The organism is Pseudomonas sp. RIT-PI-S, assembly GCF_025642975.1.
In the GTDB taxonomy this organism is placed as follows: domain Bacteria; phylum Pseudomonadota; class Gammaproteobacteria; order Pseudomonadales; family Pseudomonadaceae; genus Aquipseudomonas.
Map to the genome: position 1 here is coordinate 1 of NZ_JANZKJ010000002.1, position 114,334 is coordinate 114,334.

103 protein-coding genes, 1 tRNA gene and 1 pseudogene (1 of these 105 cut by a window edge) are annotated in these 114,334 nt (G+C 61.2%); 64 read left to right on the top strand and 41 right to left on the bottom strand.

Features of this window, described 5'->3' with window-relative positions:
* Positions 1-150 precede the first annotated feature (150 nt).
* Positions 151-1,350 carry a tyrosine--tRNA ligase gene (gene tyrS, locus OGL93_RS04100; RefSeq protein ID WP_263261113.1) on the bottom strand — a complete coding sequence of 400 codons (1,200 nt, stop codon included), beginning with the start codon at positions 1,348-1,350 and terminating at the stop codon, positions 151-153.
* A 219-nt stretch (positions 1,351-1,569) separates the two neighbouring features.
* On the opposite strand from tyrS, the gene OGL93_RS04105 reads away from it, so the two are divergent.
* Together OGL93_RS04105 and OGL93_RS04110 are read left to right on the top strand one after the other, a co-directional pair.
* Complete coding sequence (locus OGL93_RS04105; RefSeq protein ID WP_263261114.1) at positions 1,570-3,003, top strand: peptidoglycan DD-metalloendopeptidase family protein; 1,434 nt, start codon at positions 1,570-1,572, stop codon at positions 3,001-3,003.
* Positions 3,003-4,094 (top strand): anhydro-N-acetylmuramic acid kinase, encoded by a 1,092-nt coding sequence (locus tag OGL93_RS04110; protein ID WP_263261115.1) that lies wholly within the window; start codon positions 3,003-3,005, stop codon positions 4,092-4,094. Before OGL93_RS04105 ends, OGL93_RS04110 begins: the two co-directional genes overlap by 1 nt.
* 48 nt (positions 4,095-4,142) lie before the next feature.
* Here OGL93_RS04110 and erpA read toward each other — a convergent pair whose 3' ends face one another.
* Together erpA and argC are read right to left on the bottom strand one after the other, a co-directional pair.
* Positions 4,143-4,493 carry an iron-sulfur cluster insertion protein ErpA gene (gene erpA / locus OGL93_RS04115; RefSeq protein WP_040259836.1) on the bottom strand — a complete coding sequence of 117 codons (351 nt, stop codon included), beginning with the start codon at positions 4,491-4,493 and terminating at the stop codon, positions 4,143-4,145.
* Between the two features lie 118 nt (positions 4,494-4,611).
* Positions 4,612-5,646, bottom strand: a complete 1,035-nt coding sequence (gene argC / locus OGL93_RS04120; RefSeq protein ID WP_263261116.1) for an N-acetyl-gamma-glutamyl-phosphate reductase — start codon at positions 5,644-5,646, stop codon at positions 4,612-4,614.
* A gap of 135 nt (positions 5,647-5,781) precedes the next feature.
* On the opposite strand from argC, the gene hemJ reads away from it, so the two are divergent.
* The 4 genes from hemJ to coq7 all read left to right on the top strand — a co-directional run bounded on the left by hemJ (position 5,782) and on the right by coq7 (position 8,155).
* On the top strand, positions 5,782-6,207 hold the full coding sequence (gene hemJ / locus OGL93_RS04125) for a protoporphyrinogen oxidase HemJ (RefSeq protein ID WP_263261117.1): 426 nt from the start codon (positions 5,782-5,784) through the stop codon (positions 6,205-6,207).
* A gap of 72 nt (positions 6,208-6,279) precedes the next feature.
* Entirely contained in the window at positions 6,280-7,053 is a 774-nt protein-coding gene (locus tag OGL93_RS04130; RefSeq protein ID WP_263261118.1) for an SDR family oxidoreductase, read from the top strand.
* A gap of 71 nt (positions 7,054-7,124) precedes the next feature.
* Positions 7,125-7,463, top strand: coding sequence for a histidine triad nucleotide-binding protein (locus tag OGL93_RS04135; RefSeq protein WP_263261119.1), 339 nt, complete (start codon positions 7,125-7,127; stop codon positions 7,461-7,463).
* 44 nt (positions 7,464-7,507) lie between these two features.
* Positions 7,508-8,155: a 2-polyprenyl-3-methyl-6-methoxy-1,4-benzoquinone monooxygenase gene (gene coq7, locus OGL93_RS04140; RefSeq protein WP_263261120.1), complete on the top strand. Its 648-nt coding sequence runs from the start codon at positions 7,508-7,510 to the stop codon at positions 8,153-8,155.
* A gap of 69 nt (positions 8,156-8,224) precedes the next feature.
* Here coq7 and speD read toward each other — a convergent pair whose 3' ends face one another.
* Together speD and OGL93_RS04150 are read right to left on the bottom strand one after the other, a co-directional pair.
* Positions 8,225-9,016 carry an adenosylmethionine decarboxylase gene (gene speD, locus OGL93_RS04145; RefSeq protein WP_263261121.1) on the bottom strand — a complete coding sequence of 264 codons (792 nt, stop codon included), beginning with the start codon at positions 9,014-9,016 and terminating at the stop codon, positions 8,225-8,227.
* 208 nt (positions 9,017-9,224) lie between these two features.
* The gene (locus OGL93_RS04150; protein WP_263261122.1) at positions 9,225-9,668 is read right to left on the bottom strand and encodes an OsmC family protein; all 444 of its coding nucleotides are present in this window, start codon (positions 9,666-9,668) and stop codon (positions 9,225-9,227) included.
* Positions 9,669-9,857: 189 nt separating this feature from the next.
* Here OGL93_RS04150 and crp point away from each other — a divergent pair, with 189 nt between their 5' ends.
* Entirely contained in the window at positions 9,858-10,496 is a 639-nt protein-coding gene (gene crp, locus OGL93_RS04155; RefSeq protein WP_263261123.1) for a cAMP-activated global transcriptional regulator CRP, read from the top strand.
* Here the strand turns inward: crp and OGL93_RS04160 are convergent.
* The 7 genes from OGL93_RS04160 to rpe form a co-directional block, all read right to left on the bottom strand.
* Entirely contained in the window at positions 10,493-11,197 is a 705-nt protein-coding gene (locus OGL93_RS04160; protein WP_263261124.1) for a lipoate--protein ligase family protein, read from the bottom strand. The genes crp and OGL93_RS04160 overlap by 4 nt on opposite strands.
* A gap of 39 nt (positions 11,198-11,236) precedes the next feature.
* Positions 11,237-12,043, bottom strand: coding sequence for an indole-3-glycerol phosphate synthase TrpC (gene trpC / locus OGL93_RS04165; protein WP_263261125.1), 807 nt, complete (start codon positions 12,041-12,043; stop codon positions 11,237-11,239).
* The gene (gene trpD / locus OGL93_RS04170) at positions 12,040-13,089 is read right to left on the bottom strand and encodes an anthranilate phosphoribosyltransferase (protein WP_263261126.1); all 1,050 of its coding nucleotides are present in this window, start codon (positions 13,087-13,089) and stop codon (positions 12,040-12,042) included. The genes trpC and trpD overlap by 4 nt, the downstream gene beginning before the upstream one ends.
* Before the next feature lie 9 nt (positions 13,090-13,098).
* On the bottom strand, positions 13,099-13,698 hold the full coding sequence (locus OGL93_RS04175) for an aminodeoxychorismate/anthranilate synthase component II (protein WP_263261127.1): 600 nt from the start codon (positions 13,696-13,698) through the stop codon (positions 13,099-13,101).
* 50 nt (positions 13,699-13,748) lie between these two features.
* Positions 13,749-15,227, bottom strand: a complete 1,479-nt coding sequence (gene trpE / locus OGL93_RS04180) for an anthranilate synthase component I (RefSeq protein WP_263261128.1) — start codon at positions 15,225-15,227, stop codon at positions 13,749-13,751.
* Positions 15,228-15,294: 67 nt separating this feature from the next.
* Positions 15,295-16,113 carry a phosphoglycolate phosphatase gene (locus OGL93_RS04185; protein ID WP_263261129.1) on the bottom strand — a complete coding sequence of 273 codons (819 nt, stop codon included), beginning with the start codon at positions 16,111-16,113 and terminating at the stop codon, positions 15,295-15,297.
* A complete protein-coding gene (gene rpe, locus OGL93_RS04190; protein ID WP_263261130.1) occupies positions 16,110-16,784 on the bottom strand; it encodes a ribulose-phosphate 3-epimerase in 675 nt (224 codons plus the stop codon). Before rpe ends, OGL93_RS04185 begins: the two co-directional genes overlap by 4 nt.
* A 139-nt stretch (positions 16,785-16,923) precedes the next feature.
* Here rpe and OGL93_RS04195 point away from each other — a divergent pair, with 139 nt between their 5' ends.
* Positions 16,924-17,889, top strand: a complete 966-nt coding sequence (locus OGL93_RS04195; RefSeq protein WP_263261131.1) for an alpha/beta hydrolase family protein — start codon at positions 16,924-16,926, stop codon at positions 17,887-17,889.
* 160 nt (positions 17,890-18,049) lie between these two features.
* Here the strand turns inward: OGL93_RS04195 and OGL93_RS04200 are convergent, their stop codons facing one another.
* Genes OGL93_RS04200 through OGL93_RS04210 form a run of 3 tightly spaced genes read right to left on the bottom strand, consistent with a single transcriptional unit; the run spans position 18,050 to position 20,507 of the window.
* Positions 18,050-18,814 carry a TerB family tellurite resistance protein gene (locus OGL93_RS04200; protein ID WP_263261132.1) on the bottom strand — a complete coding sequence of 255 codons (765 nt, stop codon included), beginning with the start codon at positions 18,812-18,814 and terminating at the stop codon, positions 18,050-18,052.
* Positions 18,814-19,485, bottom strand: a complete 672-nt coding sequence (gene murU, locus OGL93_RS04205; protein WP_263261133.1) for an N-acetylmuramate alpha-1-phosphate uridylyltransferase MurU — start codon at positions 19,483-19,485, stop codon at positions 18,814-18,816. The genes OGL93_RS04200 and murU overlap by 1 nt, the downstream gene beginning before the upstream one ends.
* The gene (locus OGL93_RS04210; protein ID WP_263261134.1) at positions 19,482-20,507 is read right to left on the bottom strand and encodes a phosphotransferase; all 1,026 of its coding nucleotides are present in this window, start codon (positions 20,505-20,507) and stop codon (positions 19,482-19,484) included. The genes murU and OGL93_RS04210 overlap by 4 nt, the downstream gene beginning before the upstream one ends.
* Before the next feature lie 128 nt (positions 20,508-20,635).
* Here OGL93_RS04210 and OGL93_RS04215 point away from each other — a divergent pair, with 128 nt between their 5' ends.
* The 11 genes from OGL93_RS04215 to OGL93_RS04265 all read left to right on the top strand — a co-directional run bounded on the left by OGL93_RS04215 (position 20,636) and on the right by OGL93_RS04265 (position 34,512).
* Positions 20,636-23,419: an LPS-assembly protein LptD gene (locus OGL93_RS04215; protein ID WP_263261135.1), complete on the top strand. Its 2,784-nt coding sequence runs from the start codon at positions 20,636-20,638 to the stop codon at positions 23,417-23,419.
* Positions 23,394-24,692, top strand: coding sequence for a peptidylprolyl isomerase (locus OGL93_RS04220; RefSeq protein ID WP_263261136.1), 1,299 nt, complete (start codon positions 23,394-23,396; stop codon positions 24,690-24,692). The genes OGL93_RS04215 and OGL93_RS04220 overlap by 26 nt, the downstream gene beginning before the upstream one ends.
* Positions 24,689-25,675 carry a 4-hydroxythreonine-4-phosphate dehydrogenase PdxA gene (gene pdxA / locus OGL93_RS04225; RefSeq protein ID WP_263261137.1) on the top strand — a complete coding sequence of 329 codons (987 nt, stop codon included), beginning with the start codon at positions 24,689-24,691 and terminating at the stop codon, positions 25,673-25,675. Before OGL93_RS04220 ends, pdxA begins: the two co-directional genes overlap by 4 nt.
* Positions 25,675-26,484, top strand: coding sequence for a 16S rRNA (adenine(1518)-N(6)/adenine(1519)-N(6))-dimethyltransferase RsmA (rsmA, locus tag OGL93_RS04230; RefSeq protein WP_263261138.1), 810 nt, complete (start codon positions 25,675-25,677; stop codon positions 26,482-26,484). Before pdxA ends, rsmA begins: the two co-directional genes overlap by 1 nt.
* Before the next feature lie 116 nt (positions 26,485-26,600).
* Positions 26,601-26,981 (top strand): Co2+/Mg2+ efflux protein ApaG, encoded by a 381-nt coding sequence (gene apaG, locus OGL93_RS04235; protein ID WP_263261139.1) that lies wholly within the window; start codon positions 26,601-26,603, stop codon positions 26,979-26,981.
* Entirely contained in the window at positions 26,981-27,802 is an 822-nt protein-coding gene (locus tag OGL93_RS04240; protein WP_263261140.1) for a symmetrical bis(5'-nucleosyl)-tetraphosphatase, read from the top strand. Before apaG ends, OGL93_RS04240 begins: the two co-directional genes overlap by 1 nt.
* 16 nt (positions 27,803-27,818) lie before the next feature.
* A complete protein-coding gene (gene glpE / locus OGL93_RS04245; RefSeq protein WP_263261141.1) occupies positions 27,819-28,148 on the top strand; it encodes a thiosulfate sulfurtransferase GlpE in 330 nt (109 codons plus the stop codon).
* Positions 28,149-28,431: 283 nt separating this feature from the next.
* Positions 28,432-30,354: a PrkA family serine protein kinase gene (locus tag OGL93_RS04250; protein ID WP_263261142.1), complete on the top strand. Its 1,923-nt coding sequence runs from the start codon at positions 28,432-28,434 to the stop codon at positions 30,352-30,354.
* 139 nt (positions 30,355-30,493) lie between these two features.
* Positions 30,494-31,768 carry a YeaH/YhbH family protein gene (locus tag OGL93_RS04255; RefSeq protein WP_263261143.1) on the top strand — a complete coding sequence of 425 codons (1,275 nt, stop codon included), beginning with the start codon at positions 30,494-30,496 and terminating at the stop codon, positions 31,766-31,768.
* The gene (locus tag OGL93_RS04260) at positions 31,765-33,327 is read left to right on the top strand and encodes a SpoVR family protein (RefSeq protein ID WP_263261144.1); all 1,563 of its coding nucleotides are present in this window, start codon (positions 31,765-31,767) and stop codon (positions 33,325-33,327) included. Before OGL93_RS04255 ends, OGL93_RS04260 begins: the two co-directional genes overlap by 4 nt.
* Positions 33,328-33,378: 51 nt before the next feature.
* The gene (locus OGL93_RS04265) at positions 33,379-34,512 is read left to right on the top strand and encodes a multifunctional CCA addition/repair protein (protein WP_263261145.1); all 1,134 of its coding nucleotides are present in this window, start codon (positions 33,379-33,381) and stop codon (positions 34,510-34,512) included.
* Between the two features lie 73 nt (positions 34,513-34,585).
* Here the strand turns inward: OGL93_RS04265 and folK are convergent, their stop codons facing one another.
* Both folK and folB read right to left on the bottom strand, forming a co-directional pair.
* Positions 34,586-35,080: a 2-amino-4-hydroxy-6-hydroxymethyldihydropteridine diphosphokinase gene (gene folK / locus OGL93_RS04270; RefSeq protein WP_263261146.1), complete on the bottom strand. Its 495-nt coding sequence runs from the start codon at positions 35,078-35,080 to the stop codon at positions 34,586-34,588.
* The gene (gene folB, locus OGL93_RS04275) at positions 35,071-35,424 is read right to left on the bottom strand and encodes a dihydroneopterin aldolase (protein ID WP_263261147.1); all 354 of its coding nucleotides are present in this window, start codon (positions 35,422-35,424) and stop codon (positions 35,071-35,073) included. The genes folK and folB overlap by 10 nt, the downstream gene beginning before the upstream one ends.
* 72 nt (positions 35,425-35,496) lie before the next feature.
* Here folB and plsY point away from each other — a divergent pair, with 72 nt between their 5' ends.
* A complete protein-coding gene (gene plsY, locus OGL93_RS04280) occupies positions 35,497-36,066 on the top strand; it encodes a glycerol-3-phosphate 1-O-acyltransferase PlsY (RefSeq protein ID WP_263261148.1) in 570 nt (189 codons plus the stop codon).
* Positions 36,067-36,072: 6 nt separating this feature from the next.
* Here plsY and tsaD read toward each other — a convergent pair whose 3' ends face one another.
* Positions 36,073-37,098, bottom strand: coding sequence for a tRNA (adenosine(37)-N6)-threonylcarbamoyltransferase complex transferase subunit TsaD (gene tsaD, locus OGL93_RS04285; RefSeq protein WP_263261149.1), 1,026 nt, complete (start codon positions 37,096-37,098; stop codon positions 36,073-36,075).
* A gap of 5 nt (positions 37,099-37,103) precedes the next feature.
* On the bottom strand, positions 37,104-37,247 hold the full coding sequence (locus OGL93_RS04290) for a hypothetical protein (RefSeq protein ID WP_263261150.1): 144 nt from the start codon (positions 37,245-37,247) through the stop codon (positions 37,104-37,106).
* Between the two features lie 51 nt (positions 37,248-37,298).
* Here OGL93_RS04290 and rpsU point away from each other — a divergent pair, with 51 nt between their 5' ends.
* The 14 genes from rpsU (at position 37,299) to OGL93_RS04360 (ending at position 52,727) form a co-directional block, all read left to right on the top strand.
* Positions 37,299-37,514: a 30S ribosomal protein S21 gene (gene rpsU / locus OGL93_RS04295; RefSeq protein WP_002551877.1), complete on the top strand. Its 216-nt coding sequence runs from the start codon at positions 37,299-37,301 to the stop codon at positions 37,512-37,514.
* Positions 37,515-37,721: 207 nt separating this feature from the next.
* Positions 37,722-39,680 (top strand): DNA primase, encoded by a 1,959-nt coding sequence (gene dnaG / locus OGL93_RS04300; protein ID WP_263261151.1) that lies wholly within the window; start codon positions 37,722-37,724, stop codon positions 39,678-39,680.
* A 67-nt stretch (positions 39,681-39,747) separates the two neighbouring features.
* Positions 39,748-41,595: an RNA polymerase sigma factor RpoD gene (gene rpoD, locus OGL93_RS04305; RefSeq protein ID WP_263261152.1), complete on the top strand. Its 1,848-nt coding sequence runs from the start codon at positions 39,748-39,750 to the stop codon at positions 41,593-41,595.
* Between the two features lie 164 nt (positions 41,596-41,759).
* Complete coding sequence (locus OGL93_RS04310; protein ID WP_263261153.1) at positions 41,760-42,476, top strand: GNAT family protein; 717 nt, start codon at positions 41,760-41,762, stop codon at positions 42,474-42,476.
* Positions 42,477-42,553: 77 nt separating this feature from the next.
* Positions 42,554-42,630, top strand: a tRNA-Ile gene (locus OGL93_RS04315).
* 126 nt (positions 42,631-42,756) lie between these two features.
* On the top strand, positions 42,757-43,830 hold the full coding sequence (locus tag OGL93_RS04320) for a site-specific integrase (protein ID WP_263261154.1): 1,074 nt from the start codon (positions 42,757-42,759) through the stop codon (positions 43,828-43,830).
* Positions 43,831-44,133: 303 nt separating this feature from the next.
* Positions 44,134-44,352: a DNA-binding protein gene (locus tag OGL93_RS04325; protein WP_227696709.1), complete on the top strand. Its 219-nt coding sequence runs from the start codon at positions 44,134-44,136 to the stop codon at positions 44,350-44,352.
* 4 nt (positions 44,353-44,356) lie between these two features.
* Complete coding sequence (locus tag OGL93_RS04330; protein ID WP_263261155.1) at positions 44,357-45,199, top strand: helix-turn-helix domain-containing protein; 843 nt, start codon at positions 44,357-44,359, stop codon at positions 45,197-45,199.
* 103 nt (positions 45,200-45,302) lie between these two features.
* Positions 45,303-45,515 (top strand): TraK family protein, encoded by a 213-nt coding sequence (locus tag OGL93_RS04335; protein ID WP_263261156.1) that lies wholly within the window; start codon positions 45,303-45,305, stop codon positions 45,513-45,515.
* 725 nt (positions 45,516-46,240) lie between these two features.
* Positions 46,241-46,996 carry a P-type conjugative transfer protein TrbJ gene (gene trbJ / locus OGL93_RS04340; protein WP_263261157.1) on the top strand — a complete coding sequence of 252 codons (756 nt, stop codon included), beginning with the start codon at positions 46,241-46,243 and terminating at the stop codon, positions 46,994-46,996.
* A 205-nt stretch (positions 46,997-47,201) separates the two neighbouring features.
* Positions 47,202-48,584 carry a P-type conjugative transfer protein TrbL gene (gene trbL, locus OGL93_RS04345; protein WP_263261158.1) on the top strand — a complete coding sequence of 461 codons (1,383 nt, stop codon included), beginning with the start codon at positions 47,202-47,204 and terminating at the stop codon, positions 48,582-48,584.
* A gap of 667 nt (positions 48,585-49,251) precedes the next feature.
* Positions 49,252-50,937, top strand: coding sequence for an AAA family ATPase (locus OGL93_RS04350; protein ID WP_263261159.1), 1,686 nt, complete (start codon positions 49,252-49,254; stop codon positions 50,935-50,937).
* Positions 50,900-51,862 (top strand): DNA adenine methylase, encoded by a 963-nt coding sequence (locus OGL93_RS04355; protein ID WP_263261160.1) that lies wholly within the window; start codon positions 50,900-50,902, stop codon positions 51,860-51,862. Before OGL93_RS04350 ends, OGL93_RS04355 begins: the two co-directional genes overlap by 38 nt.
* A 55-nt stretch (positions 51,863-51,917) precedes the next feature.
* Positions 51,918-52,727, top strand: coding sequence for a nucleotidyltransferase domain-containing protein (locus OGL93_RS04360; protein WP_263261161.1), 810 nt, complete (start codon positions 51,918-51,920; stop codon positions 52,725-52,727).
* A gap of 47 nt (positions 52,728-52,774) precedes the next feature.
* Here OGL93_RS04360 and OGL93_RS04365 read toward each other — a convergent pair whose 3' ends face one another.
* The 4 genes from OGL93_RS04365 to OGL93_RS04380 all read right to left on the bottom strand — a co-directional run bounded on the left by OGL93_RS04365 (position 52,775) and on the right by OGL93_RS04380 (position 58,151).
* Positions 52,775-53,818, bottom strand: a complete 1,044-nt coding sequence (locus tag OGL93_RS04365; protein ID WP_263261162.1) for a hypothetical protein — start codon at positions 53,816-53,818, stop codon at positions 52,775-52,777.
* Between the two features lie 438 nt (positions 53,819-54,256).
* Positions 54,257-56,470, bottom strand: coding sequence for a xanthine dehydrogenase family protein molybdopterin-binding subunit (locus tag OGL93_RS04370; RefSeq protein WP_263261487.1), 2,214 nt, complete (start codon positions 56,468-56,470; stop codon positions 54,257-54,259).
* Positions 56,471-56,535: 65 nt separating this feature from the next.
* On the bottom strand, positions 56,536-57,591 hold the full coding sequence (locus OGL93_RS04375; RefSeq protein ID WP_263261163.1) for a xanthine dehydrogenase family protein subunit M: 1,056 nt from the start codon (positions 57,589-57,591) through the stop codon (positions 56,536-56,538).
* The gene (locus tag OGL93_RS04380) at positions 57,588-58,151 is read right to left on the bottom strand and encodes a (2Fe-2S)-binding protein (RefSeq protein ID WP_263261164.1); all 564 of its coding nucleotides are present in this window, start codon (positions 58,149-58,151) and stop codon (positions 57,588-57,590) included. The genes OGL93_RS04375 and OGL93_RS04380 overlap by 4 nt, the downstream gene beginning before the upstream one ends.
* Before the next feature lie 319 nt (positions 58,152-58,470).
* Here OGL93_RS04380 and OGL93_RS04385 point away from each other — a divergent pair, with 319 nt between their 5' ends.
* A complete protein-coding gene (locus tag OGL93_RS04385; protein ID WP_263261488.1) occupies positions 58,471-59,271 on the top strand; it encodes an isocitrate lyase/phosphoenolpyruvate mutase family protein in 801 nt (266 codons plus the stop codon).
* Between the two features lie 68 nt (positions 59,272-59,339).
* Here the strand turns inward: OGL93_RS04385 and OGL93_RS04390 are convergent, their stop codons facing one another.
* Positions 59,340-60,437, bottom strand: a complete 1,098-nt coding sequence (locus tag OGL93_RS04390; protein ID WP_263261165.1) for an alpha/beta hydrolase — start codon at positions 60,435-60,437, stop codon at positions 59,340-59,342.
* A 268-nt stretch (positions 60,438-60,705) separates the two neighbouring features.
* Here OGL93_RS04390 and OGL93_RS04395 point away from each other — a divergent pair, with 268 nt between their 5' ends.
* Positions 60,706-62,610, top strand: coding sequence for a tyrosine-protein phosphatase (locus tag OGL93_RS04395; protein ID WP_263261166.1), 1,905 nt, complete (start codon positions 60,706-60,708; stop codon positions 62,608-62,610).
* A gap of 134 nt (positions 62,611-62,744) precedes the next feature.
* Here the strand turns inward: OGL93_RS04395 and OGL93_RS04400 are convergent, their stop codons facing one another.
* The 5 genes from OGL93_RS04400 to OGL93_RS04420 are packed head-to-tail and all read right to left on the bottom strand — an operon-like array spanning position 62,745 to position 68,652.
* The gene (locus OGL93_RS04400) at positions 62,745-64,178 is read right to left on the bottom strand and encodes a DUF2723 domain-containing protein (protein ID WP_263261167.1); all 1,434 of its coding nucleotides are present in this window, start codon (positions 64,176-64,178) and stop codon (positions 62,745-62,747) included.
* A 22-nt stretch (positions 64,179-64,200) separates the two neighbouring features.
* Positions 64,201-65,157, bottom strand: a complete 957-nt coding sequence (locus tag OGL93_RS04405; RefSeq protein ID WP_263261168.1) for a lysylphosphatidylglycerol synthase transmembrane domain-containing protein — start codon at positions 65,155-65,157, stop codon at positions 64,201-64,203.
* Complete coding sequence (locus tag OGL93_RS04410) at positions 65,154-65,894, bottom strand: SDR family oxidoreductase (protein ID WP_263261169.1); 741 nt, start codon at positions 65,892-65,894, stop codon at positions 65,154-65,156. Before OGL93_RS04410 ends, OGL93_RS04405 begins: the two co-directional genes overlap by 4 nt.
* On the bottom strand, positions 65,891-67,204 hold the full coding sequence (locus OGL93_RS04415; RefSeq protein WP_263261170.1) for an FAD-binding oxidoreductase: 1,314 nt from the start codon (positions 67,202-67,204) through the stop codon (positions 65,891-65,893). Before OGL93_RS04415 ends, OGL93_RS04410 begins: the two co-directional genes overlap by 4 nt.
* Positions 67,201-68,652, bottom strand: a complete 1,452-nt coding sequence (locus OGL93_RS04420) for a UbiA family prenyltransferase (protein WP_263261171.1) — start codon at positions 68,650-68,652, stop codon at positions 67,201-67,203. Before OGL93_RS04420 ends, OGL93_RS04415 begins: the two co-directional genes overlap by 4 nt.
* Positions 68,653-68,911: 259 nt before the next feature.
* Between OGL93_RS04420 and OGL93_RS04425 the strand changes: the two genes are divergently transcribed.
* From OGL93_RS04425 to OGL93_RS04545, 25 genes are all read left to right on the top strand, one after another.
* The gene (locus OGL93_RS04425; protein ID WP_263261172.1) at positions 68,912-69,370 is read left to right on the top strand and encodes an Lrp/AsnC family transcriptional regulator; all 459 of its coding nucleotides are present in this window, start codon (positions 68,912-68,914) and stop codon (positions 69,368-69,370) included.
* Positions 69,371-69,639: 269 nt separating this feature from the next.
* Positions 69,640-71,322 (top strand): NAD(P)/FAD-dependent oxidoreductase, encoded by a 1,683-nt coding sequence (locus OGL93_RS04430; protein ID WP_263261173.1) that lies wholly within the window; start codon positions 69,640-69,642, stop codon positions 71,320-71,322.
* 4 nt (positions 71,323-71,326) lie between these two features.
* Positions 71,327-72,124, top strand: a complete 798-nt coding sequence (locus OGL93_RS04435) for a carbon-nitrogen hydrolase family protein (protein ID WP_263261174.1) — start codon at positions 71,327-71,329, stop codon at positions 72,122-72,124.
* 639 nt (positions 72,125-72,763) lie between these two features.
* Positions 72,764-73,531, top strand: a complete 768-nt coding sequence (locus OGL93_RS04440; RefSeq protein WP_263261175.1) for a hypothetical protein — start codon at positions 72,764-72,766, stop codon at positions 73,529-73,531.
* 67 nt (positions 73,532-73,598) lie between these two features.
* Positions 73,599-74,714 carry a DegT/DnrJ/EryC1/StrS family aminotransferase gene (locus OGL93_RS04445; RefSeq protein ID WP_263261176.1) on the top strand — a complete coding sequence of 372 codons (1,116 nt, stop codon included), beginning with the start codon at positions 73,599-73,601 and terminating at the stop codon, positions 74,712-74,714.
* A 21-nt stretch (positions 74,715-74,735) separates the two neighbouring features.
* Entirely contained in the window at positions 74,736-76,259 is a 1,524-nt protein-coding gene (locus tag OGL93_RS04450) for an oligosaccharide flippase family protein (RefSeq protein ID WP_263261177.1), read from the top strand.
* The gene (locus OGL93_RS04455; RefSeq protein ID WP_263261178.1) at positions 76,256-77,185 is read left to right on the top strand and encodes a glycosyltransferase; all 930 of its coding nucleotides are present in this window, start codon (positions 76,256-76,258) and stop codon (positions 77,183-77,185) included. The genes OGL93_RS04450 and OGL93_RS04455 overlap by 4 nt, the downstream gene beginning before the upstream one ends.
* An 85-nt stretch (positions 77,186-77,270) precedes the next feature.
* Positions 77,271-79,481, top strand: coding sequence for a polysaccharide biosynthesis tyrosine autokinase (locus OGL93_RS04460; protein ID WP_263261179.1), 2,211 nt, complete (start codon positions 77,271-77,273; stop codon positions 79,479-79,481).
* A gap of 30 nt (positions 79,482-79,511) precedes the next feature.
* On the top strand, positions 79,512-80,282 hold the full coding sequence (locus tag OGL93_RS04465; RefSeq protein WP_263261180.1) for a WbqC family protein: 771 nt from the start codon (positions 79,512-79,514) through the stop codon (positions 80,280-80,282).
* A gap of 37 nt (positions 80,283-80,319) precedes the next feature.
* Positions 80,320-80,820, top strand: coding sequence for a transcription/translation regulatory transformer protein RfaH (gene rfaH, locus OGL93_RS04470; RefSeq protein ID WP_263261489.1), 501 nt, complete (start codon positions 80,320-80,322; stop codon positions 80,818-80,820).
* Between the two features lie 22 nt (positions 80,821-80,842).
* The gene (locus OGL93_RS04475; protein WP_263261181.1) at positions 80,843-81,844 is read left to right on the top strand and encodes a glycosyltransferase; all 1,002 of its coding nucleotides are present in this window, start codon (positions 80,843-80,845) and stop codon (positions 81,842-81,844) included.
* On the top strand, positions 81,841-83,088 hold the full coding sequence (locus tag OGL93_RS04480) for a glycosyltransferase family 4 protein (protein WP_263261182.1): 1,248 nt from the start codon (positions 81,841-81,843) through the stop codon (positions 83,086-83,088). Before OGL93_RS04475 ends, OGL93_RS04480 begins: the two co-directional genes overlap by 4 nt.
* On the top strand, positions 83,057-84,367 hold the full coding sequence (locus OGL93_RS04485; protein ID WP_263261183.1) for a hypothetical protein: 1,311 nt from the start codon (positions 83,057-83,059) through the stop codon (positions 84,365-84,367). The genes OGL93_RS04480 and OGL93_RS04485 overlap by 32 nt, the downstream gene beginning before the upstream one ends.
* Positions 84,333-85,631, top strand: a complete 1,299-nt coding sequence (locus OGL93_RS04490) for a hypothetical protein (protein WP_263261184.1) — start codon at positions 84,333-84,335, stop codon at positions 85,629-85,631. Before OGL93_RS04485 ends, OGL93_RS04490 begins: the two co-directional genes overlap by 35 nt.
* Positions 85,632-85,657: 26 nt before the next feature.
* Positions 85,658-86,770: a glycosyltransferase family 1 protein gene (locus OGL93_RS04495; protein ID WP_263261185.1), complete on the top strand. Its 1,113-nt coding sequence runs from the start codon at positions 85,658-85,660 to the stop codon at positions 86,768-86,770.
* Positions 86,767-87,966, top strand: a complete 1,200-nt coding sequence (locus tag OGL93_RS04500) for a glycosyltransferase family 4 protein (RefSeq protein WP_263261186.1) — start codon at positions 86,767-86,769, stop codon at positions 87,964-87,966. The genes OGL93_RS04495 and OGL93_RS04500 overlap by 4 nt, the downstream gene beginning before the upstream one ends.
* A gap of 63 nt (positions 87,967-88,029) precedes the next feature.
* Entirely contained in the window at positions 88,030-89,442 is a 1,413-nt protein-coding gene (locus OGL93_RS04505) for an undecaprenyl-phosphate glucose phosphotransferase (RefSeq protein ID WP_263261187.1), read from the top strand.
* A 48-nt stretch (positions 89,443-89,490) separates the two neighbouring features.
* Positions 89,491-90,573 carry a polysaccharide biosynthesis/export family protein gene (locus tag OGL93_RS04510; RefSeq protein WP_263261188.1) on the top strand — a complete coding sequence of 361 codons (1,083 nt, stop codon included), beginning with the start codon at positions 89,491-89,493 and terminating at the stop codon, positions 90,571-90,573.
* Between the two features lie 107 nt (positions 90,574-90,680).
* Complete coding sequence (gene pqqF, locus OGL93_RS04515; protein WP_263261189.1) at positions 90,681-93,152, top strand: pyrroloquinoline quinone biosynthesis protein PqqF; 2,472 nt, start codon at positions 90,681-90,683, stop codon at positions 93,150-93,152.
* Positions 93,153-93,285: 133 nt separating this feature from the next.
* Positions 93,286-93,357: a pyrroloquinoline quinone precursor peptide PqqA gene (gene pqqA / locus OGL93_RS04520; protein ID WP_003243383.1), complete on the top strand. Its 72-nt coding sequence runs from the start codon at positions 93,286-93,288 to the stop codon at positions 93,355-93,357.
* Positions 93,358-93,428: 71 nt separating this feature from the next.
* Positions 93,429-94,340, top strand: coding sequence for a pyrroloquinoline quinone biosynthesis protein PqqB (gene pqqB / locus OGL93_RS04525; protein ID WP_263261190.1), 912 nt, complete (start codon positions 93,429-93,431; stop codon positions 94,338-94,340).
* A gap of 142 nt (positions 94,341-94,482) precedes the next feature.
* Entirely contained in the window at positions 94,483-95,235 is a 753-nt protein-coding gene (gene pqqC, locus OGL93_RS04530) for a pyrroloquinoline-quinone synthase PqqC (RefSeq protein ID WP_263261191.1), read from the top strand.
* The gene (gene pqqD / locus OGL93_RS04535; protein WP_263261192.1) at positions 95,232-95,519 is read left to right on the top strand and encodes a pyrroloquinoline quinone biosynthesis peptide chaperone PqqD; all 288 of its coding nucleotides are present in this window, start codon (positions 95,232-95,234) and stop codon (positions 95,517-95,519) included. The genes pqqC and pqqD overlap by 4 nt, the downstream gene beginning before the upstream one ends.
* Before the next feature lie 13 nt (positions 95,520-95,532).
* Complete coding sequence (gene pqqE / locus OGL93_RS04540; RefSeq protein WP_263261491.1) at positions 95,533-96,663, top strand: pyrroloquinoline quinone biosynthesis protein PqqE; 1,131 nt, start codon at positions 95,533-95,535, stop codon at positions 96,661-96,663.
* On the top strand, positions 96,629-98,476 hold the full coding sequence (locus OGL93_RS04545) for a S9 family peptidase (RefSeq protein ID WP_263261193.1): 1,848 nt from the start codon (positions 96,629-96,631) through the stop codon (positions 98,474-98,476). Before pqqE ends, OGL93_RS04545 begins: the two co-directional genes overlap by 35 nt.
* A gap of 3 nt (positions 98,477-98,479) precedes the next feature.
* Here OGL93_RS04545 and OGL93_RS04550 read toward each other — a convergent pair whose 3' ends face one another.
* The 4 genes from OGL93_RS04550 to OGL93_RS04565 form a co-directional block, all read right to left on the bottom strand.
* Positions 98,480-98,638, bottom strand: coding sequence for a YqaE/Pmp3 family membrane protein (locus tag OGL93_RS04550; protein ID WP_011063854.1), 159 nt, complete (start codon positions 98,636-98,638; stop codon positions 98,480-98,482).
* Between the two features lie 364 nt (positions 98,639-99,002).
* Positions 99,003-100,775: an acyl-CoA dehydrogenase C-terminal domain-containing protein gene (locus OGL93_RS04555; protein ID WP_263261194.1), complete on the bottom strand. Its 1,773-nt coding sequence runs from the start codon at positions 100,773-100,775 to the stop codon at positions 99,003-99,005.
* A 97-nt stretch (positions 100,776-100,872) separates the two neighbouring features.
* Complete coding sequence (locus OGL93_RS04560; protein ID WP_263261195.1) at positions 100,873-102,159, bottom strand: GGDEF domain-containing protein; 1,287 nt, start codon at positions 102,157-102,159, stop codon at positions 100,873-100,875.
* Positions 102,160-102,350: 191 nt separating this feature from the next.
* The gene (locus OGL93_RS04565; protein WP_263261196.1) at positions 102,351-103,136 is read right to left on the bottom strand and encodes an NAD(P)H-dependent oxidoreductase; all 786 of its coding nucleotides are present in this window, start codon (positions 103,134-103,136) and stop codon (positions 102,351-102,353) included.
* Positions 103,137-103,219: 83 nt separating this feature from the next.
* Between OGL93_RS04565 and OGL93_RS04570 the strand changes: the two genes are divergently transcribed.
* Positions 103,220-104,116, top strand: coding sequence for a LysR family transcriptional regulator (locus tag OGL93_RS04570; protein ID WP_263261197.1), 897 nt, complete (start codon positions 103,220-103,222; stop codon positions 104,114-104,116).
* Positions 104,117-104,187: 71 nt separating this feature from the next.
* On the opposite strand, the gene OGL93_RS04575 is transcribed toward OGL93_RS04570, so the two are convergent.
* Positions 104,188-105,993 (bottom strand): phenylacyl-CoA dehydrogenase, encoded by a 1,806-nt coding sequence (locus tag OGL93_RS04575; RefSeq protein ID WP_263261198.1) that lies wholly within the window; start codon positions 105,991-105,993, stop codon positions 104,188-104,190.
* A 223-nt stretch (positions 105,994-106,216) separates the two neighbouring features.
* A pseudogene (tssI, locus tag OGL93_RS04580) lies at positions 106,217-108,048 on the bottom strand (type VI secretion system tip protein TssI/VgrG).
* A 516-nt stretch (positions 108,049-108,564) separates the two neighbouring features.
* Between tssI and OGL93_RS04585 the strand changes: the two are divergent.
* Both OGL93_RS04585 and OGL93_RS04590 read left to right on the top strand, forming a co-directional pair.
* The gene (locus OGL93_RS04585; protein ID WP_263261199.1) at positions 108,565-108,879 is read left to right on the top strand and encodes a hypothetical protein; all 315 of its coding nucleotides are present in this window, start codon (positions 108,565-108,567) and stop codon (positions 108,877-108,879) included.
* Positions 108,880-109,302: 423 nt separating this feature from the next.
* A complete protein-coding gene (locus tag OGL93_RS04590) occupies positions 109,303-109,857 on the top strand; it encodes a hypothetical protein (protein WP_263261200.1) in 555 nt (184 codons plus the stop codon).
* Positions 109,858-109,905: 48 nt separating this feature from the next.
* Here OGL93_RS04590 and OGL93_RS04595 read toward each other — a convergent pair whose 3' ends face one another.
* The 6 genes from OGL93_RS04595 to bioB all read right to left on the bottom strand — a co-directional run.
* Positions 109,906-110,196, bottom strand: a complete 291-nt coding sequence (locus tag OGL93_RS04595; protein WP_263261201.1) for a pyrroloquinoline quinone biosynthesis protein PqqE — start codon at positions 110,194-110,196, stop codon at positions 109,906-109,908.
* Positions 110,197-110,266: 70 nt separating this feature from the next.
* Positions 110,267-110,947 carry a dethiobiotin synthase gene (bioD, locus tag OGL93_RS04600; RefSeq protein WP_263261202.1) on the bottom strand — a complete coding sequence of 227 codons (681 nt, stop codon included), beginning with the start codon at positions 110,945-110,947 and terminating at the stop codon, positions 110,267-110,269.
* 10 nt (positions 110,948-110,957) lie between these two features.
* The gene (bioC, locus tag OGL93_RS04605; RefSeq protein ID WP_263261203.1) at positions 110,958-111,755 is read right to left on the bottom strand and encodes a malonyl-ACP O-methyltransferase BioC; all 798 of its coding nucleotides are present in this window, start codon (positions 111,753-111,755) and stop codon (positions 110,958-110,960) included.
* On the bottom strand, positions 111,748-112,461 hold the full coding sequence (locus OGL93_RS04610; RefSeq protein ID WP_263261204.1) for an alpha/beta fold hydrolase: 714 nt from the start codon (positions 112,459-112,461) through the stop codon (positions 111,748-111,750). The genes bioC and OGL93_RS04610 overlap by 8 nt, the downstream gene beginning before the upstream one ends.
* On the bottom strand, positions 112,454-113,626 hold the full coding sequence (gene bioF / locus OGL93_RS04615) for an 8-amino-7-oxononanoate synthase (protein WP_263261205.1): 1,173 nt from the start codon (positions 113,624-113,626) through the stop codon (positions 112,454-112,456). The genes OGL93_RS04610 and bioF overlap by 8 nt, the downstream gene beginning before the upstream one ends.
* 4 nt (positions 113,627-113,630) lie before the next feature.
* Positions 113,631-114,334, bottom strand: the 3' portion of a protein-coding gene (bioB, locus tag OGL93_RS04620) for a biotin synthase BioB (RefSeq protein ID WP_263261206.1). It continues 355 nt past the right edge of the window; 704 of the gene's 1,059 nt are visible here — the last part of the coding sequence; its start codon lies off the right edge, out of view; it ends in the stop codon at positions 113,631-113,633.

Sequence of the window (114,334 nt, forward strand, 5' to 3'; positions counted from 1 at the left end):
CACCGCTGCCGATCCGCAGACCGAAGCCACTTCCACCGCCTCTTGAAAGCTAACCCTCTGATTTACAAGGAGTTTGCCGTTCCATTGTCGCTGGAAGTGGGGCGCATTATAAGGGCTTTCGGAGGGGCGTCAACACCTTTTTAAGAAAACTTACTCGGCATTGAGCGTAATGCGTGCAAAGGCCTTCTTGCCGGCCTGGCACACATGAGTAGCACCTACCTTAAACATGAAGGCACGGTCGGCGACCTCGCCATCTATACGCACGCTGCCCGCGCTGAGCAGATCACGAGCGGCCGCCGAGTTCTTCACTAGCCCCGCCTTATTAAGCACCGCGGCGATAGGCATGTCTTCGGCTGCGGACAACGCAACCTCTGGCAGGTCCTCTGGGAGCTCTCCATCCTTCATCCGATTGCCCGCGCCACGGTGGGCGTTGGCCGCAGCCTCTTCCCCGTGGAACCGGGCAATGATTTCTTCGGCCAGCCTGATCTTGATGTCGCGAGGGTTGGCGCCAGCTGCCACATCGGCCTTGAAGGCGTCGATTTCATCCATGGAACGGAAGCTAAGCAGCTCGAAATATCGCCACATGAGCGTATCGGGAATGGACAGCAGCTTGCTGAACATCACGCCGGGCGCTTCCTGGATGCCTATATAGTTGCCTAGGGACTTGGACATCTTCTTTACGCCGTCCAGGCCTTCCAGCAACGGCATGGTGACGATGTTCTGCGGCTCTTGGCCGTAGCCCCGCTGCAACTCACGCCCCATCAGCAGGTTGAATTTCTGATCGGTGCCACCGAGTTCCACATCTGCCCGCAGCGCTACCGAGTCGTAACCCTGCACCAGCGGATACAAGAACTCGTGAATGGCTATGGGCTGGCTGGTGCTGTAGCGCTTCTGAAAGTCATCCCGCTCGAGCATGCGCGCTACGGTGTACTGGGACGTCAAGCGAATGAAATCCGCCGGCCCCATCTGGTCCATCCAGGTAGAGTTGAAAGCAACCTCGGTCCGGGCCGGGTCAAGGATCTTGAATACTTGAGTCTTGTAGGTTTCGGCGTTCTCCAGAACCTGCTCGCGGGTCAGCGGCGGACGGGTGGCGCTCTTGCCGCTTGGGTCGCCAATCATCCCGGTGAAATCCCCGATCAAGAAAATCACCTGGTGGCCGAGGTCCTGGAACTGCCGCAGCTTGTTAATCAGCACCGTATGCCCCAAGTGCAGGTCCGGCGCCGTTGGATCGAAACCGGCCTTGATCCGCAGCGGCTGCCCACGCTTGAGCTTCTCGACCAGCTCGGCCTCGACCAACACCTCTTCCGCGCCGCGCTTGATCAGCGCGAGCTGCTCGTCAACAGACTTCATATACAAGACCCACAAGGCTGCGATTCAAAAGCGCCCAACATACAAGATCACCGCTTTAAACCCAAGCAGCACAGGTGTGTGACTCAGGCATAGTCTGAAAGCGTCTGGGAAAGCTTGCCTCGGGAATGAATTGGTTATATTTTAGGCAGTTATTTCATCTTCATCATGTCATTCATCTTTTCCAATTCATTTTCATTCCTATTTTCAAAGCCAAAAACTATGACCGACGCCCCATCCAAAGCGCCGCCGCTATACCCCAAAACTCACCTTCTGGCCGCTAGCGGCATTGCCGCCCTGCTGAGCCTGGCCCTGCTGGTTTTCCCCTCCAGCGACGTAGAGGCGAAGAAGACCTCGCTGGCAATCGACCTGGAACCGCCCGCGCAAACCCTTCAAGACCAAGAGCAGAGCGCTCCGGCAACTGAGCCTGGCGAATCTCCCTTCGCACAGATCGAGGGGGATGGCGACGACACGCCCGCCTCGGCGAGCGAACCTCTCGCTGAACCTGATGCGACCCCAGCCATGGCTAGCCAGGCACCTGCCGCGCCCTCCTCGACCCACCGCCAAGTGGTAGTCGGCCGGGGCGATACGCTCTCGGCGCTGTTCGAGAAGGTCGGCTTGTCTGCCGCTGAGGTTCAGTCCGCACTGGACAGCGACAAACAGGCCAAGCAATTTGCCCATCTGAAAAAGGGCCAGATTCTCGAGTTTGAACTGACCGCGGACGGCAAGCTGCAAACCCTGCACACCCAGCTTTCCCATTTGGAATCGATCCGCCTGGAGCGGGGCGCCAACGGCATGTTCGCTTTCCAAAGAGCCGTGGAAACCCCGGTAATGCGCGCCGCCTATGCCCACGGCACCATCACCAGCTCGCTGTCCGCCTCCGCTCAGCGCGCGGGCTTGTCCCATGCGCAGATCATGGATCTGGCGAACATCTTCGGCTACGACGTCGATTTTGCTCAGGACATCCATCCCGGCGACCAATTCGACGTGGTGTACGAGCAGAAGGTCCTCGACGGCAAGGTAATAGGTACCGGCAACGTGCTATCCGCCCGGTTCATCAACCGTGGCAAGGCCTATACCGCGATCCGCTACACTAGCAAGCAAGGCAACACCAACTATTACACGGCCGACGGCAATAGCATGCGCAAGGCGTTTATTCGCTCCCCAGTGGATTTCGCGCGGATCAGCTCACGCTTCTCCGGCGCCCGCCAACACCCGATTCTCAACAAGATTCGCGCTCACCAAGGCGTGGATTACGCGGCCGCGCGCGGCACACCGATCAAGGCAACCGGTGATGGCAAGGTCATCCTGGCCGGCCGCAAGGGCGGGTACGGCAATACTGTGATCATCCAGCATGGCAACACCTACCGCACGCTCTACGGCCACATGCAAGGCTTCGCCAAAGGTATCCGCGACGGCAGCCCGGTAAAGCAAGGCCAGGTGATCGGCTATATCGGCACCACCGGCCTTTCCACGGGGCCCCACGTGCATTACGAGTTTCAGGTCAACGGCGTACATGTGGACCCATTGGGCCAAAAGCTACCGATGGCTGAACCGATCGCTCGCAATGAGCGCCAGCGCTTCCTGCAGACCGCCCAACCATTGATGGCGCGGATGGACCAAGAGCGCGCCACCCTGGTTGCGAGTAAACGCTGATGAGCCGCTATATCGGGGTGATGTCCGGTACCAGCCTCGATGGCCTGGACATCGCGCTGATTGAACAGGGGAGCTCTACTCGCCTGCTTGCCTCGCATTACGTCCCGCTTCCGCCCACCCTGCGAGCCGAATTGCTCTCACTGTGCGCCAGCGGCGCCGACGAGATTGCCCGCGCAGCATTGGCAGAGAACGCGTGGGCAGCTCTCGCCGCCGATGGTATCGGCCAATTGTTGCGCAGCGCCGGCGTAGCCGCTGAAACGGTGCGCGCGGTGGGGAGCCATGGCCAGACCATCCGGCACGAGCCGGCCCGGGGTTTCACGGTTCAAATTGGTAACCCAGCGCTGCTGGCCGAGCGCTGCGGCATTACCGTGGTCGCAGACTTCCGGCGTCGTGATGTGGCCGCGGGCGGTCAGGGCGCACCGTTGGTCCCGGCTTTCCATGAAGCATTGTTTGCGGCGCAGGGCGAAGCGGTCGCGGTGCTCAACCTGGGTGGCTTTGCCAACCTGAGCTTGATTCGCCCCGAGCAGCCGGTGTCCGGGTTCGACTGCGGCCCTGGCAATGTACTGCTCGACGCCTGGATACACGCCTGCCGAGGCGAGCTGTTCGATCGCCACGGAGCCTGGGCGGCAAGCGGCACGGTCGACACTGCACTGCTGCAAACACTGCTGGCCGATCCCTTCTTCTCTACCGTTGGCCCAAAGAGCACGGGCCGGGAAGTGTTCAACCTTGCCTGGCTACAGAGGCATTTGGCCCAGCATCCCACCGTCGCACCGGAAGACATACAAGCGACCCTGCTGGAACTGACCGCCCGCACTGTGACCGATTCGCTGCTGCGCAACATGCCGCAGCCCGACGGCGTATTCGTATGCGGCGGAGGCGCCCATAACCTTGAACTGATGAGCCGCTTGCAAGTGCTAGCGGGCAGCACGCCAGTCAAGAGCACCGCAGCCCTGGAGGTTGACCCGGATTGGATGGAAGCCATGGCGTTCGCCTGGCTGGCCCATTGCTGCCTCGAGGGTATTCCTGCGAATCGCCCCGCCGTCACCGGCGCGAAAGGGCTGAGGGTCCTGGGCGCTATTTATCCCGCCTGATTGAAAACGCCGCGATCATCGCGGCGTTGATAAGAGCCAGCCTTTGGGTCAGATGGAGAACGACTGCCCGCAGCCGCAGGTCGTGCTGGCATTCGGGTTGTTGATCACAAAGCGCGATCCTTCCAGCCCTTCCTGATAGTCCACTTCGGCGCCAGCCAAGTACTGGAAGCTCATCGGATCGACCACCAGGCTTACGCCCTCGCGCTCGACGATGGTGTCGTCTTCAGCGATCTCTTCATCGAAGGTGAAGCCGTACTGGAACCCGGAGCAGCCGCCACCGGTGACGAACACGCGAAGCTTCAAGCGATCGTTGCCCTCTTCATCGACCAGGGTCTTCACCTTGTGGGCGGCACCCTGAGTGAATTGCAAAACCGTGGGGGTGAAGGTTTCAACACTCATGCTGACTCTCCCGGCGCAAGCCGAACTCTAATGCGAAATGCGGGCATTATCCGCTTCCCTGAGCAAAATGGTCAACAATTGCTCAGGGGGCCGCATAGACCTGCCTTGGCTGAGCCGCTTAAGGCATCAGCCCAGCGTGGGACAGACCAAGGCGTTCATCCAAGCCAAAGACAATATTAAGGTTCTGCACGGCCTGCCCAGATGCGCCTTTGACCAGGTTGTCGATGACCGACAACACGACCACCAGATCGCCATCCTGCGGGCGGTGAACAGCGATCCGGCACACGTTGGCGCCGCGCACGGAGCGTGTTTCCGGATGGCTGCCCGCCGGCATCACATCCACGAAGGGCTCATCGGCATAGCGGTGCTCGAACAACGCTTGCAGGTCTACCGAAAGGTCGGCCACGGTTGCATACAAGGTGGCATGGATGCCGCGGATCATGGGCGTGAGGTGAGGCACGAAGGTCAGGCCGACATCTCCACCGGCAGCCCGGCGCAGACCTTGGCTGATTTCCGGTAGGTGCCGATGCCCTTTGACGGCGTACGCCTTCATGCTTTCGCCCGCCTCGCAGAAGAGCGAACCGACGCTGGCGCCACGACCAGCGCCACTGACACCGGACTTGCAATCGGCGATCAACCGGGAAGTGTCGGCGAGACCGGCTTCGAGCAGCGGCAGCAGGCCCAGTTGGGCTGCGGTGGGATAGCAGCCGGGGACGGCGATCAGCCGCGCGGAGCGGATGCGCTCACGGTTCACTTCCGGCAGGCCATACACCGCCTCGGTCAATAAGGCCGGTGCGCCATGGGGTTGGCCATACCAGCGAGCCCATTCATCGGCGTCTTGCAGGCGGAAATCCGCCGAGAGGTCGATCACTCGGGTGCCGGCAGCCAGCAACTCGCCAGCCAAGGCGTGTGCAACACCATGTGGCGTCGCGAAGAACACTACGTCGCAGGCGCCCAGGGCAGCGGTGTCCGGCACGCTGAACTTAAGATGGTCGTAATGGCCACGGAGGTTGGGGTACATGTCGGCAACGCAAACACCTGCTTCCGATCGCGAGGTGATGATCGCCACTTCAGCCTGCGGATGCTGCGCGAGCAGGCGCAAGAGCTCAACACCGGTGTAACCCGTGCCACCAACGATACCGACCTTGACCATCTACCTATCCGCCCTGAGTACGCTGTTGGAAATCCTCGATGATAGGGGCGTGAGGCAATGGCCACAACTGCCAGGATGACGAGCCGCCAACAGCGCTCTACTATCGTGGCGTCCTAAACCGTGGGAAGCCCTTACATGCTCTATCTATGGATAAAAGCCCTGCACATCGTCAGCCTGGTGTGCTGGTTCGCCGCATTGTTCTATTTGCCCCGCCTGTTCGTTTACCACGCCATGAGCGAGGATGCGCCTAGCCGGGAACGCTTCGTACTGATGGAGCGCAAGTTGTATCGGGGCATCATGACCCCCTCCATGTTGCTCACCTTGGTGTTTGGCGCGTGGCTGGTCTATCTGAACCCGGCCTGGTTAGCCATGGGCTGGCTACATGCCAAGCTGACGCTGGTGGTGCTCCTGATTGGTTACCACCATGTATGCGGCGCGCATCGCAAGCGTTTCGAGAGGAACGAAAACCGGCACAGCCACACCTTCTATCGGTGGTTCAACGAGGTGCCGGTAGTGCTATTGCTGTTGATCGTGATCCTGGTGGTCGTAAAGCCGTTCTAACCTTCCCTATCACGCCACAGGGCATGGCGGTAAACTTCGCCGTTTAACAGCCTTCTTGTTTTCGGTACCTCTATGCCTTCCTATGCCTTGGTAACCGGCGCCTCCAGCGGTCTAGGCCTGGCACTGGCCGAAGCCTTGGCGCGGCGGGGGCGCAACCTCCTGCTGGTGGCACGCTACCGCGACGAGCTTGAACCAGTTGCCCTGGAGTTCACCCAGCGCTTCGGGGTGGACGTGCTGTTCCGCGCCTGCGACCTTAGCGAACCGCTGCGCCTGACCGGCTTTCTGCTTGAGCTCGAGGAAAGCGAGCAGCACATTGACCTGCTGGTGAACTGCGCCGCCCTCTCTTCGCAAGGCCACTTCCTCGCCCAGGATTGGTTGCGCGAGCAAGACCTGATCGAGCTCAACGTCCTCGCACTGGCGCGCCTCTGTCACGCCGTTGGCAACAGCATGGCTGTGCGTGGCGGCGGGCAAATTCTTAATGTCGCCTCGGTGGCCGCCTTCCAGCCTGGCCCTTGGATGAGCAGCTATGCTGCCAGCAAGGCGTATGTGCTCCATCTTTCCGAAGGGTTGCGCGAAGAACTGCGCCAGAGTGGCGTGGCCGTATGTGTACTCTGCCCTGGGCCGCTACGCACTCAAGGCACTCTGCCTCGCAAACTGCGCGGCAGCCGCCTGCCACTGACGCCGGAAGAGGTGGCGCTTTGCGCGGTGCTGGCGCTGGAACGCAACCGGGCGCTGATCATCCCCGGATGGCGCGCCCGTTGGCTGGCCCGAGCTTCACGCCTGGCGCCTCGATGGCTGGTTCGCAAAGCCGCGGCCGCGGTCAACCGGGCTTATACACGGCCATGAACAAACAGAACTGGGCGCTCCGGCGCCTGGTTGAGTAAACTGCAGGGCAACGACAGCCAGGGAGAAATGCTGTGGACACGCTATTTGACAAGATCATCAAGCGAGAAATACCCGCGAAGATTATCTACGAAGATGACCAGGTCATCGCCTTTCATGACATCGCGCCCCAAGCGCCGGTGCATTTCCTGGTAGTGCCTAAAAAGGGCATCCGCACCTTGGCCGACCTTACGGAAGACGATAAAGGCCTCGCCGGGCATATTCTGTTCACAGCCCAGCGCCTGGCACTGGAGCTAGGTTGCGAGGAAGGTTTTCGGGTGGTGATGAACTGCAATGAATTGGGCGGCCAGACGGTCTATCACATTCATATGCATGTGCTTGGCCAACGCCAGATGCACTGGCCTCCGGGCTGACCACTCCGCCACGCACCGGTTTTTTCATATCCCAGGAGGTTTTCGTGGCCCACGACCGTCACTATTCGATCCTCGATAAACTACTGCTCCAGGCCGACACCGTCGCGCGCACGCTGTTGCCGTTCAGCGGCCAGCCGGCGCGCCCTTCCCCTGCCCTGCTGCAACCGGACGCGGCCTTGAGCGAAGTGCAAAGCAAGCACGTAGCTGGCTTGATGCGCGTCAACCATACCGGCGAGGTCTGCGCGCAGGCGTTGTACCAGGGCCAGGCGCTGACGGCGCGCCTGCCGGAAATCCGGGAGGCCATGGAACACGCAGCGGACGAAGAGGTAGACCATCTGGCTTGGTGCGAACAGCGTATTCGCCAGCTCGGCAGCCGGCCCAGCGTGCTCAATCCGTTGTTCTACGGCATGTCGTTCGGTATGGGCGCAGTCGCCGGCCTTATCAGCGATAAAGTCAGCCTGGGCTTCGTGGCGGCCACCGAACAGCAGGTCTGCAAACATCTTGATGAGCATTTGCACGAGCTGCCCGCCGAAGACCACAAATCTCGCGCGATCCTTGAGCAGATGCGCGACGATGAGGCTCATCATGCCCAAGCGGCCCTGGATGCTGGCGGCGCACGCTTTCCGCTGCCTGTGAAGGTGGGCATGAGCTTGATGGCCAAAGTGATGACCAAGAGCACTTATCGCATCTAGATGAAAACGCAGCCTAACCCCCTACCGGCGATAGCCTGCCGGTAGGGGGTATTCAAGCCAGCATGGCTATCAGGCGAAATTGCGCCCGTAGAAGATTTCCAGCATTTCGTGCTTAACCCGCTCAGTGACCTGCGCGCGCTGTTCGGCGGAGAAGTTGCTGGTGGCATCGCCGAACAGATAATTGTCTAGCTCGAATTGCTTGAGCAGCATCTTGGTATGGAAGAGGTTTTCCTGGTACACGTTCACGTCGACCATTTGGTAGGCGTCGCGAGTGTCTTCCGACAAGTAGTTCTGGATGGAATTGATCTCGTGGTCGATGAAGTGCTTGCGCCCCTCGATGTCCCGGGTAAAGCCACGTACCCGGTAATCCACGGTGACGATGTCCGAATCGAACTGATGAATCAGGTAGTTCAGAGCTTTGAGCGGTGAAATCACGCCGCAGGTGGAAACGTCGATGTCCACGCGGAAGGTCGCGATGCCGTTGTCCGGGTGAATTTCCGGGTAGGTATGGACCGTGATATGGCTTTTGTCCAAGTGCGCCAAGATGGTATCCGGCAGCGGCCCAGGCGATTCCTCGATCTGGCTTTCGGTGGGGGTCACCGGTTGCTCGGAGATCAGGATGGTTACACTGGCACCTTGGGGCTCGTAGTCCTGACGCGCAATGTTCAGGATATTGGCACCTATGATATCGACGACATCCGTAAGGATCTGGGTTAGCCGGGCCGCGTCGTATTCGTGGTTGATGTACTCGACGTAAGCCTGCTGATCTTGCGGCGTCTGCGCGTAGCAGATGTCGTAGATGTTGAAGCTCAAGGTCTTGGTCAGGTTATTGAACCCGTGGAGCTTGAGTTTGCTATTCACCGTCTGAAAACTCTCTTTGAATGCGGCTCTGCCGCGTGATCAAGCATGCCCGTCAGGCGCCGGCCGGCGTCTGCGTAGGACGGTTTACACCTCTTCGCGTTGGCGATTTTGGTTGTCTTTCCCGGGTGGGCCCGGGCTCAAGGTGAGCCTTGAAAAAGTGGCGCATTATGCAGACCCGCGCCACCGTATGCCAGAGTATGGGCGGGTTTTATGATGCCTGGATGTCGCTCTCGCCCAGCTCGACAATTTCGTAGGAATGGCTGATGTCTACGCCACCGCGCGCCAGCATTATGGAAGCCGAGCAGTACTTCTCGGCGGACAGTTCTACTGCCCGCTTGACCTGCGACTCCTTCAGGCCCCGGCCCTTCACCACGAAACGCAAATGGATGCGGGTGAACACTTTTGGGTCTTCGTCGGCGCGTTCAGCATCCAGGAAGGCTTCGCAGCTTTCCACCGGCTGGCGGGCTTTCTTGAGAATGGCTACCACATCGAAGCTGCTGCAGCCGCCCAGCCCGATCAGCACCATTTCCATCGGCCGCACGCCCAGGTTACGACCGCCGTGCTCTGGGGCGCCATCCATGACCACGGCGTGGCCGCTGCCGGATTCACCAATAAACATCGCCCCGCCGGCCCACTGAATACGTGCCTTCATTGCTGCGCTCCCGTTGAAAAGGGCGCCAGCTTAGCACAGCCGCCCAGAGGCAAAATTCACCTCGGGTTGGCGAGACCCTCAAGTTATCGGCAAATATCGCGATACAAATGAAGTGCTGTTAAGCTGGCGCCAATTTGATGGCATTCACCGAACCGCACTCAACCGTCGCCTTGTATCGGAACTCAGCCCATGGTCGCGCCAGCCACCAAGATTAACCCCCTCGACAAGCTTCTGGCTCACTGCCAGCGCCGCCGCTATGCGGCTAAAAGCAACATCATTTGCGCCGGCGACAAGTCGAGTGTGCTCTCGTACATCCTCAAGGGCTCGGTCACCATCCTGATCGAGGACAGCGACGGCAGGGAAATGGTGATCGCCTACCTTAACCAAGGCGATTTCTTCGGCGAGCTGGGGCTGTTCGATCCTCCTCATATGGAAGGCGAGCGCAACGCCTGGGTACGCGCCAAAACCGAGTGTGAAGTGGCGGAGGTAGGCTACGCCAAGTTCCGCGAACTGGCCCGGCTGGATCCGGAGATCCTCTATAGCCTGAGCACGCAAATGGCTTACCGGATACGCCGCACGACCCGCAAGGTCGGCGACCTGGCGTTTCACGACGTTACCGGGCGGGTCGCTCGCTGCCTCACCGACCTGTGCAAAGAACCAGACGCCATGACTCACCCCGACGGGATGCAGATCAAAGTCACGCGCCAGGAAATCGGCCGCATCGTCGGGTGCTCGCGGGAAATGGTCGGGCGGGTGCTCAAGGACCTGGAAGAACGCCGGCTTATCCAGGTAAAAGGCAAAACCATGGTGGTGTACGGCACCCGCTAATGAAGCGCGCGAACCTTTACCAGTTCGCCTTCCAGTGAATCTTGCAGCGCGCTGAGCGCTGCCTCACCGGGAAAGCGCTCTTCGAACGCTACATGGCTTTCGGCCAGGCAGCGCTGCGGCAACCCGCAAGCCTGGTTGAAACCATTGACAGCGGCGACCATTGCCAACCGCTGGTCCTGCATCAGCATGGCGCCGTGCACCAATACCACCGGGCCGCCATGGTGACGCGATTGCCGCCAACGCTGCGCAGTGCCAACCCACTTGCGGCCATCAAGGTTCACGTTATAACGCCCGTCGCAGAACGCACCGGGAACCTCACCCAGGCTTGCCTGGCCGCCCAGGCTCTCCAATACCCAGCACAACGGCTCGCACAGTCGCAGGTAGGCCCGCTCCAGCCTGTTGAGGTCACCTTCGGCGCGGGGCGCCGCATAGACCAGCGCAACGTTCACCGTGGCTGCGGATTGCGGCACCGGCTCACCTCCGGTTTCCCGCAACAGCACCGGCCAACCAAGTTCGGCGGCGGCCGCGGCGCCGGCAACGAAGCCTGGCAGTCGCTCCATGCGCCGCGGCATCACCAATGCCTGGTCGGTAGGCTGCCAGAACAGCACACCATCGGTGCGCTCGCCATTGCAGACCGCCGTGAGCAAGGCAAGCTCAGCCTGCAGCCCTTGCTCAGTGGTAAGTTGTCGCAGCTGATCCATTGCAGCCCTCGCTTCCTGTCCAGTGCCTGACGGTTCGCCTCAGCGGGCGGGGAAGAACAGTCGCGCCAGCTCGTCGCCTGGATGTTCCGCGCGCATGAACGCTTCGCCAACCAAGAAGCCATACACGTCGTTGATTTCCATGAGCTCCACGTCCGCGCGGTTGAGAATGCCGCTTTCGGTTACCACCATGCGGTCGCGAGGAATGCGCGGAAGCAGCTCAAGGGTGGCTTCCAGGCTCACTTCGAAGGTATGCAGGTTGCGATTGTTCACTCCGATCAAGGGGGTGTCCAAGTGCTTGAGCGCGCGCTCCAGCTCGTCGCCGTCGTGCACTTCAACCAACACGTCGAGGCCAGTGTCCTTGGCGGTATCCGCCAGCTCGACCATCAGCCCGTCATCCAGCGCCGAGACGATCAGCAGTATGCAGTCCGCCCCCAAGGCACGGGCTTCGTAGATCTGGTAAGGGTCGATCATGAAATCCTTGCGAATGACCGGCAAGGCGCATGCTTCGCGAGCCTGCTGAAGGTAAAGGTCCGCGCCCAGGAAGAAATCCACGTCGGTCAGCACGGAGAGGCAAGCGGCACCGCCGGCTTCATAGCTCTTGGCGATTTCGGCAGGGTAGAACTGCTCGCGGATCACGCCCTTACTCGGTGATGCCTTCTTGATCTCGGCAATGACCGCGGGCTGTTTGGCTTGCTGGCGCTCCAACAGCGCCTGGGCAAAACCCCGCACCGGGGAGGCTAACCGAGCGGCGGCCTGTTGTTCGCTCAGGCTGATGCGTGCCCTGCGCTCAGCCACCTCCTCGGCCTTGCGGGCGAGGATTTTCTCCAGCACTGTTGGCACGCTCATGCTTCGTTCTCCTGCTTGAATACTGCCGTAAAGGCACCGAGCTCTTCGAGTTTTTCCCGGGCGAGGCCAGTGTGCAACGCGTCGCTGGCCAAGGCCACGCCCTCTTTCAGAGAGGTGGCATGGTCTGCCGCGTAGAGCGCGGCGCCGGCGTTGAGGATAATCATCTCAGCCGCCTTGCGGCCGTTTTCGGTTTTACGCCGGCCAAGTGCATCGCGGATCAGCTCCAGCGACGCCTGCGGGCTTTCCACGGTCAAGCCGTGCAGGCTTTGGCTACGCAGCCCTAGATCTTCGGGCTCCACGCTGTACTCGATCACCTCGCCGTCTTTCAATTCCGCCACGGCGGTAGGCGCGGCAAGGCTGAACTCATCCAGGCCATCACGCGAGTGCACCACCAGCACATGCTTGCTGCCCAGCCGCAACAACACCTGCGCCAGCGGGCGGCACAGCGCCGGGTTGAATACGCCTACTACCTGGTGGACCACACCCGCCGGGTTGGTCAGCGGCCCGAGCATGTTGAACAGGGTCCGCAGGCCCAGATCCCGACGTGGCCCGGCGGCGAACTTCATCGCGCCATGGTGCGCCTGGGCGAACATGAAGCCGATACCGATGCTGTCGATACAGCGGCCCACCTGAGCGGGTGTGAGGTTCAGGTAAACCCCGGCGGCTTCGAGCAGGTCGGCGCTGCCGCTCTTACCCGACACCGCGCGGTTGCCATGCTTGGCCACGGTGCAGCCGGCGGCTGCCACCACCAGCGCCGAGGCGGTAGACACGTTAAAGATGTTGGCGCCATCGCCTCCGGTGCCGACGATATCCACCACCCGGTCCAGCGACGCCAGCTCTACCCGGCCCGCCAACTCGCGCATGGCGGACACGGCACCGACGATCTCATCGATACTCTCGCTCTTCATGCGCATGCCCATGAGGAACGCGCCTATCTGCGCTTCGGTGCATTGCCCGGTCATGATCTGGCGCATCACGTCGCGCATTTCTTCCGTGCTCAGATCCAGTTGGGTAACCACTCGCCCCAGGGCTGTCTTGATGTCCATTACCTTTCCTTAACCCTGACGGGTGCCACCGGTTTGCTTGAGGAAGTTCGCCAGCAGCTCATGGCCCTGTTCGGTGAGGATCGACTCAGGGTGGAACTGCACACCCTCGATGGTCAGGGTTTTGTGACGCAGCCCCATGATCTCATCGAAGCTGCCATCCGGATGCTGGGTCCAGGCGGTGACTTCAAGGCAGTCGGGCAAGGTCTCACGCTTGACGACCAGCGAGTGATAACGGGTAACCGTCAACGGCTGCGCCAGGCCTTCGAACACCCCAAGGTCATGGTGGTGAACCGGGCTGGTTTTACCGTGCATCGCCTGGCGCGCGCGGACCACTTCGCCCCCGTAGGCCTGGCCGAGCGCCTGGTGCCCCAGGCAAATACCAAGGATCGGTAGCTTGCCGGCGAAGTGCAGGATCGCTTCGATCGAAATGCCGGCTTCGCTCGGCGTGCAGGGCCCGGGGGACACAACGATGCGCTCCGGCGCCAGGGCTTCTATATCAGCCACGGTGATTTCATCGTTACGCACAACCTTCACCTCGGCCCCCAACTCGCCGAGGTATTGCACAACGTTATAGGTAAAGGAGTCGTAGTTATCGATCATCAGCAACATGGTGCGAACCTCTCGAATCTGGAAGTGGCCAGGCGGGCGACACCGCTGGGTCAGCCCTGGCTTTGCTCGGCCAGTGCCACGGCGCGGAACATGGCCCGCCGCTTGTTAAGGGTTTCTTCCCATTCCAGGGCCGGCACCGAGTCCGAAACGATGCCCGCGCCGGCCTGTACGTGCAGTTCGCCGTCCTTGATCACTGCGGTACGGATGGCGATTGCCGTGTCCATATTGCCGTTCCAGGCGAAATAGCCCACCGCGCCGCCATATACGCCACGCTTGACCGGCTCGAGCTCATCGATGATTTCCATCGCGCGGATCTTCGGCGCGCCTGACAGGGTACCCGCCGGCAGAATGGCGCGCAGGGCGTCCATGGCAGTGAGGCCTTGCTTCAACTGGCCCGTCACGTTGGACACGATGTGCATCACGTTGGAGTACCGCTCGATCACCATCTTTTCGGTGAGCTTCACGCTGCCGATTTCCGAGACTCGCCCCGTGTCGTTGCGGCCAAGGTCAATCAGCATAAGATGCTCGGCGATCTCCTTCTGATCGCTCAGCAGGTCCACTTCAAGGGCATGGTCTGCCTCTTCGGTGGCGCCACGGGGGCGCGTGCCAGCAATCGGCCGCACGGTGATCTGGTTGTCTTCCACCCGCACCAGCACTTCCGGAGAGCTGCCGACCACGTGGAAGTCGCCGAAATTGAAGAAGTACATATAAGGGGTAGGGTTGAAGCAGCGCAGCCCGCGGTACAGATCGATGGGCGCGGCCTTGAAGTCGATGGACATCCGCTGGGATACCACGACCTGCATGCAATCGCCGGCAAGGATGTAGTCCTTGATGGTGTTCACCGCCCGCTCGTAATCCTCCTGAGTGAAGCTGGAGCGGAAGGCCGGCTCCTGGCCGGGGGGCTGGGTAAAGTCCAGGCCTGAGCGCGGAGTGATCGGCTGGCGCAGCCGCTCCATCAGCTCGGCCAACTGTGCACGGCCTTGCTCATAGGCATCTGCCTGGCTCGGGTCCGCCAACACGATGGCATGGATTTTCCCTGCCAAGTTGTCGAACACCACCACCGCATCAGAGACCATCAACAGGATGTCCGGTACGCCGATAGGGTCTGGGTTTGGGCTGGCACCGAGGCGTTTTTCCACATAACGGACGCTGTCGTAGCCGAAATACCCAACCAGGCCGCCGTTGAAGCGGGGCAATCCAGGGATCGTCGGGACTTTGTAGCGGGCCTTGAACGTTTCGACGAAGGCCAGCGGATCCTCGACTTCATGGCGTTCGACTTCAGCGCCGTCGCGGGTGATACGCACCACGTGGTCATGCACCCGTAGCACCGTTCTGCACGGCAAGCCAATGATCGAATAACGCCCCCATTTTTCCCCGCCTTGCACGGATTCGAGCAAGTAGGAATTGGGCTGATCGGCCAGCTTGAGGTAGATCGACAACGGCGTGTCGAAGTCGGCCAGGGTTTCGTGAGCCAGGGGGATGCGGTTGTAGCCGGAATCGGCCAAGCGCAGGAATTCATCGCGGGTCATAGCTGCCTCGTGGCGGAGCAAAGAACAGGAAAACGAGCAAACGCGCCGGCATGCCGGCCAGGGAGAGTCAGGCGCGCCAGCGCCAACGGGCCAGGGCCTTGATGACTTTCATCCAGAGTTTGCAGGTAACCGCCACGTGGGATTCTCGACCTGAAGAGGCAGGGGTATCGGCCAACGTTATATCAGCGGATCGCCCGAAGCAACCGGGCAGAAGCGCGCGCAGGTCATCCACCACCAGCGACGGGGCTTCCTCGGCGATGGGCCGGCCATGGTTATAGCCGTAGCTCAGCGCCACACAGGCCACGCCAGCGGCTTTTGCTGCATGCACATCGTTACGCGAGTCGCCCACGAACAGCGCTTGCGCCGGGTTCACACCGGCCATTTTCATCACGTGGAGCAAGGCGGCAGGATCTGGCTTTTGCTGGGGCAGAGTGTCGCCACCGATGATCCAGCGAAAGTAACGGCCCAGCTTGAGCTCGTCGAGCAGGGGCGCTACGAACTGCTCGGCCTTGTTAGTGATTAGCGCCATCTCCACGCCCTGGCCCGCCAGCCATTTCAGGGTTTCGCGCACACCGGGATACACCCGGGTAGCGCCATGGGCGTTGCCATAGGCGGCCATGAACAATGCCAGGGCCTGGTCAGCCTGCTCATCGCTGACCTCGGCATGCTCCAGGCTGCCTGCCAGAGCGCGGCGCACCAGCACCCGCGAGCCGTTACCGATCCACATGCGTACGGCGTCGATACCAGCCGGGGCACGGCCGAGCTGCACCAGCATGCTGTCCACCGCCGCGGCGAGGTCTGGCACCGAATCAATCAGGGTGCCATCGAGGTCGAACATCACCAGCCGGGGCAATTGCCCCTCGAACAGCTGCGCGAACCCGCTCATGGGCGGGCCAGGGCGAGCTCGGCGCGCATGCTGTCGATCACGGCACGGTAGTCCGGCGCATTGAAGATCGCCGAACCCGCCACGAAGGTGTCGGCGCCAGCCGCGGCGATCTCACGGATGTTCTGTACGTTGACCCCGCCGTCGATCTCCAGGCGGATATCCCGGCCGCTGGCGTCGATCAATGCTCGCGCCTCGCGCAGCTTGCGCAGGGTGCCGGGGATGAACTTCTGCCCACCGAAGCCTGGGTTCACGCTCATCAGCAGGATCATGTCCACCTTGTCCATCACATACTCGAGCAGGTTCAGCGGGGTCGCCGGATTGAACACCAGCCCGGCCTTGCAGCCGCCATCGCGTATCAGCTGCAACGAGCGGTCCACGTGCTGGGTGGCTTCTGGGTGGAAGGTGATATAGGTCGCCCCGGCTTCGATGAAGTCCCCGATGATGCGGTCCACCGGGCTCACCATCAGATGCACGTCGATGGGCGCGGTGACGCCATACTTGCGCAATGCGGCGCACACCATCGGGCCAATGGTCAGGTTGGGAACATAGTGGTTGTCCATCACATCGAAGTGCACCACATCCGCTCCGGCGGCGAGTACGTTGTCGACTTCCTCACCCAGGCGAGCGAAATCGGCGGAGAGGATGGACGGCGCAATAGCGTAGGGTTGCATGCTGGACCTGTAGGCTGAACACGGTGGCGCGCATTGTAGCCGATGGGGCACCCAACCGGGCAGCTGGCCGGGCCTGGGCACTGGCGGTGGCCGCCGAATGGCCTTAGGCTGCGGGCAAGCAATCGATATGGAAACCACGATGCGCGCTCTTCCACATGCCACGCTGCTTGCCCTGGCGACCGCCCTGCCGCTGTCCCTGGCCCTGACCGCTACCGCCGCCGATGCCCCGGCCGAGCCGCCCGCCGCTGCCGTAGAGCGCCCACCTCTGCTAGAGCGCAGCGAGCAGGAAGCCCAGGCCCTCGCCCGCCAGTTACCCGCCCAAGAACAGCAAACCCTGCAAGCTGGTGGCGATAACTTCCTGGCCTTGTGGCACCCGGCGAACGATCCGGATCCGGCCGGCATGGTGATCATCATCCCCGGCGCTGGGGAAACCGCCAACTGGCCAGAGGTTGTCGCGCCCCTGCGCAATCGGTTGCCGGATGCACGCTGGAGCACCCTGAGCCTGACCCTGCCAGACCTGCTCAGCGAGGCCATGCAACCCCGCGCCGTTGATCCGCCCGCGCCAGCCGCGGCCGGCAGCTCGGCCACCCCGGCCGATGCCAATGCCCCCATAGAACAAGCCGCGGCCAGTGGCGCAGACGCCACCGCCCCGGCGCCGGCCGAGACGCCCGATGACCAATTGAAAACGGACGCCGCGCGCATCTTTGCCCGCATCGATGCCGGCATCGCCTTCGCCCAGCAGGTCAAGGCCCGCAACATCGTGCTGGTCGGCCATGGCACTGGCGCCTATTGGGCAGCCCGCTACCTCAGCGAACGACAGCCTTCACGGGCACAGCGCCTGGTGATGGTGGCCGGGAAAACGCCAGACGCCGCGCCGGCCGGGCTAGACCAACTGGCCCCACAACTGAAGGTGCCGGTAGCCGACATTTATTACGCCACCAGCCCTGCACTGCGCAGTGCGGCAGCGCAGCGCTTGCAGGCGAGCAAACGCCAGGTTGGCAGCCTTTATAGCCAGACCGAACTAGCGCCCCTGCCGGGCGACCGCACCGCGGAACAGGAGCAGCTCTACCGCCGCGTTCGGGGCTGGCTGAGCCCACAGTCCTGATATGCAGGCCTGTACGTAATGGGCTCGCACGAAGTCGCGCAAGGTGAGGGCAGGCAAGGAAGCGGATTAGGCCCGCGCTCGGGTTTACGGGTTGTATACGAGCATTCCGGGCCTGGCTCCAACGCAGCATCACGACGCGCGGTACATTGTCGTGCAGAGCCTAAAACCCGCGACGACGACGGATTACCTCAAATGCACTATGCAACTCGCGGGTACGCTCAGTGGCAGCACGGACCTGCGCAGGGGAAGCCCCCATGCCTTGCAGCTTGTCTGGATGGTGCCGGCTAAGCAGCCGACGATAGGCGCGCTTGATCTGTTCCAGCTCGCTATCGGCCGTCACGCCCAGCAAGTGCAACGCCTTCGTATAGGCGTCGGTCGGGTTGGCCAGGGTGCGCGAGGCCGGCGCATATTCCCCGCCCAAGCCGCGCACCCGCGGCGCGGCCCAACCGAGCCAGTTGCCCCAGTCGAGGAGCAACTGCTGCTCGTTCGGGCCGATTCGGCCATCGGCCCATGCCATCCGCCAACAGGCCCGCAGCAATCCCTCGGCGGTGGTCGGTTGGTCATGCAGGCGGCGCAACGGGCCGCGCAGCGAATCCTTGCCAGCCTTGCCACGGCCGAAGGCAGCGATCGCGCGCTGGCGTGCCGGCTCATCCAGCCCTAGCAGCGTCATTTCGCCGCGAGCCTGGGCGATATGGCTGTCCAGCACCCTGCCGTCGGCCTTGGCCAAGCGCCCCAGCAGCACAAACAGCAGTTGCTCTTCTTCCAAGCCGCCACGGCCGCAGATTCGAGCCCACATCTGAGCCCAGCCATGCAGATCAAGGCGCCGATCCACCGCCTGCCCCACCAAGGCGCCAAGAATCGCACCCGGGAGATGGGCGAGGGCGAAGCCTGCCGCCGCGCCCACTACAGTCACTGGCCACAGCATCAGTTAGCCTCCGCCAGCAGCCGCTCCACGTCTGCCAGGCGCTCCGGGGTGCCTACATCGACCCAGGGGCCGCTGAAGTACTCGCCGGTTACGCGGCCATCCGCCATTGCCTGGCGCAGTAGCGGAGCCAGCTTGAACGCGCCCTCGGTGCAGCCGGCGAACAGCGCCGGGGACAGCACCGCAATACCGCTGTAGGTCAATGCCTGCCCAGGCGCTGGCAAGTCCGACAGCCGGCCGTCGACCAGTACGAAGTCCCCCTTGGGGTGATGGGCGGGGTTATCCACCATCACCAAGTGCGCCAAGCCCCCCTCTGGCAGGCGCAGCCGCGCATAGTCGAAGGTGGCCCATACGTCGCCGTTGATGACCGCGAAAGGGTTCTCTCCCAACAGCGGCAGGGCCTTGTAGATGCCACCGCCGGTTTCCAACGGCTCGCCCTCGGGCGAATACTGGATCTGTACGCCAAACCGCGCGCCATCGCCCAGGTAGGTTTCTATCTGCGCGCCCAACCAGGCGTGATTGATCACCACTTCCCGAAAGCCGGCCGCGGCCAGACCCCGTAGGTGGTGCTCGATCAGCGGCACGCCTCCGGCGCGCAGCAAAGGCTTGGGCGTGTGCAAAGTCAGCGGGCGCATGCGTTCGCCTTTGCCGGCGGCGAGGATCATCGCCTTCATGCGCTAGCCTCTGCCAGCTGCGGCAGGCTGGCCAGCAGTTCGCCCAGCTGCGCCAATTCACGGCGGCGCTTGGCCACTGAGCGGATATAGGCAAAGAAACGTGGCGCGTCTTCCAGGTACCGTGGCTTGCCGTCGCGATGGCAAATGCGCGCGAAGATACCGATGACCTTCAAATGCCGCTGCACGCCCATCAGGTCGCTGGCCCGCAGGAAGTCGGTAAGGTTGTCTTGCACCGGCACCCCTTGGCTGCGCGCGGCGCGCCAGTACCCGCTGAGCCAGTCACCGACCCGTGCCTCGGGCCAACTGAGGAAGGCGTCCTTGAACAGGCAGGTCACGTCGTAGGTCACAGGCCCGTATACCGCGTCCTGGAAGTCCAGCACCCCAGGGTTGGGCGCGCTGAGCATCAGGTTGCGCGGCATGTAGTCCCGATGCACCAGTACTTTCGGCTGGGCCAGCGCGCTGTCGATCAGCAAGCGGCTGACCGCCTCCCACTGAGCCTGCTGGGTTTCGTTGAAGCGCACTCCCAAGTGCCGCTGCACATACCATTCCGGGAATAATTCCAGCTCACGCCGCAGCAGCGCTTCGTCGTAGCTGGGCAACGGCGCGGTCATGGGCAGTTGCTGGAACTTGAGCAGGGCATCGATGGCGCCGGCGAACAGCGACTCGGCGTTCTGCGGATTGATCACGTCCAGGTACGTCTGGCGGCCCATGTCGCTGAGTAGCAAAAAGCCCCGCTCCAGATCCTGCACGAGAATCTGCGGCACATGGATGCCGGCACTGGCGAGCAGCGCGGCGATGTCCACGAAGGGCTTGCAGTTCTCTTGCGGCGGGGGCGCATCCATGACGATGAAGCTTCGTTCAGGGGTGGCCCAGCGGAAGTAGCGGCGGAAACTTGCGTCACTGCTGGCGGGTGTCAACTCGCCTTCGGGCAAATCGCCCCAGCCCCGGGCCTGATAGAGGCTTTGCAGTTGAGCATAAAGCCAGGGGCGAAGTTGTTCGAGGCGTACATCATGATCGGGCATTTACAGAGTCTCCGACGGCGCTAGCCGTCAAGCGGGTCATGCTTTATTATCCAGCATCTTTTTCAGACCATCGAGAGGCGTGCACACCCGCACGGGCAGATGGCACGCAGGAAGCCCGGACTAATAAGATGGCATTGAAATCCCCCGCGTTTCGTAGAAAGTTTCCGTTGCTGGTAACCGGCGGCCTGCTGGCGATGCAACCCCTGGCCTCGCCGTTCGTGAGTGCCGCACAGCAGTATGACTGCCAAGTGTCCGCCTCGGGTTCCTGGGATTGTAAAACCCGCGATAGCAGCACCACCCTTCCACCACGCCCGCAGCATACCGCCTCTTCGGTGAGCGCAACGGCAGATGGCGGCAACGCTGCTGCTGGCGACAGCGGCGCCCCGGCGCCTACCCTGGTGACCGAAAGCAATGGCCGTGGCTTGCAGTCCCGCAGCGCGGACTACAGCCACCTGGACTGGGTGCCACGCGAGAAGCTCACCCCGGCGCAGTTGGCCGAGACCGGGCCTTATTGCTCCGGCAACTACGTCGAGCCGATCCGCCCGGGGATGAACGACAAGACGTCCAAGTCCGACGCCCCGACCTACATCAATGCCCGCGCTTCGCGTTACGAAGACCAAACGCAAACCGCCACCCTCGCCGGGGACGTGGTCATGCGCCAGGGCAGCATGCAGGTCGAGGCCAACGAGGCCGCCCTGCACCAGGCCGAGAACCGCGGCGAACTCAACGGCAACGTGAAGATCCGCGACAACGGCGCGCTGATCGTCGGCGACCATGCCGAGGTCCAGCTCGATACAGGGGCCGCGCAGGTCGATAACGCTGAATACGTACTGCACAAGCAGCGCGCGCGTGGTTCGGCCTTGTACGCCAAGCGAGCTGAAAACGCCATCATCCGCCTCAAGGACGGCACCTATACCACCTGCGAGCCCAACAGCAACGCCTGGTCGGTCAAGGGCAACAACATTACGCTCAACCCCGCCACAGGCTTCGGTACCGCGACCAACGCGACCCTGCGGGTGAAGGACATTCCAGTCCTCTATACGCCGTATTTCTACTTCCCGATCGATGATCGCCGCCAGTCCGGCTTCCTGGCGCCGAGCATCTCGAGCAGCAGCGATAGCGGCCTGACGCTGGTCACCCCGTATTACTTCAACCTGGCGCCGAACTACGATGCCACGTTGTACCCGCGGTACATGGCCAAGCGCGGCCTGCTGATGGAAGGCGAGTTCCGCTACCTTACCGAAACCAGCGAAGGCCAGTTCGGCGGTGCGTACCTGAACGACGAAAGCGATGAGCGCGACGACCAGTCGGACGCCAGCAAACGCCGCTGGATGATCAACTGGCAGCATAAGGGTGGCCTGGACTCGCGCTTGCTGAGCCAGGTGGATTACACCCGCATCAGTGATCCTTATTACTTCCAGGACCTTGAAACCGACCAGATCGGCGTGGAGCGTCGGGACTACGTCAATCAGCAAGGTGCACTGACCTACCGCGGTGAGGGCTATACCGCCCGGCTGAACGTGCAGTCCTATCAGCTGGCGACGGTGGCGGACATCACGCCTTACGACCGCCTCCCGCAGCTCACCCTCGACGGTGTGCTGCCCTACAACCCGGGCGGTTTGCAGTTCAGCTACCACACAGAAGCGGTGCGGTTCGATCGTGACTTGCGTGACGGTACCTACTTTACCAAGGACGGAATCGAAGAACGGCGCATCGATCAGAACGTATTCGGCCTCGCCCGCGCCAATGGCGATCGCCTGGATCTGGTACCGGCAGTGAGCTTGCCGCTGGATTGGGGCTATGGGTACGTCAAGCCAACGCTCAAGTACAAGTACACCCAGTACGACCTGGACCTGGATTCCAAAGGTAAGTCGGACCTTGCCAGCACTGCCAACTCGACTGGGGAGTCCTATAGCAGCTCGCAAGACATCAGCGTGCCGATCTTCAGCGTGGACAGCGGCCTGTACTTCGATCGCGACACCCAGTTGTTCGGCACCAATTATCGGCAGACCCTCGAACCGCGCCTGTTCTACCTGTATGTGCCGTACGAGAAACAGAACGACATCCCGGTGTTCGATACAGGCGAGAGCGTGTTCAGCTACGCCTCACTGTTCCGAGACAACCGCTTCAGCGGCTCGGATCGCATCGGCGACGAGAACAAGCTGTCGCTGGGCGTGACCAACCGGTGGATCGAAGACAACGGTTTCGAACGCCAGCGCTTCAGCATTGGCCAGGCGCTGTACTTCAAGGACCGTAAGGTGCAGCTCCCGCAGATCGCTTACAAGGATCGCGACGACGCCCAGTCGGACGTGTCCCCGTACGCGCTCGAATACGAATACCGCTTCAACCGCGACTGGCGCTTCACTTCGGACTTCAACTGGGACCCAGACAGCCGCAGCACCCGTTCGGGCAGCGCGATGTTCCATTACCAGCCTGAAGACAACCCGAACAAGGTCGTCAACGCCGGCTTCCGCTACCGCGACGACACCATCCATTACGACACGGCCACTGGCCGCTGGCAGTTCGGTGGTGACTACGGCACGCCAACCGACCCGAACTACGTGAAGGACTACTACAAGATCCAGCAGCATGACTTCTCGGTCATCTGGCCGCTGGTACCGCAGTGGAGCCTCATCAGCCGCTGGCAATACGACTACAACCGCAACCGCACGCTAGAAGCCTTCGGTGGCTTCGAGTACGACAATTGCTGCTGGAAACTGCGCCTGATCAACCGTTACTGGGTTGATTATGACGAATACAGCCAGGCCGCTCCGGAGAACGAAAAGGGCGATCGTGGCATCTTCCTGCAAATCGTGCTCAAGGGCCTGGGTGGCGTAGTGGGCAATAAAGTCGAAGGTTTCCTCGACAAAGGCATTCAGGGTTATCGTGAACGTGAAGACCAAGCTATGTGATCGACTGCGCCCCTTGCTGTTGGGCGCACTGTTTCTGGGTACCCTGGCGCATGCGCAGGTCCAGCAGTTGGACAAGGTAGTGGCCATCGTCGATAACGACGTGATCATGCAAAGCCAGCTCGACCAGCGCATGCAGGAAGTGCGGCAGACCATCGCCAAGCGTGGCGGTGGCGAGCCGCCGATCGAGGAGCTGCAAAAGCAGGTCCTCGATCGCCTCATCCTGGAAAACCTGCAACTGCAGATTGGTGATCGTTCCGGTATCCGCGTTACTGACGAAGAGCTCAACGGCGCGATGGGCACCATCGCCCAGCGCAACAACATGAGCCTGGATCAGTTCCGCGCGGCCCTGGCCCACGACGGGCTGTCGTACGACGGTGCGCGTGACCAGGTGCGCCGCGAGATGATCATCAGCCGCGTGCGTCAGCGTCGCGTTGCCGAACGCATTCAGGTCAGCGAGCAGGAAGTGAAGAACTTCCTCGCTTCGGACTCCGGCAAGGCCCAGCTGTCCCAGGAATATCACCTGGCCAATATCCTGATCCCGACCCCCGAAGGTGCCAACTCGGCGCAAATCCAGGCCGCTGGCAATCAGGCAATGGGCTTGTATCAGCAACTGCGAGAGGGGGCAGATTTCGCCCAACTGGCCACCGCCCGCTCCGCCAGCGATAACGCACTGGAAGGCGGCGACATGGGGTGGCGCAAGGCTGCGCAGCTGCCTCCGCCGTTCGACCAGATGCTTGCGACAATGAAACCTGGTGACGTAACCCAGCCCGTGCGTACGCCGGGCGGCTTCATCCTGATCAAGCTGGTCGAAGCCCGTGGTGGCCAGGCGGAGATGCGCGATGAAGTCCATGTACGGCACATCCTGATCAAGCCCAGCGAAATCCGTAGCCCCGCGGAAACCGAACGGCTGATCAACTCGCTTTACTCTCGAATCAAGGATGGCGAAGACTTCGCAACGCTCGCCAAAAGCTTTTCCGAAGACCCGGGTTCAGCGCTCAACGGGGGTGACCTGAACTGGATCGATCCGCAGTCGCTGGTGCCCGAGTTCCGCGAAATGATGGCTCAGACCCCCGTCGACACCGTCTCGAAACCCTTCCAGACCCAGTTCGGCTGGCACATCCTCGAAGTGCTTGGCCGCCGCGCCACGGACGCGACCGAGCAGGCGCGTGAACAGCAGGCGCTCAACGTGCTGCGCAACCGCAAGTACGACGAGGAACTGCAAACCTGGCTCCGTCAGATCCGTGACGAGGCCTACGTCGAAATCAAGCAGTGAGCGCGCCGCGTTTCGCCCTCACACCTGGTGAACCGGCAGGCATAGGTCCAGACCTGTGCCTGCTGCTTGCCTGTAACGCCCAGCCCTATCCCCTGATCGCCATCACCAGCCGTGACCTGCTCGCTGAGCGGGCCACGCAGTTGGGGCTGGCCGTTGTGCTCAGCACAGTGGACCCTGCCGCCCTGCCCGACGCCCCGGCCCCGGCAGGCACCCTGTACGTGTTGGACGTCCCCGTGTGCGCGCCGGTCGTGGCTGGCCAGCTCGATCCAGCCAACGCAGGCTTTGTGCTGCAGACCCTGACGCTGGCCGGGCAAGGGTGCCTGGACGGCCGCTTCGCCGGGATGATCACCGCACCCGTACACAAGGGTGTGATCAATGAAGGCGGCACGCCGTTCTCGGGCCATACGGAATTTCTCGCGGACCTGACCGGCACCGAGCAGGTGGTGATGATGCTTGCGACCCGCGGGCTGCGGGTCGCACTGGTCACCACCCACCTGCCACTGCGCGAGGTCGCCGAGGCGATCACCGAAGCCCGGGTGGAGCGCGTGACCCGCATTCTTCACCACGACCTGCGCACCAAGTTCGGCATTGCCGCCCCGCGCATCCTGGTCTGCGGCCTGAACCCGCACGCTGGCGAAAGTGGCCACCTGGGGCACGAAGAAATCGACGTGATCGAACCTGTGCTGCAACGCTTGCGCACCGACGGGCTGGACCTGATAGGGCCGCTCCCGGCGGACACCTTGTTCACCCCTAAACACCTGGAGCACTGCGATGCGGTGCTCGCCATGTACCACGACCAAGGCCTGCCGGTGCTGAAGTACAAAGGCTTCGGCGCCGCGGTAAACGTTACCCTGGGCCTGCCGATCATCCGTACCTCGGTTGACCACGGCACAGCCCTGGACCTGGCCGGCACTGGCAAGGTCGACACCGGCAGCCTTCAGGTCGCCCTTGAAACTGCCTATCAAATGGCCGAGGCACGTTGATGAACGAGCAATACCAACACCGGGCGCGCAAGCGTTTCGGTCAGAACTTCCTTCACGATGCCGGCGTCATCGACCGCATCCTGCGGGCGATCCATGCTCGTGAAGGGGATCGACTGCTGGAGATAGGCCCTGGCCAGGGCGCTCTTACAGAGGGCCTGCTTGACAGCGGCGCACAGTTGGACGTGATCGAACTGGACAAAGACCTGGTACCGTTGCTGCACCAGCGCTTCGATACTCGCGGCAACTTCAACCTGCACCAGGGCGATGCGCTGAAGTTCGACTTCGCGACGCTGCAGGCGGCGCCGCGCAGCCTGAGGGTCGTTGGCAACCTGCCCTATAACATTTCCACGCCGCTGATTTTCCATCTGCTCGGTAATGCCCCGCTGATTCGCGACATGCACTTCATGTTGCAAAAAGAAGTGGTCGAGCGCATGGCGGCCGGGCCAGGTGGGGGAGACTGGGGCCGGCTGTCGATCATGGTGCAGTACCACTGCCGGGTCGAGCATCTGTTCAACGTAGGGCCGGGCGCCTTCAATCCGCCGCCAAAGGTGGATTCGGCCATCGTTCGCCTGGTACCGCACGAAACCTTGCCCCACCCCGCCAGGGACCACCGGTTGCTTGAGCGTGTGGTACGCGAGGCGTTCAACCAGCGCCGCAAGACCCTTCGCAACACTCTCAAGGCGCTGCTTCCGGCTGCAGGTATCGAAGCCGCCGGGGTAGACGGCAGCCTACGCCCCGAACAACTGGACCTGGCTGCTTTCGTACGCCTGGCCGATCAACTGGCGCAAGCGCCTGCCCAGGACCTGTAAGTTTGCGAGCACAGGCCAGGCAGGTGAAAACAGCTGCCTGGCCCATCCTCGGCTCGATGGCCTAGACTCAAGCTCAATGGCCGTGCCCATCACGTTTGCGCTTTAAAGGCTGCACCATGTCTGACTTGCGTTATCACATAGACGTCTCCGTAGACACTCGCTTTCTGGCGGAGCAATCCAACCCGGACCAAGGCCGCTATGCCTTCGCCTATACGGTTACCGTGCGCAACAAAGGCAAGGTACCGGCCCGGCTCGTCTCCCGGCATTGGGTGATCACCGATGGCGACGGGAAGGTCGAAGAAGTCCGCGGCGCTGGCGTGGTTGGCCAGCAGCCGCTAATCGGTGTTGGGCAAAGCCATACCTACAGCAGCGGTACGATCATGCCCACCAAGGTGGGCAACATGCAGGGCAGCTATCAGATGGTTGCCGAAGACGGGAAGCAGTTCGATGCCATCATCGCGCCGTTCCGCCTCGCCGTACCTGGGGCCTTGCACTGATGGCGGTGTACGCCGTTGGTGACCTGCAAGGCTGCCTCGAGCCGCTCAAGCGGTTGCTCGGCGAAGTAGCCTTCGACCCCGCGCAGGACCAACTCTGGTGCGTGGGAGACTTGGTCAACCGCGGTCCGCAGTCCCTCGAAACACTGCGCTTCTTGTATTCGATACGCCAGGCCCTCGTGTGCACCTTGGGCAACCACGATCTGCACCTCCTCGCTGCCTGGTACAACATCGAGCGGCTGAAGAAGGGCGACACCCTTGCCGAGGTACTAGAGGCGCCCGACGCTCCCGAACTGGTGCAATGGCTGCGTGGCCAGAAGCTGCTGCATTACGACGAGCCGCGCAATTTTGCGCTGGTCCATGCCGGTATCCCGCCTATGTGGCCGCTCGGCAAGGCGCTGCGCTACGCCGCCGAGGTAGAAGCCGCGCTGCGCGACGATAACCTGGTCAAGCCCTACCTCGACGGGATGTATGGCAACGAGCCAGCGAAGTGGAGCAAGGACCTGCATGGGGCTACCCGCTTGCGGGTGATCACTAACTACTTCACCCGCATGCGCTTCTGCACCCGCGACGGCAAGCTCGACCTAAAGGGCAAGGAAGGCGCGGACAGCGCACCTCCCGGCTACGCTCCATGGTTCAGCCACAAAGGGCGGCGCAGCCGGCATGTGCGCATCATTTTCGGCCACTGGGCCGCGCTCGAAGGTCGCTGCAACGAGCCCGGGGTATTTGCCCTGGACACCGGCTGCGTATGGGGCAATGCCATGACCCTGATGAACGTCGATACCTTGCAGATGCACCGCTGCAAGTGCTCACCCAACCGCTAAGTAGCGAGGAGCCAGCATGTCTGAATTCAAACGTATTGCCCCGCAACAGGCCCAGAGCCTGCGCGAGCAGGGCGCTGTAGTAGTGGACATCCGCGACCCGCAAACTTTCGCCAATGCGCATATCAGCCAGTCACGCCACCTCGATAATGTCTCACTACATGACTTCATCACCCAGGCCGACCTGGACGCCCCGCTGGTAGTGGTGTGCTACCACGGCAACTCCAGCCAAGCCGCCGCTGCTTACCTGGCAAGCCAGGGTTTTTCCGACGTCTACAGCCTCGATGGCGGCTTCGAGCTCTGGCGGCAAACCTATCCTGCCGACGTCGCACGGCAGGCCGCCGACTGAAATTTTTTTTGTCACCTTCGGCGCGCGATTTCCGGGCGCTCCAGCCGTTCCAGGCGGCGCCCGAGAGCCAACTCTGTGAGTGGCCGACCTTGAATTTCTGGATAACCAACTATCCTTAAGCCCAGGCCATCCAAAACAGGGGAGAGCCGGTTCACCGGCGCGCGGGTCATCGGTAGCGATTTTCAGGTGTTCTGGGGGGTAAGGGCAGCCGGCTGGCTTCGGTTGCTTCCAAGCATCGGCTGAGTGATCCGACGTCGGCTCCGGTATCGAGCGAGGTGACGTCATGAGTATTTTTAGCCACTTCCAACAACGGTTCGAGAGCACGCAGCAGGAAGAACTCACGCTGCAGGAATACCTTGAGCTCTGCAAAAGAGACCGCAGCGCCTACGCTTCCGCGGCCGAACGCTTACTCATGGCCATCGGCGAGCCGGAGCTTGTGGATACCGCCTCCGATCCGCGGTTGTCCCGTATCTTTTCCAACAAGACGATCCGCCGCTATCCCGCCTTCAGGGATTTCCATGGCATGGAAGACTGCATTGACCAGATCGTCTCGTACTTCCGCCATGCCGCCCAAGGCCTGGAAGAGAAGAAACAAATCCTCTATCTGCTTGGCCCGGTAGGTGGCGGGAAGTCCTCGCTGGCCGAAAAACTCAAGCAGCTGATGGAAAAACAGCCCTTTTACGCGATCAAGGGCTCACCCGTATTCGAATCGCCGCTTGGGTTATTCAACGCTACTGAAGACGGCGCCATCCTTGAAGAAGACTTCGGCATTTCCCGCCGCTACCTGAGCACCATCATGTCGCCGTGGGCGACCAAGCGGCTAAGCGAGTTCGGCGGCGACATCAGTCAGTTCCGCGTGGTGAAGCTGTACCCTTCCATCCTCAATCAAATCGCCGTGGCTAAAACCGAGCCGGGCGATGAGAACAACCAGGACATTTCCGCGCTGGTGGGCAAGGTAGATATCCGCAAGCTCGAGGAATTCCCCCAGAACGACGCAGACGCCTACAGCTACTCCGGCGCCTTGTGCCGGGCCAACCAAGGGATGATGGAATTCGTCGAGATGTTCAAGGCGCCGATCAAGGTCCTCCATCCCCTGCTTACAGCGACCCAGGAGGGTAACTACAACAGCACCGAAGGCCTGGGCGCAATTCCCTTCACCGGGGTGCTACTGGCGCACTCGAACGAATCGGAGTGGCATAGCTTCCGCAACAACAAGAACAATGAGGCATTCATTGACCGGATCTACATCGTCAAGGTGCCGTACTGCCTGCGCGTCAGCGACGAGATCAAGATCTACGACAAGTTGCTGGTCAACAGCTCGCTGTCCAGGGCCCATTGCGCCCCAGATACCCTCAAGATGCTGGCTCAATTCACCGTGCTGTCGCGATTGAAGGAACCTGAGAACTCCAACATCTATTCGAAGATGCGCGTCTATGATGGCGAAAACCTCAAGGATACCGACCCCAAGGCCAAATCCATCCAGGAGTATCGAGACTCTGCCGGGGTAGACGAAGGCATGAACGGCCTGTCTACCCGCTTCGCCTTCAAGATTCTCTCCAAAGTGTTCAACTTCGACCCGCATGAAGTAGCCGCTAACCCGGTTCACCTGCTGTATGTGCTGGAGCATCAGATCGAGCAGGAGCAATTCCCGGCCGAAGTTCGCGAGCGCTACTTGCGTTACCTGAAGGAGTACCTGGCGCCCCGCTACATCGAGTTCATCGGCAAGGAGATCCAGACTGCTTACCTGGAATCGTACAGTGAGTACGGGCAGAACATTTTCGATCGATACGTGCTGTACGCAGACTTCTGGATACAAGATCAGGAATACCGCGATCCGGAAACCGGCGAAATCCTCAACCGGGTGGCCCTGAATGAGGAACTGGAAAAAATCGAAAAACCGGCCGGGATCAGCAATCCGAAAGATTTCCGCAACGAAATCGTCAACTTCGTTTTGCGCGCCCGAGCCAACAATAACGGCAAAAACCCGACCTGGCTCAGCTACGAGAAGCTGCGCGTGGTGATCGAGAAGAAAATGTTCTCCAACACCGAGGACTTGCTACCGGTCATCAGTTTCAATGCCAAGGCGAGCAAGGAGGATCAGCAAAAACACAACGACTTCGTTACCCGCATGGTCGAACGCGGATACACCGACAAGCAAGTACGGTTGCTGTCCGAATGGTACTTGCGTGTTCGCAAGTCCCAATAAGCGGCAAGGGGCAAGCCGCGAGCTGCAAGCTGTTCAGCGCCGGGTAAAGCCCTGCGGATCGGCTTGCAGTCGTGGTGGCTGCTCTGACTTGCAGCTTGAAGCGTGAAGCTTGAAGCTGCCCCGAGTTCCTGGAGGGGCCATGAGCTACGTGATCGACCGACGTTTGAACGGAAAGAACAAGAGCACGGTGAATCGCCAGCGATTCCTGCGACGCTACCGTGACCATATCAAGAAGGCCGTGGAAGAGGCCGTCAGCCGTCGCTCCATTACCGACATGGAGCACGGCGAACAGATCAGCATCCCGGGCCGGGATATCGACGAACCGGTACTGCATCATGGCCGAGGCGGCAAGCAAACTACGGTTCACCCGGGCAACAAGGAGTTTACCTCTGGCCAGCACATTCCCCGCCCGCAGGGGGGTGGCGGCGGCGGCAAGGGGCCAGGCAAGGCGGGCAACTCCGGCGAGGGAATGGATGAATTCGTCTTCCAGATTACCCAGGAAGAATTCCTTGAGTTCATGTTCGAGGATCTAGAACTGCCCAACTTGGTCAAGCGCCACCTGACCGGGTCTGAGACTTTCAAAACCGTTCGTGCCGGGATCGCCAACGAAGGCAACCCGTCCCGGATCAACATCATTCGTACCCTGCGCTCGGCGCATGCCCGCCGTATCGCCCTGTCCGGGAGCAGCCGCGCCCGCTTGCGCGAAGTGCGCGCCGAGCTAGAACGCATCAAGCGGGAAGAGCCGGACAACTTTGGCGATATCCAGGCGTTGGAAGCCGAAGTAGAAAAGCTCAGTGCCCGTATTCACCGGGTGCCCTTCCTCGACACCTTCGATCTTAAATACAACCTACTGGTCAAGCATCCAAACCCTAGCTCCAAGGCGGTAATGTTCTGCCTGATGGACGTTTCCGGGTCCATGACCCAGGCCACCAAAGACATCGCCAAGCGATTCTTCATCCTGCTGTACCTCTTCCTGAAGCGGAACTACGACAAGATCGAAGTGGTGTTCATCCGTCACCACACCAGCGCCCGTGAAGTGGACGAAGAGGAGTTTTTCTATTCGAGGGAAACCGGCGGGACCATCGTTTCCAGCGCTTTGAAGCTAATGCAGGAAATCATGGCGGAACGTTATCCCACCAACGAATGGAACATCTATGCGGCCCAGGCATCCGACGGGGACAACTGGAACGACGACTCGCCGATCTGCCGGGAAATCCTCACCAAGCAGATCATGCCTCATGTGCAGTACTACACTTACGTGGAAATCACGCCTCGAGAGCACCAGGCGCTCTGGTTCGAATACGAGCGTATAGGCGAGCACTTCCCGGACACCTTCGCCCAGCAGCAGCTGGTGACAGCCGGGGATATCTATCCGGTCTTCCGTGAACTCTTCCAGCGCAGGTTAGTGACATGACTCCCAGAGAGCAGAAGCGTCAACCTCTGTCCATTGGCTCGGAGTGGACCTTCGAACTTATCCAGACCTACGACCGGGAGATCAGCCGTATCGCCGAGCGCTATGCGCTCGATACTTACCCTAACCAGATCGAAGTAATCACCGCCGAACAGATGATGGATGCCTACGCCTCCGTGGGCATGCCCCTGGGGTACCATCATTGGTCTTATGGCAAGCACTTCCTGAGCACCGAAAAATCCTATACCCGTGGGCAGATGGGCCTGGCCTACGAGATCGTGATCAATTCAGATCCCTGCATCGCCTATCTCATGGAAGAAAACACCATGTGCATGCAAGCACTGGTGATCGCCCATGCTTGCTATGGCCATAACAGCTTCTTCAAGGGCAACTACCTCTTCCGCACCTGGACCGATGCCAGTTCGATCATCGACTACCTGGTGTTTGCCAAGCAGTACATCATGCAGTGTGAAGAGCGCCACGGCATCGACGCCGTAGAGGACCTGCTCGACTCCTGCCACGCTCTCATGAACTATGGCGTGGACCGTTACAAGCGGCCCTACCCGATTTCTGCCGAAGAAGAGCGGCGCCGCCAGAAGGACCGTGAAGAGCATCTGCAACGACAGATCAACGACCTCTGGCGAACCATTCCCAAGGCGCTTGGGAAAACCGGTGCGCACGATCAGGCGCGCTTCCCCGCCGAACCGCAGGAAAATATCCTCTACTTCATCGAAAAGCATGCCCCGCTACTGGAGCCCTGGCAGCGGGAAATCGTGCGGATCGTTCGCAAGATCGCCCAGTACTTCTACCCGCAGCGGCAAACTCAGGTGATGAACGAGGGCTGGGCTACCTTTTGGCATTACACCCTGATGAACGACCTGTACGACGAGGGGCTGGTGACGGATGGCTTCATGATGGAGTTCTTGCAGTCCCACACCAGCGTCGTCGCTCAGCCGGGTTTCGACAGCCCCTATTACAGCGGCATCAACCCTTATGCACTGGGCTTTGCCATGTACCGGGACATCCGCCGTATCTGCGAGAAACCCGACGAAGAAGATCGCCGCTGGTTCCCGGAGATCGCCGGCAGTGATTGGCTTTCTACTATCAAATTCGCCATGAGCAGTTTCAAGGACGAGAGCTTCATCCTCCAATACCTTTCGCCGAAGGTCATCCGCGACCTGAAGCTGTTCAGCATCCTCGACGATGACCAACGCGACGACTTGCTGGTGCCCGCCATTCACGACGACAGCGGTTACCGCTTGATCCGGGAAACCCTGGCTGCTCAATACAACCTGGGTAATCGCGAGCCCAACGTGCAGATCTGGAGCATCGACCGCCGCGGCGATCGGTCCCTTACGTTGCGCCACCAGCAACATGATCGCAAACCTCTGGGAGAATCCACCGAGGAGGTGCTCAAGCACTTGCATCGCCTCTGGGGGTTCGATGTACACCTAGAAACTGTCCAGGGCGAGCAAGTGGTGAAAACTCACCATGTACCGCCTCGCAATGAGCATGGCGAAGGTGACTACGGCCGGCTGGACATGGCCGTCGTGCACCTCTGAGCTGATCCCTGGGCGCCACCGGTATATCCTGTGGCGCTTGAGGAGATCAGCATGAACATTTACAAGGTTGGCGGCGCTGTGCGCGACCGCCTGCTAGAGCTTCCGGTGGCGGACATCGATTGGGTCGTAGTTGGCGCCAGCGCCGAGCAATTGCTTGCCTTGGGCTACCGGCCAGTGGGCGCTGACTTCCCAGTGTTCATTCACCCCACCACCGGGGCCGAATATGCCCTGGCCCGCACCGAACGCAAAACCGGGCGCGGGTATGGTGGCTTCGTGTTTCATGCAAGCCCGGACGTCACCCTCGAGGAGGATCTGCAGCGGCGTGATCTCACGATCAATGCCATGGCAGAGGATGACACTGGCCGGATCATCGACCCCTATGGCGGCCAGCAGGACCTGCAGCAGCGCTGGCTGCGCCATGTTTCGCCCTCGTTCGCCGAAGACCCCCTGCGGGTGCTCCGCGTGGCTCGCTTTGCCGCGCGCTATGCTGCGCTCGGCTTTCGCATCGCCCCTGAAACGCTGGAGCTGATGCGCGCATTGAGTGCATCCGGCGAGCTGGAGGCATTAACGCCAGAGCGCAGTTGGAAAGAAATTTCGCGTGCGCTGATGGAGCCCGCCCCCCAGGTTTTCTTTGAAGTGCTCAAGGCTTGTGGAGCGCTGGGGGTGCTATTCCCAGAACTCGACGCACTCTATGCCAGTAGCGCCAGCGGCTTGGCCCAGCTCAGCCTGGCAACGCTGCGTCAGGCCGCCGTGGCCGAGCAGCCCTTGACGGTTCGCTGGGCTAGCCTGCTGCTGCGACTTGAAGCCCAAGGGATCGCGGCGCTTAACCAGCGCTTCAAGGTACCGCGCGATTGTCAGGAGCTCGCTCAATTGGCTGGCCAGTACCAACGCCAAGCGCTGCAGGACGATGCACCAAGCCCCGAAGCGCTACTGGGCCTGCTGCAAGCGTTCGATGTATACCGACGGCCACAGCGTTTCGAAGAATTTGTGACCGCCTGTGAGATGGCGGTGCGCGCAGAGAACGGCCCGCGATTGACCAAAGGGGCTTGGCTGCGTGAGGCGGCCGCAGCGGCCCGAGCAGTACCCGTAAAGCCGCTGGTCGACGCGGGATTTACTGGCCAGGCGCTCGGTGAAGCACTCCGGCAGCGCCGTCTGGAAGCCCTGCAAAACATGCAGCCCTTGTAGGAGTAAGCGTCAGCCCGCAAGCCTCGCCGCCAAGGCGCTTGTTCAGCGCCGAAAATGATTATCTCCGCGGCGCCTACAACGGTGTCCAGTCAAACGGTACCTGGACCAGGCGCTGGTCAATCCGCGCCTCACTCCACAGGACAGCGAAACTACGCCCATCGACCGGATGCACTTCATCCGGCGCCAGCAAGGCCAAGGGCCACAACACGAAGGCGTTGCGCAGAATCTCCGCGCGCGGCAGCACCAGGCCATCGAAGGTCCCGGCCAACTGCCCATACATCAGAACGTCTATGTCCAGTGGCAGCCCCTTGCGGTCCGGTGCGTAGCGGCCGTTGTCCGCCTCGATGAACTTCAATCGGCGGTCCAACTCCATCAGCGGCATCGCCGTGAGCCCAGTCACTACCATATTGAGAAACGGACCGCTTTTGATGCCCACCGGCTCGCTCTCGAAGACCGGTGAACAGTGCAGCCCCTCGAGGCAGCTCGACAGCGCATCGAGGCCCGCGCGGAGATGGGCATGACGGTCGATATTGCTACCGAGGCCCAGGTAGACTCGAATCAGCGACATCCGCGCTCGATCTCCACGCCTACACCCCTGGCGGCGGGGACCGCGCCAGGCTTGGTCACCCGCAAGCGCAGCCAGGCGATGCCGAAGTCTTTCATCAGGCTGGCCGCCAGCCGCTCAGCGAAGGTTTCGACCAATTCGAAACGCGCCTCTTCAGCAAATGCCTGTACTGCCTCTGCTACCTTGGCGTAGTCGAGGGCCTGGGTCAGGTCGTCGCCGGCCGCAGCGGGCCGAATATCCCAGCCAAGGCTGAAATCCAGGCGCAGGCATTGGCGAATATCGCGCTCCCAGTCGTAGGCACCGATAACAGTGTCAACTTCCAGGCCTTCGATGAACACGGTGTCCAAGCACTCTCTCCCCTGACGACAAAGGCGCACTGCGCCGTTAGAATCCGAACGTCCACGCCCGGAATAGTTAGCATGTCTTGGTTACTGGCCGCCCTGGCCTACCTGCTCGGCTCACTGTCCTTCGCCATCCTGATCAGCCGTAGCGCCGGGATGCCGGACCCCCGCGCCAGTGGTTCGGGCAATGCGGGCGCCACCAACATGCTGCGCCTGGCTGGGCGCAAGCTGGCGATGCTGACCCTGCTTGGCGACCTGGCCAAGGGGCTGGCCCCGGTGTTGCTGGCCAAGGCCCTGGGCTATGGCTTGCAGGCCCAAGCCTGGATTGGCCTGTGCGCAGTGGTCGGCCATCTGTTCCCGTTGTACTTCAACTTCCGCGGTGGCAAGGGCGTGGCGACCGCCGCCGGTATGCTGCTGGGGCTATATCCGCCCGCCCTACTGCTCGCGGTAACAGTATGGCTGCTGACGTTCCAACTCAGCCGTACCAGCTCGCTGGCCGCTTTGACCGCTATTCCCCTTACATTGCCCCTGCTGGCCTGGCGCGCGCCCCAGGCATTGGTGCCAATGACCGTGCTCACAGCGTTGGTGATATGGCGCCATCGGGCCAACCTGCGGAACCTGTTCGCTGGTCGCGAGCGGCATTTCTAGCGGCGATCAAACAGCCGGCAATTGCTCCATTGGCCAGCGTGCGTGAACCTGAATACCCAACTGCTCGTGTTGGCCGGCCAGCAGCCGCTGGCATCCGGCATAGGCGATCATCGCACCGTTGTCGGTGCAAAAACGCGGCCGGGCATAAAACACTCCGCCACCCAGCTCGGCTGTCATGCCCTCCAGCGTTGCCCGCAATGCCTGATTGGCGCTTACCCCACCAGCGATCACTAGCTGCTTCAACCCGGTGTGCTTGAGCGCCCGCTTGCACTTGATGGCGAGAGTGTCCACCACCGCCTGCTGGAAGGCCAGCGCGATGTCGCAGCGGGTCTGTTCGCTGTCGTCTCCAGCCGCTTTGCACTGCTGCCAGGTATTCAACGTAAAGGTTTTCAACCCGCTGAAGCTGAAATCGAGGCCCGGGCGGTCGGTCATCGGCCGGGGGAAGGTAAACCGGCCTGGCATGCCCTGGGTAGCCAGGCGGGCGATTTCCGGCCCTCCGGGATAGGGCAGGCCCATCAGTTTGGCGGTCTTGTCGAAGGCTTCGCCGGCGGCGTCATCCAGGCTTTCGCCCAGCAGTTGGTAGCGGCCGATTCCATCGACTCGAACCAGCTGGGTATGGCCACCTGAAACCAGCAAGGCCACGAAAGGGAATGCCGGCGGCTGCGCTTCGAGCATCGGCGCCAGCAGGTGCCCCTCCATATGGTGCACGCCCAGCGCCGGGATACCCCAGGCGAATGCCATGGCCTGGGCGCAGGAGGCGCCCACCAGCAGGGCCCCGACCAAGCCAGGGCCGGCCGTGTAGGCAATGGCGTCTATGTCGCTCGAGGCCCGCCCGGCTTGGCCGAGCACTTCACGGATCAGCGGCAGCATGCGCTTGACGTGATCACGGGAGGCAAGCTCCGGCACCACGCCGCCATAGACACGGTGCAGGTCGATCTGGCTGAATAACGCGTCGCCAAGCAAACCTTGCTCGCTGTCGTACAGCGCGACGCCTGTTTCATCGCAGGATGTTTCCAGTCCCAGTACTAGCATGGGTATCAAAAGCCTTTGCCGAGGCGGTAACGAAGGCGCGCATGATAGTCGCGGCCCGGCGTGCCGACCAGCGGTTTTCGATCAGAGGCTTTGCAATCCGCGCCTTCAAAGGGTAACATCCGCAACCCTTGAAAACCGACGTATTCCATCCGCTTCCAGCAGGGGTACGTTGCCCCGGTAATGAATTAAGGTAGCCCTGGATGCCAGCCGTCAAAGTTAAAGAGAACGAACCCTTCGACGTAGCTCTGCGTCGTTTCAAGCGCTCCTGCGAAAAAGCCGGTGTACTGGCCGAAGTTCGTAGCCGCGAGTTTTACGAAAAGCCGACTTCCGAGCGCAAGCGCAAGGCAGCCGCAGCAGTTAAGCGTCACGCCAAGAAAGTTCAGCGCGAACAGCGCCGCGCCGTCCGCCTGTACTGATACCGGCGTTCGCTGCAAGCATTTGTCTGGCCCGGCCCTAAAAAGCCGGGCCATTGGCAATTGTGCAAAAGGTAATTCCGGTAGGCAGCCCCATGCTGTCTCACCTGCAACTGAGTGTGCTTCCCTTCCTCGTTTTACATTGCGCTAGCCGCCGACCGCCTCGGTGCTAAGATTCGGCGCACCACCCGTCTCGCCTGAGGGCATGGCATGGCCGGGCTGATCCCGCAAGGCTTTATCGATGACCTGCTGAACCGCACCGACATCCTCGATGTGGTGAGTTCGCGCATTCAGTTGAAAAAAGCCGGCAAGAATTTCACTGCCTGTTGCCCCTTCCACAAGGAGAAAACACCCTCCTTCAGCGTAAGCCCAGACAAACAGTTCTATTACTGCTTCGGCTGCGGCGCCGGCGGCAACGCGCTTGGCTTTGTGATGGATCACGACAACCTGGACTTCCCCCAGGCCGTGGAAGAGCTGGCCAAGGCCGCCGGGATGGAAGTGCCCCGGGAAGAGTCCCGCCGGGGCAGCAAGCCGCGCCAGCCGACCGACTCGCCTTTGTATCCATTGCTGGCCGCCGCCGCGGACTACTACCGCCAGGCGCTGCGCCAGCACCCGGCACGCAAGAGCGCGGTGGAATACCTCAAGGGGCGCGGCCTCACGGGTGAAATCGCCCGCGATTTCGGCTTGGGCTTCGCGCCTCCCGGCTGGGATAACCTGCTGCGTCACCTGAGCAGCGACACCCTGCAACAACGCGCGATGATCGACGCGGGCCTGCTGGTGGAGAACGCTGAAACCGGCAAGCGCTATGACCGCTTCCGCGATCGGGTGATGTTCCCGATCCGCGATAGCCGCGGCCGGATCATCGCCTTCGGTGGCCGGGTGCTAGGCGACGACAAGCCCAAATACCTGAACTCGCCCGAAACGCCGGTGTTCCATAAGGGGCAAGAGCTATACGGGCTGTTCGAGGCACGCAAATACAACCGCAACCTTGACGAAGTCATCGTTGTCGAAGGCTACATGGATGTCATCGCGCTGGCCCAGCAAGGCCTGCGCAATGCAGTGGCAACCCTGGGCACCGCAACCAGCGAAGAGCATATCAAGCGGCTCTTTCGCATCGTCCCGAGCATCTTGTTTTGCTTCGACGGCGACCAAGCCGGACGCAACGCCGCATGGCGCGCCCTGGAGGCTGCGCTGTCGAGCCTCCAGGACGGCCGTAAGGCACGGTTCTTGTTCCTCCCGGAAGGAGAAGACCCAGACAGCCTGGTCCGCGCCGAAGGCCTCGATGCCTTCCGCGCTCGCATCGCACAGCATGCGCAACCATTGGCGGATTATTTCTTTCAGCAATTGAGCGAGGAAGCGGACCCGCGCTCGCTCGAGGGCAAGGCCCACATGGCCACGTTGGCGGCACCGCTGATCGACCGCGTACCCGGCGCCAACTTGAAGGCTTTGATGCGCGCCAGGCTGGGCGAGATTACCGGCCTTAACGGCGAAGCAATGAACCAGCTGGCCCAACAATCGTCACATCACGAAGTAGTGCCGGCCAGCACAATGAATGGCTACCGGGGCTTCGAGCCGCCGGATGATTACGCTCCGGCCTACCTGGATGCCCCTGCACCTGAGCCGGCCCAGAACTGGCAGCCGCGCAAGGGCAACGGCAAGAAGCGCGATGGCAAGGCATGGGACCGCGGTGGCCAGCGGCGTGAATTCGAGCCCAGGGTGCCACGCACACCGACGGCGGTGGAGCCACCGACGCTCAGCGCGCTGCGCACCCTGCTGCACCATCCGCAATTAGCGGCAAAAGTTGAAGATGCCAGCCGGCTGGCCGATGAAGACCATGTGTATGCGCAATTGCTGGTCGCGCTGCTCGAGGCTTTGCAGAAGAATCCTCGTCTACGCTCTTTGCAATTGATCGCCCGGTGGCACGGTACCGACCAAGGGCGCCTATTGCGGGCCCTGGCCGAGAAAGAATGGTTGATTAATGCCGATAACCTTGAACAACAGTTTTTCGACACCATTTCCAGCCTGTCCGCCCGCCAACGTGAGCGCAGCCTGGAACATTTGCTTCGAAAATCCAAACAAGGCGAACTGAGCGCAGAGGAAAAAAACCTGCTGCGCGAGCTATTTAGCCAAAAGGCAAACGCACAAAACCCGACCTCAACTGGCGTGTGAGGTCCTAGCTCGGGTATAATCCTCGGCTTGTTTTTTGCCCGCCAAGACCTTCAGTGGATAGGGTGTTATGTCCGGAAAAGCGCAACAGCAATCTCGTATCAAAGAGTTGATCACCCGCGGTCGTGAGCAGGGCTACCTGACTTACGCGGAGGTCAACGACCACCTGCCTGAGGATATTTCAGATCCGGAACAGGTGGAAGACATCATCCGCATGATCAACGACATGGGGATCAACGTATTCGAGACTGCTCCGGATGCGGATGCCCTCCTGTTGGCCGAAGCCGACACCGATGAGGCCGCGGCTGAAGAAGCCGCCGCAGCGCTGGCTGCCGTTGAAACCGACATTGGCCGGACCACCGATCCGGTCCGCATGTACATGCGTGAAATGGGTACCGTGGAGCTGCTCACCCGCGAAGGCGAAATCGAAATCGCCAAGCGGATCGAAGAGGGCATCCGCGAGGTGATGGGGGCTATCTCCCACTTCCCTGGCACCGTGGACTACATCCTCAGCGAATATGACCGCGTTACCACCGAGGGCGGTCGCCTGTCGGACGTGCTCAGCGGCTATATCGACCCTGACGACGTGATCGCCAGCCCTGGGGACGCGCCCGTCCCTGTCGACCCGAAAGCCCCCGTCGCCGACAAGGACGACGAGGAGGAAGACGAGGAAGGTAGCAGCGACGACGAAGACGAAGTCGAAAGCGGCCCAGACCCGGAAGTGGCCCGCCAGCGCTTCGGCGCGGTCGCCGAACAATTGGCCGCCACCCGCAAGGTGCTCAAGAAGCAGGGTCGCGACAGCAAGGACGGCATTGCTGAAATGCTCCTGCTGGCCGAACTGTTCATGCCGATCAAGCTCGTACCCAAGCAGTACGAAGTGCTGGTCGAGCAAGTACGTGGCGCTCTGGACCGCGTGCGTGCCCAAGAACGCGCCATCATGCAGCTGTGCGTGCGCGATGCCCGCATGCCCCGCGCCGATTTCCTCCGCCTGTTCCCGGGCAACGAAGTGGACCAAGGCTGGAGCGAATCCCTCGCCAAGGGCAAGGCGAAGTACGCCGAGGCCATCGGCCGCGTGCAAGCGGACGTTCAGCGTTGCCAGCAAAAGCTGATCGACCTGGAAGCCGAAACCGGCTTGAACGTCGCAGAAATCAAGGACATCAACCGTCGCATGTCCATCGGCGAAGCCAAGGCTCGCCGCGCCAAGAAAGAAATGGTCGAGGCGAACCTGCGCTTGGTGATCTCCATCGCCAAGAAGTACACCAACCGTGGCCTGCAATTCCTCGACCTGATCCAGGAAGGCAACATCGGTTTGATGAAAGCGGTGGACAAGTTCGAATACCGCCGCGGCTACAAGTTCTCGACCTACGCCACCTGGTGGATTCGCCAGGCGATCACTCGCTCCATCGCCGACCAGGCGCGCACCATTCGTATTCCGGTGCACATGATCGAGACGATCAACAAGCTCAACCGTATTTCCCGGCAGATGCTCCAGGAAATGGGCCGCGAACCGACCCCGGAAGAGCTGGGCGAGCGCATGGAAATGCCTGAGGACAAGATCCGCAAGGTGCTGAAGATCGCCAAAGAGCCGATCTCCATGGAAACCCCGATCGGCGACGACGAGGACTCCCACCTGGGCGACTTCATCGAGGACTCGACCATGCAGTCCCCGATCGACGTAGCCACGGTCGAAAGCCTCAAGGAAGCGACCCGCGAAGTGCTGTCTGGCCTGACTGCGCGCGAAGCCAAGGTGCTGCGCATGCGCTTCGGTATCGACATGAACACTGACCACACCCTTGAGGAAGTGGGCAAGCAGTTCGACGTTACTCGCGAGCGTATCCGCCAGATCGAAGCCAAGGCGCTGCGCAAGCTGCGTCATCCGACCCGTAGCGAGCACCTGCGCTCGTTCCTGGACGAGTAAGCATTAGCGCTGCACAAAAACCCCGGGCTTGCCCGGGGTTTTTTATTGCGGCGGTGTAAAGATCTCACTCCCTAATTGGCCCCCTGCAAATGCCCGTTAATGGCTCTTTAAATGAGCCATTACCACGTTACAGTGGTGCCTTCTCACGATGAGGCAACACAGCGATGGCTAGGCAAAACGAGTACGGGCAGAACATCGGCTTATCCGTCGACGGCTGGGCACCAAGACCGCAACCCACAGCGGTGACGCTTAGCGGCCGCTATTGCCGCCTCGAACCGCTGAACGTCGAAGCCCACACCGCTGACCTCTTTGCCGCGTATAGCCAGGCCAAGGACGGCAGTGACTGGACTTACCTGTTTATCGGCCCATTCTCAAGTGCCGATGCGTACCGGGCCTATGTCGAAGTCGCTGCGCAGAGTACCGACCCGCGGCACTTCGCGGTGATCGACCTCCGCACCGGTAAAGCAGTCGGCACGCTCGCCCTGATGCGTATCGACCTCGCCCATGGCGTTATCGAGGTGGGCAACGTCACCTTCTCGCCCCTCCTCAAGCAATCCGCCCTCTCCACCGAAGCCCAGTATCTGCTCATGGCCTACGCGTTCGACGAGCTAGGTTATCGCCGCTACGAATGGAAATGCGACGACCTCAATGCGCCCTCGCGCAAAGCCGCCATCCGCCTGGGTTTCACCTACGAAGGCACCTTCCGCCGCGCGGTGGTGTACAAAGGCCGCAGCCGCGATACGGCCTGGTACTCGATCATTCGAGAGGAGTGGCCCGGCCTCAAACAGGCCTTCAATGCGTGGCTGGCACCAGAGAACTTCGACGAGCAAGGGCAGCAACGCCGCTCATTGGCCTCCTTCCGAAACCAGGATCAAGACTGAGCCCTAAAGCGTTGGCACAAAAGGTTCTTTCGGATAGCACCCAACCAAAAGCCTCGTTATAATCGCCCGTCTCTAAAGGGCCTATAGCTCAGTTGGTTAGAGCAGAGGACTCATAATCCTTTGGTCCACGGTTCGAGTCCGTGTGGGCCCACCAACCTCAAAGCCGCGCATTGCGCGGCTTTCGGCTTTTTGGGTTTGTGGCAGCCGGATCAGTCCTATGGTCCGAAGGTACAAATTAGGTACAGTGCGGCTTCGCTTGCACGCCTTTGGAGTCCTTCAGATGGCCACAATCGTCAAAACCCCTGCCGGCACCTGGAAGGCCGTCATCCGCAAGACCGGATGGCCGACCAACGCCAAAACCTTCCGCACCAAACGCGACGCCGAGGATTGGTCACGGCGCACCGAAGATGAAATGGTGCGGGGTGTGTATATCCAGCGCAGCGGCTCTGAGCGCATGACGCTCGAAGTAGCGCTCAGACGCTACCTGAACGACATTACCCCCACCAAGAAGCCAACGACACAGCGTGGCGAGACTTCGAAGGCCAAGAAGCTCACAGAGCATCTGGGCAAGTACTCGCTTGCCGCACTCTCTGCCGAAATCATCGCCAACTATCGCGACAAGCGATTGAGCGAGAAAGGCCGCGCAGGAACCACCAGCAACAATACCGTGCGCCTGGAGCTTGCCCTGCTCAGCCACCTTTTCACCGTAGCCATTCAGGAATGGGGCTTGGGCCTGACCTTCAACCCCGTGCTGAACATTCGCAAGCCCAGCCCAGGCGAGGGACGTAACCGTCGGCTGTCTGCGGATGAGGAACGGCGGTTGATGGCCGCCGTCAACAAGCACAGCAATCCCATGCTGGGATGGATCGTCGGCATCGCTCTAGAAACCGGCATGCGCTCTGCTGAGATCAGTACCCTTCGTAGGCCTATGGTCGATCTGGAGCGACGCATAGTGAAACTGGTAAACACCAAAAACGACGGCCAACGCACCGTGCCGCTGAGCAGACGAGCAACAGAGCTGTTAAAGGCCGCTATGGAGAACCCAGCCAGACCAAACGACTGCTATTTGGTGTTCTTTGGCGAATCTGGCAAAGACGGAAAGCGTCGACCTTATGCGTTCACCAAGATATGGGGACTGCTTGTTAAAGAGCTTAGATTATTCGATTTTAGATTTCATGATCTGAGACACGAGGCAGTAAGTCGATTAGTTGAGGGCGGCTTATCTGATCAGGAAGTTTCTGCAATAAGCGGGCATAAGTCTATGCAGATGCTCAAACGATATACGCACCTCCGCTCAGAGGACCTGGTCAAGAAAATTGACAAGATCAAGAAGCGGGCCACATCAAAAGTTTAGCTAAACAAATTTTCCGACCACCACGCCAAGACCACTGAATTTCGATATATCTAAACGAAACCATAGGGACTTTAGCGGCTAAAATCCAGGGCACACCATATAAAACCAAGGCCGAACAAAACCACACACCCTTAAAGCTGAGAAATACGCAACTTAACAAACCGATATATCGAAACTAGAAAAATTAACGCACTGAAAACAAAGGATATTTATTATTTTCTTAACTAGCCTACACAAATAGCTTTGAAACTATTCGAAAGTTATCTAGGATTACTTCAGATTTTTCGGACCTGGAGTATTGCTATGAACACTGAACAAGCCATCTTGGAGAAATACAACGGCGCGCCGCTTCTCTCCATTGACCAGCTAGCGGAGATACTACTGAGAAGCAAAAATGGCTTGCGCCTTAGCCTTTGCGGTGATAACGAGGTCTCGCGCAAATTTTCACCGTGCAAAGTGAAAATTGGTAGAAGGGTCTATTTCCGGACATCTGACGTAGCAAAAGCTTTAGATCAGGAATAACTCCATGGGCATAAATTTAAGGGTGGAGAGGATCAAACCTGAAAAGGGCTACACAGTGATTCATAACCACATTCTCAATGATAAAAAACTAACATTTAAAGCGAAAGGAATTCTGGCCCTACTGCTTTCGCTACCTCCGAACCCGAGAAACTTGAGCATTGAAAAAATCGCCAGGTGGAACAAAGATGGTGTTTCCGCAGTTCGTTCTGGAATAGACGAGCTGAAGGTCGCTGGCTACTTGGATGTGGAGCAGATTAATAACGATCTTGGGCAATATGATGGGGTCCTTTGGTTCCTCCGCGATACGGCTTCTGGGGCTGACGCCTGCCAGAAGAATCGCAAAATCCCGGATGCGGAAAATCCGCATCCGGAAGAACCATCGTCGGAAAAACGTGGCCCTATAAATACTTACAAAACAAAAACCTCAAAAAGCAAAAAAACTACTACTACCCCGCTCCGGGGAAACGCGGGTGACGTAGAGAGCCTTAAGTTCACTGCCACCATGCTCGCGGAGACACAGCTCCAGGTCCGCAAGGCTCTGGAACAGGTCGATCCGGAAGACCGTCAAAGGATGCTCGATGACTTCTGCGCCGCAGTCAAAGCGGGGTCTATCAGGACCTCCCAGCTCGCGTGGCTACACGGGGTAATCAAGCGATACCGGAACGGCCAATACAACTTTAAGCCGTTACCACCCAAGCCAGCGTCAGCCAGTAATCCACCATTACCTGCCGAAAGCGTGGCGCCGGTTCCCTCAGTTTGCCCCTCAAGTGTTACGCCGACAGAACCGTCGAGCGTAGGCCTACACGCATTGAGTAAGTTAAAGAAAAACAGATGTAGGCCAGATTGAATGCTTTCGGCCCTTAACAACACTTGGGGGACATTTTATGTTGAATGATAAACACCGCGCCGTAGCCAAATCGCTAAGCCAGAGGATCGCGGAGAGGGTAATCATGAACAACGCTCCAGATAGCCCCGCCGTTCACCGAGCGATAGTAGTCATACACAAACAAGAAATCTTAGAGGCGATTCACCGTGGCTGCTCTCTATTGAGCATCTGGACGACCCTTAGAGCTGAAGGAGTGGTTGACTTCGGATACCAAGCATTCAGCCGTCACGTCAAAAGCATTTCCAAAGGCAACGACCGTTCAGAAGCGAATAATTAGGCTTTGTTTTATCGCACAACATCCTTTGTCGTAATAACCAGAGCTGTATTTCGCTGAACATTTACTAACCTGCCGCGTTGTTTAGCTAAAAAATTCTAAATTATTCACATCTAGAAACCCTGACTATCGACTCAAACAGCCAGAGGCAACCGGGCATGCTATTGCGATTTGCAGGGCAAGACAGGTGAAGTTAGCTAACCGACAAGTCGGCCAGCTAACTTCACCAACGCGTATTCGCGCCTTCGGCGCTCAATGCGGTCTTGCTCTGCGAGGCCATCGCTGCCGCGATCCAGTAAACGCCAAAGGGAGGAAAAAGCATGATTGGTAATGACCGGAAAGACGCTACCCGCAAGCATGGAAAGCACCTGCGTGTTCCGGTGCTACCGAGTGTGAAGAAGCGGTTATCCGAGCAAGTGCCGCTAAAGCAAACCTGACGGTTGCCGAGTATCTGCGGCGCTTGAGCTTGGGCCACGAGAGCCAGAGCACGCTAGACGCTCAGCATGTGTTGCAGATCGCAAAGGTACGTGCTGACCAAGGCCGCCTAGGTGGCCTTCTGAAGCTATGGCTTACCGACGACGCGAAACTTGCGGCCTGCATCCCTCAGCTCACCCCGGCAATGCTGAGGGCGCTCTTGAAACAGATTGAGGCCACCCAAGCCGAAATGCTTCGGCTGATCCAGGCACTGAATTTTAGCGGCTAAAAAATCCCTCTACGTTGGAGCACTTATGCAGAAATTTAAATTAGGGAAATGGCTACTCGGCATTGTCAGTTTTCTATCCGTTCACCTCGCGTTCGCGGGCATACCTGTCGCAGACGGAGTTAACCTGAGCCAAACGACAATCAGCGCGATGCAGAGCGTCGCATCAGTCATGAAGCAGATTGAGCAATACAGAGTCCAGTTGCAGCAGTATCAGACCATGCTGCAAAACACCACAGCACCGGCAGAGTACATCTGGAACCAGGCCGATCAGACAATCTCGAAACTGCTCGCAGCCCAAGACACGCTTGGTTATTACAAAAATCAAGCGGGTAGTCTTGAACAGTACTTGGAGCGATACCAAGACGCGGCCTACTACGAGAGCACTCCATGCATCGGCTCGGACGCGTGCAGCACTCAAGATCAGCAGAGCCTTGCAGAAGCGCAGAAGAATGCGAGCAACGCTCGAAAGCGAGCAAACGATGCGCTACTAAACAGTGTTTCAAACCAGCAGGACACACTACGCTCAGACGCCGATGCGCTCGCGGGGTTGCAGCGGCAAGCGTCCGACGCTGATGGGCAGATGCAGGCTATCCAAGCGGCCAATCAGCTTGCAAGCGCACAGACAAATCAGCTTCTGCAAATCCGCAGCCTGCTAATCGCTCAGCAGAACGCTCAAGCCACTACTGCTCAAGTTAGTGCAGATCGTGATGCTCAACAGATTGCCGGTGATAAACGAGCGCTGTCGGGCAGAAACAACTTAAGCACTGAAAAGGCTTGGTGAGGTGATGAGTATGGAAGCTTACCTTTGCTGCGCTTTGCTGTTCGCAGCTCTGCTTACCAGCGGCTGTGACGCACCTGATCCCTCGACATCAAGCGACTGCACCAGATCAACTGCTGCTCAGCCGACGACACTTCAAAATGCATACAAAGCCACCTGCGCCCTTGGGAGTCAGAACACCCAGAGCACTGATAGGAAATGGTGACCTATGAAAAGACATTTTCTAACCTACATTACGCTCATATCACTTCCGTTCAGCCAGTCCGCCTATGCGGCCGGGCTGGATAGTGGGGACATGCTCAACAAAATCCTGGAAAGCTTCTCGACCGTTGCAGCAACCTGGCAATCAGAGGTGACCTCAAGCGCTTCTTGGCTGTTTTGGGGCCTGGCGATAATCAGCATGACCTGGACCTACGGCCTCATGGCATTGCGCAACGCTGACATAGGTGATTTTTTTGGAGAAACCATCCGTTTCTTCGGCACGCTGGGCTTATTCTGGTGGCTGCTCAAGAACGGACCGGCGATCTCGCTATCAATCATCGACACACTGCGGACTATCAGCGCACGGGCCTCAGGATTGGGTAGCGGCCTATCGCCGTCGAGCATCGTAGACATTGGATTCAGCATACTAACCAAAGTCAGCTCATCTGCCTCCCTTCTGTCTCCTGTGGTGTCAGCGCTGATGATCGCTGCTGCAATTGTGGTACTGGTGATCTTGGCACTCATCGCCGTGAATATGCTGCTACTGCTCGTGTCGGCCTGGCTGCTGGCATATGCTGGGATCTTTCTCCTTGGGTTTGGCGGCAGTCGCTGGACTTCAGATATAGCGATCAACTTTTATAAAACGGTGCTAGGGATCGGCGTTCAGCTTTTCACCATGACGTTTCTGGTCGGTGTGGGTAAGTCATTTTTGGACCAGTACTATAAAGCCTTTGAGGCTGGGACACCTGACCTGAACAGCCTCTGCGTGCTATTGGTGGCTTCCGTAGTACTACTCATGCTGGTCAATCGGCTGCCACCCATGCTGGCAGGAATTATCGGCTCCACAGGCCAAAGCTCAGGGATCGGGAGTTTTGGGGCGGGTGCTGCAATCGGTGCTGCAACTATGGCTGCTTCGGCAGCAGCTTCGGCTGGTAGCGCCGCTTTGGCCGGAGTGAATGAACTTGCAGGAGGTACATCAGCACTTAGTGCCGCCTTCAAGGCGGCCCAAGCAAGCGCCGAGGCCAGCGGCACCGCGACAGGTAACGTAGATAATTACCAGTCAACTCAGAACAGCCATGGGCAGTCTGCTTTCGGGCAAGCTATAGGCTCAGGGACTGTAGAAGGCTCGGGATACGCGTCCAGAGTAGCGAGCGCAGGAAGACTTGCCGCTAATGCTGCTTCCCTGGTAGCAAATCAGATAGGGCAAAAAATCGGCAATCAAGCCAGCGCTGCGATAGCGGATACGGCTGGAGGGCGATTAGCGACCGCGATTGATGTAAGCAGCAAAGCACCGAAAACCGGAGATGCCCCTGTAGTCGATAGTCATAATATGACCAATGAAGCCGATGAGATTTCGGAGTTCATCAACAAAAAACCTCCACAGGACTAAGCTCTACCTAAACCGCCGTGGTGAATCTATGGCGGCTATCCCACTAATGCCGTAGGAGAAAATGCAGAACCCTAAAATCCAGCATGCTGATGATGAACCTACCAGTGCTACCGCCTTGCTCCCAACCTTCGTCACGCGCACAACGCTCCGATCAATCCTTCAAGCAAATGGAGTCGCTACCCTCGCGGAGCTCGAAGCGCGTCGGGATACTGCTGCTCACAGAGCCTCAACGCCATGCTCGGAACCTGAAGACGAGTAGGCATCCTTCAAGCTCAAGTACATACTTTACGTTAACGCGTGAAGCACCCAATGCGATTAATGAGTGGCGGGACGTAGACCGAACGAATGTGGCCTCCAGACGCCGCTGGACCTTCGTAACCCTGACCAGCCTCGCTTGGACTACATGCAACAGGCCGACAACGCCTCCCGGACCGTCCCTTCTTGGCCTTCACAGCCTAAAGCAACGCCTATCTCAGACATTACAGTGTCACGTAAAAGGACAGCGCGCGTCAATCGACACTGTGATAGCAATGTGCTAATGATATCTGCCAGACTCTCAAACCTGGCTGTAAAGAATTTTTCCAGTGCAGAGTTAGGAATTTTCTAATATGCGCCCATCTATTTAAAATGCAGATAAGCGCAGAACTAGTCCACAGGGATAGAAGCAATGCAAAAAAACGTGACATCGATAAGTAAGTTACAAATAGAAAAATTTCGAGCGCTATCAGGGATCGACATAGATTTTGGCAATAGAATAACTGTGATCTGCGGAAAAAACGGGACCGCCAAATCCTCAATACTTGGAATTTTAGCTCAAATATTTAGCTTCAATAAAGATTACACAAAGGAACAAAAGCTTTCATTTATAACTTTGACCGGGGCGCCTTACAAATCTTACCCCGGCGAACACTTTAGACTTTCGAAAGCTTATGACGTCACCGGTTCAATGAAGACCATCATATACATGTATGATGGCTATACCAACCAGCAGACATCCATGCAGCTCAGAATCTACGACTATAAGGATCGACCAGATCCTAGACCAGTTGTCAGAAACAACAAAACCATTCCAGGCATAAATACCAGCCGCAACCCAACCCATCCTGTAATTTACTTGAGTTTACGAAGACTCACGCCAATTACTTTGCGAGAGGGCTATGAGCCATACGACCTAGAATACCTAAACAACAATATGGCCGACTTTATATCATTGAACCAAGAGCTACTTAACAAACGCGGAATAAATCGTGCAACGGCAACTACTGGAGACTTTAACTCCGCAGCGGCATTCGGAGAGAACTACGATCAAGATGCGGTGTCTGCAGGGGAAGATAACGCCGGACAAATAATGCTCGCCATTATGTCTTTTAAAAAGTTGAAAGAGGAGTACCCCGATTACAAAGGAGGCATACTTCTAATAGACGAAGCAGACGCTGGACTTTTCCCGGCCGCGCAGAGCGCATTAGTTAAAATACTGACAAGAGAATCTAAAAAACTTAACCTGCAAGTCATATTGACAACGCACTCACCTTTAATTATCGAAGATGTGTTTAGACTCTCAAGACTAGATCCTAAAAATTTTAAAACGATCTATCTAAGCGACACCCATGGCCCTATCGAGAGACACGACAATTACTCGTGGCCAGATATCTATGCAGATATACATACAAAGACTGTAGAAATAGACGACTCAAAACATCTCCCAAGAATAAATATCTACTACGAAGACCGTGAAGCTGTGGACTTTTTTGATGCACTAATCACAAAGCGCGCAACGCGTCGTGTCATTTTCCCCCTAAAAGAAGTCAACCTAGGATGCAGGTCCTACCTATCTCTAATCGATCATAAAATCCCTGAATTTTGCGAAAAAAGTATAATAATACTGGACGCTGACGCACATGGGGCAGACACGCATAGTACAGTAGTTCTTCTACCAGGCTCGCTACCTCCAGACCAATTACTTTTCGAATACCTTTATAACCTGCCTGATGCCGATAGCTACTGGCGGAACAAAATAAAATTTACGAAACCTGTATTCCGAAAAATATCTCACGCAATCATAACCAGGCTAAAAATAACCACTGACACTATAAATTTACTCGACCTGCTTAAAGCAGATGCTGCCATTAAGGGGCAGCCTCCGATTAGGGACATATTCAAAAATTTTTATAAAGCTGATGAGATACAAAAAATCATCCATGGCAAGGCGGAATATAATCCCTTCAGGGCTTGGGCGCGTGCCAATAGGCAAGCCAGCGAGACGTTTGTCGAAAACTTCACTTTTAAACTCAAAAAAGTGATGGTCGACGGACACGGTGTCGACAGCGGTATGGCTTCGTATCTGGACAGATGAAACTCCAAAGGGTGATTTCAACTCAAGAATAGGTTATAATATTAAAATTAAACAAATTTTGTGCTCAGAAATGTCTATAGCCCCCTCATTTGTCACACCGCTTAGATACCCAGGGGGCAAAGGCCGCCTCGGGGCCTGGCTGGCTGAGGTCATTAAGCATAACAATTTCAAAAGCTTGCAGTATGTGGAACCATATGCTGGCGGCGCCGGCGCGGCAGTATTTTTGCTATTAAACAACTTCATTGATCAGATACTTATCAATGACATTGATGCGGGAATCTATTCTTTCTGGTGGTCGGTATTCAACGATACTGAGCGCCTCATCAATTTAATAAATGAAACTCCTATCACAATAGATTCGTGGCAAGAGCAAAAAGCAGTAATGCTTGGTGAGGACACCGCAGACTTAGCAAAGTTAGGATTCGCGACGTTCTTTATGAACCGCACAAATAGATCCGGAATTATTCGTGGAGGCGTCATTGGTGGCAAAAATCAGAATGGCCAATATAAACTAGATGCTCGCTTCAACAAGCCCGGTTTAATTTCGCGAATTGAGTCTCTGGCCAAATATAGAGCACAAGTCCAGGTCACCAATCTTGACGCAATGACTTTGATTAAAAAACAGGCCAAATCTACTAAATCCTTATACTACCTCGACCCGCCTTATTACAACAAAGGGGCGCAGCTCTATAGAAACCACTATAAGCCAAGTGACCATCTAGCCATTTCTTTAGCCGTTAAAAACTTAGACGCCCCCTGGATTGTCACTTATGACAATTGCCAAGAAATCTGTGAACTCTATGGCAACGACCAGAAGCAGGAGTTATCTTTTCACTATTCGACTCACTTATCTAGGCCTGTCGCAAAAGAAGTCATGTATTATGGAAATCTAAAAATTCATAGTGAGCCCAGCATGCGCAGGTAATTTATTTAAGTACCGCGAGCGTAAGCCCACCGCTATTGATGGAGGGTTCTAAGGTATGAAATCTCTAGATATTGAAATCAACATATCTGAGAAGCTGCGAAATATTGAAATTGACCATGACGTCAAAATAATTTTAGCTATTGAAGCTGGAAGTCGTGCTTACGGCCTGAGCGCTATCGATAGTGATTACGATGTACGCTTCATCTACGCACACAGAACGGAATGGTACCTTTCCGTCGCACTTGAAGAAATGTCTGATACAATTGAGCTACCCCATTCCAAGAATTTAGATATAAGTGGTTGGGACCTACGCAAAGCGCTGCGCCTATTCTGGAAATCAAACCCGAATTTCGTTGAATGGATACAATCAAAAACCATCTACAAAAGCGAGGGTTCATTTCTCCTTCTATCTAAAAAACTATTGAAGTCCGTATACTCAGCAGAATCAGGATTTCATCACTATCGAAGTATGGCGACTCGACCCTACAAGAGACACTCTAGTACAGTTTTTTGTACAAAAACCTATTTACATATTTTACGCGCCACACTATCCGCCTTGTGGTTAGAAAAAAATCAATCTCCAGCTCCAATCGATTTCAAAATATTATGCTCTCATTTAATAAGCGACAATGCTCTTAAGGAAGAAATCGTTTCTCTCGTTAGTGCAAGGCAGAACGGGGCCACTCCTAATGTGCCACACCACTACCCGCTGATTGAGCACTTTATCTCTGACTTTATTGCTAGACCAACGCCGACGTTTTCAAAATCAAAAAGAACTCACGTAGAGCCCGTTCTTTCAAACTTATTCAGATCAACTTTGTCTGAAGCCTGGCACGCAGGCAAATCTCAACAGCACATTATTTAATCAAAAACTCATCAACGATATGCTAGCGACCTCGAAACCTAGCTCCACTATCTTTTTGCGTTTAAGAAAAAAACAACTAATGCAATGACGACGAAAAAGGCAGGTACGACGAATACCGACCACAAGCGAATGTTTTTCATAAGCTTATGATTTTCAGCTACTAACTGCGAGCACCTTGATACACTTTCCTTGAGATTTGAATCAGTGATATTTTTCTCACGCGACACGCTTTCCAATTTATTTCTTAAAACCGAAGCCTCGCTACTTATTTTCGAGACATTCGAAATCTCAGCAGCTAGTTTCTGCTCTGCATCAAAAAGCTCTGACTTCAGCCTCTCATTTTCTAATTGATATGAAGTCTCTCGCTGCTTTAAAAAATTAACCCGCTCTATCAAATAGTCTTTAGTGCTTGGATTACTCAATGACACCCCCTTTAGAAATCCTTTCTCTCCCTGCAGTATTCTCTTAACCTTCTCTCGATGACTTTTTTCTAATTCATCCGTGGTATCTTCATCAGCTATTTTGTACTGGAAAATTGGTGGTATTTCAATTTCAATTACTGCAGTCGATGTTTTTCTCATATCCATTTGCTTCAACGCCCCTGTTGCGTTGGAGTTGAGAATTTCAATATGCAATTCACCTCCCCATTTTTTAAAAAGTCGACTGGCGCTATCGAATTGATAATAAATATCTGAGTACCGCTTACTTCCATCAGCAAGGTGGATTTCTTTTTCTTTTTCAGCCTTAACAACTTCCAACTCTATTGACTCTCTTTTTCTTATACCATTCCCCACATGCAAAGAAACATCTAGTCTCAATATTTTTAATTCATAAAGGGCTTCCTTGAACAGTTGATGATTTAAAGACTCCCCACCGGTGCCCCCGCCACCACCCGAACCAATATAAGAAAAGTATGGATAGCTTTTTCCAGAAACGTGCTTCACAGATTCACGACTTCCAGGTTTATCAATACTAAAATAGGGGTAAGGAGTCGGAGCGCCATTAAAAAACTTCTTACGTTGCTCGTCAACCTGTCGTGCAGTTACTTGAGTATTTCCCGTTTGAGACGTATACGCCCTAGTCTTTGACATTATTACCAACTACCTTTCACCTAGAATACCCCATGTCGCCGACATGTTAAGATCCCATTAATTTAATAGCAGCTTTTTGTTATGCTGCACAAACGCTCTAATAGCTGCTATCGAAATTCGTCACCAGGTTGCCAGCCTGCATAGTCGCTCAAGTCCTACTGCGGGTACAACAGCGGTACAGCACTCAGTTCGAACAGATATCTCGAAACTACGCTTAACCCCTTGTACTACATGGACTCCAGCTATGCTACCCTACGCCCAGCTTTGAGTGATTTCGCTGGACACATCGGTTGGCCCAGCAACTCATAATCCTTTGGTCCACGGTTCGAGTCCGTGTGGGCCCACCAACTTCAAAGCCGCGCGTTGCGCGGCTTTTTGTTTTTCCCAAGGGGTGGCGTACCGGGATGCAGTCCTGAGCCAGCTCAGTAACACCATTGCTCAGTCGGCCATGACCCGATCAGGCGTCATCGGTGTGCTGCGTACGCGTTTTCCGGTCGCGTGATAGATCGCGTTGCAGATGGCCGCGGACACTCCGACGATGCCGATCTCCCCTACCCCCTTGGCGCCCAGGCGGCTGACGATGCGGTCGTCTTCGTCGACGAATATCACGTCGATGTCATGGATGTCGGCGTTCACCGCCACATGGTATTCGGAGAGGTTGTGGTTCATGAAGCGGCCAAGCTTGTGATCGGCCCAGGTCGCTTCGTGCAGGGCTTCGCTGATGCCCCACACCACGGCGCCGGTGACTTGGCTATGAGCGGTTTTAAGGCTCATGATCCGGCCGGCGGCGATCGCACTGACCACCCGCGTTACGCGCACAGTGCCGAAGGTTTCATCCACCTTGACCTCGGCGAACACCGCCGAGTGCGTCGCCCGGACGTACTTCTTCTGCTTGAGTACATTGGGCAACAACAGGTACTTCTCTTCCACCCGGGTTTCCCCCGCCGCCGCTAGCAGCGCAGGCAGCTCAACCGAGGCGGAGGGGTTCTGTCGCAGGCGCATATGGCCCTGGACGAACTCCACATCCCTGAAGCGGTACTGCGCGAAGGGCTTGCCGGGCAGCGACTTGGCCATTTTGTACAACCGTTTTTGCAGCTTTTCGCAGGCACCTTCCACGGCCGAACCGACCGTGGTGACATGGGACGAGCCACCTTCGATGGGCGCTACCGGCAGGGTGGAGTCGCCCAACTGAAAGGTGACTTTCTCCAGCTCCAGGCCCATGGCCGCGGCGGCGATCATGGACATCACCGTATAAGTACCGGTCCCGATGTCGGTGGCCGCGCTGCTGACCACCAGCCGCCCATCGGCATGCAGCACCGCGCTGGCGCGGGCAAACATCTGCATGGCATCCCACTGCCCGGTCGCCATGCCCCAGCCCACCAGCTCGGTGCCTTCTTGCATCGAGCGTGGCGCCATCGGCCGGCGTGACCAACCGAAACGCGCGGCGGCCTGCTCGTAGCACGCCCGTAATTCCTTGGTGGAATAGGGCAAGTCCTTCATCGGGTCGCGCTCGGCGTAATTCTTCAAGCGCAGCGCGAGCGGGTCCATGTTCAGCGCATAGGCCAGTTCGTCCATCGCCACTTCCAGCGCATGCACACCATGCGCGGCGCCAGGCGCACGCATATCGATCGGCGTGTATTGGTCAAGGTCCACCAGTCGGTAGCCAAGCCGTACGTTGTCGCAGGTGTAAAGCTGCCCCGACCAGTTCACCACCACCTCTACGTAGTCCTCGATGCGCGAGGTTTCGGCTATAGCTTCGTGCACGATGGCGCGCAGGGTGCCGTCACGCTCTGCAGCGAGCTTGAGGTGCTGGACGGTCTCGGGCCGGTGGCCAAAGGTAAACATTTGCTGGCGGGTGAGCACCACCCGCACCGAACGCTTGAGCTTGAGCGCGGCCATGACGGCCAGCGGCAACTGATACTGTGGCCGCAGCCCCGAGCCGAAGGCGCCGCCCACGTATGGGTTGCGTACCGTGACCTTTTTCTTCGACAGGCCGAACACATGCGAAACATACCAACGGCTGTTTTGCGAGCTCTGCGTTTTGTCGTAAATGGTCAGGTGGCCATCGGCGTCGCGGATCACGGTGGAGGCGAACGGCTCAAGCGGGTTGTGGTGCTCGACGGCGTTGTAATAGGTCGCGGCAATCTTCACAGGCGCGGCCTCATACGCGGCGTCTGCATGGCCACGTTCGGCGGGTGGTGGTGAATAACCCGCCTTCAGCCGGCTCGGTTTATAGCCGCGGTGAAGGTTATTCATCAGGTTGGTATCGTGCGGTTCCACGGCGCACTCGGCCCGCACCAGCGACGAGGCATAGCGCGCGGCCTCGAACGTTTCGGCCACCACCAGGGCTATCGGTTGGCCGCTGTACCGCACGTTTTCGTCGTACAGCGGCCGGAAAGGCGAGCCGCTTGGGGCCGTCATGTCCTTGTACGACAGATCGAAAGCGCGCATCTTCGGCCGGTTCTGATGGGTAATGATCTCGATCACCCCTGGTACGGCCAGCGCTTGCTCCAGGTCAAACCCGACGATCCGGCCCTTGGCGAAGCTGCTGTTGACCACCACGCCATAGGCCAGGTCAGCGGGGAAGTGCTCAGCCGCGTACTGCGCGGCGCCGGTGACCTTGTCACGGCCGTCCACGCGGGACACCGACATGCCTTTGGTGACATAACCTGTTCCAGCAGGCGCTACTGGAGCATTGAGTGCGTCGATCAGATCGGTCATACAGATTCCTCGCCGTTGAGCCTTTCGCCGGTATTGGTCACGGTGCCTTGCACGGCCAGGCTTAGCGCGCGAACGATCGCGCGATGGGCAAGGGGGATCTTGAAGTCATTGGCACCCTGGCCATGGGCGGTGCGCAGCAACGCATCGGCGGCCTTGGCGAATACCGGCTCACTTGGCATGGCACCCATCAGCGCCTGCTCTACTTCGGTGTCTCGCCAAGGCTTGTGCGCCACCCCACCCAGCGCAAGACGCGCTTGGCGAATGCTGCCGTCTTCGGCCAACTCGAGCGCAGCCGCCACGGAGACCAGCGCGAATGCATAGGATGCGCGCTCGCGAATCTTCAGATACACAGAATGGCCGGCAAAGCCTCGCGCCTCGGGCAGCTCAACGTGGGTGATGAGTTCGTCGAACGCTAGGTGGGTATCTTGGTCGGGACGGTCGCCAGGCAAACGATGGAAGTCAGCGAAGGGTATCTGCCGGCTGCTCGAGGGTGACTGCACATGAACGATAGCGCCCAGCGCGGCCAGAGCCACACACATGTCAGACGGATGCGTGGCGATGCAATGCTCGCTCGCGCCCAGGATCGCGTGCTGGCGGCTCAAGCCACCTATGGCGGAACAGCCAGTGCCCGGTTCCCGTTTGTTACAGGGCACGGTGGAGTCGTAGAAGTAATAGCAACGAGTGCGCTGTAGCAGGTTGCCGCCGTTCGTTGCCATATTACGCAACTGCGGCGAGGCGCCGGCGAGGATGGCGGCGCTCAGCAGCGGATAACGCGAGCGCACAGCCGGGTGATACGCCGTGTCGGCATTGCGAGCGAGCGCGCCCAGCATAAGCCCCCCGCTCGCCGTCTCCTCGATGCGCTCATAGGGCAAGCCGTTGATGTCGATGAGGCGCGCGGGCCGCATCACGTTCTCTTTCATCAGGTCGAGCAGGTTGGTCCCGCCCGCGATGAACTTGGCAGCGCCGAGGGCCATGCCGTTGCTTTCATGATCGCCGAGGGCGGCTAGGGCCTCGACGGCATCAGTAGGCGCGACGTAAGAGAAAGGGTTCATGCTGGCACCGTCCCCACCACGACGCTGCGATCAGTGCTCTCGGCGCAAACCGAGATGCCCATGACTTGGGTCACGGCTTGGACGATCTGCGGGTAGGCACCGCAACGGCAGAGGTTGCCGCTCATGAGTTCGCGGACCTCCACAGCGCTTTTAGCCTCGCCTTCGTGGATCAACCCGACCGCCGAGCATAATTGGCCCGGAGTGCAATAGCCGCACTGGAAAGCGTCGTGATCGATAAACGCCTGCTGCAGCGGATGCAAGGTGTCGCCGCCCGCCAGGCCCTCGACGGTGACGACGTCGCGGCCATTTTGCATGACCGCCAACGTCAGGCAGGCGTTGATGCGTTTGCCATTGACCAGCACGGTGCAGGCACCGCACTGGCCTTGGTCACAGCCTTTCTTGCTACCGGTAAGCTGCAGCTGTTCGCGCAGCAGATCCAGCAACGTCACCCAGGCCTCGACCTGAACGTGGGTTTCCTGACCGTTGACGCGTAGCGTCAGCGGATAGCGCGGCGCTGCGTCGACAACGCCAGGCGGCATGGGGGTGGCTGGTGTGCTCATGGGTATCCTTCGAAGGATCGTTTGGATGGCGTGCAGGGCCGGGCTAGGCCTATCTGGCTCGCTCGGGAGTGCTCAGGAATAACCGCTGGCCGGCCTGCATGCCTTGGGAGATTCACTTTATTAAAGTAGGCATCCCAACCGGCGACCAGCCATTGGCCTAGACAGTGTTGGACACTTGATCGCGCGTATGTGCTGCTTGTGGATTGCTATCAGCCGGACTTATCGTTCGGCGAGCACGTAGCGCTGCGTTGGGTCTATGCTGCCTTTCGAACGTTCTTCAGCAGGCCAACAACGCATTCAACGGAGCAACCTCATGGCAATGGATACCCGCTTTCACACCCTCCACCACAACGGTCTATTGGTCCTGGCCAACGTTGCCGACGCTGGCAGCGCGCGCATCGTGGAGCGCCTGGGCGGCACAGCGGTGGCCACCAGCAGCGCGGCAATGGCCTGGACGCACGGCTACCCCGACGGTGACCAGTTGCCGCTGGGCTTGCTGCGCACCACGGTCGAATCCATGGCCCGGGTGCTGAGCGTGCCGCTGACGGTGGACGTTGAGGGCGGCTATTCGGATGAACCCGCGCAAGTGGCCCGCGTCATCGATGCTGTAGTCGCCGCGGGCGCCGTAGGGATCAATATCGAAGACGGCGTGGCAGCGCCGGAGTTGCTCGTGCGCAAGATCGAAGCGGCAAGAAAGGCAGCGGATCAGCGCGGCGTGAACCTGTTCATCAACGCCCGCACCGACGTTTACCGGAAAAACCTCTTCCCAGCCGAGCAGCGCCTAGAGAAAACCCTGGAACGCGCCGCGCTCTATGCCAACGCCGGGGCGAACGGGCTGTTCGCAATAGGCTTGGCCGATGCCGAAGAAATTGCCACGTTGTGCAAGGAAACCACCTTGCCGGTGAACCTGCTGCATTTGGATGGGCTGCCTTCGCTGGATGAGCTCAAACGCCTTGGCGTGCGGCGCCTTAGCACGGGTTCAGCCATTGCCCAATTCTTGTACGGCGCATTGGGTTCGCTGGCCGCAGGCTTCCTGAGCAACGGCCAGCTCGATACCCAGTCCTTGAAAGGCCATACCTACGGCGAGCTTAATGCGCTGATGGCAGCTAACAACGGGTAACGGCCAGCCCAACGTATTCGGCTCATTCCGTGAGCCGAATAACCTCGCCATTCGGCCCATGGGCCGGCTTAGAAACTCCCCTTCAACCGCGCACCGGCATATGCCTGCGCCTCTTGCGCTTTCTCTACCACCGCGGCGGTGCCGAAGAATTCGTGAGTCACACCGTCGTACAGCTTGCGTTCCACGCTCACGCCTTGGTTACGCAGGGCGGTCTCCAGCTGAGCGCCATCGTCGCGCAGGGGGTCGATCTCGGCGTTGACGATGGTCACCGGCGGCAAGCCTTTGAGGTTGGCGTGCACCAGGTCCAGGCGGGGGTCTTTGAGGTCTGCGGCACTGTTGGTCACGTGAGCGACGAACCACAGCATCATCGGCCGGTTCAGCGGCTTGGCGTCGGCGTACTTCAGGTAAGCCTCGGTGTCGGTGTTGGTCTGGGCGACCGGGTACACCGCCAGCACATGCTTGGGCGCGGCCAGGCCCTTGTCACGCGCGGCAATGGCAGTGGCCACCGCCAGGTTGCCGCCGGCGCTCTCACCGGCCAGGGCTAGGCGCTTCGGATCGCCCCCCAGGCTCGCGGCGTTACTGCTCAACCAGCGCCAGGCGGCCACAGCGTCGTCATGTGCGGCAGGGAATTTGTGCTCAGGCGCTTGCCGATAGTCCACGGACACCACAATGGCATTGGCCTGCTTGGCCAGCCCGCGGGCGCCACCGTCATATACGTTGCGGTCAGCGATGACCCAGCCGCCGCCATGGAAATACAGCACCACCGGGAAGGGGCCAGTGCCTGCCGGGGTATACACCGTTGCCGGAAGCGTACCCGCGGCGCCCGCGACGGTAATGTCCTTGGTGGTCACCCCTGGCACCAGTGCGGTTGGGCTGCTGTCGCGGCCCTGGTCAGCCAGCACACGCTTCACCGCGTCGGCGATGGTGGGTTGCTTGCGGGCTTCTTCCGGTGTGGTTTTCTCAATGGCTTTAGGGTCGAACGCCGCTTGAGCATTGAGCACCTTCTGCATGTCCGAATCGGTACGGAACAGGCTTTTGGTGGAGCTGACCGCCAGTTCGGAAAGCGTGGGTTTTTCCGGATCACGGGCGCAGCCGGCGATAGTGGTCACACCGGCGGTGGCGATCGCCGCAACCAGGGCACAACGAAGCAAACGTGATGGAAGCATAAGCGTGAGTCCTTTGCGGTACAGGCCTTGGGCCCGGAGCGCCACGGCTGTGGCAGGCGGGGCACGTGCCCCTTACAGCAATTTGGGCAGGGCACAGCGAGGCCGCGTTCAAGGCAAATTGCCATAACCCGGACAAACGGCAGTCAGCCTACGCGCGGTACCGTCGGCCGGTGGCAAAAAAGACATGGCTCCTTGGCCTGCCTGTCACTGTGCTGCAACAGCGCGCTCCTACAGTGCGGCCTCCACATGCCTATAAAGAGATCGCATCTTGATTCCACGCCTTGTGCTGTCTTTGTCGATGGCCAGCTTTCCATTGGCCAGCGCCATTGCCGAGACCACGGTCACCACGCCCCGGCTGTCCAGCGCCGACAACTTCCGCGACGTCGCCGGCACTACCACTGCCTACACCAGCAGCAACGACGGCACCCTGCGCACCGGCGTGTTCTACCGGTCCAACGCGTTAACGCTTTCCAGCGCAGACCTGGCCACCGTCAACACCTTGGGCATTAGCGCGGTGTTCGACCTGCGCACCGCCAGCGAGATCGCCAGCGCCCCCGACGTGCTGCCCACCGGTGCTACCTATACCAACATCGACGTGCTGGGTGCCGCCAGCCTCACCGGCACGGCTTCGATCACCAGCGCCGCTGCCGCGATGGCCTACATGCAGCAGATGAACGAAGCCTTTGTCAGCGATGCCAACACACGCAGCCAACTGGCCACCTTGTTCAATGAGCTGGCCAGCGTGGACGGCGCGGCGCTGTTCCATTGCACCGCCGGCAAAGACCGCACGGGCTGGACCGCCGCCATGCTGCTGAGCATCGCCGGCGTGGACAGCGCCACCATCATGGCGGACTACCTGGCCACCAATGACTACACCGCAGCCCGGGTTGCCGCGACCCTGGCGGCAATGCCCGCAGCGTATGCAGCCATTTACCAGCCGATGCTGACGGTCGATGCCAGTTACCTGCAAGCCGGGCTGGATGAGATAACCACCCTGTACGGTTCGGTGGATAACTACCTCAAGAGCGGGCTGGGGCTGTCCCAGGCGACCCTTTACGTGCTCCGCGCCAAGCTGGTCGAATATGCTTCGCTGCCTGGCGCCGCCGGCTTGAGCGGCAATGCTTCGCGTGGCGCCGGGCTGTTGCTGGCCCTGCAAAACAGCAGCCTGTCTGGCGCCTACACCGCCTATAACTACTACCTGCAATCGGCCATCGACGCCGGCACCCTGGGCGGCGTGGAAAACACCGTGGGCGGGCAGCTCCACGCAGACGCGGCCAGTTACCTGCTGCGCCAGCCGGCGTTGCTGCAATCGGCACTGGCGCCTTATGCCGATGGCCTGGACCTTCGGGTCGGCCAGCGCCGCGTCTGGACCACCGGGCTCGCCAGCTACCTGGGCACCGATGGCTCCTCCACCGCGGCCAGCAGCAGCGAGCACACCAGCGGCAGCCTGTTTGGCTTGACCCAACGCCTGAGCGAGCAATTGAGCGGCTACGCCAGCGTTGGCTACGGCAAGGGCTCGGTGGGCGCCGCTGGCGCCAGCGCAGACACGGACCTGGCCTATGTCGCCACAGGTGCGCGCTATGGCCTGGGCAGCCTTGACCGAGGCGCCTTCCTCGCGGCGGACCTGAGCACCGGCTGGGTCGACTACAGCAGCAAACGGCAGATAGGCGGTGGCCTGGGCGCGGCCAAGGGCGATACCCACGGCAACCTCTATGGCGCGACCTTGCGCCTGGGTTACCTGGCGGGCCTGGGCGGTGTACAGGTGGAACCTTCCGTGGGCCTGCGCAGTGCCCATGTGAACCTGCATGGGTTCCAGGAAAAGGGCAGCGAGGTGGCGCTGGATGTGGCCAGCCTCAACGAAACGACCCATAGCGCCCTGCTGGATGTGAAGCTGGCGCTGCCGGCGACCCAGGCCGGCGCGTTCAGCGTGCAACCCACGGCGCGCATGAGCTACGAGCGGTTCCTCGGCAACCCAGGCGTCAACAGCGAAGGTGAGGTGGCAGGTTACACCGTGAAACAGGCCTCGGCGTATGACAGCCGCAACCTGGTCAGCGGCGCCCTCGGCCTGGCCGCCGTCGATGGCCCGTTCAGCGCCGGCCTGGATCTAGGCCTGTCCAAAGCCCAGGACAGCCACGGTTACAGCGGTAACCTGCACGCGGCGTACCGGTTCTAGGGGGCACATCTGTCAACGAAGGCATTGGTAGGCGCAACGCTCTACGTGCGCCTCGGCGCCAGGCAGTGCCCGCGCAGGCGGGCCTGGCGCTTACCAGGCCTATCCCCGGATACAACGCTTCACCTGCGCGGGTGTCATTTACCCTGCAACTGATACCCCACCACCAGCTTTTCCAGCCGGTAGCGGGCCTTGAGCCCGTCGCAGTAGCTGGTGCGCGGCAGGAAGGCGCCGGCACCTTGCAGGTACAGGCTAAGGTCACGTGCGTTATCGCAGCTTTCGAACGTGCGCCCCTGTAACTCACCCGCGGCCTGAGCCGAGCGCAGCGCGCCCATGGGCGTCCAGTCGGACACGATCAACGCCCCAGCCGGAGCGGAAGCTTCGTAGTAGTGGGCAAATTCCTCCGCCGAGCGGTCGCGCAAGTACGGCACCATGAAATAGTGGATGTCGTTGCGGTAGGGCAGTGCCTCGCTGTGCACCGGCAGGGGCACCGCCCCATTGGCATACAGCACCCACATCGCCAGCAATGCCGCCGGCGAGCACAGCGCCGACAGCCCCAGCACCCAGGCCCCGGCGCGGGTGTCTGGCAACAGGTCGCGCAAGCGCAGCACCCCCAGGATGGCGGCGAACGCGGCCCCCGGCAGGAAGAAGGTAAAGCGGTCGTTCACGTTATAAGAGGCGGCGAACACGAAGTTCAGCAGCAGCGCCCACCACACCAGGCGCAATTTGCGGTCCTTGGGAAACAGCACAAGCCCCAGCGCCTGCGGCCCGATCAGCGACAGGCACAGCAGCGCCACCGAGTTCTTCTCATGCCACATGGCGTCGAAGCGCAGCATGCTCCCTTCCCAGTTGGGGTTGCTGTCGAAGGGCGAAGCGCCAGTCAGGTAATGGCGGCCGATCTGTATCAGGCTCAGGCCAGAGTCCAGGTCGTTGAACATGGCAGGGTAAGCGGTCACGAAGCCGATCACGAAGGCCGGCACGGTGAGCAAAATCCGCGCGCGCTGCTCCACCAGCAGCCGCAGGTACAGCGGCATCAGCACCACGAACGTCAACTGGTGGATGCTGGCCGCCATGCCGGTGAACAGGCCGATCACCAACAACTTGCCGGTGGCTCCAAGGCCACTGCGCCGCTCGAAGTACAGCGCGTAGGCGAGCACCACGAACAAGGCATGGAAGATATACACCTCGGCCTTGGTCGACACCCAGAACACCGCATGGCACAGCACCGCTACGGTAGCGGCCAGCAGCGCGAGGTTACGCTGCGCGCCAAGGTTGCGGCTCAGCCAGTAAACGGCCGCCGCCAGAGGCACCAGCAGAATGGAGTTGAGCAGGCTCAGCACCTGGGTGCCAAAGGCTTCGAACACTAGGGTGTTGAAGAACTGGTACAGCGGATGCTCCAGCGGCCCGAGTGTTTCGCTGAAGTAGCGCCCGATGGTGGCATCGGCCAGGAACATGCCGTTGTCCATCCATTGCACCGGCCCGCTGGAGGCCAGAAAGCTGGCCAAGATGGCCGCGCCCAGTAACAGCAAGGGCCAGGGCCCCTTGAGTTGATTGGAATGTCCGTGACGCATCGCATTGTTCTCCATGAACCGACTAAACCGTGGCCTGCGCGCGTCGCAAGCGCATCAACATGAACGCGCCCAAGCCCACCGCGAACCACAAGGTCGCCAGGCGGATAAGCACCGTGGCCGCCACGGCATCGGCGCCGGGCATGCCCTTCCACACCAGCAGCCCGACCATCACCGCCTCGGTTCCGCCCAGGCCGCCGGGCATGAAGCTGATAGCGCCGGCGAGCATCGCCAGGGCGTACACGAACATGGCGAATGCCAGCGGTACGTCCGCGCCCATCCACAGCAGAATCCAGTGAAAGGCCACGGCCTCGGCGCTCCAGGCGAGGACGCTCAAACACGTGGTGCCGGCCAGCACAGCCGGGCGATGGCAGCGCTGAGCTTCCAGCACAACCTGCACCGGCGCCCGCAGCAAGCGGGCCAGGGCACCTGGGCGCCGCGTCAACCAGCCCTGCACCGCGCGCAGCAGGCTGGCCTGGGAGAGCACGAGCAACCCCGCCGCTACCAGGCCCAGGCCGAGAAAGATCAGTGGCTGCGCCTGTGGATAGAGGCTCAAGCCGAACAGGGTCAGCAGCACTACGGCGCAAAGGTCCGATAGGCGCTCGCTGAAAAAGGCGGCAAAACTCTTGGCCCAAGGCACGCCATGGCTTTTGAGCAATACCCCGCGCAGTGCTTCGCCGGCCTTGCCTGGGGTGGTGGTCAGGGCAAAGCCTGCCAGGTAAATCGCCAGGCTTGGACGCCATGGCACGGGCTGTTCCATCAGCCGCAGGTAGGTCTGCCAGCGGAGGAAGCGCAGCCCGTAGTTGAGCAAGCTCATCCCCAAGGCCAGCACCGTGCCGCCCACGCCCACGGCCAACACCGCATGGCTCACCGGCTGCCAACCGGCCCAGAGCGAAAACACCAGGTAGGCCACAGCCGAGGCGACCACGCTCAAGGCCACGGCGCGGTAGTGCCAGGCCGAGCCCGCCGCCACCGTGTTCACAGCTTGAGCCTCTTGAACAGCGGCTGTGGAATGGCCCGGATCACCCACATGATCAACGCCCAGAACCCCGGCGCATACAGGGTGGTCGCGCGGCTGGAAATGCCCTGCACGATGCGCTGGGCGACCCGTGCAGGGCTCGCCACCAGCGGGCCTGGCAACGGCAGCCCCTGGGTCATGGGGGTGTCCACGAAGCCAGGCTTGATGGTGACCACGTGCACGCCGACCTTGAACAGGCGCGCCTGCAAGCCGTCGCAAAAAGTGGTGACCGCCGCCTTCGCCGCGCCATAGAGGTAATTGGACCCGCGCCCGCGGTCGCCAGCCACCGAGGAGATCACCGCCAAGGTGCCGCAGCGCTGCCGTTCGAAATGGTTGGCGAGCAGCGTGCCCAAGGCGATCACCGAGGTCGCGTTGTTATTGAACTGCTCGATGGCCACGGCCACTTCACGCTCGCATTGGGGCTGGTCTGGCAAGGTGCCGTGGGCGATCAGGGCGATGTCGATCTGCCCGAGCGCGTCCAGGCAGTGGCCAAGCATCCTGGGGTGCTCATCGAACGCCATGGCGTCCATCAGGTAGCGATGGATACGGCCCGCCCCGCGCGCCTGCAGGTCGGCGGCGGTCAGCTCGAGCTTCTCCTCGCTGCGGGCCACCAGGAAAAATTCGCAGTGCTCCCCAGCCCACAGCCGGGCGCAGGCGCTGGCGATGGCGGAGGTCGCGCCGATGATCAGCACCTTTTTCATACGATGACCCTTTTCCAGAAACGAGACATAAGCGTGGGGTCGCGCAGGGCTTCCACGCGCTCCCAGGCGGGATAGGCATGGCGAAAATCAGCGCCACTCATGTGCGCGTCCTTGGCCGGATACAAACGCCCGCCGGCCTCGCGCACGATGGCGTCCAACCGAGGGAACAACTGCGCGCCCAGTTCGGTGCTTTGCGGGAAGTCCAATGCCAGCGACGTGCCCGGCATCGGGAAACTCAACAGCCCTGGAGAACGCAGGTGGCCGCAACGCTTGAGCACAGCCAGGAACGACCCCTGCCCTGCCGCTGAAACCTGGCTGAGCACTTCGCTCAGGGCATCCTGTGAAGTGCTTTCCGGCACCACGCACTGGTATTGCTGGAACCCGCGCCGGCCGTAGATCCGGTTCCAGTGCAGAATGCGGTCCAGCGGATAGAAGAACGGTTCGTAGTGGCTACGGCCGTCAGTCAGCACCTTGGGGTGCGCGCGCCAGTAAAGGCTGTTGAACGGCTTGAGCGAGTAGCGGTTGACCAGCGACACCGGAGGCGCGAAGGGCACGCCCAGCTTGCGTCGTTCGCCGACCTCCAGCGAACCGTAGCGGGCATGATCGCCCACGATATACACCCCCCGCCCCCGCTGCGCCCCGCTGGCCATGCAATCGACCCAGGCCACGGCGTACTCATGCTGGCTGTCGAGGGTGCTGGAGAGCGCGAAGAACTCCGCCAGGCCGCCGAAGCGCACCGTGCGGGTGTTGATCTGGCTGGCGCGAACGGGGATCAGCCGAACCTTGGCCCAGCAGATCAACCCGGTCAGGCCCAGGCCGCCGATGGTGGCGGCGAACAGTTCGGCGTTGTCGTCCGGGCTGCACTCCACCACGGGCTCGCCATGACGCAGCAACCCGAAGCTCAGCAAATGGTTGCCGAAGGTGCCGCGGCGATGATGGTTCTTGCCGTGCACGTCATTGCCGATGGCACCGCCCACCGTGGCGAACTGCGTGCCGGGCGTGACTGGTAAAAACCAGCCTCGCGGAATGGCCAGCGCCAGCAATTCGGCCAGGGTCATGCCCGCTTCGACCTGCACCACGCCGCCGGCCCAGTCCGCTTCGATCAACCGGTCCAAGCCGCGCATCTGCAACACCTGGTCGCTGCTGGCCAGGCAGCTGTCGCCATAACTGCGGCCGTTACCGTAAGGCAGGGTGCTGCGGTGGTCCGCCACCACCCTGGCAACGCTGGCGGGCAGTTCGCTGCGCCAACTGCAACCGTGGCCACGCTGGGGGGCATCGGGCACGCGGCCCCAGGAGTGCAGAAGGCTCATGCGGCGATCCAGAAAACCAGGCCGAACAGCACGCCGATCACTTGGCTCACGCGGTCGCGAATGGCGAACACCACGGGGTCGTCGTTCATCTGCCCGCGGTGAGTGAGCATCCATACCCGAGTGATCCAGAACAGCAGCAGCGGGCAGGCCAGCCAGATGACGTGGGGCAGGCTGTATAGCGAGGCGGTTGCGCCGTCGTGGATATACAGCGCCAGCACCATCACCGCCAGGTAACCCGAGGCGGCGCCGAGGGAGGCGATCATGTCCAGGTCCCCGGGGTAATAACCGCGGCCGCGGGTCATCGCCTGCACGTCGCGAGAGCGGGCCTCGCGCAGCTCCGCGTAACGCTTGACCAGCGCCAGGCTGAGGAAGATGAACATGGAAAAGGCGAGTATCCAAAATGTCAGCGGCACGCTGAAGGCAGCGACGCCGGCGATGATGCGCGCGGTGTACAGCATGGCCAACACGATCACATCGACTGTCATCTGCCGCTTGAGGTAGAGCGAATACGCCAGGGTGAGCAGGTAATAGGCGGCCAGCACGGCAGAGAACTGCCACGGCAACAGCATCGCGGCGCTGCCGAAGGCTAGCGTAAGCAACAGCGGCACGGCCAGCAGGCCATGGCCGATGCGCAGCCGGCCACTGGCGAAGGGGCGATTACGCTTGGTGCGATGATGGCGGTCGTCGTTGAGGTCGAGCAGGTCGTTGAGCACGTACACGCTGGAGGCACACACGCCGAAGCACAGGAAAGCGAACAGCCCATTGAGCAACTGCTGTGGCTGCCCGAGCAGATGCGCCGCCAGCAGCGGCACGAAAATCAGCAGGTTCTTCGCCCACTGATGCAAGCGCAGGGCCTTGAGCCACAACCGCAGGCTCGGCGGGTTGGAGTCGATCACCTGGGTAACGCGTGCCGTCTGCCGGGCACGGCGTTCCACGCCCGCGTCGGGGTTGACCACCACCGCCTCGCGCGCGCTTTTCCATACCGCCAGGTCGTCGCTGGAATTGCCCAGGTAGTCGAACCCGCCCTCGCCGAAAGCCTTCACCAACAGGTCACGCTTGTGCTTCGCGGATAGGTTCAGCCCAGCCTCGGTGGCATATACCCGGTCAAACAGCCCCAGATGCGCAGCAATGCCTTCGGCCAGCAGCCGATGGCTAGCCGTGGCGAGCACGATGGTGCGGCCACTGAGCCGTTCGGCCTGGATCAGCGCGAGCACCTGTGGATCGTAAGGCAGCACGCTGACATCCAGGTCCGTCGCCAGGGCCAGCCCCTCCTTAAGCCCCGCCTTGCCTTCGGCCAGCCAACCGATCAAAGAGAAAACACCCGTGGGCGTTTTTCTTATGTAAGCCAGAAAGGTTTCAAGTAATAAATCCGAACGTAATAAAGTCCCGTCCAGATCCACAACCAAAGGGGGCACGGCTTCTAACAACTTTCCCTGCGTCAATGCCATGGCAATGTGCTCCTGCCGAATCAGAGGCGACTATAGCGATATTTATTTATTTGCCACTTCAAATTAATAAATCGATAGATGGCGTTTCGCCACACCCTTGGCGCCAAAAAAATGAAAAGTGCAGACTTTAATTATTCGACGCGCCAAAAGTGCAGAAATAAGATTTTTGATCCAATATGGATTTTAACCCTAGATAACGAGTGACTGATGGGTCGCGGTTTACTAGGATAGCCCTATGCCTCTATCTGCTTGAGCACCAATGAACGACCAAAGCGCTTTTGCCCTCGACGGGGTTGACCGTCAATTGATTGCCGCCCTGCAGGTGAATGCCCGCGAAAGCGTTGCGACTCTCGCCCGTAAACTGGGCATTGCCCGCACGACCGTAACCTCGCGCCTCGCCAGGCTCGAGCGCAGCGGCGTGATCGTGGGGTATGGCGTGCGCCTGGCCCAGCGGGCCTTGAGTGGCGGGCTACAAGCCTACGTGGGGATCACCGTGCAGCCCAAGGCCGGCCGAGACGTGCTGAAGAGCCTGGGAACCATGGCGCAGATCCAGCAGCTGTGCGCGGTGAGCGGAGAGTTCGACTACGTGGCTTGGCTGCGCAGCGACTCCCCCGAACAGCTCGACGAGTTGCTGGACCAGATCGGCGCCCTGGAAGGCGTAGAAAAGACCACCACCTCGATCATCCTCAGCACCAAGATCGATCGCGGCCGCGGCTGACACGCCCCCTTGGCCGGGAAGAGGTTTGTAGGCGCCATTCCGCGCAGGCGCCAGCACGGGCAGAGCCTCGCATCTACAGAGCAACACAGCAGCGTCTCGCTAAACCCTGCCCAGTAACGCTTTTCGTCATATTGCTTAGCACTCTGGTCATTTAGACCGGAAAACGTACATAAAGCCAACACTCTGCGTCTTAATAACGTGTGCCCACCCGCCTAGAATGCCCGCCAGCGCTTTCTATACTGTTCGGACTGCATTCTTGCGAGGTGTTCATGCTCAAGCCTAACCGCCATCCTGCCGGCTTCGATAAGCCGATCACCATCTTCGGGCCGGACTTCCCCTTCGCCTTTGACGAGTGGATCGAACATCCGGACGGCTTGGGCACCATTCCCGAAGCGAACCATGGCAAAGAGGTGGCGATCATCGGCGCCGGCATCGCGGGCCTGGTGGCTGCTTACGAGCTGATGAAGCTCGGCCTGCGCCCCGTGGTGTACGAGGCCTCCCGCCTGGGCGGCCGGCTTCGCTCGCAGCCCTTCGAAGGTGCCGAAGGCATCATTGCCGAGCTGGGCGGCATGCGCTTCCCAGTGTCGTCCACGGCGTTCTATCACTATGTCGACAAGCTCGGCCTGAAAACCCAGCCCTTCCCTAACCCCCTGACCGCTGCCTCCGGCAGCACGGTGATCGACCTGGAGGGGCAGACCTACTACGCCGAGAGCGTTGCCGAATTGCCGCCACTGTTCCATGAAGTGGCCGACGCCTGGGCCGACGCACTGCAAGAGCGAGCGCACTTTGGCGAGATCCAGCAGGCGATCCGTGACCGCGACACCACCCGCCTCAAGGCCCTGTGGGATTCGCTCGTGCCGCTATGGGACGACCGCACCTTCTACGACTTCGTGGCGACGTCCAAGTCCTTCGCCGGCCTGACCTTCCAGCACCGGGAAGTGTTCGGCCAGGTAGGCTTCGGCACCGGCGGCTGGGATTCGGACTTCCCTAACTCGATGCTGGAAATCCTCCGGGTAGTGATGACCAATTGCGACGACCATCAGCACCTGGTGGTCGGCGGCGTGGAGCAGGTGCCGCTGGGCATCTGGCGCCACGTGCCGGAGCGTTGCGCCCATTGGCCCGAGGGCACCAGCCTGAGCAGCCTGCACAGCGGCGCGCCGCGCTGTGGCGTACAGAAGGTCGCACGCGCGGACAACGGCCAGTTCGCCGTCACTGACGTGTGGGGCCATACCCGGACCTACCCGGCGGTGCTCGCTACCTGCCAAAGCTGGCTGCTGACCACGCAGATCGAATGCGAGGAATCGCTGTTCTCCCAGAAGATGTGGATGGCGCTGGACCGCACCCGCTACATGCAGTCCTCGAAAACCTTCGTGATGGTGGACCGCCCGTTCTGGAAGGATAAAGACCCGGTCACCGGCCGCGACACCATGAGCATGACCCTGACCGACCGCCTGACCCGCGGCACTTACCTGTTCGACAACGGCGAGGGCAAGCCGGGGGTGATCTGCCTGTCGTATTCGTGGATGAGCGACGCCCTGAAGATGCTGCCCCACCCGGTAGAAAAGCGGGTAAAGCTGGCCTTGGACGCGCTGAAGAAGATCTACCCGACGGTAGATATCGCCGGGCACATCATCGGCGACCCCATCACCGTTTCCTGGGAGGCAGACCCGCACTTCCTCGGCGCCTTCAAGGGCGCGCTGCCAGGGCATTACCGCTACAACCAACGGATGTATGCGCACTTCGTTCAGAAGGACATGCCCGCCGAGCAGCGGGGCATTTTCATTGCCGGCGACGACGTGTCCTGGACGCCCGCCTGGGTAGAGGGCGCCGTGCAGACCTCGCTTAACGCGGTGTGGGGGATCATGAACCACTTCGGCGGCAAGACGAGCCCGAACAACCCCGGCCCTGGCGATGTGTTCGACACGCTGGGCCCCGTTGCCCTGCCGGATTGACCCCATGCGAATCGCCTTGTATCAGGGCCCTGCAGGGCCCAACCTGCCGGTCGAAAACCTGGCGCGCCTCGAGGCATGGGCCGCCGAGGCCGCACGCCGTGGCGCCGAGCTGGTGGTATTCCCGGAGATGTTCCTGAGCGGCTACAACATCGGCGCGCAGGCCGCTGCCGCCCACGCTCAGGCGCCCGATGGGCCAGCACCCGTACACATTGCAGCCATCGCCCAGGCCCATGGCCTGGCCATAGCCTATGGCTACCCCGAAGCAGGCCCCGACGGGGCCGTTTACAACGCCGCGCAGCTGGTGGACCGCGACGGCGAGCGACTGCTCGACTACCGCAAGGCGCATCTGTTCGGCAGCCTTGATCGGGCCATGTTCAGCCCCGGCGATGGCGGCTTCCCGGTCGCTGAACTGGGCGGCTGGAAGCTTGGGCTGCTGATCTGCTACGACGTTGAGTTTCCCGAAGCAGTGCGTGAGCTGGCCCTGGCCGGGGCCGACCTGATAGTGGTGCCCACCGCTAACATGGCCGGCTTCGAAGTGGTCGCTCAGGTGACAGTGCGTGCCAGGGCCTACGAGAACGGCTGCTACCTGGCCTACGCGAACTACTGTGGCGACGAAGGCGAGCTGCGCTACTGCGGCCTGAGCAGCTTGTGCGGCCCTGCAGGAGAGCAGATAGCGCTCAACGAAACCGAAGAAGGCTTGTTGGTTGTGGACCTGGACCCCGAGCACTTGGCTGCGCTGCGGCAAGCCACCCCCTACCTCACGGACCGGCGCAGTAGCCTTTATCGGCGAAGCCACGAGTAAGTCAATTTCCTGCCACCTCCCTTGGGGCTTATTTCGCCGCCGCCGATAAACTGGCGACGTAAATTTAGCCCCTTCCGCTTCAACACCACTCCGCCTACCCTGTGACAAGGCCCGCCAATCAAGGGCTTGCGGGTGTTTTCTTCCCTGAAATCAATGGTTTTGCCCCACTGGCCATCATTATCGGCCAAAATGCCATCAATACGATGGCGTCAAATTTTAAAATTATTATTTTTCAATAAGTTAGGTATGTATCAGAAGTGAAACCGGCTTTGTGCCGATTTTTTTGCTTTAAACGATTGACAGCCTGCTACGAAAAACCGATATATCACCCTACCTGCGGCGAAGACCTCAGCGAATGGCACGAAGCCATCCTACTAAAAACCTTGCTTGACCCCCTTCAGGCTGCCCCGCGAAGAACGCATTGAAATTCGGCGTTCCTGGCACCGGCTTGATGTGTGATTTTGCCCACGCTTATTAAGCACCCGATATACAGGGAGGGCGGTAGTGTATTTGCAAGTTACATAACGGCAATAAGAAGTTTGGGTCCAAAAGAACTATCGGACCTGGCGGTAGCTTTGCCCGAAGTGTGCTGCTTCGGTTTTAAAGTTAAGCGTTCATTCACGGATAGAGTGCCTTCCCATGTCGCCATTGTTCAGCAACGACCCTACTTCAATCGCACTTCTGGTCAATGACATGGACCAGCATGGGCACGCGGTTATCGAGCAGGCGTTTTCCGACCAGGCCCTGGATGAAATGCGCCAGTACGTGACGCGCGAAGCTGCCCGGCACGATGGCCGATATTTCGCCTACCACGGCTTGAAGGCGCTGGCCGGTAGCCCGATGGCGCGGCTGGCGGCCTCGACAGAGCTCACCGCCACCCTCGACCACTTGCACCGGCACGCCACTGGCACGCCGGCGGCTAGCCACGAAGTGTTCCCGGTGCTGCGTTGCGTGCAGGGGGGTAGCGGTGCGCGGGAGTCCAACGCCTTCCACTACGATGCGACGCTGCTCACCGTGCTGGTGCCGATTTTCATCCCCGAGGAAGGCGAGCAGCGCGGCGACCTGGTGATGTTCCCTAACCTGCGCCCGGTACGAGCCAACGTGGCTACCAACGTGCTGGAGAAAGCCCTGCTGCAGAACAAGGTCAGCCGCCGGGTGCTCAGCCGTGGTATCGAAGCAGGCTGGTTCAAACCGCGCACCCTGACGCTGGTGCCCGGCAACCTCTACCTCTTCTGGGGCTACCGCAGCCTCCACGCCAATCAACCGTGCAGCCCCCATGTGCAACGGGCCACTGCCCTGTTCCACTACGGCGACCCGCACGCTGGCAGCCTGGCCACCCGGCTTATCCTCAAGCTCAACCAGCAGCGGGCCCGCCGCAGCGTTGCCCATTCAGGCCCCGCCACGTGAACCCTGTCGCACGCCACGCCGTCACCTCGACAGCCAGCCGCGCAGGGCATGCGCAAGGACGCTCCGCATGATCAACGTCACCAAGTCGTACATGGGCAACCCTGAAAAATTCAAGGCGTACGTCGACGGCATCTATGCCTCGCGCTGGCTGACCAACCGCGGCCCACTGTGCTGCGAGCTGGAAGAACGGCTCAAGGATTATCTTGGCGTGCGCAACATCGTGCTGGTCAGCAACGGCACCCTGGCGCTGCAAGTGGCCTACCGCGCCCTGGGGCTCGCCGGCAGCGCGGTCACCACGCCGTTCAGCTTCGTTGCCACCAGCAGTACCTTGCAGTGGGAACACATCCGCCCTGTGTTCGCCGACATCTGCCCGCAAAGCTGGAACCTGGACCCCAAGCGGATCGAAGCCAGCCTGCAAGCCGACACCAGCGCCATTGTCGCCACCCACGTGTTCGGCAATCCCTGCGCGGTGGATGCCATTGACCGGGTCGCGCAGCTGCACCGGCTCAAGGTCATCTATGACGGCGCCCATGCCTTCGGTGTGCGCCATGCCGGGCAATCGGTGCTCAACCGCGGCCACGTGAGCACCTTGAGCTTCCACGCCACCAAGCTGTTCCACACCATCGAAGGCGGCGCGGTCGTTACCAACGACGACGACCTGGCCGAACGCGTGCGGCTGATGACCAACTTCGGCATCGCCGACTTCGAGACCATCGAAGGGCTGGGCACTAATGCCAAGCTCAATGAATTCTCCGCGGCCATGGGCCTGTGCATCCTCGATGACATCGCCTTGATCCTCGAGCAGCGCGCGGAAATCGGCGACTTCTACCAGCGCCACCTGGGCGATCACCTGCAGCTGCAACAGCCCACGCCGGATAGCGAACCGAACTTCAGCTATTTCCCGGTCGCCCTGGCCAGCCACCGGCAGATGCTCGCCGCGCGCGCGGCCCTGCAGGAAGCGGACATCAACCCACGCCGCTACTTCTACCCGTCGCTGGACACGATCGATTACCTGCAGCCGCAGCGGCCGCAACCGGTGTCCCGTGGGCTGGCCCAGCGCGTGCTGTGCCTGCCCATCTACCCGGGCCTGGGCCGGCAGGTCCAGCAACGCATCGTCGACACACTGTTGCCGTTGTGCGACGCGCCGCGCCTATCCCTGGCGCCGCTGCGCAGGGCCCTCTAAATGACAGTCTCGGGGCCCGCCATGAGCACACACCGTTCGATCTTCCAGAACACCACCCTCAACTACATGGGGCAGGCGTACACACTGCTGATCGGGATTCTGATCATGCCGTTCTACCTCAGCCATCTCGGGGCGGAGGTGTATGGGCTGATCGGGTTCTACACCGTGCTACAGACCTGGCTGCAACTGCTCGACGTGGGCCTGTCGCCCTCGCTGGTGCGGCAGATCGCCCATCATCAGCATGCGGGGCACGCGGGCAGCCGTGACAGCGGCTGGCTGCTGCGCTCTTTCGAGCTGATCTTCCTGCCGCTGACCCTGGTCACGGTGCTGGCGGTTTACCTGGGCGGCCCTTGGATCGCCGCGCACTGGCTCAACGCTCAGGCGCTGGACACAGCGACCATCGTGCAGTGCATCACTCTGATGGGCTGGATGGTCGCGCTGCGCCTTTATGCCACCCTGTATAAAAGCGGCCTGCAAGGGCTGGAGCTGCATGGCTGGCTCAACGGCGCCAACGTGGTGATCACCACGCTGCGCTATTTCGGCGGGTTGTTCCTGGTAGCCGTGGTATCCCAGGACGCGCTGGTGTTCTTTGAATTCCAGCTGGGTGTGGCGCTGATCGAAACGCTGATCTTCGCAGTCAAGGCTTACTCCCGCCTGCCCAGGCCCTCGCCGCTGAGCGGGTTCAACTGGGCGCTGGTCAAGCCCATCGTGCCCTTCGCGCTGAGCCTTTCGTTTACCTCGGTGCTGTGGATCGTGCTGACCCAGCTGGACAAAATCCTGTTATCCGAGCGGTTGCTGCTGACCGAATACGGCTACTTCTCGCTGGTGGCATTGATGACCACCGGCATCCTGATGCTGATCAACCCGCTGGTGCAAACCCTGCTGCCACGCATGACCGTGTTGCTTGCAGAGGGGCGCGACAAGGAACTGCAGCAGCTGTACCTGGGCGCCAACCGCTTTACCTGCACCTTGCTGTTCCCGCTGGCGAGCGTGATGGCCGTGCATGCCGGAGATCTGCTCTATGCCTGGAGCGGCGACCGCGCCGCGGCCGAATGGGGCCGGCTGATCCTGTTCTGGTACGCCCTGGGCAGCGCGATCATGGCCGCCAGCACCTTTCAATACCACTTGCAGTACGCCTACGGGCAGATCCGCCTGCACGTGTGGTACAGCGTGGTGTCCGCGGCGATTACGGTGCCGGTGATGGTGCTGGCCATCGACACCTGCGGCGCCCTCGGCGCGGCCGCCGCCTGGTTCGTGCTCAGGCTGCTGTCGTTCGCCATCTGGCCGCGGGTGGTGCACCGCCACCTGGCCCCTGCGCTGCACGGCGTATGGCTCAAGGACATTCTGCGAATCAGCCTGATGACCCTGGTGGGCCTGGCGCTCACCGAACCTGTTGTGCGCCTCACGGCCGGGGAGGATCGCTTGCTGACCCTGGCCGGCCTGGCGGTGTGCGGCCTGGTCACGCTGGCGCTGGTCGCCGGCAGCGACCGTTTGCTCGCCGCCCGGGTGATTCTTCTGTTCAGCAAACCGAGCGTGGGACGATGAGCATCAGAACCGAACAAAACATCATGCAGGGCTGGGGCGATGCGCGCGAGCCGCTGGTGAGCGTGGTCTGCCCGGCTTACAACCAGCAAGCCTTCATCGCGCAGACGATCGATAGCTTCCTCGCCCAGCAGACGGATTTTCCCTTCGAGATCCTGATCAACGACGACGCCTCCACCGACGGCACCCGCGAGATCATCCGGGCCTATGCCGAGCGCTACCCGAGCCTGATCCGGCCGGTGCTGCACGAGCAGAACCAGTATCGCCAGGGCAAGCTGTTCTTCCCGGCCCTGTTCAACATGGCCAAGGGGCGCTACCTGGCGTATTGCGATGGCGACGATTACTGGACCGACCCGCTCAAGCTGCAAAAGCAGGTGAGTTTCCTCGAAGGCCACCCCGACTACGTCATCACCTACCACGACGCGGTCATGGTCGACGAGCAGGGTGAACAGGGCCTGCAGCTGGGCCACCGCTACCAGCGCGACGCCAGCAGCCTGGAACTGATGCAGGGCCGACGCATCTCCACCCTCACCGCCTGCTTCCGCAACCTGTTGCACGAACTGCCGCGCGAATTGGAGCTGGCGCCGCTGATGGACGTGTGCTGGTGGTCGATGCTTGGCGCCCACGGCAAGGGCAAGTACATGGCCAACATCGGCGCCGGTGGCTACCGCGTGCATAGCGGCGGGATCTTCTCCATGCGCAGCGAGAAGAAAAAACTGCACATGAGCCTGCAAACCGCCGCCTGCCTGGCGAACTACTACCACCACCGCGGCCACCAGGCGCTCTACGAGCATTTTCTGACCCAACTGTTCGGGCTATCGCTGGCGGCGGTATCGCCCTGGCAGAAACTCAGCGCACTGGCGCTGGTGGCCACCAATGTCAGCCGCAACCTGTTCCGGCGCCTGGCCTTGCCAATAGGGCGAGGCTGACCATGCGCGCGCCCGTTTACCTCACCACCTGCCTTCACACAGACCCGATCGCCAGCGCCGCAAGCCTTGGCCCAGGAGCGACACCATGACCGCAATGACCCGTTCCAGCCTGGAAACCCAACAGGACGCCCGGATCGACGTCGCAAGCATCTTGCGCATGTTGTTCGACCATAAGGCGCTGATCGGCTGGGTGGTCGGGCTCTGCACCCTGGTCGGGATCGCCTACGCGATCATTGCCACGCCGGTGTACCAGGCCAATGCGATGATCCAGATCGAACCGAAGAAAATCGGCCTGGACGCCACCCCGGTGTTCAACAGCAAGCCGACCTCGGTGTCGGAGGCAGCGACCGAGATCGAGCTGATCAAGTCGCGCGCGGTGCTGGGCCGGGTCATCAGCGACCTTAGGCTGGATATCGTGGCTACGCCGCGTTACTTGCCCGGTGTCGGCAAGTGGTATGCCCGCCAGTTCAAGCCGGCCAACGGCCAACTGGCAACGCCACCGCTGGGCCTTGGCCGCTTCGCTTGGGGTGGCGAGACCCTTTCGGTCGGCGCGCTGGAAATCCCCAATACGCTGCTCGGCCTGCCGCTGGTACTGGTCGCTGGCGCCAATGGCAGCTATAGCCTGCAAGACCCGGACGGCCAGCCCCTGCTGCAAGGCAAGGTGGGCGAGGCCAGCCAGGGCGCCGGCGTTACTCTGCTGGTAAACGCCCTGCGCGCTCGCCCGGGCACCGAGTTCCGCGTGGTCCGCAACCGCGAATTGGCCACCGCGCTGGAGTATCAGGAGAAACTCAAGGTCAGCGAAGCCGGCAAGGACTCGGGCATCGTCTACCTGTCCATCCAGGACCCAGACCCCGCCAAGGCGGTGCTGCTGGTCAAGGAAGTGAGTGACCGTTACGTGCGCCAGAACATCGAGCGCAGTTCCGCGGAAGCGGCGCAGCGGCTGGACTTCTTGCGTTCACAGTTGCCGGTGGTTCGCGCCGAGTTGGAAAAGTCCGAGGAGGCGCTGCACGAATTCCAGCTGCGCACTCACTCGGTGGACATCGGCCAGCAAACCCGCGCGTTGCTCGACCAAGTGGTCACCTATGACAACCAGCTGTCCGAGCTGCGCCTGAAACGCACCGACCTGGACCGCCTGTACACCCGCCAGCACCCACAGTCGGTCGCCCTGAGCCAGCAAATCAGCCAGCTCGAAACACAAAAGGCCAAGCTGCAAGGCGAAGTCGGCCAGCTGCCGGAGACTCAGCAAGAGCTGCTGCGCCTTACCCGTGACATGCAGGTGACGACCCAGACCTACACCAACCTGCTCAACCGGGTGCAAGAGCAAGACATCATCCGTGCCGGCAACATCGGCAACGTGCGGATCATCGACGCCGCCGACGCCAACGTCGAAGAGCCGGTCAAACCCATGCGCAAGCTGATCGTGGCCTTGGCCGCGCTGCTCGGCGCCGTGGCGGCGATCTCGATCATCTTCGTGCGTCAGGCCTTTTACCGGGGCGTGGAAAACCCCGAGAGCGTAGAGCAACTGGGCCTGCCGGTGTATGCCTCGCTGCCGCTGTCGCGCCAACAAGAACGCCTGAACCGCGGCCAAACCCGAAAGGGCCAAGCCCCGTCGCGCTTGCTCGGGGTGGTGGCGCCGCGGGAGGCCACCATGGAAGCGCTGCGCAGCCTGCGCACCAGCCTGCACTTCGCCATGGCTGAGGCTCGCAACCACGTGCTGATGATCACCAGCCCCACACCAGGGGTGGGCAAGTCTTTCGTGTGCGCCAACCTGGCGGTAGTGAGTGCCCAGGGCGGCAAGCGCGTGTTGTTGATCGACGCAGACATGCGCAAGGGCTACCTGCATCAGCAGTTTGGCGTGCAGCCGCGCCATGGCCTGGCCGACGCCCTGGCCGGGAAACTGCCGCCGGCCGAGGTGGTGCACGACACCCCCGTGGCCAACCTGCAGTTGATTTCCTGCGGCTACGCGGCGCCGAACCCTTCCGAGCTGCTGATGCACGAAAACTTCAACCGGCTGCTGGGCGAACTCGCGCCGCATTACGACCTGGTGATCATCGACACGCCACCCGTGATGGCGGTGACCGACGCCACCCTGGTCGGGCGCCAGGCCGGCACTTGCATGATGGTCAGCCGCTTCGGCCAGAGCACCGTGAAAGAGATCGACGTTGCCCGCAAGCGCCTCGCGCAGAACGGCGTAGCGATCAAGGGCGCGATCTTCAACGGGGTGATCCGCAAGGCGTCCACGGCGGAATACGACTGCGCCTCCTATGGCTACGACTACGGCGACTCGCGCCAATAACCGGTTATCCACTCGTCAGGGCAGACACACATGAACACCACCATTGCAATGATGCAGCCCTATTGGTTCCCCTACCTGGGCTACTTCCAGTTGATTGCCGGCGCCGACGTGTTCGTGCTCGGCGACGACCTGCAATACGTCAAGGATGGCTGGATCAACCGCAACCGCGTGCTCTGTGGCGGCAAGCCCTGGCTGTTCAGCCTGCCGCTGGCCCGTGACGTACACGGCCTGGCGATCAACCAGCGGCGCCTGGCCGATACCGCGGCGGGCAACCTCGACAGCCTGCTCAAAACCCTCGCGCTGCACTACGCCCGCGCCCCGCAGCGCGCCGAGGTGCTGCCGCTGCTCGAAGGGCTGATGCGCTTCCCCGACGCTAACCTGGCCCGTTACCTGGAACACAGTGTGCGCAAGGTGTGCGCCTACCTGGGCATCACCACGCCGATCTTGCTGGCCTCGGACCTGGGCATCCGCGATATCGCCGACAAACAGGACAGGGTCATCAAGACCATGCATCGGCTGGGCGGCAACCGCTACGTCAACCCCATCGGCGGCCGCGCCCTGTACGAAGACCAGCGCTTCCGCCAGGCCGGCCTGAGCCTGCGCTTCCACCAGATGGACGACATCAGCTACGCCCAGTTCGGGCAACCGTTTGTGTCGCACCTGTCGATCATCGACGTGCTGATGTTCAACCCGGTCGAGCAGATCCGCCAATGGCTCGACCGCTATAGCTTGCTGCTGCCCGCGCCTGCCGCTGCGCGCCCGGTTGCGCCCGTCGCTTCGCCGGCCCCCCTTTTCCTTTAGTAGGACACACGCCATGGATGCCGCAGTCGCCACCGCAATGCATGACGCTAACTGGTACTTGATCCAGACCAAGCCTCGCCAAGAAGCCCGGGCCGAGGAGCACCTGGCGCGCCAGGGCTTTGATTGCTATCGCCCGGTGACCGCGGCCCCCGCCAGCGGCGGCCGGGCGGCACGCGTGCCCGAGCAGCCGCTGTTCCCTGGCTACCTGTTCATCCAGATGCAGCGCGATGACAGCTGGTACCCGATCCGTTCCACCCGAGGCGTGGCTCGCATCGTTGCCTTCGGCCCGCAACCCTGCCCGGTCAGCCCCAAGCTGATCGAAGAGATCCGCCAGCGGGCCTGCGTGATGCCCTCGGCACCAGCGTTCCGCCAGGGCGAAAAGGTCCGCGTGGTGGCCGGCGGCAGCGAGTTGGAAGCGATCTTCCTGTGCAACGACGGCGAAGAGCGGGCGGTGATCTTGCTCAACCTGCTGCAACGGCAACAGCGCGTGGTGCTGCCGCGCCAGCAACTGCAACGAGTAGCCAGCCATGCGTGCTAAGCCACTGCGCCGGAGCAGCCCCATGAACGGCACCACCACGCTGGTCACCCTGACCTACGGCAACCGCCTCGATTACCTCACGACCCTGGTGAACCGCTCGCTCGGCAGCTGGCGTATCCAGCGGGTGATCGTGGTGAACAACGCCTCGACCGCCAACCTGCGTTCGCTGAGCGATGCCTGGCCGGGGCAGGTGGAAGTCATCGACCTACCTACCAACACAGGCTCGGCGGTGGGCTACACAGTGGGCATCGAGGCGGCGCTGATGCGCGGCGCCGAGTACATCTGGCTGATGGACGACGACAACGCCCCCACCCCAGGGGCCATCGACGCACTGCACCAACGCTTGTTCGAGTGCGCCCAAGGGCGCGGCTGGGACAAAGCCGCAGTGATCGGCTTCCGGCCTACCCACCAGGCCGATATCGCCGCCGGCGTGCCGCGACCATTCGCGGTGCAGTGGCGCTCCAGCTGCTTCGGTTTCCACATCGCGCAACTGCCGTACAAGGTATGGCGGCGCACGCCTTGGGGGCGGCCCAACGCACAGCGCCGCCAGGCAGCGCTGGTCAAGCTGCCGTTCACCACCTACGGCGGGCTGCTGGCGCACCGCTCGCTGTACGAACGCATCGGCACGCCGCGCGGAGAGTTGCTGCTGTATGCCGACGATACCGAATACACCTGGCGGATCACTGCCTCCGGCGGCGAGATTTTCCTGGCCACCGAGGCATTGCTCGACGACCTCGAGCAGTCGTGGAACGTCAAGGCGCGCACCAGCAACATCTACGAGACCTTCCTGCTCGGCAACTCGGAGTTCCGCGCTTACTACGCCGCGCGCAACCAGGCCTGGTTCGACAAGCACGTGTGGGCGGCCTCCTCGTGGCTGTATTACATCAACCGGTCGCTGTTTCTCTTCCTGTTGCGCCAGGTCGCTCGCCGTAAAGGCTCCCTGGCGCGTTTGAACCTCATCGAGCAGGCAATCCGCGACGGCGAGTCGGGACGGCTGGGCACCCACGAGTCCTATCCGCTATGAAACTACTGTTCCTTAACAGCCTGTATGCCCCGCACATCGGCGGGGGCGCCGAAGTCGTGCTGCAACGCACCGTGGAAGGGCTGCAAAGGCGCGGCGATGAGGTCTGCGTGCTGGCGACCGGGCCCCAGCCCGGGCTGCACGTGAGCGACGTGCGCGGGGTGAAGGTCTACCGCGCCGGCCTGCTCAACACCTACTGGCATTTCAGCCAGCAGCGCCCCGGCGCGCTGGTGCGCCTGGGCTGGCACCTGCGCGACCGCTACAACTCCGCGATGCGCCAGTACGTGCGCGAAGTGATCAACCGCGAAGAAGTCGATGTGGTGGTGTGCCATAACCTGGCTGGCTGGTCCGTCGCGGCCTGGGACGAAATCACGGCGCAGGGCATCCCGATCGTGCAAGTGCTGCACGACCTTTACCTGCTTTGCCCGGGCAGCAACATGTTCAAGAAGGGCAGCGCCTGCAAGAACCCCTGCACGCTGTGCAAAAGCTTTCGCCAGGGCCATGCCGAACGCTCCACACAGGTGGCGGCGGTGGTCGGGGTGAGCGAGTTCCTGCTGCAGCGCATGCGCGCGGCGGGGTTCTTCAGCCAGGCCCAGGCCAGTGTGGTGTACAGCGCCAGCCCGCGCGTGGACGGCGCGATCCCGGCGTTCCTGCCACCCGCCGAGCCTGCGCCCACCCCTGTGCGCTTTGGCTACATGGGCACGCTGTCTGAACAAAAGGGGCTGAGCTGGCTGATCCGGGAGTTCCAGGCCCTTGCCTTCCCCGCCACCCTGGAGATCGCCGGGCGCGGCCAGGCCGATTACGAAGCGCAACTCAAGGCGCTGGCCGGGGACGCCCCGAACATCCGCTTCGTTGGTTATCAGTCGCCGGAGCACTTCTATCGGCATCTCGACGTTGCCGTGGTGCCGTCGATGTGGAACGAGCCGTTCGGCCTGGTGGCGGTGGAGGCCTGCGCACACTCGGTACCGGTGATCGCCAGCTGCCGAGGCGGCTTGCCGGAGGTCGTGGAAGACGGCGTCAACGGCTTGCTCTGCTACCCCGAAGAGCCCGCTTCGCTGGGCAAGGCCATGGCCCGCCTGGGCCAGGACCTGGGGTTGCGCCAGCGCCTGACCGACCAGGCACGGTGCAGCGTGGAGCATCTGCTGGACATGGAACGGATGCTCGACGCCTACCAGGGCATTTTCAAACAGGTCGCCATCAAGGGAATGCAGAGCCATGGCCACATCATTGCCGTACAGCGCGGCTGAGCGCCGGCCGGGGCTGGCCTTTAACAAGTCCACGCTGATGGCACTGGCCGCGATCAGCCTGGTGGGGGTGGAAACCTTCTCGGGAGCGCTGCGCTACTTTCTCGACATGGCCGGCGCCTCGGCGCTGCTCTACGTGCCCAAGGCCGCGTGCCTGGCGCTGTTCGCGCTGGAGCTGCTGAGCGCGCGCCTCAGCCGCGGCTTCTGGCTGGCGCTGTTACTGCTGGTTGTCTCGAGCATGCTGGGCATGCTCCATGGCGCCAGCCCCAGCAACGCAGGCTTTAGCCTGTTCATCTACAGCCCACTGCTGTTCGGCATGCTCTGCGGGGCTTACCTGCAACAGCGCAGGCAATTGATGGTGTGGGTGGTGGGCTTATGCTTGGTGGCCTCGATGCTGGGGATTCTCCTGGACAAGTACACCAGCGTGCCGTGGAAGGGCTACAGCTACAACCTGGGCGACACCACCCTGCGCGGCAACCAGGCATGGTCCGCTGGCGGCACCGACCGCCTGGCCGGGTTCGCCCGGATGTCCACCACGGCGGCGATGATGATGGCGATATACGCCCTTTACCTGACCGCTTTCACCCGCTCCAGGTGGCTGATGGGGCTGCTGTTCGCCGGCACGTTCGGCAGCATTTTGCTGACCACTAACAAGTCCACCGCGGCGGCCTTCACCTGTGCCCTGCTGCTGTTGCCGATCCTACGCCGCCCGCTGCTGTGCCGGCTGCTGTTCGTGCTGGTGGTGGGGATAGGCCTGGCCCTGCCGGTGATGTCCGTGCTGCTGGACTTCGACGGCCACGCCACCACCGGCGACACGGTGCTGTCATCGTTCTACGACCGCTTGGTCAATACCTGGCCGATGGTGATTACCGCCATTGACCGCGAAGGCTGGGGCGTCACCGGGGCGGGCTTGGGCATGATCGGCAGCAGCGTCGCGCTGTTCCCGGTGTATTCGGCCCAGGTGCCCGCCGTGACCGACAACACACCGCTCTACCTGTGGAGCACCCTGGGCGTTGCCGGCATCGTGCTGTTCGGTGCCCTGCTACCGCTGCTTTCCGGGCTGGCCGCGCGCCGGGACTGGATGAGCGGCGCGCTGATGACCGTGACCTTCTGCATCGTGCTGATCAGCTGGACCACCGATGTGCTGGAAGTGCCTGTGGCGGCGTTGTTCCTAGGCATCGCCGTATCACACCTGTTGCTGCGCCCTGCTGTTCCCACCTTCGAGCTGTATTTACGAGACCTGTCCCGTGACCCTGCATTTCCTACGCCGCGCCCTTTATAGCGCCGCCCTGTTGTGCTGCGCGCTGCCAGCCCTGGCGGGCGATGCAGCGGATGCGCCCGCAGACTTCATCGTCGGCGTGCATACCCGTTTGTTCAACCTGCCGCGCCCAGTGCAGGTGCCGTTCAAGCTGATGCACGAGGCGGGCATCCGCTCGGTACGCGACGACGCTTTCTGGTCCACGGTGGAACAACAGCCGGGGGTGCTGCGGATTTCGCCCGATTGGACCAAGTACCTGCGCGCGCAACACGACAGCGGCATGAGCAACGTGCTGATGCTCGGCTACGGCAACCGGTTTTATTCCAGCGACAGCAAACCGATCTACCCGACCGTGCGCGCTGGCTTTGCCCGCTTCGTCGACTACGTTGCACGCCAGCTCAAGGGCCAGGTGGGCTTCTATGAGGTGTACAACGAATGGGACCTGGAGGACTCGCTCTCCCCCGCCTATGGCGATGCCTACCTGGAGCTGGTGCAGGACACCTCGCGGCAACTGCGGCGCATCGACCCTAAGGCGCGGATCCTGGGCGGCGCGGTCACCAGCTATGGCATCAAAGTGGGCTTCGCCGATCGGCTGTTGCAGGGCGGGTTGCTCAAGTACGCCGATGGGTTGTCGCTGCATCCTTACGTGCACTGCGAGAAAACCAACGGCGGCAACACGCCGGAGAGCTGGATCCGCTGGATGCGCCAGGTATCGGCGCACCTGGATGACGTCGCCGGGCAGCCGGTGCCGCTGTACCTGACCGAGATGGCCTGGCACAGCACCGGCAGGCTGCACCCCTGCGGGGTCGATGAGGACACTCAGGCGGCCTTTCTGGCGCGGGCATACCTGCTGGCCAAGACCCTGCCGGCGATCAGGGGCATGTGGTGGTACGACCTGGCCAACGACGGCTACGACCCCGCCGAGCAGGAACACAACTTTGGCTTGCTGCGCCGCGACCTGAGCCCCAAGCCCGCGTACGAAGCGCTCAAGCGCATCGCCCCGGTGCTCAACGATTACCACTATGTGCCAGGCCCGAACCTGCCTGCCGCCGAGGGCAGTGACGACCTGCTCCAGCTGGAGTTTCGCAAGGGCACCGAGCGGGTATTGGCCGTGTGGACTGCCGGCCCGCCCCGGACCGTTACGCTGCAACTGCCAAGCGGCCCAACGCAGGTTCACGCAAGCGAGATGCCGCAGATGATTGCCCTTGTGGGATCGGGCGAAGCCCGCGAAGCAGACACCGCAGCCTCGACACCGACCCATTCGCCAGCTTCGCCGGCCACTTATTAGAATCGCTGCACAAGGACGTATTAAAGATGATTGTCATCAACGCTCGCTTCTTGACCCAGGAGCTTCGTGGTGTACAGCGGTTTGCCGAGCAGATCTGCCTGTCGCTCAAAGCCATGCGCAACGACCTGGTGTTCGTTTCGCCCCCCGGTATCGTGATGCACGAAACCGCGAGAAAACTCGGTGCCCAGGAGATCGGGCGTCATCGCGGGCACCTCTGGGAGCAACTGGACCTGCCCGCCTACCTGCGGCGCCACGGGCAGCCATGGTTGCTGTCGCTGTGCGCCACGGCGCCGCTGTTTTATCCGCGGCAAGTGGTCACCCACCATGACATCACGTACATCCGCCACCCGGAGAGCTACAGCTGGGCTTTCCGCACGGCTTACCGGCTGATGACGCCCCTGATGCTGAAGAAGGCGCAGGCGTTGATCACCGTCAGCGAGTTTTCCCGGCGCGAGATCAGTGAACACTATCAGGTGCCCGCCGAGCGTACGCTGGTGGTGCCCAACGCGGTCAGCGGCGCCTTCCAGCCACGCCGCCTGGAGATACCACGGCCGTACCTGCTGGCGGTGTCTTCACCCAGCGCGCACAAGAATTTCGGCCGGATGATCCAGGCGTTTCTGCGCCTCAAAGGCCATCCGGAGGTGGAGCTGCGCATCGTCGGCGCCGCCAACGGCATCTTCGCCGACCCCAGCCTACAAGCGCAGGCGGCGGGCGATCCGCGGATTCACTTCCTCGGCCGCCTGACCGACGCGCAGTTGATCGAGCAATACCAGCTGGCGACCGCCTTTGTGTTCCCTTCGCTGTACGAGGGTTTCGGCATTCCTCCACTGGAAGCGCAGGCCTGCGGTTGCCCGGTGCTGGCGGCGAACGCGGCCGCCATCCCGGAAGTGCTGCAGTCAAGCGCGCTGTATTTCGACCCGCTGGACGTCGACCAGATGGCCCGCGCCATGGCGCTGGTGCTGGATAACCCGTCCATTGGCGAGCATTTGAGAACCCTCGGGCTGCGCAATGTGGCGCGTTTCAGCTGGCAGGCTTCCGCCCGGATGATCAGCGACCGCCTCGACGCCCTGCAAAACGACCGACCTCAACCGCAGACCACTAAAACGGCCGCTAGCCAGCGCGCCAGGGAGCACCAATGAAAATCGCCATCGTTCATGACTGGTTGGTTACCTTTGCCGGCGCGGAGCGGGTACTGGCGTCGATGCTCAAGATCTGGCCCCAGGCCGATCTGTTCGCGGTGATTGATTTTCTCAGCGACGAGGACCGGGCGCGGCTCGGCGGCAAGCAGGCGAAAACCACCTTTATCCAGCGCCTGCCCAAGGCCCGCACCCGCTACCAGACCTACCTGCCGCTGATGCCCCTGGCCATCGAGCAGATGGACCTCTCCGGGTATGACCTGATTCTCTCCAGCAGCCACGCGGTGGCCAAGGGTGTGCTCACCGGCCCTGACCAGCTGCACATCAGCTACGTGCATTCGCCCATCCGCTATGCCTGGGACCTGCAGCACCAATACCTGACAGAAAGCGGCCTGAACCGTGGGCTCAAGGGCAAGCTGGCGCGGATGGTGTTGCACTACATGCGCTTCTGGGACCAGCGCACCGCCGCCGCCGTGGATGACTTCGTGGCCAACTCCCGGTTCATCGGCCGGCGCATCGACAAGGCCTATCGGCGGCCCTCCACGGTCATCTACCCACCGGTCGATACCAGCGGGTTCAGCTTCAACAGCGAGAAGCAGGACTACTACGTCACGGCTTCGCGCATGGTGCCCTACAAGAAGATCCCGATGATCGTCCAGGCGTTCGCCGCTATGCCGGACAAACGCCTGGTGGTGATCGGCGATGGTCCGGAACTGGCCAAGGCACGCGCGGTGGCCGGGCCTAACGTGACCATCCTCGGCCAGCAGCCCTTCGAGGTGCTGCGCCAGCATTTGCAGAACGCAAAGGCCTTCGTCTTCGCCGCCGAGGAAGACTTCGGCATCACCCCGGTTGAAGCCCAGGCCTGCGGCACCCCGGTGATCGCCTTCGGCCGCGGTGGCGTGCTGGAGACCGTGCGGGGGTTGGATGCGCCGGCGCCAACCGGGGTGTTTTATCCGCAGCAGAGCGTTGAGGCATTGATGGCGGCTGTCCACACCTTCGAGCGTGAAAGCCATCGCATCAGCGCCCGGGCATGCCGCGAGCAGGCCGAGCAATTCAGCGAGCAACGCTTCGAGCGGCAGATCCGCCAGTTCGTGGAAGTGCGCTATGCCGAAGCGCAGCTGACGCCGATAAACATGCCGCCGCGCCTGACCCTGGCCGCCGTGAACAAGGCACCGCCGGCGGTCGTGACACCGATGTAACCCGCGGTTTTTGCCGCAGCAGCCCCTTTGACCCGACAGATGTTGCACCCACAGGACGACGCCATGCCAACCTCCCACAAGGGCATCCTTCACGCCCACCAGTCCTTCCTTTCCCTGGCCCACCGCCTGCTCGATCTGGCCGTGATCGTTGGCGGCCTTCTCTGGGTCGAATGGCTGAACCAAGACCCGATCAGCAGCGAAACCTGGATCAAGGTGCTGTTGGCCGTGCTGGTATTCCACTGGCTGAGCGAATACCACAAGCTTTATGGCTCCTGGCGGGGGGAGCGGGTGGGCCGCGAGTTGCGGCGGGTGGCCACGTATTGGTCGCTCACGTTCGTGTGCCTGCTGGTAGCCGACCAGCTGTTGCCACAGGACAAGGCCCTGCCCATGGACCATCAGTTGCAGGTCTTCACCGTGGTGTTGGCCGTGCTGGGCGGCTACCGGCTGGTGATCCGCAGCGCTTTGCATGCATTGCGCAAACGCGGGTTCAACACCCGCAACGTGGCGATCGTGGGCACCGGGCGGGTGGGCGAACGGTTGGCGTTGTCCATGGCCCGGGCGCCGTGGATGGGGCTGCGGCTGTTCGGCTTCTACGATGATCAACCGCAGCAGATGGACCTCAGTGGCCTGGGGCGGCGCGTGACCGTGCGCGGGGGGCTCGATCAGTTGGTGGAACACGCCCGCGCCGGACGTATCGACAAGGTCTATATCACCCTGCCGATGGTGCAGGAGCCAGTGATCTGCGAGCTGGTCAAGGCATTGAGCGACACCACCAGCTCGGTGTACTTCATCCCCGACGTGTTCATGTTCGACCTGCTGCATGCGCGCAGCGAAAGCATCAACGGGCTGGCCAGCATCAGCCTGATCGACAGCCCCATGGAAGGCTCCAGCAGCCTGATCAAGCGCCTGGAAGACATCGTTGCCGCCAGCCTGATCCTGGCTGTGATCGCCGCGCCCATGCTGCTGATCGCCGCGGCGATCAAGCTCAGCTCGCGGGGCCCGGTGTTGTTCCGCCAGCTGCGCTATGGCCTGGACGGGCGGCCGATCAAGGTGTGGAAATTCCGCAGCATGACGGTGCAGGAAAACGGCCACGACGTTCGCCAGGCCAGCCGCGACGATGCCCGGGTGACGCCGCTGGGCAAGGTACTGCGGCGCACCTCGCTGGATGAGCTGCCGCAGTTTTTCAATGTGCTGATGGGTGATATGTCCATCGTTGGCCCGCGCCCGCACGCGGTGGCCCACAACGAGCAATATCGCCGCCTGGTGAGCTGCTACATGCTGCGCCACAAGGTCAAGCCAGGCATCACTGGCTGGGCCCAGGTCAATGGCTGGCGGGGGGAAACCAACACCCTGGACAAAATGCAAAAGCGCGTTGAGTACGACCTCGATTACATTGAGCGCTGGTCGGTGTGGCTGGACCTGAAAATCATCCTGCTCACCCTGTTCAAAGGGTTTGTGAATAAAAACGCCTACTAACGGCCTGCCCCCTCACGCGAGAAGCCTGATTCTCCAAGGAAGATTGAAATGAATCGCAACGTGTTAGTTGTCCTGCTGTTGAGCGCGGCGCTTCAAGGTTGTGCCCTCGCCCCTGGGCAACACATGACCCCCGATGACGCCGCCGAGGACACCGGGATCAACGGGCCGGTGCGGGTGGTGCAGATCACCAGCGCCAGCGTCAACGAAGAAAAGACCCTCTACACGCCCGCGCCTGTTCCGGCCGAGCTGTTGAACTACACGCCCGAGGAGTACCGCATCGGCCCCGGCGACGCGCTGGTGGTCACGGTCTGGGAGCACCAGGAGCTGAACGCGCCTTCAGGCCCCGAGCAGGGCAACTCCAGCGCCCGGGTGGTGCGGGGCGACGGCACCATCTACTACCCCTACATCAGCTCCATCACCGCCGGCGGCAAGACCATCGAACAGTTCCGCGGCGAACTGCAACAGGCCCTTTCGAAGTACCTCACGGTGGCCAAGGTGGACGTCAACGTGCAGAGCTACGAAAGCCAGCGGGTGGTGTTGTCCGGCGCGTTCCGCAGCCCAGGCGTGCAGCCGCTGACCAACGTGCCGTTGTCGTTGGTCAGTGCCATCAGCAAAGCCGGCGGCGAGGCCGACAACGCCAACCTGGCCGGGCTGATCCTCAAGCGCGAGGGTAGGGAATACCTGCTCGATATCGACACCCTCAACCGCAAGGACTCCCCGCTCAACCGGATCTACTTGAAGAATGGCGACCAATTGCACCTGGGCAACTACCGGGAAAACAAGGTGTATGTGCTGGGCGAGGTGCACAACCCGCAGGTGATGAACTACGGCGGCAGCACCTTCAACCTGATGGAGGCGCTGGGCAACGCCGGCGGGATCAGCCAGGAAACCGCCAATGCCGAGGCGGTCTATGTGATCCGTAGCCCGCAAACGAACACCCAACAGCCGCCGACCGTGTTCTACCTCAATGCGAAGAAGCCTACCGCCTTCTTGCTGGCCCGCCAGTTCGATTTGCAAAGTGCCGACGTGGTGTTCGTGGGCCCAGCGAACATCACTCGCTGGAACCGTTTCATCAGCCAATTACTGCCTTCGGCCAGCGTGGTGGCGACCGGCGCAGCGTTCCGGAATTAACTGCATGGCGTAATAGTGGCAAATGTCGGCTTCGTTACGCGAAATTTCCCCTTTGGGCGTAGGGAATCCGCTACGATGAAGGCCTATTGCCTTCGGATCGGATCCCTATGTCTGCTGCCCAACCAGCCGCCAGCGAGACCTTGGTACTCGACAACGGGCTACGTGTACGTATCTGTCACGAGCCGCGCTTGAAGCGCGCGGCTGCATTCTTGCGGGTTGATGCCGGTAGCCACGATGTCGACCAGGCCTGGCCAGGCCTCGCGCACTTCCTTGAACACCTGTTCTTCCTCGGCACCACCCGCTTTGCCGCCGATCAGGCGCTGATGCCCTTCGTGCAACGCCAGGGCGGCCAGCTCAACGCCAAAACGTCCGAACGCACGACCGACTACTTCTTCGAGGTGCCGGTACCGGCCTTCTCCGGCGCACTGGAGCGCCTATGCGAGATGCTCGCCAACCCCCGCCTGGATGCCACCGACCAGCGCCGGGAGCGCGAGGTGCTGCACGCCGAATTCATCAGCTGGGCACGGGACAATGAAGCGCGCCACCAGCTCTGGCTGACCAGCCCGTTGTCGGCGCGCCATCCGCTGCGGGCCTTCCATGCCGGCAACCGCTACAGCTTGCCGCTGGAACGCGCGGCCTTTCAGGTGGCCCTGCGTCAATTCCACCTGGATCATTACCACAGTGGGCAGATGACCCTGACCCTGGTGGGGCCGCAGCCGGAGGAGTACCTGATTCGCCTGGCGCAGCGTACTTGCATGACCTTGCCTCGGGGAAAGACACGCGCCCGGCCAGCGCCGCCTGCACTGCTGGACGACAGCGGCGAACCCGAGCCGCAGGAAGCTGGCGCACGCTTCAACCTGGCCTTCGCCTGCCAAGACCTGCCCGAAGCCGCCCCCGCCGCCCTCGCGTTTTTCAGCAACTGGTGCGCCAACGCGCAACCCGGTGGGCTACATGCCGAACTGCTGCGCCGTGAGCTGATCGAGGGGATGCAGGTCAGCACGCCTTATCAATACCAAGGCCAGGCATTGCTCGACATCGAGTTCAAGCTCACGGCCAACGGCCAACAGGCCCTAGGCACCCTGGCCGCCTTGACCTTCGACTGGCTGGAATTCTTCGAGGCCGTGGATGATTGGCCCATGCTGCGCGAAGAGTATGCCTTGCTGCAAAAACGCCAGAGCCTGACCAGCGGCGCGCTGGACCTGGCGCGCCGCCTGGCGCAGCCCGAAGTACACACGCCTATCCTCGACCATCAAGGCCTGGCCGCGCTGCGAGCGTTGCTGGCACAGCTGCGGCCGGAGCGCCTGCTGCACCCGCTGCCACCGCAGCAAGCGAACCTGGTCACGGCACCGGGCGCCCACTGGCGGCTACCGCAGCGCAATCGCTTCCTGCGCCCCAGCCGCCGCCCCGACCAGCCGGTGGCAGACCTGCGCGCCATGCGCTATGCGGCCGGGGCCGACAAAACCACCCATGAGGCTGAACTGGTATTGCGCTGGCATGTAGGCGCTTCGCACCAGAGCGGCCTGTGGCAGGTCATCGACCGTGGCTTGCAGCGGCTGGTGCAGGAAGCGCGTCAGGCGGGAGTCAAGCTGCTGTTCACCAGCCTGGGGGATGACTGGCAACTACGCTTGAGCGGCATTAGCGAACCCATGGCGCCGCTGCTCGAACAGGTGCTTGCGATCTGCAACGCACCGCCCCCCGAAGCCTGGCGCCACGCCGAGCCGCTGCCCTTGCCAGCGCAGACACCGATCCGCGAACTGTTGCGCCAGTTGCCGGAGCATTGCCTGGGCAACGCCCGCACAGCGGCGCGGCAGCAGCCGGAAGACGTTCAGCCGGGCAAGCTGCAGAAACTGTGGAGCGTGGCCAGCTGGGAGGGGTTGGCCGTAGGCTTCGGCGAAGCCAGCCGCAGCGCGCTCAACCATGCCTTGCGCGCGATGCCCGGCTACCCCGACCCGCATATGGCGGCGCGGGCCCGGCCGATGCAGGGCAAGCGCTGGAGCGTGCTGCCCGCGCCAGGTAGCGAGCATGCGCTGCTGTTGTTCTGCCCGGCGTCGCCTGCCTCCATCAGCGAGGACGCCGCCTGGCGGCTGATCGCCCAGATCGCCCAGGCGCCTTTCTACCAGCGCCTGCGGGTCGAGCTGCAACTGGGTTACGCCGTATTTAGCAGCTTCCGGCAAATCGCCGGCCTACCAGGGCTGGTGTTTGGCGTGCAGTCGCCAGGCACGGACCAACCGGCGCTGCTGGGGCACATGGAGCATTTCCTCAAGCAGTTGCCACGGCTGATCGGCAACCTGGGCAGCGAAAAACTGCTCGGCCAACGCCAGGCCCTGCTCAACCGGCTCAAACCCGAGGAGATGGAAACCAGCCAGTTGGCCGATACGCTGTGGCAGGCGCATCTGGCCGGGCATGGCCCTGACTACCTCAAGCGCTTGCAACAGGCCATGGGCGAACTGCGCTCGGCCGAGCTGGTGAGCGCGGCCTGGCGCCTAGCCAACGCCGAGCACGGCTGGCTCGCCTTGGCCAACGGCGGGGTAGTGCCCAAGGGCTGGGAGGGGATGGGCGGATTCTTACCGGAACGGTAAAGGCGTTTTCCTTTATTTTTCACCTGACGGGCTGATTCGTTTCAGTACAATGACCGCCTAACCCCATAGGAACGTCCGCGCTCGGGTGCGGACTAATCCTTACCTGCTTCCCATTGAACTGAGGACGACGCCCATGTGGACCAAACCCGCTTACACCGACCTGCGCATTGGCTTTGAAGTGACGATGTATTTCGCCAACCGTTAATGGCTTTGGTGGTTCGACGCCTCGGTATTCCGGGGCGTTTTCATTTCTGCCCTTTCTGATCGGGAATTTTCATGTACATCCAAATCCTCGGCTCAGCCGCGGGCGGCGGCTTCCCCCAGTGGAACTGCAACTGCCCCAACTGCCGGGGCCTGCGCGAGGGCACCTTGCGCGCCACCGCGCGGACCCAGTCCTCTATCGCCCTTTCCGACGACGGGGTGAACTGGATCTTGTGCAACGCCTCGCCCGACATCCGCGCCCAGTTGCAGAGCTTTGCGCCCTTGCAGCCCGGCCGTGCCCTGCGCGATACCGGCATTGGCGCGATCATCCTGCTCGACAGCCAGATCGACCACACCACCGGCCTGCTCAGCCTGCGCGAAGGCTGCCCGCATCAGGTGTGGTGCACAGAAATGGTCCATCAGGACCTGACCACCGGCTTTCCCCTGTTCAACATGCTGGGCCACTGGAACGGCGGCCTGAAGTGGAACCGGATCGAGCTCGAGGGCAGCTTCACCGTTCCGGCGTGCCCTAGACTGCGCTTCACGCCGTTCCCGCTGCGCAGCGCCGCGCCGCCCTATTCTCCGCACCGGTTCGATCCGCACCCTGGGGATAACCTGGGCTTGATCGTCGAAGACCTCAATACCGGTGGCCGGCTGTTCTATGCACCCGGCCTGGGCCAAGTCGATGCTCCACTACTGGCGCGCATGGCCGAGGCCGATTGCCTGCTGGTAGACGGCACGCTGTGGGAAGACGACGAAATGCAGCGCCGTGGGGTCGGCACCCGCACCGGGCGCGAAATGGGCCACCTGGCGCAGAATGGCCCCGGCGGCATGCTGGAGGTGCTCGATGGCCTGAACGTACCGCGCAAGGTGCTGATCCACATCAACAACACCAACCCGATCCTCGACGAAGACTCCCCCGAACGCGCTGAAGTGCAGCGCCGCGGGGTGGAAGTCGCCTTCGATGGCATGAGTATCGAGCTGTAGGCGCTGGCGAAGCCTGCAACAGGGCAAGCCCTTCTGGTCCGCGGGTTTTTAGCCGCTTCCACACGAGCGGGGCTGCCACCAGTGCATGCCGGCTTATCGGCAAAACGACCGGCTTATGTTTTCTGCCCGAGAGAGGCATCCAATGACCGAACACCCCATGACCCCAGCGCAGTTCGAACAGGCCCTGCGTGCCAAGGGCGCCTTCTACCACATCTACCACCCCTACCATGTGGCGATGTACGAAGGCCGCGCCACCCGCGAGCAGATCCAGGGCTGGGTGGCGAACCGCTTTTATTATCAGGTGAACATCCCGCTCAAAGACGCGGCCATCCTTGCCAACTGCCCGGACCGCGAAGTGCGGCGCGAGTGGATACAGCGCTTGCTCGACCACGATGGCGCCCCTGGGGAGGACGGCGGTATCGAGGCCTGGTTGCGGCTGGGCCAGGCGGTAGGGCTGGATCCTGACCAACTGCGCTCGCAGGAGTTGGTGTTGCCCGGGGTGCGCTTTGCCGTGGATGCCTACGTGAACTTTGCCCGCCGCGCCAGCTGGCAGGAAGCGGCCAGCAGCTCGCTGACTGAACTGTTCGCCCCGCAGATTCACCAGTCCCGGCTGGACAGCTGGCCCACCCATTACCCCTGGATCGACCCGGCTGGGTATGAGTATTTCCGCACCCGCCTGGGCCAAGCCCGCCGCGACGTGGAACATGGCCTGGCGATCACCCTGGCCCATTACACCAGCGTGGAAGGCCAGCAGCGCATGCTTGAAATCCTGCAGTTCAAGCTCGATATCCTGTGGAGCATGCTCGATGCCATGAGCATGGCCTATGAGCTGAACCGCCCCCCTTATCACAGCGTGACCCGCGAGCGGGTCTGGCACAAAGGCATTCCTCTATGAACGTCCCCCCTGCTTTCGATCGTGAGAGGGTGCCTGCCTGGCGCCCCGGCTACCGCTTCCAGTACGAACCGGCGCAGAAAGGCCACGTGCTGCTGTACCCCGAAGGCATGATCAAACTCAACGAAAGCGCCGGCGCCATCGGTGCGTTGATCGACGGCCAGCGAAGTGTGGCGGCGATTATCGACAGCCTGCAGGCGCAATTTCCTGGAATAGCGGAACTGGCCGACGACGTCGAACAGTTCATGGAGGTGGCTCGTGACAAACATTGGCTCCAGCTCGCCTGAGCCGAGCGGCAGCGTGGCCGGTGGGGCCGCCATCGGCTTGCCGCTGTGGCTGTTGGCCGAGCTCACCTATCGCTGCCCGCTGCAATGCCCTTATTGCTCGAACCCCCTGGACTTCGCCGCCCAAGGGCAGGAACTGACCACCGAGGAATGGTTCAGGGTGATGGCCCAGGCGCGGGAAATGGGCGCCGCCCAACTGGGTTTTTCCGGGGGTGAGCCCTTGGTCCGCCAGGACCTCGCCGAGCTGATCGGCGAAGCCCGCCGCCTGGGCTATTACACCAACCTGATCACCTCGGGCATCGGCTTGACCGAAGCTCGCCTGGATACCTTCAAGGCAGCCGGGCTGGACCATATCCAGATCAGCTTCCAGGCCAGCGACGAGGAGGTGAACAACCTGCTCGCCGGCTCGAAGAAAGCCTTCGCCCAGAAGCTAGCGATGGCGCGTGCGGTGAAGGCGCGCGGCTACCCGATGGTGCTTAACTTCGTCACCCACCGCCACAACATCGACCGCATCGACCGCATCATCGAGCTGTGCCTGGCACTGGAGGCAGACTTCGTCGAGCTCGCCACCTGCCAGTTCTACGGCTGGGCCCAGCTCAACCGGGTAGGGTTGTTGCCAACCCGCGAGCAATTGCAGCGCGCTGAGCGCATCACCAACGAATACCGCGCGCGGCTAGAAGCCGACGGCCACCCGTGCAAGTTGATCTTCGTGACCCCGGACTACTACGAGGAGCGCCCCAAGGCTTGCATGAATGGCTGGGGCAGCCTGTTCCTGACGGTCACCCCCGACGGCACTGCCCTGCCCTGCCACGGCGCCCGCCAATTGCCGGTGGCCTTCCCCAATGTGCGCGAGCAGTCGCTGGATGATATCTGGTACCGTTCGCTGGGCTTCAACCGCTTCCGCGGCTATGACTGGATGCCCGAGCCCTGCCGCTCCTGCGATGAAAAAGAGCAGGATTTCGGCGGCTGCCGTTGCCAGGCATTCATGCTCACCGGCGATGCCAGCAATGCCGACCCGGTCTGCGCCAAGTCGGCCCACCACGGGGTGATCCTCGCCGCACGGGAGGACGCCGAACGCAGCACCACCCCCATCGAAGGCCTGACCTACCGAAATGACCGAAACTCAAAACTCATCGCTCGCGGCTGAGCCGCTCAGCGCCCATGACGTGGTCGCGGCAGGCCGCGACTTTGCCGAGCTTGCCTTGAGCGAGGCGGGGCTGTTCTGGAACGAGTTTCGCCCCAAGGAAGGCACTTGCCGCCTTTATCACTGGCGAGGCCGCAGCGCCCGGTGCCTGACCCCGGCCAATTTCAGTGTGCGCAGCCGGGTATACGAATACGGCGGCGGGGCGTTCTGCGCCAGCGCCGATGCGGTGTACTTCGTCAACGAGACGGACCAACAGATCTACCGCCGGCGCCTCGAAGGCCGCGGCAAGCCTCGGCTGCTCAGCCGCGGCGGTTGCCATTACGGCGGCCTGGCCTGGCATCACGGACAGGTGCTGGCGGTGGAAGAAACGCCAGGCACGCCCTACCCCACGCACCGCCTGGTGGCCCTGGACGACACCAGCGGCGAGTTGCGGGTGCTGGCCGAAGGCGCCGATTTCTACGCCGCTGGCACCCTTAGCCCAGACGGCCAACGCCTGGCGTGGGTCGAATGGGATCGCCCCGAACTGCCCTGGACCCGTACCCGCCTGATGTGCGCCGAGCGAGGCGCGGACGGTGCCTGGCAGCCCGCTAACTGTGTCGCCGGCAGCAGCACCCACGAGTCACTGCAACAGCCGCGCTTCGATGCTCGAGGGCGGCTGTGTTGCCTGAGCGACCGCAATGGCTTCTGGCAGCCCTGGGCTGAATCGGCGCAAGGCTGGGCGCCGTTGCCTTGCCAGCAGGCCGACCACGCCAGCGCGCCCTGGCAGCTGGGCGCCAGCAGTTGGCAGCCGCTGCCCGATGGCGGCTACGTGGCCAGCTGGTTCGAGGACGGGTTCGGCATCCTCGGGGCCGTCGATGATCAAGGCACCCTCAAGCAGTTCACCAGCGACTACACCCGCTTTCGCGGCGTCGCCGCCGACGCTGAACAGGTGTATGCCATCGCCGCCTCGCCGCTGCTGCCGCCGGCGGTGATCGCCATCGACCGCGCCAGCGGCAAGGTCAAGGTACTTGCGGGTGATCAGGCGTTGCTGCCCATCTCGCAGATCAGCCAGCCCACGCCGTTCACCTATTCCAGCGGGGATGGCCAGGCCCATGGCTTTTTCTATCCCGCCCAGCCCCTGCACGGCGACCAACAGCAAAAGCCGCCTTTGCTGGTTTTCGCTCATGGTGGGCCCACGTCTGCCTGTTACCCCGTGCTGGACCCGCGCATTCAGTTCTGGTGCCAGCGTGGCTTTGCCGTGGCCGACCTTAACTACCGTGGCAGCAGCAGCTATGGCCGGGCGTATCGCATGGCGCTGAAGCACAATTGGGGTGTGATCGACGTAGAGGACGCTGGTAATGCCCTGACCTGGCTGCGCGAGCAAGGCTGGGTCGATGACCGCCGCGCGTTTATCCGCGGCAGCAGCGCCGGGGGCTACACCACCCTGTGCGCGCTGGCGTTCCTGGACCTGTTCAGCGGTGGTGCCAGCCTGTACGGCGTCAGCGACCCGGCCACCCTGGCGCGGGAAACGCACAAATTCGAGGCCGACTACCTGGACTGGCTGATCGGCGACCCGGAGCGCGATGCCCAGCGCTACGCGGCCCGCACACCGTTGCTACACGCCGAGCAGATCACTGCACCGGTGATTTTCTTCCAGGGTGAGCTGGATACCGTAGTGGTGCCTGAACAAACCGCCAGCATGGTGGCGTCGCTGGAGGCCAACGGTGTTCCGGTGCAGGTGTACTACTACCCCGGCGAACGCCATGGTTTCCGCCAGGCGCAAAACCTGGCACATGCGCTGGAGCACGAGTGGCTGTTTTACCAGGGGCTGCTGTGAGGGTTATCGCTTGGCGATGATGTAGACGGCATGCACGATGCCCGGGATATAGCCACACAGGGTCAGCAGGATATTGAGCCAGAACGCGCCGCCGAAACCGACTTGGAGGAACACACCGAGTGGCGGCAGGAGGATGGCGAAGATAATGCGAATCAGGTCCATGGGTAGTTCCTTTATAAGGTGTACCCCAAAGACCGTTCTATTGCGGCTTCGGTTCAGCGTGGGCAACCGGGCCTGCCCGCTCAGTATTCACAGCTGAGCTTGTGCGCGAGCGCAGCCAAGGCTGCCGGGGCCGGGTAAATGCTGAAGCCGAAAACAAGAAACCCCGCCTAGGCGGGGTTTGCAGACTTGTTTCCCTGACATCCTTATCATCCCGCCAACCTTGGCAGTGATCCCTACGTGTCCCTTTTCTGTTCGGCGCTTCCTGCGCTACGTCCATGTGCACAAGATACCGAACCGGCCGGGGGGCGCCAATCAGCTATCGGCACCGCTGCGTGTACGCCTAGGCTTACACGCTGTAAGCCGTTTAGAACTGCTCGGCGTCTAGAAGGTAAAGCGATTCACTACCGGCCTTGACCGAGGCTGCCAGGGAGTGGATGCGTGGCAGCAACCGGGCAAAATAGAAGCGCGCGGTGCCCAGCTTGCTGGCGTAGAAGTCCTCGCCCTCGCCCGCCTGGGCAGCCTTGGCCATCCGTGCCCACATGTAGGCGTAAGCGGTATAGCCGAAGGCCTGGAGGTACTCCACCGAGGCGGCGCCGATTTCCTGCGGGTTGGCCGCGGCGCGGTCGAGCACCCAGGCGGTCAGTGCGTCGAGGGTATCCAACGCGGCGGTCAGCGGGCCGGTGAACTCGCTCAGATCGCTGGCCGAATTGGCAAAGGCGCGGATTTCATCGGAGAACGACTGGTAGAACTTGCCACCGCTGCCCACTACCTTGCGCCCCATCAGGTCCAGCGCCTGAATGCCGTTGGTGCCTTCGTAGATCTGGGTAATGCGCACATCGCGCACCAACTGCTCCTGGCCCCACTCACGAATGTAGCCATGGCCACCGAACACTTGCTGGCCGTGCACGGTCGTTTCCAGGCCGGCATCGGTCAGGAACGCTTTGGCCACCGGTGTGAGCAGCGCTACCAGGTTCTCGGCCTGGGTGCGCTGAGCAGCGTCCTCGGCGTATTTGGCCACGTCCAGCTGCAAGGCCACGTAGGTAGAGAAGGCGCGGCCGCCTTCGTTCATGGCCTTCATGGTCAGCAGCATGCGGCGCACGTCAGGGTGAACGATGATCGGGTCCGCGACCTTGTCCTTGGCCTGGGCGCCGATGGGTGCGCGGCTCTGCAAGCGCTCACGGGCGTATTCCACCGCGTTCTGGTAGGAGCGCTCGCCCGAGGCCAGGCCCTGGATGCCAACACCCAGGCGCTCGTAGTTCATCATGGTAAACATGGCCGCCAGGCCCTTGTTCTCCTCGCCTACCAGGTAGCCGATGGCGTCGTCGAAGTTCATGACGCAGGTGGCGGACGCCTGTATGCCCATCTTGTGTTCGATGGACCCGCAGGTCACGGTGTTGCGCTCGCCCAGGCTGCCGTCTTGGTTGACCAGGAACTTGGGCACCAAAAACAGCGAAATCCCCTTGGGGCCGGGTGGCGCATCGGGCAGCTTGGCCAGCACCAGGTGGATGATGTTCTCGGTGAGATCGTGCTCACCGCCGGTGATGAAGATCTTGGTGCCGCTGACCCGATAGCTGCCATCGGCCTGTGGCAAGGCACGGGTGCGGATGATGCCCAGGTCCGTGCCGGCGTGAGGTTCGGTCAGGCACATGGAACCTGCCCACACGCCGGCGTACATGTTCGGCAGGTATTGCTGCTTGAGCGCTTCGCTGGCGTGGGCACTGATCGACAGACAGGCGCCGGACGTCAACATCGGGTACAGGCCGAAGGCCAGGCTCGAGGAGTTGACCATCTCCTCTACCTGAGCGGAAATCGCTTTGGGCATGCCCATGCCACCGAACAGCGGATCCCCGCCTACGCCCACCCAGCCGCCTTCGGCGTAAGTCTTGTAGGCTTCTACGAAGCCCTTGGGCGTGGTCACCACGGTGTCGGCGTAGTGGCAGCCTTCTTCATCGGCGGCGCGGCTGAGCGGAGCGATGGCGGTGCTGGTCAGCTTGCCGGCTTCTTCAAGCACTGCCATGGCGGTTTCGGCGTCCACCACTTCGGCCAGGGCTGGAAGGCTGGCCCACAGGGCAGGCGCGTCGAACACTTCTTCGAGGACGAAACGCATGTCGCGCAGGGGGGCTTTGTACTCGGCCATGGGAACCTCACAGAACACGAAATGGGGATCGCGCCAGTGTAGCCCAACAACAAATCAGACACGTAGCGTCATGGCGTGACTGCGAATAAATAAATAGTCACGCCGCTTCGCGTGTGCGAACGGCCCCTCGGCGATTCTGGCCGTGGGCGATCACGCAGTTCCGGCCCGCGCCCTTGGCGGCGTATAGCGCCTGGTCCGCCGCCTTGAGCACTTCTTCGGGCGTACGGTGCTCGAGTTGCCGCTCAGCGACGCCGATGCTCACGGTCACCGAAACCTGCGACGCCGCGCCGGCACCCCGCCGCTGCCGGCCTTGCTGGTCGTCCACCGGGCGGTCGGGGTCGCGCAGGTGGATGATATAGGCCGCGATCAGCTCGCGGATTTCCTCAAGGTAAGGTTGGCACTGTTCGAGAGTCTTGCCGGCGAATACCAGGGCGAACTCTTCACCACCATAGCGATAGGCACGCCCGCCACCGCCCACCTTGCCCAGCTTGCTCGCTACCAAGCGCAGCACCTGGTCACCCACATCGTGGCCGTGGGTGTCGTTGAAGCGCTTGAAGTGGTCCACGTCAGTCATGGCGATCACGTAGTTCCTACCCAGCCGCTGTAACCGTTCGTTGAGTGCCCGCCGGCCTGGCAAGCCCGTCAGTTCATCGCGGAACGCCATCTGATACGCCTCATGGGCGACCGCCGCGGCGATCATCAGCATGACCTGGCTGCACATGATGTTGAGGGTGAAGGGCAGGATGAAGGTCTTGGGCAGCATCCAGAACAGGCCGGCCAGCCCCACCAGCTGCGCGGCATGCAGCGGTCGGGGGCTGCGTATGTATTGCACCCCGAGCAGGGCGAACACCAGGAAGAACACGGGGTACGCCAGTTGAGCGAGGCTCATCCAGTCCCCGTGCAAGGCTGGCCAGCGGATTTCCGCCAGCCAGTTGAGCACTGCCTGGGGAAAGCTCTGCTCCAAACCGATCGCTACGCCGCCGACGGCCATCAGAACCGCGAAGCGCGCGACCATGTCCTGCAACAGGTGCGTGCGCTCCTGCCACGCGCCGAACAGGCCATAAAGCATGGGCAACAGCAGGCAACAGAGGTGGAAGGTCACAGCCGCGTCTTCGCGTAGCTTCCCGTTGTCCCGGTAATAATCGGTTTGGGTATCCAGCAAAAAATACGCGATGTACACGGTCACCATCAGAAATAGCTCGCGCTGCCGCCGGTACACCGCGCAATAGGCGCCGCCAAGCAGCAGCACCAAGGTCGGCAGCACATTGAACAATGAGGTGAAGAACACGCTGAGGTCGCGGACATACGCGGCACCCAACCCCGCCAGCAACAGCAGGGCAGATGGCAAAAAATGGCTGTAACGGTAAGCGGATGAACGCGGCAAAGGGACTGGCTCCGGCCCAGCATTGAAGGTGTGGCATTGTGCCTTTATTTGTATCGGCCTTGCCCCGCAAAGAATGAGGCACGCATCAAAGCTCGGAAGAAAACTTTAGCAGCCGGGGCGGGGCACGAAGCGCAACTGGTCGGGAAGGGCACAATAGCGCTGCACGGGAGAGCACCTACGCAGGTAGACCGCTACCAGCTTTGGTCCAGATGAATGTGAAAGCCCGACTCCCCTGCTGCCAATTCGGGCCGCAAGGTCAGCTCAGGAATTACATAGGCCCCGGCATTCTGTTTGCGGAAGGGAATGCTTGGGGTCGTCCACAGGTCGTCCAGCCGTTTGCCCAGCGCCGCGCAGGCTTGTTCGAATTCAGCCTCGCCGACCTTGCTGGTACGGTAAATCACGTGCGGTGGCACTACGTCGAAGCCGGGGTAGAAGAGTATGCCGTGCTGAATCGGGAAAAGAATGTCGTCGATGGGGCCGTTTATCCCGCGCGGCGCATAGTGCGGCGCCCAGCCTCCGGTGGTCACCACCAGCATGGCACGCTTGCCCGCCAACGTGCCCTCGCCGTAGCGATCGCCCCAATGGGTGTCCGAATGTTCGCCCACCCCATAGGCGAAGCCGTAGGCATATACGCGCTCTACCCAGCCCTTGAGGATGGCTGGCATCGAGAACCACCACAGCGGAAACTGGAAAATCACCGCGTCGGCCCAGCGTAGTTTTTCCTGCTCGCGGGTGATGTCCGCGCTCTGCGTTCCGTTTTCGAGGGCTTGCCTGGAGCTCACCGACGCCTCGAAGCGCACGCCTGCCGGCCATGCGAGGTTATCCCCGGGGGCCAGCACAGGGTTCCACTGCATGGCGTATAGGTCGGAGACTTCAACGTTGTGACCCGCCTGTTCCAGGCGGTGCACGGCATATTCTCTAAGCGCGCCGTTCAAGGAGCGCGGCTCGGGGTGGGCATAGACAAGAAGTACGTTCATTTGCGGCTCCATCGGTTGATGGCCGCACGATAGAGGCGTCGCAGGTATAGTAGAAATGAATTTCTCATATCTCTGGTATTTCGATGGACAATCCCTTAAGGCGCCTGGACCTGAACCTGCTGGTCACGCTGAATGCTCTGCTGGTCGAGCATAACGTCACCCGCGCAGCCGAGCGTCTGCACCTTTCGCAGCCCACGGTAAGCGTGCAGCTCGCCCGCTTGCGGGACTTTTTCAATGACCCGCTGCTGCTGCCGGGCCCTAGAGGCATGCGGCCAACGGCACGAGCGGACGAATTGCGCGCACCGCTGCGCCAGGCATTGGCAGCGCTTGAGCAGGCCGTGTTGCCGTCCAGCCCATTCGACCCATCGCTGGCGCAACAGACCTGGCGCATCGCGGCCTTCGACTACAGCGAGTTTACGGTCCTGCTGCCGGCGTTGGCCGGGCTGCGCCGGCTTGCACCCGCCACGCGCCTGTCGGTTGTGCAAGCGGCGCCTTCGCAGGTGGCACGCAAGGCTGAACAGGGCGATATCGACCTGGCGTTTCTTACCGAGGCCGAGGCACCACCGGAGCTGCGGCGCCGCGCATTATTCAGGGAGCATTACGTGTTGGCCAGCCGGGTGGGGCATCCTGGCCTGACCCGCCGCCCGACCCTGGAACAATTCTGCCAACTGGACTATGTGATCGCGTCCCCAGACGGCGGCGGTTTTCACGGGGTGACCGATATCGCCCTCGCTGAGTTAGGCATGGCCCGGCGGGTGGCATTGTCGGTGCCGCACTTTCTGTTCCTTGGCGCGGTGCTGGCCAGTACCGACTTGGTAGCGATGATGCCGTCGAGGCTGGTGGCAGGCAACGATGCCTTGCAGGTGGCGGAGCCCCCCATCGAAGTGCCGGGGTTCGAGATGGTCATGCTTTGGCCGGAGCGGGTTCACCGCGATCCGGCGCACCAGTGGTTGCGGGAGCAGATCGCGAGCGCGGTTTAACCCCGACCTTACAAGCAAAAAACCGCTACCCGTGAGGGCAGCGGTTTTTGTGTACCGGAACGCTTGGCGAATCAGTAGCCGAGGTCGAAGGCTGCTTCTTCCAAGGCCATCAGGTTGCTAGCGCCGGACAGCATGGCCGCCACGTGGGTGCGGGTGCGCGGCAGGATGCGCTGGAAGTAGAAGCGCGCAGTGTGCAGCTTGGCGGTGTAGAACGCCTCTTCCGAGGTGCCTTCGGCCAGTTTCTGCGCAGCGAGGCGTGCCATGTCTGCCCAGAAGTACGCCAGGCAGGCATAACCGGAGTACATCAGGTAATCCACCGAGGCGGCACCGACTTCTTCGCGGTCTTTCATCGCGGCCATGCCCACTTTCATGGTCAGCTCGCCCCATTCCTTGTTCAGCGCAGCCAGTGGCGCGACGAACTCGGAGACGGCGGCGTTGCCTTCGTTGGCCTGGCAGAACTTGTGCACGATCTTGGTGAAGCCCTTGAGCGCCTCGCCCTGGGTCATCAGGACCTTGCGGCCAAGCAGGTCGAGTGCCTGCACGCCGGTGGTGCCCTCGTACAGCATGGAGATACGGCTGTCGCGAACGTTCTGCTCCATGCCCCACTCGGCGATAAAGCCATGACCACCGTAGATCTGCACGCCGTGGTTGGCGGCTTCGAAGCCGACCTCGGTCATGAAGGCCTTGGCGATCGGGGTCATGAAGGCTAGCAGGCCGTCGGCGCGCTTCTTCTGCTCTTCATCCTGGCTGTATTTGACGACGTCCACCAGCTGGGAGGTGAAGTAGACCATGGCGCGGTTGCCTTCGGCGAACGCCTTCATCGTCAGCAGCATGCGGCGCACGTCTGGGTGCACGATGATCGGGTCGGCAGGTTTGTCCGGTGCCTTGGGGCCGGTCAGCGAGCGCATTTGCAGGCGATCGCGGGCGTACTTCAAGCCACCCTGGAACGCCACTTCAGCGTGGGCCAGGCCTTGCAGCGCGGTCCCCAGGCGAGCGGTGTTCATGAAGGTGAACATGCAGTTCAGGCCTTTGTTGGCCGCGCCGATCAGGTAGCCGGTAGCGCTGTCGAAGTTCATCACGCAGGTGGCGTTACCATGGATGCCCATCTTGTGCTCGAGCGAGCCACAGCTCACGCCGTTGCGCTCGCCCACGCCGCCATCGGCGGTTGGCAGGAACTTAGGCACGATGAACAGGGAAATGCCTTTGGTGCCAGCCGGCGCATCGGGCAGGCGCGCCAGTACGATATGGACGATGTTATCGGCCATGTCATGCTCACCGGCGGAAATGAAGATCTTGGTCCCGCTGACCTTGTAGCTGCCGTCGGCCTGAGGCTCAGCCTTGGTGCGCAGCATGCCCAGGTCGGTACCGCAGTGCGGTTCGGTCAGGCACATGGTGCCGGTCCATTCGCCCGACACCAGTTTGGTCAGGTACGTGTGCTGCTGTTCTTCGGTACCGTGGGCGGAGATGGTGTTCATCGCGCCGTGGGACAGGCCAGGGTACATGCCCCACGCCCAGTTGGCGGTGCCGACCAGCTCGCTGATGGCGAGGCCGAGAGACTCGGGCAGGCCCTGGCCGCCGTGCGCCACATCGTGCGCCAGGCTAGGCCAGCCGCCTTCGACGAACTGTTTGTAGGCTTCCTTGAAGCCCGTTGGGGTTTTAACGCCACCTTCGGACCAGGTGCAGCCCTCCAGGTCGCCCACACGGTTCAGCGGCGCCAGTACCTGCTCACAGAACTTCGCGCCTTCTTCGAGGATCGCGTCGACCATGTCCGGGGTAGCATCCTGGCAGCCGGGAAGGCTCTGATAGTGCGCTTCGAAGCCGAGCAGTTCGTCGCGAACGAAGCGAATATCGCGCAAGGGGGCCTTGTAATCGGGCATAACGAAAAACCTCTGTGCTGAATCCGGTTGGGAGAAGAACCGCAAGAATCGACTCATCCACCCGCGGCGGACGCGTCAAACAGGTGTTTGAAACATACGTTTATGCCAGATGAATTGTCAAGGCCTCTCCTTTATCCGCCGGTCAGGCCTGTAACTGTAGAACGGGCCGACAACTGGCTGGATCGGGACGGGACACCTAGCCAACACATGGCCTCCCGCCTTGTTAGTTCAGGCTGATCATCGATGTACCTTTCACGTCCACCACGAGACCGGACAGCGTGATCGTTCCATCCGAATTCATCACCAATTTGCTCGAGCCGACCTCCAGCGCGATGCGTGTCGCTGCCTTGACCCTCACTTCCCCTTGATCGACGGTGACCAGGTAATCGCCCTCCTCAACGACACTGCTGCTCTCGAGCCTGATGGTTTCGGCGTGCTTGCCATGGACTTTTATCGTTCGGTTGCCGCCTACGCTTTGGCTTTCATCCGCCTCAACTTCGGTGTCCAGATTCCGTTCGGCATGCAGGATGATCTGCTCGGCACCGGCCTTGTCCTCGAACCGGAAGAAATTCGCCGTGCTGCGGTCTCCATTGGTCGACCGCGTCAGCACGCCACTTTGCGTCTTGTTAGCCGGCAGGGCCCAAGGTGGCGTGTTCTGGCTGTTATAGAGGCTACCCATGATCAGAGGGCGATCAGGGTCGCCGTCCAGGAACATGACCACAACTTCGTCCCCCACGCGCGGAATCCGGATACTGCCGAACCCACTGCTGGCCCCGGATTGCGCCATGCGCACCCAGCAGGAGCTTTGATCGGTGAAGTTGCCGTTGCGATCCCAATGGAACTGGACCTTCACCCTGCCCAATTCGTCGGTAAAGATTTCCTCGCCAGGGGGGCCGACGATGATGGTGGTCTGCGGGCCGTTGATCGTCTTCCGTGGCGTGCGGAGTGTGGGGCGGAAGGGAATTTTGCGGCGAATGCAAGTAAAGCTGTTGTGGTAACCCGATTCACCTTGATTGCCGTAATTGTTCTGGCCCCAGTGATCTACAGCTAAAAGCAGAAACCGGCGATCAGTGGGAACGTCATGGTCATGGTCGTAATGCTGCGCCAATTCGAAGGACCAGCCAGGCTCCATCGCTCGGCAGTTGCTCTTGCCGCAGAAGACCTTACCCTGGACTTCCATTGCTTCAAGCCGACGGCGCGCCTTCTGCACGCCGTCCTTGAGGTTAGCGTAGCCGTATGACCCCTCGTATTCGTAGACCTCGAATTGACCGGCGTCGCCCTGTTCATTGATCGAGTTCAACTGCACCTGATTGGGCTGATGCGGATGCTTGTAGTCGAAAGACTTGAGCGATAAGCGCGTTGGCTGGAAGCGCCGGCTGGCAGACCAGGCGGTGATCGAGTCTTCGGTTTCTGTTACCGAGGCCCGGTGATAGCGGATGGTGGGTTGCGCGGGGAGCGGTTCGAGTCGGTCGCTGTCATCGCCGATAATCAGCCGATGGCCGTCTGCGTTGTGTTGGAAGGTAAAAAACAGGCCTTCGCTTTCAAGCAAACGAAGCACGAAATTAAGGTCGGTTTCCTGATACTGGGTGCAGTAGCTAATAGGCTTGAGTGGCTTGCTCAGGCGGAACTCGTAGTTCGCCAAGCTCGAGTAATGGGCAAAGACCTCACCGACAATTTGCTCGGTAGTTTGGTCCTGGAAAATACGCGAGTCGTGGCGTCGGCTGAGAATCCACAGCCAAGGCACCAGTCGGCATGGTAATGGGCGATCCCCTCATCCGCGCTGGTATGAGTGAAGTCCGACACATGCGCGCTGACGTACCTCATGCTGCCGTCAGCCAGGGTGATGCCGAGCGCGACCTTCTGACCGATCAGCGTTTTCAACTCAATCCGAGCATCCTACGAAATAAGCTCGGCATTGAATCGAAACAGCTCGGACATCGCCTCATGACCGCTGAACCGCAGCAGCGCGAGCTGTTGCTCGGCGGGCAATGGCGCATGGAATGTGAACAAGCGCCTGTGTTGGGTGGACGGGGCCTCCAAGGCTTCCGGAATCATCGAGTGCTTCCTGCGCATACCGGAAATGCGGCATGGAAACGGTTCCGGGCGGTGTCCATCGATCAATCGCTGCGGCCAAACGTCAACAAAATGTGACGGATATGCCAGGCAACCCTCACCAGTAATAATCTGAAATATTCCCGACAGGTTTCAGGGCGCCGCTTGCTCGATTCGCCGTGTAGGCTCTCCCCGCCTGATGGCTGCCACCTTCAGCCGAAAGCCATGCCGACAAGGAGCGCACGTCATGAGCCTAAGCAGTGCCCAGTTGAACGAGCTGGATCGAGCACTCGATCGAAACCAGCTTGAAATGGTCGTTCTTCCCCTGGAAGGGCACCTAGCGCAAGCGGCCGACTACAACAGGAACGACGCGGCGACCCAGGCACCACAGCAGTGCGCCCGAGAACAAACGGGCATGCTTTCCCGAGCCTGGGATGCAACCCAGTCTGCCTACAACGCCACGGCTCATCGGTTTGTCAATACGAGCTGGGGTGTTCCGAGGCGCTCGGCGCCTACGACGTGTACAACATCGGCAGGCTACTGCGTGATATCGGTGGGCTCGGCACCAAGGTACGTATTTCGGTCCACAACGGCAGGCAATACCTGATCTTGACAGGGTATCCGGGCCTACGAAGGGTGCTGAGAGGAACACGGTACGGCATCCGCAACCCCCAGCTGGTGGAAGTGGGCATTGGCAGATACGGCATACGCGGTACCTCGATCTCCGGCTTCAAACTGTCCTGCTATGTCGCCGTCGGCGTCGAGGTGCTCGAATGGATCTTCAATGACGAAGCCGTGATGACGGACTTGTTCGCGGGTATCGGGTGGAGCTGATCAAGGCGGGGATTGCTTCGGCGGTTGGGTATGCAGCGGCGCTCATCACTGGTTCGTTCGTAACGGCTGCAGCAATGCCTGTGATGGTAGGGGCGATCGTAGTTTTGCTTATGGGTATCACCCTAAACGCAATAGACAACCACTATGGAATCAAAAATTCCATAAAGGCCGGCATGCGCTATGCCGTAGACCACATCCAATACTTACCTCAAAAGTTCACTGAGATCAGGGAGGTGAATCTACGTAACTATGCTGAGCGAGCGGTCGTGAACATCGCAGCCGATTCTGTCGATTACATTTACAAAGAAGCTCAAGCCTGGATCTTGCGAAAGATAAAGCCAGATGGGGTCCACTTCCCAAAGTGGCCTGCACCACCGCGAACGCTTCCGCCGTCCAGCTTGAAGTTTCCGAGGTTTTAAGCGAATGGCTGCAAAATCCTTCCGCCGGGTTCCCGAATCTTTATCGCCAAAGGTTAGGGTAATTGTTCTCGCCTTCATCCCATTCATGATTTTCATGAGTGCGCTCACCTTTCACTTTCTACAGAACGGCCTGTTGCCGATCTATGGAAGGCTTTATAGAAACGCGCCTGTCGTGGAGACGCCATACGCAATCTTCGGGCTACTGATGGCACCGCCTGCTTTTTTAATAGTGATTATTGCCGCAGCGATTTCTGTATGGACAGGCAGAAAGTTTGATCCGCCTAAAGATTCACGCTTGTTTTGGTTCCAGAACTTTATGTTTTCAGCTTCGATAAAAATAATCACATATGTTGTACCGACCGCTATTATCCTCACGACGCTTGCGCTGCTTGCAAAGGGTTATTCCTTGTGCCCCGACCTATCTATAACATCGAATCGGAAGGTCTTCTGGGTGAACGACGAGCGCGTATGCTTCAAGCCCGACCATTACATCAATGATTACTGGCCCTGCAAAAAGGTAGATAACAAGGAAGTCTGTATCCAAGTAGACGGCCGTTAAACCAGACCGAGTTATGGGCTCAGCCAATAAGCTCAGCGACCACATCCCTTACGCATACGTATCAATCATCGTCCCCAGCGCTCGATCCGAAGCCTTTTCCACCTTCGCGCCCGCCTCTACTTGCAGCGCGGCTTGGGTCATCTGCACGGTAAGCGCGGCCAGGTCAGTCTGCTGGCTGGCATCGACGGCGTTCAGGCGTTGCGCCTGATAGCCAGTGGACTGAGTCAGGGAGGGGCTGTCGTTGGTGACGCCGGCCACTTGGGCGGCAGCGTTGTCGAACCGGGCGCTGGCTGCCTGGATGGCGCTCAGCCCGGTGGTCAGGGAGGACGAGATCTGCATGGCATAGTCCTGATTATTGGCTATTGGCCATCAGTGTACGCCCTTCCTTGCCGCCGTAAAGCGACGCTTGTCAGGCAAGTTCGCCAAGCGCCAAGTAGTCAGCGACCGCCGCCGCGCTCGCCTCGTTCAAATACGGCACGCGCCCCAGGCAAGGCGCGGGCAGGCGTTCGCTGAGGGTCGCCAGGTTCTCCTCCAGGCGTGAGGTTTGGGGGTCCACGATGTTCGCCACCCAGCCCGCCAAGACCAAACCGTCCCGGGCAATAGCTTCGGCGGTCAGCAGGGCGTGGTTGATGCAGCCAAGCCGCACCCCCACTACCAGAATCACCGGCAGGCGCAACGCCATCGCCAGGTCGGAAAAGTTACTCTGCCCCGCCAGCGGCACTCGCCAGCCGCCGGCGCCTTCAACCAGAGTGAAGCCCGCTTGTTGGGCGAGCACGTGTTGCATCGCCGGCACCAACGCATCGACGCTCAGCGTGACCCCGGCTTCCCGGGCAGCTATATGCGGCGCGATGGCTGGCTCGAACGCGAGCGGGTTGATGGCCTCGTACGGCAGCGTGATCGTGCTTTCGGCGATCAGCGCCACGGCGTCGCTGTTGCGCAGCCCTCGAGCTGTGCGCTCGCAGCCGGAGGCAATAGGCTTTGCCCCCAGCGTGCTCAGCCCGGCCCGCCGGGCGGCCTGCAACAGGCCGGCCGAAACGGTGGTCTTGCCGACTTCGGTGTCGGTACCGGTGACGAAATAAGCGCGGTTCATACTTGCTTCCTTAATGCTTGGACAACAGCCCGTACACCACTTGGTAGGTAGCTGGCAGCCCAGCAGGCTGGCGATACCCTTCATAGGCGGCAACCATCGCCGCAATCCGCGCCCGCCCGGTAAGGCCGCCGGGGCGGCCGGGGTTCAGGTTGTGCGCGCCCAGTGCCTTGAGCTCGTGGGTCAGGCCACGAACGTCCGGGTAATGCAGCACATGCGGATGGCAAACGAGCGTGTTCAGGCGCAGGTCACTGGCCGCGCACAGGTGCTGGTAATCTTCGAAGCGGCGGAAACGGTTGACGTGCACCTGGCCATCGGCGGCTTCCCAGCTGCTGCGCAACTCCCCTAGCGTGCCGGTGCAAAGGCTGGCGAAGGCGAAACGCCCGCCCACTCGCAGTACCCGCCTCGCTTCGGCCAGCACTCGGGAGAAGTTTTCGCACCACTGCACAGCCAAGCTGCTGAACAGCAGGTCTACGCAGCCTGCAGCCAGTGGCAGCTGTTCGGCATCACCAGCCACGTACCAAGTGGCGCCGCCCAGGCCACGGGCGTGGCCGAGCATGCCTTCGGCGATATCCACGGCCAGCCCTCCGGCCGCCGGCCAACGGCGCGCCAGTTCGCGGCTGAAGTGCCCGGTGCCGCTGCCCAGGTCCAGCCAGCAGCGCGGCGCCTCGTAGCCTGGCTCCAGCAGCGCTAGCAGATGCTCACCGACGTCGCGTTGCAGCGCGGCGACGCTATCGTAAGTGGCCGCTGCCCGCGAAAACGAGGCAGCGACCTGGCGCTTGTCGGGCAACACTGCCGCGACCTCAACCATGGATAAATTCCTCTATAAAGGCCCACGCCTGACTGGCCAGCGCCGTGGGCGCCTCCAGCACCAGCGCATGGCTACCGGGGGCTTGGGCAACCCGTGCCTGCGGCGCCGCCTGGGCAAGGGCCTGCGCGGCCTGAGCCGGAACCAGCGCGTCAGCGCTGGCGAACAGATGCAAATGCGGTACGGCCAGCGCTGCCAGGGCCGCGCGGTTGTCCAGCGCGGCAAGCAGCGCCAGCCCGCCAGGGTCGGCGTGGCGGGCATCCGCGGGCATCAGCTGTTTGGCCAGCGCCCGTGCAGCCGGGCTGCCTTGGGCGCACAGCAGGACAAAGCGCTTGAGCGTAGCGGCAGGGTCGTTTGCGCAAAGCCTTTCGAACGCATCGAAGGTCTCCGCCGCCATGGCCGCCGGCCAGCCTTCCCGGGCAACGAAGCAAGCATTGCTCGCGATGCTGATCAGCCCAGGGCAAGCGGCGCCTCGGCGCGCGGCCAGGGCTACCGCGAGCATGCCGCCCAGGGACCATCCCAGCAGCCAGGCACCGGGCGCAACGGCACGGTCCAGCTCGGCGAGCACCTGCTCGAGGTCGCTGCCGAGGGGCAGTGGCTCGATCAATACCTGTGCGCCTGGCCGGCTGAGCCGCAGCGCCTGCGCCAGCGGTTCGAGTGCCGCCGGGCCAAGCCCCCAACCGGGCAACAACACCAAGGTCTCAGGCATCGGCTGGCTCCGCCAGCGCCTGGCACTCGGCCAAGCCTTCGAGCAGGCGCGTCACTTGCGCCTCGGTGTGGGCGGCCGACAGCGTCACCCGCAGCCGGGCGCTGCCGGCCGGCACGGTGGGCGGGCGAATGGCGGTCACCAGCAAGCCGCGCTCACGCAGTTGCTGCGACCAGGCCATTGCCCGTGCGCTGCTGCCCAGCACAATGGGCTGGATCGGTGTTTCGCTCGGCATGAGGGTCAGCCCTAACGCGCAGGCGCCAGCGCGGAACTGCCGCACCAGCGCAGCGAGGTGCTCACGGCGCCAGCCTTGGGCCCGCGCCAGCTCCACGCTTTTGAGGGTGGCGCAAGCCAGCGCGGGTGGCTGGCTGGTGGTGTAGATATACGGCCGAGCGAACTGCACCAGGCATTCGATCAGCGCTTCGCTGCCGGCCACGAAGGCGCCAGCGGTGCCGAAGGCTTTGCCCAGGGTGCCGACCAACACCGGCAGCTCTTCCAGGCCCAGGCCAAAGTGCTCGGCCGCGCCGCCGCCCTGTGCGCCCAGCACACCAAAGCCGTGGGCGTCGTCGACCATCAGCCAGGCGCCATGGGCCTTGGCTTCGCCTGCCAGCGCCGGCAGGTTGGCCAGGTCGCCGTCCATGCTGAAAACGCCATCGGTCACCACCAAGGTGTCGCCGCTGGCTTTCGCCAGGCGCGCGCGCAGGCTGGCCGGATCGTTGTGCAAATATCGAGAGAAGCGCGCGCCGCTGAGCAAGCCCGCATCCAGCAGCGACGCATGGTTGAGACGATCCTCCAGCACGCTGTCGCCCTGGCCGACAAGCGCGGTGATAGCACCGAGGTTGGCCATGTAGCCGGTGGAAAACAGCAAGGCCCGCGGCCGCCCGGTGAGGTCAGCCAGCGCCTCTTCCAGCGCGTGATGCGGGGTACTGTGGCCAATCACCAAGTGCGAGGCGCCACCGCCTACGCCCCAACGCTCGGCGCCGGCGCGCCAGGCAGCGATCACCTCGGGATGGTTGGCAAGGCCAAGGTAGTCGTTGTTACAGAACGCCAGCAGTGGTTTTCCGTCTACAACGACCTCGGGGCCTTGCGGGGTGCTCAGCAACGGGCGCTGGCGATACAGGCTGGCAGCGCGCCGCTCAGCCAGGCGCGCCTCAAGATTGAACGCCACGGGTTCAGACGGACGCGGCGTCGTAGAACAGTTCGCCGCTGCGCTGCTCTACCAGCGCCTGCTCGATGGCCGCCTGGTGCACCTCGTCGTCGTGTTCTTCGCGCGCTTCCGGGCGGATGCCCAAGCGGGCGAACAGTTGCATGTCCTTGTCGGCCTGCGGGTTGCCAGTGGTCAGCAGTTTTTCGCCATAGAAAATCGAGTTCGCCCCGGCCATGAACGCCAGCGCCTGCATCTGCTCGTTCATCTGCTCGCGCCCGGCAGACAACCGCACGTGCGATTGCGGCATCAGGATGCGCGCTACGGCGAGCATGCGGATGAAGTCGAAGGGGTCGATGTCTTCGGCGTTGGCCAGCGGCGTGCCCGCCACCTTCACCAACATGTTGATCGGCACCGACTCGGGGTGCTCTGGGAGGTTGGCCAGCTGGATCAACAACCCGGCGCGGTCGTCCAGCGACTCGCCCATGCCCAGGATGCCGCCGGAGCAGATCTTCATACCGGCGTCGCGCACGTAGGCGAGGGTTTGCAGGCGCTCGCCGTAGGTACGGGTAGTGATGATGCTGCCGTAGAACTCCGGCGAGGTGTCCAGGTTGTGGTTGTAGTAATCCAGCCCGGCCTCGGCCAGCGCCACGGTTTGGTCGCGGTCGAGCTTGCCCAAGGTCATGCAGGTTTCCAACCCCAGGGCTTTCACGCCCCGGACCATTTCCAGCA

Excerpts from the sequence above, each read along its gene's own strand:
- OGL93_RS04415 (WP_263261170.1), bottom strand. The coding sequence starts at position 67,204 with ATGAGCCTTCTGCACTCCTGGGGCCGCGTGCCCGATGCCCCCCAGCGT.
- trpE (WP_263261128.1), bottom strand. The coding sequence starts at position 15,227 with ATGACCCGCGATGAATTCCTGCGCTTGGCCGATTCCGGCTACAACCGC.
- OGL93_RS04495 (WP_263261185.1), top strand. The coding sequence starts at position 85,658 with ATGATTGTCATCAACGCTCGCTTCTTGACCCAGGAGCTTCGTGGTGTA.
- OGL93_RS04545 (WP_263261193.1), top strand. The coding sequence starts at position 96,629 with ATGACCGAAACTCAAAACTCATCGCTCGCGGCTGAGCCGCTCAGCGCC.
- OGL93_RS04365 (WP_263261162.1), bottom strand. The coding sequence starts at position 53,818 with ATGTCAAAGACTAGGGCGTATACGTCTCAAACGGGAAATACTCAAGTA.
- OGL93_RS04475 (WP_263261181.1), top strand. The coding sequence starts at position 80,843 with ATGAACGGCACCACCACGCTGGTCACCCTGACCTACGGCAACCGCCTC.
- folK (WP_263261146.1), bottom strand. The coding sequence starts at position 35,080 with ATGTCGCTGATTCGAGTCTACCTGGGCCTCGGTAGCAATATCGACCGT.
- OGL93_RS04445 (WP_263261176.1), top strand. The coding sequence starts at position 73,599 with ATGATCAACGTCACCAAGTCGTACATGGGCAACCCTGAAAAATTCAAG.
- OGL93_RS04485 (WP_263261183.1), top strand. The coding sequence starts at position 83,057 with ATGGCCACATCATTGCCGTACAGCGCGGCTGAGCGCCGGCCGGGGCTG.
- OGL93_RS04215 (WP_263261135.1), top strand. The coding sequence starts at position 20,636 with ATGGCATTGAAATCCCCCGCGTTTCGTAGAAAGTTTCCGTTGCTGGTA.
- OGL93_RS04130 (WP_263261118.1), top strand. The coding sequence starts at position 6,280 with ATGCCTTCCTATGCCTTGGTAACCGGCGCCTCCAGCGGTCTAGGCCTG.
- rpe (WP_263261130.1), bottom strand. The coding sequence starts at position 16,784 with ATGCAACCCTACGCTATTGCGCCGTCCATCCTCTCCGCCGATTTCGCT.
- OGL93_RS04350 (WP_263261159.1), top strand. The coding sequence starts at position 49,252 with ATGCAAAAAAACGTGACATCGATAAGTAAGTTACAAATAGAAAAATTT.
- pqqD (WP_263261192.1), top strand. The coding sequence starts at position 95,232 with ATGAACGTCCCCCCTGCTTTCGATCGTGAGAGGGTGCCTGCCTGGCGC.
- OGL93_RS04160 (WP_263261124.1), bottom strand. The coding sequence starts at position 11,197 with ATGGATCAGCTGCGACAACTTACCACTGAGCAAGGGCTGCAGGCTGAG.
- trbL (WP_263261158.1), top strand. The coding sequence starts at position 47,202 with ATGAAAAGACATTTTCTAACCTACATTACGCTCATATCACTTCCGTTC.
- murU (WP_263261133.1), bottom strand. The coding sequence starts at position 19,485 with ATGAAGGCGATGATCCTCGCCGCCGGCAAAGGCGAACGCATGCGCCCG.
- OGL93_RS04380 (WP_263261164.1), bottom strand. The coding sequence starts at position 58,151 with ATGAGCACACCAGCCACCCCCATGCCGCCTGGCGTTGTCGACGCAGCG.
- OGL93_RS04175 (WP_263261127.1), bottom strand. The coding sequence starts at position 13,698 with ATGTTGCTGATGATCGATAACTACGACTCCTTTACCTATAACGTTGTG.
- OGL93_RS04200 (WP_263261132.1), bottom strand. The coding sequence starts at position 18,814 with ATGCTGTGGCCAGTGACTGTAGTGGGCGCGGCGGCAGGCTTCGCCCTC.
- tyrS (WP_263261113.1), bottom strand. The coding sequence starts at position 1,350 with ATGAAGTCTGTTGACGAGCAGCTCGCGCTGATCAAGCGCGGCGCGGAA.
- OGL93_RS04335 (WP_263261156.1), top strand. The coding sequence starts at position 45,303 with ATGAACAACGCTCCAGATAGCCCCGCCGTTCACCGAGCGATAGTAGTC.
- OGL93_RS04265 (WP_263261145.1), top strand. The coding sequence starts at position 33,379 with ATGAACATTTACAAGGTTGGCGGCGCTGTGCGCGACCGCCTGCTAGAG.
- OGL93_RS04460 (WP_263261179.1), top strand. The coding sequence starts at position 77,271 with ATGACCGCAATGACCCGTTCCAGCCTGGAAACCCAACAGGACGCCCGG.
- OGL93_RS04590 (WP_263261200.1), top strand. The coding sequence starts at position 109,303 with ATGGCTGCAAAATCCTTCCGCCGGGTTCCCGAATCTTTATCGCCAAAG.
- OGL93_RS04375 (WP_263261163.1), bottom strand. The coding sequence starts at position 57,591 with ATGAACCCTTTCTCTTACGTCGCGCCTACTGATGCCGTCGAGGCCCTA.
- pqqB (WP_263261190.1), top strand. The coding sequence starts at position 93,429 with ATGTACATCCAAATCCTCGGCTCAGCCGCGGGCGGCGGCTTCCCCCAG.
- rpoD (WP_263261152.1), top strand. The coding sequence starts at position 39,748 with ATGTCCGGAAAAGCGCAACAGCAATCTCGTATCAAAGAGTTGATCACC.
- OGL93_RS04260 (WP_263261144.1), top strand. The coding sequence starts at position 31,765 with ATGACTCCCAGAGAGCAGAAGCGTCAACCTCTGTCCATTGGCTCGGAG.
- OGL93_RS04110 (WP_263261115.1), top strand. The coding sequence starts at position 3,003 with ATGAGCCGCTATATCGGGGTGATGTCCGGTACCAGCCTCGATGGCCTG.
- OGL93_RS04410 (WP_263261169.1), bottom strand. The coding sequence starts at position 65,894 with ATGAAAAAGGTGCTGATCATCGGCGCGACCTCCGCCATCGCCAGCGCC.
- OGL93_RS04290 (WP_263261150.1), bottom strand. The coding sequence starts at position 37,247 with ATGGAATACGTCGGTTTTCAAGGGTTGCGGATGTTACCCTTTGAAGGC.
- OGL93_RS04610 (WP_263261204.1), bottom strand. The coding sequence starts at position 112,461 with ATGCCTGAGACCTTGGTGTTGTTGCCCGGTTGGGGGCTTGGCCCGGCG.
- OGL93_RS04450 (WP_263261177.1), top strand. The coding sequence starts at position 74,736 with ATGAGCACACACCGTTCGATCTTCCAGAACACCACCCTCAACTACATG.
- OGL93_RS04420 (WP_263261171.1), bottom strand. The coding sequence starts at position 68,652 with ATGGCATTGACGCAGGGAAAGTTGTTAGAAGCCGTGCCCCCTTTGGTT.
- OGL93_RS04330 (WP_263261155.1), top strand. The coding sequence starts at position 44,357 with ATGGGCATAAATTTAAGGGTGGAGAGGATCAAACCTGAAAAGGGCTAC.
- OGL93_RS04255 (WP_263261143.1), top strand. The coding sequence starts at position 30,494 with ATGAGCTACGTGATCGACCGACGTTTGAACGGAAAGAACAAGAGCACG.
- apaG (WP_263261139.1), top strand. The coding sequence starts at position 26,601 with ATGTCTGACTTGCGTTATCACATAGACGTCTCCGTAGACACTCGCTTT.
- argC (WP_263261116.1), bottom strand. The coding sequence starts at position 5,646 with ATGGTCAAGGTCGGTATCGTTGGTGGCACGGGTTACACCGGTGTTGAG.
- glpE (WP_263261141.1), top strand. The coding sequence starts at position 27,819 with ATGTCTGAATTCAAACGTATTGCCCCGCAACAGGCCCAGAGCCTGCGC.
- trpD (WP_263261126.1), bottom strand. The coding sequence starts at position 13,089 with ATGGACATCAAGACAGCCCTGGGGCGAGTGGTTACCCAACTGGATCTG.
- OGL93_RS04435 (WP_263261174.1), top strand. The coding sequence starts at position 71,327 with ATGCGAATCGCCTTGTATCAGGGCCCTGCAGGGCCCAACCTGCCGGTC.
- OGL93_RS04510 (WP_263261188.1), top strand. The coding sequence starts at position 89,491 with ATGAATCGCAACGTGTTAGTTGTCCTGCTGTTGAGCGCGGCGCTTCAA.
- hemJ (WP_263261117.1), top strand. The coding sequence starts at position 5,782 with ATGCTCTATCTATGGATAAAAGCCCTGCACATCGTCAGCCTGGTGTGC.
- OGL93_RS04385 (WP_263261488.1), top strand. The coding sequence starts at position 58,471 with ATGGATACCCGCTTTCACACCCTCCACCACAACGGTCTATTGGTCCTG.
- bioC (WP_263261203.1), bottom strand. The coding sequence starts at position 111,755 with ATGGTTGAGGTCGCGGCAGTGTTGCCCGACAAGCGCCAGGTCGCTGCC.
- OGL93_RS04185 (WP_263261129.1), bottom strand. The coding sequence starts at position 16,113 with ATGAGCGGGTTCGCGCAGCTGTTCGAGGGGCAATTGCCCCGGCTGGTG.
- tsaD (WP_263261149.1), bottom strand. The coding sequence starts at position 37,098 with ATGCTAGTACTGGGACTGGAAACATCCTGCGATGAAACAGGCGTCGCG.
- OGL93_RS04360 (WP_263261161.1), top strand. The coding sequence starts at position 51,918 with ATGAAATCTCTAGATATTGAAATCAACATATCTGAGAAGCTGCGAAAT.
- pqqC (WP_263261191.1), top strand. The coding sequence starts at position 94,483 with ATGACCGAACACCCCATGACCCCAGCGCAGTTCGAACAGGCCCTGCGT.
- OGL93_RS04195 (WP_263261131.1), top strand. The coding sequence starts at position 16,924 with ATGCGCGCTCTTCCACATGCCACGCTGCTTGCCCTGGCGACCGCCCTG.
- OGL93_RS04105 (WP_263261114.1), top strand. The coding sequence starts at position 1,570 with ATGACCGACGCCCCATCCAAAGCGCCGCCGCTATACCCCAAAACTCAC.
- OGL93_RS04320 (WP_263261154.1), top strand. The coding sequence starts at position 42,757 with ATGGCCACAATCGTCAAAACCCCTGCCGGCACCTGGAAGGCCGTCATC.
- crp (WP_263261123.1), top strand. The coding sequence starts at position 9,858 with ATGGTCGCGCCAGCCACCAAGATTAACCCCCTCGACAAGCTTCTGGCT.
- OGL93_RS04565 (WP_263261196.1), bottom strand. The coding sequence starts at position 103,136 with ATGAACGTACTTCTTGTCTATGCCCACCCCGAGCCGCGCTCCTTGAAC.
- OGL93_RS04210 (WP_263261134.1), bottom strand. The coding sequence starts at position 20,507 with ATGCCCGATCATGATGTACGCCTCGAACAACTTCGCCCCTGGCTTTAT.
- OGL93_RS04505 (WP_263261187.1), top strand. The coding sequence starts at position 88,030 with ATGCCAACCTCCCACAAGGGCATCCTTCACGCCCACCAGTCCTTCCTT.
- OGL93_RS04325 (WP_227696709.1), top strand. The coding sequence starts at position 44,134 with ATGAACACTGAACAAGCCATCTTGGAGAAATACAACGGCGCGCCGCTT.
- trbJ (WP_263261157.1), top strand. The coding sequence starts at position 46,241 with ATGCAGAAATTTAAATTAGGGAAATGGCTACTCGGCATTGTCAGTTTT.
- rpsU (WP_002551877.1), top strand. The coding sequence starts at position 37,299 with ATGCCAGCCGTCAAAGTTAAAGAGAACGAACCCTTCGACGTAGCTCTG.
- OGL93_RS04570 (WP_263261197.1), top strand. The coding sequence starts at position 103,220 with ATGGACAATCCCTTAAGGCGCCTGGACCTGAACCTGCTGGTCACGCTG.
- OGL93_RS04455 (WP_263261178.1), top strand. The coding sequence starts at position 76,256 with ATGAGCATCAGAACCGAACAAAACATCATGCAGGGCTGGGGCGATGCG.
- OGL93_RS04480 (WP_263261182.1), top strand. The coding sequence starts at position 81,841 with ATGAAACTACTGTTCCTTAACAGCCTGTATGCCCCGCACATCGGCGGG.
- OGL93_RS04400 (WP_263261167.1), bottom strand. The coding sequence starts at position 64,178 with ATGCGTCACGGACATTCCAATCAACTCAAGGGGCCCTGGCCCTTGCTG.
- OGL93_RS04425 (WP_263261172.1), top strand. The coding sequence starts at position 68,912 with ATGAACGACCAAAGCGCTTTTGCCCTCGACGGGGTTGACCGTCAATTG.
- pqqF (WP_263261189.1), top strand. The coding sequence starts at position 90,681 with ATGTCTGCTGCCCAACCAGCCGCCAGCGAGACCTTGGTACTCGACAAC.
- OGL93_RS04370 (WP_263261487.1), bottom strand. The coding sequence starts at position 56,470 with ATGTCGGTGTCCCGCGTGGACGGCCGTGACAAGGTCACCGGCGCCGCG.
- OGL93_RS04550 (WP_011063854.1), bottom strand. The coding sequence starts at position 98,638 with ATGGACCTGATTCGCATTATCTTCGCCATCCTCCTGCCGCCACTCGGT.
- OGL93_RS04555 (WP_263261194.1), bottom strand. The coding sequence starts at position 100,775 with ATGGCCGAGTACAAAGCCCCCCTGCGCGACATGCGTTTCGTCCTCGAA.
- rfaH (WP_263261489.1), top strand. The coding sequence starts at position 80,320 with ATGCATGACGCTAACTGGTACTTGATCCAGACCAAGCCTCGCCAAGAA.
- rsmA (WP_263261138.1), top strand. The coding sequence starts at position 25,675 with ATGAACGAGCAATACCAACACCGGGCGCGCAAGCGTTTCGGTCAGAAC.
- erpA (WP_040259836.1), bottom strand. The coding sequence starts at position 4,493 with ATGAGTGTTGAAACCTTCACCCCCACGGTTTTGCAATTCACTCAGGGT.
- OGL93_RS04595 (WP_263261201.1), bottom strand. The coding sequence starts at position 110,196 with ATGCAGATCTCGTCCTCCCTGACCACCGGGCTGAGCGCCATCCAGGCA.
- trpC (WP_263261125.1), bottom strand. The coding sequence starts at position 12,043 with ATGAGCGTGCCAACAGTGCTGGAGAAAATCCTCGCCCGCAAGGCCGAG.
- OGL93_RS04500 (WP_263261186.1), top strand. The coding sequence starts at position 86,767 with ATGAAAATCGCCATCGTTCATGACTGGTTGGTTACCTTTGCCGGCGCG.
- OGL93_RS04240 (WP_263261140.1), top strand. The coding sequence starts at position 26,981 with ATGGCGGTGTACGCCGTTGGTGACCTGCAAGGCTGCCTCGAGCCGCTC.
- dnaG (WP_263261151.1), top strand. The coding sequence starts at position 37,722 with ATGGCCGGGCTGATCCCGCAAGGCTTTATCGATGACCTGCTGAACCGC.
- OGL93_RS04575 (WP_263261198.1), bottom strand. The coding sequence starts at position 105,993 with ATGCCCGATTACAAGGCCCCCTTGCGCGATATTCGCTTCGTTCGCGAC.
- OGL93_RS04430 (WP_263261173.1), top strand. The coding sequence starts at position 69,640 with ATGCTCAAGCCTAACCGCCATCCTGCCGGCTTCGATAAGCCGATCACC.
- OGL93_RS04440 (WP_263261175.1), top strand. The coding sequence starts at position 72,764 with ATGTCGCCATTGTTCAGCAACGACCCTACTTCAATCGCACTTCTGGTC.
- plsY (WP_263261148.1), top strand. The coding sequence starts at position 35,497 with ATGTCTTGGTTACTGGCCGCCCTGGCCTACCTGCTCGGCTCACTGTCC.
- bioD (WP_263261202.1), bottom strand. The coding sequence starts at position 110,947 with ATGAACCGCGCTTATTTCGTCACCGGTACCGACACCGAAGTCGGCAAG.
- OGL93_RS04250 (WP_263261142.1), top strand. The coding sequence starts at position 28,432 with ATGAGTATTTTTAGCCACTTCCAACAACGGTTCGAGAGCACGCAGCAG.
- OGL93_RS04390 (WP_263261165.1), bottom strand. The coding sequence starts at position 60,437 with ATGCTTCCATCACGTTTGCTTCGTTGTGCCCTGGTTGCGGCGATCGCC.
- OGL93_RS04150 (WP_263261122.1), bottom strand. The coding sequence starts at position 9,668 with ATGAAGGCACGTATTCAGTGGGCCGGCGGGGCGATGTTTATTGGTGAA.
- OGL93_RS04310 (WP_263261153.1), top strand. The coding sequence starts at position 41,760 with ATGGCTAGGCAAAACGAGTACGGGCAGAACATCGGCTTATCCGTCGAC.
- OGL93_RS04465 (WP_263261180.1), top strand. The coding sequence starts at position 79,512 with ATGAACACCACCATTGCAATGATGCAGCCCTATTGGTTCCCCTACCTG.